The organism is Streptomyces sp. L-9-10, from assembly GCF_004151105.1.
In the GTDB taxonomy this organism is placed as follows: domain Bacteria; phylum Actinomycetota; class Actinomycetes; order Streptomycetales; family Streptomycetaceae; genus Streptomyces.
Genome location: NZ_PHRF01000005.1, coordinates 1 through 112,236 on the forward strand (window position 1 = coordinate 1; position 112,236 = coordinate 112,236).

The 112,236-nt window shown below is 71.1% G+C and carries 109 protein-coding genes and 2 pseudogenes (1 of these 111 only partly in view); 44 read left to right on the forward strand and 67 right to left on the reverse strand.

Annotated elements, in window-relative coordinates; all coding sequences use genetic code 11:
* Nucleotides 1-302: 302 nt before the first annotated feature.
* From CU044_RS00035 to CU044_RS00050, 4 genes are all read right to left on the reverse strand, one after another.
* Complete coding sequence (locus tag CU044_RS00035; RefSeq protein WP_129766258.1) at nt 303-1,334, reverse strand: DUF2510 domain-containing protein; 1,032 nt, start codon at nt 1,332-1,334, stop codon at nt 303-305.
* A 91-nt stretch (nt 1,335-1,425) separates the two neighbouring features.
* A complete protein-coding gene (locus CU044_RS00040; protein ID WP_129766259.1) occupies nt 1,426-2,808 on the reverse strand; it encodes a carboxyl transferase domain-containing protein in 1,383 nt (460 codons plus the stop codon).
* The gene (locus tag CU044_RS00045; protein ID WP_129766260.1) at nt 2,801-4,270 is read right to left on the reverse strand and encodes an acyl-CoA synthetase; all 1,470 of its coding nucleotides are present in this window, start codon (nt 4,268-4,270) and stop codon (nt 2,801-2,803) included. Before CU044_RS00045 ends, CU044_RS00040 begins: the two co-directional genes overlap by 8 nt.
* A gap of 53 nt (nt 4,271-4,323) precedes the next feature.
* The gene (locus tag CU044_RS00050) at nt 4,324-5,604 is read right to left on the reverse strand and encodes an SLC13 family permease (protein WP_129766261.1); all 1,281 of its coding nucleotides are present in this window, start codon (nt 5,602-5,604) and stop codon (nt 4,324-4,326) included.
* Between the two features lie 209 nt (nt 5,605-5,813).
* On the opposite strand from CU044_RS00050, the gene CU044_RS00055 reads away from it, so the two are divergent.
* The 3 genes and pseudogenes from CU044_RS00055 to CU044_RS00065 all read left to right on the forward strand — a co-directional run.
* Nucleotides 5,814-6,521, forward strand: a complete 708-nt coding sequence (locus CU044_RS00055; RefSeq protein ID WP_129766262.1) for a FadR/GntR family transcriptional regulator — start codon at nt 5,814-5,816, stop codon at nt 6,519-6,521.
* 66 nt (nt 6,522-6,587) lie between these two features.
* Nucleotides 6,588-7,016 (forward strand): protein-tyrosine phosphatase family protein, encoded by a 429-nt coding sequence (locus CU044_RS00060; RefSeq protein WP_129766263.1) that lies wholly within the window; start codon nt 6,588-6,590, stop codon nt 7,014-7,016.
* Between the two features lie 203 nt (nt 7,017-7,219).
* A pseudogene (locus CU044_RS00065) lies at nt 7,220-8,086 on the forward strand (ThuA domain-containing protein); the annotation flags it as partial.
* A 106-nt stretch (nt 8,087-8,192) separates the two neighbouring features.
* On the opposite strand, the gene CU044_RS00070 reads toward CU044_RS00065, so the two are convergent.
* Both CU044_RS00070 and CU044_RS00075 read right to left on the reverse strand, forming a co-directional pair.
* Entirely contained in the window at nt 8,193-9,017 is an 825-nt protein-coding gene (locus CU044_RS00070; protein WP_129766265.1) for an aldo/keto reductase, read from the reverse strand.
* A gap of 150 nt (nt 9,018-9,167) precedes the next feature.
* Complete coding sequence (locus tag CU044_RS00075) at nt 9,168-10,385, reverse strand: MFS transporter (RefSeq protein ID WP_129766266.1); 1,218 nt, start codon at nt 10,383-10,385, stop codon at nt 9,168-9,170.
* Nucleotides 10,386-10,555: 170 nt separating this feature from the next.
* Here CU044_RS00075 and CU044_RS00080 point away from each other — a divergent pair, with 170 nt between their 5' ends.
* Nucleotides 10,556-11,014 carry a MarR family transcriptional regulator gene (locus CU044_RS00080; RefSeq protein WP_129766267.1) on the forward strand — a complete coding sequence of 153 codons (459 nt, stop codon included), beginning with the start codon at nt 10,556-10,558 and terminating at the stop codon, nt 11,012-11,014.
* 155 nt (nt 11,015-11,169) lie between these two features.
* Here CU044_RS00080 and CU044_RS00085 read toward each other — a convergent pair whose 3' ends face one another.
* Nucleotides 11,170-11,433 carry a type B 50S ribosomal protein L31 gene (locus CU044_RS00085; protein ID WP_129766268.1) on the reverse strand — a complete coding sequence of 88 codons (264 nt, stop codon included), beginning with the start codon at nt 11,431-11,433 and terminating at the stop codon, nt 11,170-11,172.
* Between the two features lie 260 nt (nt 11,434-11,693).
* On the opposite strand from CU044_RS00085, the gene CU044_RS00090 reads away from it, so the two are divergent.
* The gene (locus CU044_RS00090; protein WP_129766269.1) at nt 11,694-12,329 is read left to right on the forward strand and encodes a histidine phosphatase family protein; all 636 of its coding nucleotides are present in this window, start codon (nt 11,694-11,696) and stop codon (nt 12,327-12,329) included.
* A 39-nt stretch (nt 12,330-12,368) separates the two neighbouring features.
* On the opposite strand, the gene CU044_RS00095 is transcribed toward CU044_RS00090, so the two are convergent.
* The 3 genes from CU044_RS00095 to CU044_RS00105 form a co-directional block, all read right to left on the reverse strand.
* Nucleotides 12,369-12,794: a pyridoxamine 5'-phosphate oxidase family protein gene (locus CU044_RS00095; protein ID WP_129766270.1), complete on the reverse strand. Its 426-nt coding sequence runs from the start codon at nt 12,792-12,794 to the stop codon at nt 12,369-12,371.
* A 200-nt stretch (nt 12,795-12,994) separates the two neighbouring features.
* Nucleotides 12,995-13,201, reverse strand: coding sequence for a cold-shock protein (locus CU044_RS00100; RefSeq protein WP_129766271.1), 207 nt, complete (start codon nt 13,199-13,201; stop codon nt 12,995-12,997).
* 276 nt (nt 13,202-13,477) lie between these two features.
* The gene (locus CU044_RS00105) at nt 13,478-14,470 is read right to left on the reverse strand and encodes an aldo/keto reductase (RefSeq protein ID WP_129766272.1); all 993 of its coding nucleotides are present in this window, start codon (nt 14,468-14,470) and stop codon (nt 13,478-13,480) included.
* Between the two features lie 55 nt (nt 14,471-14,525).
* Between CU044_RS00105 and CU044_RS00110 the strand changes: the two genes are divergently transcribed.
* Nucleotides 14,526-15,224: a TetR family transcriptional regulator gene (locus tag CU044_RS00110; RefSeq protein WP_240045269.1), complete on the forward strand. Its 699-nt coding sequence runs from the start codon at nt 14,526-14,528 to the stop codon at nt 15,222-15,224.
* A 66-nt stretch (nt 15,225-15,290) separates the two neighbouring features.
* Nucleotides 15,291-16,892, forward strand: a complete 1,602-nt coding sequence (locus CU044_RS00115) for an MDR family MFS transporter (protein ID WP_129766274.1) — start codon at nt 15,291-15,293, stop codon at nt 16,890-16,892.
* Nucleotides 16,893-16,994: 102 nt separating this feature from the next.
* On the opposite strand, the gene CU044_RS00120 is transcribed toward CU044_RS00115, so the two are convergent.
* The gene (locus CU044_RS00120; RefSeq protein ID WP_129766275.1) at nt 16,995-17,291 is read right to left on the reverse strand and encodes a hypothetical protein; all 297 of its coding nucleotides are present in this window, start codon (nt 17,289-17,291) and stop codon (nt 16,995-16,997) included.
* A gap of 206 nt (nt 17,292-17,497) precedes the next feature.
* Between CU044_RS00120 and rpmF the strand changes: the two genes are divergently transcribed.
* From rpmF to CU044_RS00135, 3 genes are all read left to right on the forward strand, one after another.
* Nucleotides 17,498-17,668 (forward strand): 50S ribosomal protein L32, encoded by a 171-nt coding sequence (gene rpmF, locus CU044_RS00125; protein WP_129766276.1) that lies wholly within the window; start codon nt 17,498-17,500, stop codon nt 17,666-17,668.
* 3 nt (nt 17,669-17,671) lie between these two features.
* On the forward strand, nt 17,672-18,628 hold the full coding sequence (locus CU044_RS00130; protein WP_129766277.1) for an ATP-binding protein: 957 nt from the start codon (nt 17,672-17,674) through the stop codon (nt 18,626-18,628).
* A 78-nt stretch (nt 18,629-18,706) separates the two neighbouring features.
* Entirely contained in the window at nt 18,707-19,099 is a 393-nt protein-coding gene (locus CU044_RS00135; RefSeq protein ID WP_129766278.1) for an SCO5389 family protein, read from the forward strand.
* 84 nt (nt 19,100-19,183) lie between these two features.
* Here the strand turns inward: CU044_RS00135 and CU044_RS00140 are convergent, their stop codons facing one another.
* The 14 genes from CU044_RS00140 to CU044_RS00205 form a co-directional block, all read right to left on the reverse strand.
* Nucleotides 19,184-19,795 (reverse strand): DUF1772 domain-containing protein, encoded by a 612-nt coding sequence (locus CU044_RS00140; protein WP_129766279.1) that lies wholly within the window; start codon nt 19,793-19,795, stop codon nt 19,184-19,186.
* Nucleotides 19,796-20,016: 221 nt separating this feature from the next.
* Nucleotides 20,017-20,904 (reverse strand): methylenetetrahydrofolate reductase [NAD(P)H], encoded by an 888-nt coding sequence (metF, locus tag CU044_RS00145; protein ID WP_129766633.1) that lies wholly within the window; start codon nt 20,902-20,904, stop codon nt 20,017-20,019.
* A gap of 216 nt (nt 20,905-21,120) precedes the next feature.
* The gene (locus tag CU044_RS00150; protein ID WP_240045237.1) at nt 21,121-22,113 is read right to left on the reverse strand and encodes an alpha/beta hydrolase; all 993 of its coding nucleotides are present in this window, start codon (nt 22,111-22,113) and stop codon (nt 21,121-21,123) included.
* A gap of 46 nt (nt 22,114-22,159) precedes the next feature.
* Nucleotides 22,160-22,870: an indole-3-glycerol-phosphate synthase gene (locus CU044_RS00155; protein ID WP_129766280.1), complete on the reverse strand. Its 711-nt coding sequence runs from the start codon at nt 22,868-22,870 to the stop codon at nt 22,160-22,162.
* Nucleotides 22,867-23,613 (reverse strand): N-(5'-phosphoribosyl)anthranilate isomerase, encoded by a 747-nt coding sequence (locus tag CU044_RS00160; protein ID WP_129766281.1) that lies wholly within the window; start codon nt 23,611-23,613, stop codon nt 22,867-22,869. The genes CU044_RS00155 and CU044_RS00160 overlap by 4 nt, the downstream gene beginning before the upstream one ends.
* Nucleotides 23,610-24,755, reverse strand: a complete 1,146-nt coding sequence (locus tag CU044_RS00165; RefSeq protein ID WP_129766634.1) for an acyl-CoA dehydrogenase family protein — start codon at nt 24,753-24,755, stop codon at nt 23,610-23,612. Before CU044_RS00165 ends, CU044_RS00160 begins: the two co-directional genes overlap by 4 nt.
* A 75-nt stretch (nt 24,756-24,830) precedes the next feature.
* Nucleotides 24,831-25,205 (reverse strand): ectoine synthase, encoded by a 375-nt coding sequence (locus CU044_RS00170; protein WP_129766282.1) that lies wholly within the window; start codon nt 25,203-25,205, stop codon nt 24,831-24,833.
* 2 nt (nt 25,206-25,207) lie between these two features.
* Entirely contained in the window at nt 25,208-26,047 is an 840-nt protein-coding gene (trpA, locus tag CU044_RS00175; protein ID WP_129766283.1) for a tryptophan synthase subunit alpha, read from the reverse strand.
* Nucleotides 26,048-26,050: 3 nt separating this feature from the next.
* Entirely contained in the window at nt 26,051-27,097 is a 1,047-nt protein-coding gene (locus tag CU044_RS00180; RefSeq protein WP_129766284.1) for a hypothetical protein, read from the reverse strand.
* 2 nt (nt 27,098-27,099) lie between these two features.
* Entirely contained in the window at nt 27,100-27,363 is a 264-nt protein-coding gene (locus tag CU044_RS00185) for a phosphopantetheine-binding protein (RefSeq protein ID WP_129766285.1), read from the reverse strand.
* Complete coding sequence (locus CU044_RS00190) at nt 27,360-28,937, reverse strand: AMP-binding protein (protein ID WP_129766286.1); 1,578 nt, start codon at nt 28,935-28,937, stop codon at nt 27,360-27,362. Before CU044_RS00190 ends, CU044_RS00185 begins: the two co-directional genes overlap by 4 nt.
* Nucleotides 28,934-29,854 (reverse strand): MaoC/PaaZ C-terminal domain-containing protein, encoded by a 921-nt coding sequence (locus CU044_RS00195; RefSeq protein WP_129766287.1) that lies wholly within the window; start codon nt 29,852-29,854, stop codon nt 28,934-28,936. The genes CU044_RS00190 and CU044_RS00195 overlap by 4 nt, the downstream gene beginning before the upstream one ends.
* Nucleotides 29,851-31,101: a beta-ketoacyl-[acyl-carrier-protein] synthase family protein gene (locus tag CU044_RS00200; protein WP_129766288.1), complete on the reverse strand. Its 1,251-nt coding sequence runs from the start codon at nt 31,099-31,101 to the stop codon at nt 29,851-29,853. The genes CU044_RS00195 and CU044_RS00200 overlap by 4 nt, the downstream gene beginning before the upstream one ends.
* Nucleotides 31,102-31,189: 88 nt before the next feature.
* Nucleotides 31,190-32,407: an aminotransferase class I/II-fold pyridoxal phosphate-dependent enzyme gene (locus CU044_RS00205; RefSeq protein WP_129766289.1), complete on the reverse strand. Its 1,218-nt coding sequence runs from the start codon at nt 32,405-32,407 to the stop codon at nt 31,190-31,192.
* Between the two features lie 392 nt (nt 32,408-32,799).
* Between CU044_RS00205 and CU044_RS00210 the strand changes: the two genes are divergently transcribed.
* Nucleotides 32,800-33,726, forward strand: coding sequence for a BTAD domain-containing putative transcriptional regulator (locus CU044_RS00210; protein ID WP_129766290.1), 927 nt, complete (start codon nt 32,800-32,802; stop codon nt 33,724-33,726).
* A 75-nt stretch (nt 33,727-33,801) separates the two neighbouring features.
* On the opposite strand, the gene CU044_RS00215 is transcribed toward CU044_RS00210, so the two are convergent.
* Genes CU044_RS00215 through CU044_RS00225 form a run of 3 tightly spaced genes read right to left on the reverse strand, consistent with a single transcriptional unit; the run spans nt 33,802 to nt 35,812 of the window.
* Nucleotides 33,802-34,557 (reverse strand): 3-oxoacyl-ACP reductase family protein, encoded by a 756-nt coding sequence (locus tag CU044_RS00215; RefSeq protein WP_129766291.1) that lies wholly within the window; start codon nt 34,555-34,557, stop codon nt 33,802-33,804.
* Complete coding sequence (locus CU044_RS00220; RefSeq protein ID WP_129766292.1) at nt 34,554-35,540, reverse strand: ketoacyl-ACP synthase III; 987 nt, start codon at nt 35,538-35,540, stop codon at nt 34,554-34,556. Before CU044_RS00220 ends, CU044_RS00215 begins: the two co-directional genes overlap by 4 nt.
* An 11-nt stretch (nt 35,541-35,551) precedes the next feature.
* Complete coding sequence (locus CU044_RS00225; protein ID WP_129766293.1) at nt 35,552-35,812, reverse strand: hypothetical protein; 261 nt, start codon at nt 35,810-35,812, stop codon at nt 35,552-35,554.
* Between the two features lie 189 nt (nt 35,813-36,001).
* On the opposite strand from CU044_RS00225, the gene CU044_RS00230 reads away from it, so the two are divergent.
* The 6 genes from CU044_RS00230 (at nt 36,002) to CU044_RS00250 (ending at nt 42,300) form a co-directional block, all read left to right on the forward strand.
* Nucleotides 36,002-36,886, forward strand: coding sequence for a class I SAM-dependent methyltransferase (locus CU044_RS00230; RefSeq protein WP_129766294.1), 885 nt, complete (start codon nt 36,002-36,004; stop codon nt 36,884-36,886).
* A 10-nt stretch (nt 36,887-36,896) separates the two neighbouring features.
* Nucleotides 36,897-38,465, forward strand: a complete 1,569-nt coding sequence (locus CU044_RS00235; protein WP_129766295.1) for an NAD(P)/FAD-dependent oxidoreductase — start codon at nt 36,897-36,899, stop codon at nt 38,463-38,465.
* Between the two features lie 20 nt (nt 38,466-38,485).
* Nucleotides 38,486-39,991, forward strand: coding sequence for an FAD-binding protein (locus CU044_RS00240; protein ID WP_129766296.1), 1,506 nt, complete (start codon nt 38,486-38,488; stop codon nt 39,989-39,991).
* A gap of 86 nt (nt 39,992-40,077) precedes the next feature.
* Nucleotides 40,078-40,566, forward strand: coding sequence for an SRPBCC family protein (locus CU044_RS39260; protein ID WP_240045238.1), 489 nt, complete (start codon nt 40,078-40,080; stop codon nt 40,564-40,566).
* Nucleotides 40,563-41,411: an alpha/beta hydrolase gene (locus tag CU044_RS00245; RefSeq protein ID WP_240045239.1), complete on the forward strand. Its 849-nt coding sequence runs from the start codon at nt 40,563-40,565 to the stop codon at nt 41,409-41,411. Before CU044_RS39260 ends, CU044_RS00245 begins: the two co-directional genes overlap by 4 nt.
* Before the next feature lie 4 nt (nt 41,412-41,415).
* Complete coding sequence (locus CU044_RS00250) at nt 41,416-42,300, forward strand: 4'-phosphopantetheinyl transferase superfamily protein (RefSeq protein WP_129766298.1); 885 nt, start codon at nt 41,416-41,418, stop codon at nt 42,298-42,300.
* Here CU044_RS00250 and CU044_RS00255 read toward each other — a convergent pair.
* The 11 genes from CU044_RS00255 to CU044_RS00305 form a co-directional block, all read right to left on the reverse strand.
* On the reverse strand, nt 42,197-43,186 hold the full coding sequence (locus CU044_RS00255; protein ID WP_129766299.1) for an AraC family transcriptional regulator: 990 nt from the start codon (nt 43,184-43,186) through the stop codon (nt 42,197-42,199). The genes CU044_RS00250 and CU044_RS00255 overlap by 104 nt on opposite strands.
* Nucleotides 43,187-43,326: 140 nt before the next feature.
* Nucleotides 43,327-43,848, reverse strand: a complete 522-nt coding sequence (locus tag CU044_RS00260) for an anthrone oxygenase family protein (protein WP_129766300.1) — start codon at nt 43,846-43,848, stop codon at nt 43,327-43,329.
* A gap of 27 nt (nt 43,849-43,875) precedes the next feature.
* The gene (locus CU044_RS00265) at nt 43,876-44,529 is read right to left on the reverse strand and encodes a hemerythrin domain-containing protein (RefSeq protein WP_129766301.1); all 654 of its coding nucleotides are present in this window, start codon (nt 44,527-44,529) and stop codon (nt 43,876-43,878) included.
* A 97-nt stretch (nt 44,530-44,626) separates the two neighbouring features.
* A complete protein-coding gene (locus tag CU044_RS00270; RefSeq protein WP_129766302.1) occupies nt 44,627-45,466 on the reverse strand; it encodes an NAD(P)H-binding protein in 840 nt (279 codons plus the stop codon).
* Between the two features lie 91 nt (nt 45,467-45,557).
* Nucleotides 45,558-46,343 (reverse strand): SDR family NAD(P)-dependent oxidoreductase, encoded by a 786-nt coding sequence (locus CU044_RS00275; protein ID WP_129766303.1) that lies wholly within the window; start codon nt 46,341-46,343, stop codon nt 45,558-45,560.
* A gap of 294 nt (nt 46,344-46,637) precedes the next feature.
* On the reverse strand, nt 46,638-47,282 hold the full coding sequence (locus CU044_RS00280) for a ScbR family autoregulator-binding transcription factor (protein WP_129766304.1): 645 nt from the start codon (nt 47,280-47,282) through the stop codon (nt 46,638-46,640).
* A 120-nt stretch (nt 47,283-47,402) separates the two neighbouring features.
* Complete coding sequence (locus CU044_RS00285) at nt 47,403-48,056, reverse strand: ScbR family autoregulator-binding transcription factor (RefSeq protein ID WP_129766305.1); 654 nt, start codon at nt 48,054-48,056, stop codon at nt 47,403-47,405.
* Nucleotides 48,057-48,124: 68 nt separating this feature from the next.
* Nucleotides 48,125-49,198, reverse strand: a complete 1,074-nt coding sequence (locus CU044_RS00290) for a PrsW family intramembrane metalloprotease (protein WP_129766306.1) — start codon at nt 49,196-49,198, stop codon at nt 48,125-48,127.
* On the reverse strand, nt 49,195-49,797 hold the full coding sequence (locus tag CU044_RS00295; RefSeq protein ID WP_129766307.1) for a hypothetical protein: 603 nt from the start codon (nt 49,795-49,797) through the stop codon (nt 49,195-49,197). Before CU044_RS00295 ends, CU044_RS00290 begins: the two co-directional genes overlap by 4 nt.
* A gap of 37 nt (nt 49,798-49,834) precedes the next feature.
* Nucleotides 49,835-50,422 (reverse strand): cupin domain-containing protein, encoded by a 588-nt coding sequence (locus CU044_RS00300; protein WP_129766308.1) that lies wholly within the window; start codon nt 50,420-50,422, stop codon nt 49,835-49,837.
* 81 nt (nt 50,423-50,503) lie between these two features.
* Complete coding sequence (locus tag CU044_RS00305; protein ID WP_129766309.1) at nt 50,504-51,646, reverse strand: type III polyketide synthase; 1,143 nt, start codon at nt 51,644-51,646, stop codon at nt 50,504-50,506.
* Nucleotides 51,647-52,426: 780 nt separating this feature from the next.
* Between CU044_RS00305 and CU044_RS00310 the strand changes: the two genes are divergently transcribed.
* The 3 genes from CU044_RS00310 to CU044_RS00320 all read left to right on the forward strand — a co-directional run bounded on the left by CU044_RS00310 (nt 52,427) and on the right by CU044_RS00320 (nt 55,441).
* Nucleotides 52,427-53,698, forward strand: coding sequence for a cytochrome P450 (locus tag CU044_RS00310; RefSeq protein ID WP_193563835.1), 1,272 nt, complete (start codon nt 52,427-52,429; stop codon nt 53,696-53,698).
* Nucleotides 53,699-53,786: 88 nt separating this feature from the next.
* Complete coding sequence (locus tag CU044_RS00315) at nt 53,787-54,854, forward strand: bile acid:sodium symporter family protein (RefSeq protein WP_129766310.1); 1,068 nt, start codon at nt 53,787-53,789, stop codon at nt 54,852-54,854.
* A gap of 209 nt (nt 54,855-55,063) precedes the next feature.
* Nucleotides 55,064-55,441, forward strand: a complete 378-nt coding sequence (locus tag CU044_RS00320; protein WP_129766311.1) for a nuclear transport factor 2 family protein — start codon at nt 55,064-55,066, stop codon at nt 55,439-55,441.
* 57 nt (nt 55,442-55,498) lie between these two features.
* Here CU044_RS00320 and CU044_RS00325 read toward each other — a convergent pair whose 3' ends face one another.
* On the reverse strand, nt 55,499-56,950 hold the full coding sequence (locus CU044_RS00325; RefSeq protein ID WP_129766312.1) for a serine hydrolase domain-containing protein: 1,452 nt from the start codon (nt 56,948-56,950) through the stop codon (nt 55,499-55,501).
* A gap of 161 nt (nt 56,951-57,111) precedes the next feature.
* On the opposite strand from CU044_RS00325, the gene CU044_RS00330 reads away from it, so the two are divergent.
* Both CU044_RS00330 and CU044_RS00335 read left to right on the forward strand, forming a co-directional pair.
* A complete protein-coding gene (locus CU044_RS00330) occupies nt 57,112-57,744 on the forward strand; it encodes a GNAT family N-acetyltransferase (protein WP_240045240.1) in 633 nt (210 codons plus the stop codon).
* Between the two features lie 143 nt (nt 57,745-57,887).
* On the forward strand, nt 57,888-58,913 hold the full coding sequence (locus CU044_RS00335; protein ID WP_129766314.1) for a hypothetical protein: 1,026 nt from the start codon (nt 57,888-57,890) through the stop codon (nt 58,911-58,913).
* A gap of 89 nt (nt 58,914-59,002) precedes the next feature.
* Here CU044_RS00335 and CU044_RS00340 read toward each other — a convergent pair whose 3' ends face one another.
* Together CU044_RS00340 and CU044_RS00345 are read right to left on the reverse strand one after the other, a co-directional pair.
* Nucleotides 59,003-59,971, reverse strand: a complete 969-nt coding sequence (locus CU044_RS00340) for an aldo/keto reductase (protein WP_129766315.1) — start codon at nt 59,969-59,971, stop codon at nt 59,003-59,005.
* Nucleotides 59,968-60,381: a MerR family transcriptional regulator gene (locus tag CU044_RS00345; RefSeq protein ID WP_129766316.1), complete on the reverse strand. Its 414-nt coding sequence runs from the start codon at nt 60,379-60,381 to the stop codon at nt 59,968-59,970. The genes CU044_RS00340 and CU044_RS00345 overlap by 4 nt, the downstream gene beginning before the upstream one ends.
* Before the next feature lie 145 nt (nt 60,382-60,526).
* Between CU044_RS00345 and CU044_RS00350 the strand changes: the two genes are divergently transcribed.
* Complete coding sequence (locus CU044_RS00350) at nt 60,527-61,126, forward strand: DUF1349 domain-containing protein (RefSeq protein ID WP_129766317.1); 600 nt, start codon at nt 60,527-60,529, stop codon at nt 61,124-61,126.
* A gap of 166 nt (nt 61,127-61,292) precedes the next feature.
* Nucleotides 61,293-62,642, forward strand: a complete 1,350-nt coding sequence (locus CU044_RS00355; protein ID WP_129766318.1) for a cytochrome P450 — start codon at nt 61,293-61,295, stop codon at nt 62,640-62,642.
* Between the two features lie 6 nt (nt 62,643-62,648).
* Here the strand turns inward: CU044_RS00355 and CU044_RS00360 are convergent, their stop codons facing one another.
* The 3 genes from CU044_RS00360 to CU044_RS00370 form a co-directional block, all read right to left on the reverse strand.
* Nucleotides 62,649-62,816 carry a hypothetical protein gene (locus tag CU044_RS00360; protein ID WP_240045241.1) on the reverse strand — a complete coding sequence of 56 codons (168 nt, stop codon included), beginning with the start codon at nt 62,814-62,816 and terminating at the stop codon, nt 62,649-62,651.
* Between the two features lie 206 nt (nt 62,817-63,022).
* Nucleotides 63,023-66,508 carry a phosphodiester glycosidase family protein gene (locus CU044_RS00365; protein ID WP_240045270.1) on the reverse strand — a complete coding sequence of 1,162 codons (3,486 nt, stop codon included), beginning with the start codon at nt 66,506-66,508 and terminating at the stop codon, nt 63,023-63,025.
* 360 nt (nt 66,509-66,868) lie between these two features.
* Complete coding sequence (locus tag CU044_RS00370) at nt 66,869-68,545, reverse strand: SpoIIE family protein phosphatase (protein WP_129766321.1); 1,677 nt, start codon at nt 68,543-68,545, stop codon at nt 66,869-66,871.
* A 187-nt stretch (nt 68,546-68,732) separates the two neighbouring features.
* Between CU044_RS00370 and CU044_RS00375 the strand changes: the two genes are divergently transcribed.
* Nucleotides 68,733-70,520, forward strand: a complete 1,788-nt coding sequence (locus CU044_RS00375; protein ID WP_129766322.1) for an ABC transporter ATP-binding protein — start codon at nt 68,733-68,735, stop codon at nt 70,518-70,520.
* A 9-nt stretch (nt 70,521-70,529) separates the two neighbouring features.
* Here CU044_RS00375 and CU044_RS00380 read toward each other — a convergent pair whose 3' ends face one another.
* Nucleotides 70,530-71,024: an Lrp/AsnC family transcriptional regulator gene (locus CU044_RS00380; protein WP_129766323.1), complete on the reverse strand. Its 495-nt coding sequence runs from the start codon at nt 71,022-71,024 to the stop codon at nt 70,530-70,532.
* Between the two features lie 94 nt (nt 71,025-71,118).
* Between CU044_RS00380 and CU044_RS00385 the strand changes: the two genes are divergently transcribed.
* Together CU044_RS00385 and CU044_RS00390 are read left to right on the forward strand one after the other, a co-directional pair.
* On the forward strand, nt 71,119-71,613 hold the full coding sequence (locus CU044_RS00385) for a DUF2000 domain-containing protein (RefSeq protein ID WP_129766324.1): 495 nt from the start codon (nt 71,119-71,121) through the stop codon (nt 71,611-71,613).
* Between the two features lie 129 nt (nt 71,614-71,742).
* On the forward strand, nt 71,743-72,018 hold the full coding sequence (locus tag CU044_RS00390) for a chaplin (protein ID WP_129766325.1): 276 nt from the start codon (nt 71,743-71,745) through the stop codon (nt 72,016-72,018).
* A gap of 97 nt (nt 72,019-72,115) precedes the next feature.
* Here the strand turns inward: CU044_RS00390 and CU044_RS00395 are convergent, their stop codons facing one another.
* From CU044_RS00395 to CU044_RS00445, 11 genes are all read right to left on the reverse strand, one after another.
* Nucleotides 72,116-72,979, reverse strand: coding sequence for a tyrosinase family protein (locus CU044_RS00395; RefSeq protein WP_129766326.1), 864 nt, complete (start codon nt 72,977-72,979; stop codon nt 72,116-72,118).
* Nucleotides 72,980-73,031: 52 nt separating this feature from the next.
* The gene (locus CU044_RS00400) at nt 73,032-73,646 is read right to left on the reverse strand and encodes a tyrosinase family oxidase copper chaperone (RefSeq protein ID WP_345790107.1); all 615 of its coding nucleotides are present in this window, start codon (nt 73,644-73,646) and stop codon (nt 73,032-73,034) included.
* A gap of 220 nt (nt 73,647-73,866) precedes the next feature.
* Nucleotides 73,867-74,931: a glycoside hydrolase family 19 protein gene (locus tag CU044_RS00405; protein WP_240045242.1), complete on the reverse strand. Its 1,065-nt coding sequence runs from the start codon at nt 74,929-74,931 to the stop codon at nt 73,867-73,869.
* Between the two features lie 210 nt (nt 74,932-75,141).
* On the reverse strand, nt 75,142-76,167 hold the full coding sequence (locus CU044_RS00410; RefSeq protein ID WP_129766327.1) for a LacI family DNA-binding transcriptional regulator: 1,026 nt from the start codon (nt 76,165-76,167) through the stop codon (nt 75,142-75,144).
* A complete protein-coding gene (locus tag CU044_RS00415) occupies nt 76,167-77,591 on the reverse strand; it encodes an L-fucose/L-arabinose isomerase family protein (RefSeq protein WP_129766328.1) in 1,425 nt (474 codons plus the stop codon). Before CU044_RS00415 ends, CU044_RS00410 begins: the two co-directional genes overlap by 1 nt.
* A 34-nt stretch (nt 77,592-77,625) precedes the next feature.
* The gene (locus CU044_RS00420; RefSeq protein ID WP_240045243.1) at nt 77,626-79,086 is read right to left on the reverse strand and encodes a BNR repeat-containing protein; all 1,461 of its coding nucleotides are present in this window, start codon (nt 79,084-79,086) and stop codon (nt 77,626-77,628) included.
* 97 nt (nt 79,087-79,183) lie between these two features.
* Nucleotides 79,184-79,504 carry an L-rhamnose mutarotase gene (locus CU044_RS00425; RefSeq protein WP_129766329.1) on the reverse strand — a complete coding sequence of 107 codons (321 nt, stop codon included), beginning with the start codon at nt 79,502-79,504 and terminating at the stop codon, nt 79,184-79,186.
* Between the two features lie 13 nt (nt 79,505-79,517).
* A complete protein-coding gene (rhaS, locus tag CU044_RS00430) occupies nt 79,518-80,603 on the reverse strand; it encodes a rhamnose ABC transporter substrate-binding protein (protein ID WP_129766330.1) in 1,086 nt (361 codons plus the stop codon).
* Nucleotides 80,604-80,688: 85 nt separating this feature from the next.
* Entirely contained in the window at nt 80,689-81,759 is a 1,071-nt protein-coding gene (locus tag CU044_RS00435; RefSeq protein ID WP_240045244.1) for an ABC transporter permease, read from the reverse strand.
* Nucleotides 81,743-82,792 carry an ABC transporter permease gene (locus CU044_RS00440; RefSeq protein ID WP_129766331.1) on the reverse strand — a complete coding sequence of 350 codons (1,050 nt, stop codon included), beginning with the start codon at nt 82,790-82,792 and terminating at the stop codon, nt 81,743-81,745. The genes CU044_RS00435 and CU044_RS00440 overlap by 17 nt, the downstream gene beginning before the upstream one ends.
* On the reverse strand, nt 82,789-84,312 hold the full coding sequence (locus CU044_RS00445; protein WP_129766332.1) for a sugar ABC transporter ATP-binding protein: 1,524 nt from the start codon (nt 84,310-84,312) through the stop codon (nt 82,789-82,791). Before CU044_RS00445 ends, CU044_RS00440 begins: the two co-directional genes overlap by 4 nt.
* A 273-nt stretch (nt 84,313-84,585) precedes the next feature.
* Between CU044_RS00445 and rhaI the strand changes: the two genes are divergently transcribed.
* The 4 genes from rhaI to CU044_RS00465 all read left to right on the forward strand — a co-directional run bounded on the left by rhaI (nt 84,586) and on the right by CU044_RS00465 (nt 90,667).
* Nucleotides 84,586-85,755, forward strand: a complete 1,170-nt coding sequence (gene rhaI / locus CU044_RS00450; RefSeq protein ID WP_129766333.1) for an L-rhamnose isomerase — start codon at nt 84,586-84,588, stop codon at nt 85,753-85,755.
* A 54-nt stretch (nt 85,756-85,809) separates the two neighbouring features.
* Entirely contained in the window at nt 85,810-87,861 is a 2,052-nt protein-coding gene (locus tag CU044_RS00455; RefSeq protein WP_129766334.1) for a bifunctional aldolase/short-chain dehydrogenase, read from the forward strand.
* 137 nt (nt 87,862-87,998) lie between these two features.
* Complete coding sequence (locus tag CU044_RS00460) at nt 87,999-89,501, forward strand: rhamnulokinase family protein (protein ID WP_275670157.1); 1,503 nt, start codon at nt 87,999-88,001, stop codon at nt 89,499-89,501.
* Nucleotides 89,502-89,644: 143 nt separating this feature from the next.
* Nucleotides 89,645-90,667: a LacI family DNA-binding transcriptional regulator gene (locus CU044_RS00465; RefSeq protein WP_129766335.1), complete on the forward strand. Its 1,023-nt coding sequence runs from the start codon at nt 89,645-89,647 to the stop codon at nt 90,665-90,667.
* Nucleotides 90,668-90,856: 189 nt separating this feature from the next.
* Here CU044_RS00465 and CU044_RS00470 read toward each other — a convergent pair.
* Nucleotides 90,857-91,363: pseudogene (locus CU044_RS00470) on the reverse strand (GNAT family N-acetyltransferase).
* Between the two features lie 218 nt (nt 91,364-91,581).
* On the opposite strand from CU044_RS00470, the gene CU044_RS00475 reads away from it, so the two are divergent.
* Nucleotides 91,582-92,325, forward strand: a complete 744-nt coding sequence (locus tag CU044_RS00475) for a carbonic anhydrase (RefSeq protein WP_129766336.1) — start codon at nt 91,582-91,584, stop codon at nt 92,323-92,325.
* 57 nt (nt 92,326-92,382) lie between these two features.
* On the opposite strand, the gene CU044_RS00480 is transcribed toward CU044_RS00475, so the two are convergent.
* Nucleotides 92,383-93,177: an SDR family oxidoreductase gene (locus tag CU044_RS00480; protein ID WP_129766337.1), complete on the reverse strand. Its 795-nt coding sequence runs from the start codon at nt 93,175-93,177 to the stop codon at nt 92,383-92,385.
* 231 nt (nt 93,178-93,408) lie between these two features.
* On the opposite strand from CU044_RS00480, the gene CU044_RS00485 reads away from it, so the two are divergent.
* Entirely contained in the window at nt 93,409-94,383 is a 975-nt protein-coding gene (locus tag CU044_RS00485) for a fibronectin type III domain-containing protein (protein WP_129766338.1), read from the forward strand.
* Between the two features lie 74 nt (nt 94,384-94,457).
* Nucleotides 94,458-94,811, forward strand: coding sequence for a VOC family protein (locus CU044_RS00490; protein ID WP_129766339.1), 354 nt, complete (start codon nt 94,458-94,460; stop codon nt 94,809-94,811).
* Here the strand turns inward: CU044_RS00490 and CU044_RS00495 are convergent.
* A complete protein-coding gene (locus CU044_RS00495) occupies nt 94,783-95,193 on the reverse strand; it encodes a helix-turn-helix domain-containing protein (protein ID WP_129766340.1) in 411 nt (136 codons plus the stop codon). The genes CU044_RS00490 and CU044_RS00495 overlap by 29 nt on opposite strands.
* Before the next feature lie 154 nt (nt 95,194-95,347).
* Here CU044_RS00495 and CU044_RS00500 point away from each other — a divergent pair, with 154 nt between their 5' ends.
* Nucleotides 95,348-96,322: an NADP-dependent oxidoreductase gene (locus tag CU044_RS00500; RefSeq protein WP_240045245.1), complete on the forward strand. Its 975-nt coding sequence runs from the start codon at nt 95,348-95,350 to the stop codon at nt 96,320-96,322.
* 82 nt (nt 96,323-96,404) lie between these two features.
* On the opposite strand, the gene CU044_RS00505 is transcribed toward CU044_RS00500, so the two are convergent.
* Both CU044_RS00505 and CU044_RS00510 read right to left on the reverse strand, forming a co-directional pair.
* Entirely contained in the window at nt 96,405-97,571 is a 1,167-nt protein-coding gene (locus tag CU044_RS00505; RefSeq protein WP_129766341.1) for a DUF6397 family protein, read from the reverse strand.
* Between the two features lie 190 nt (nt 97,572-97,761).
* A complete protein-coding gene (locus CU044_RS00510) occupies nt 97,762-98,175 on the reverse strand; it encodes a roadblock/LC7 domain-containing protein (RefSeq protein WP_129766342.1) in 414 nt (137 codons plus the stop codon).
* A 133-nt stretch (nt 98,176-98,308) separates the two neighbouring features.
* Here CU044_RS00510 and CU044_RS00515 point away from each other — a divergent pair, with 133 nt between their 5' ends.
* Nucleotides 98,309-98,737 (forward strand): PPOX class F420-dependent oxidoreductase, encoded by a 429-nt coding sequence (locus CU044_RS00515; RefSeq protein WP_129766343.1) that lies wholly within the window; start codon nt 98,309-98,311, stop codon nt 98,735-98,737.
* Between the two features lie 81 nt (nt 98,738-98,818).
* Here CU044_RS00515 and CU044_RS00520 read toward each other — a convergent pair whose 3' ends face one another.
* Nucleotides 98,819-99,520: an SDR family oxidoreductase gene (locus tag CU044_RS00520; RefSeq protein ID WP_129766344.1), complete on the reverse strand. Its 702-nt coding sequence runs from the start codon at nt 99,518-99,520 to the stop codon at nt 98,819-98,821.
* A gap of 96 nt (nt 99,521-99,616) precedes the next feature.
* Between CU044_RS00520 and CU044_RS00525 the strand changes: the two genes are divergently transcribed.
* Nucleotides 99,617-100,309 (forward strand): CGNR zinc finger domain-containing protein, encoded by a 693-nt coding sequence (locus CU044_RS00525; protein ID WP_129766345.1) that lies wholly within the window; start codon nt 99,617-99,619, stop codon nt 100,307-100,309.
* A gap of 63 nt (nt 100,310-100,372) precedes the next feature.
* Here the strand turns inward: CU044_RS00525 and CU044_RS00530 are convergent, their stop codons facing one another.
* Both CU044_RS00530 and CU044_RS00535 read right to left on the reverse strand, forming a co-directional pair.
* A complete protein-coding gene (locus CU044_RS00530; RefSeq protein WP_240045246.1) occupies nt 100,373-101,659 on the reverse strand; it encodes a sigma-70 family RNA polymerase sigma factor in 1,287 nt (428 codons plus the stop codon).
* Between the two features lie 27 nt (nt 101,660-101,686).
* Nucleotides 101,687-102,088 (reverse strand): YciI family protein, encoded by a 402-nt coding sequence (locus CU044_RS00535; RefSeq protein ID WP_129766346.1) that lies wholly within the window; start codon nt 102,086-102,088, stop codon nt 101,687-101,689.
* Between the two features lie 253 nt (nt 102,089-102,341).
* Here CU044_RS00535 and CU044_RS00540 point away from each other — a divergent pair, with 253 nt between their 5' ends.
* The 3 genes from CU044_RS00540 to CU044_RS00550 all read left to right on the forward strand — a co-directional run bounded on the left by CU044_RS00540 (nt 102,342) and on the right by CU044_RS00550 (nt 104,375).
* Nucleotides 102,342-102,941 (forward strand): methyltransferase domain-containing protein, encoded by a 600-nt coding sequence (locus CU044_RS00540; protein WP_129766347.1) that lies wholly within the window; start codon nt 102,342-102,344, stop codon nt 102,939-102,941.
* Between the two features lie 257 nt (nt 102,942-103,198).
* Nucleotides 103,199-103,474, forward strand: a complete 276-nt coding sequence (locus CU044_RS00545) for a hypothetical protein (protein WP_240045272.1) — start codon at nt 103,199-103,201, stop codon at nt 103,472-103,474.
* Nucleotides 103,475-103,562: 88 nt separating this feature from the next.
* Complete coding sequence (locus CU044_RS00550) at nt 103,563-104,375, forward strand: hypothetical protein (protein WP_129766349.1); 813 nt, start codon at nt 103,563-103,565, stop codon at nt 104,373-104,375.
* Between the two features lie 219 nt (nt 104,376-104,594).
* Here CU044_RS00550 and CU044_RS00555 read toward each other — a convergent pair whose 3' ends face one another.
* Entirely contained in the window at nt 104,595-104,777 is a 183-nt protein-coding gene (locus CU044_RS00555; RefSeq protein ID WP_129766350.1) for a hypothetical protein, read from the reverse strand.
* A 68-nt stretch (nt 104,778-104,845) separates the two neighbouring features.
* On the reverse strand, nt 104,846-105,925 hold the full coding sequence (locus CU044_RS00560) for an acyl-CoA desaturase (RefSeq protein WP_129766351.1): 1,080 nt from the start codon (nt 105,923-105,925) through the stop codon (nt 104,846-104,848).
* A 279-nt stretch (nt 105,926-106,204) separates the two neighbouring features.
* Between CU044_RS00560 and CU044_RS00565 the strand changes: the two genes are divergently transcribed.
* The 4 genes from CU044_RS00565 to CU044_RS00580 form a co-directional block, all read left to right on the forward strand.
* Nucleotides 106,205-109,138 carry a DEAD/DEAH box helicase gene (locus CU044_RS00565; RefSeq protein WP_129766352.1) on the forward strand — a complete coding sequence of 978 codons (2,934 nt, stop codon included), beginning with the start codon at nt 106,205-106,207 and terminating at the stop codon, nt 109,136-109,138.
* Nucleotides 109,135-110,514, forward strand: coding sequence for an SWF or SNF family helicase (locus tag CU044_RS00570; RefSeq protein WP_240045247.1), 1,380 nt, complete (start codon nt 109,135-109,137; stop codon nt 110,512-110,514). The genes CU044_RS00565 and CU044_RS00570 overlap by 4 nt, the downstream gene beginning before the upstream one ends.
* A 100-nt stretch (nt 110,515-110,614) precedes the next feature.
* Complete coding sequence (locus CU044_RS00575; protein WP_129766353.1) at nt 110,615-111,868, forward strand: GAF domain-containing protein; 1,254 nt, start codon at nt 110,615-110,617, stop codon at nt 111,866-111,868.
* 190 nt (nt 111,869-112,058) lie between these two features.
* Nucleotides 112,059-112,236 carry the beginning of an aldehyde dehydrogenase family protein gene (locus CU044_RS00580; RefSeq protein ID WP_129766354.1) on the forward strand. Its footprint extends 1,292 nt past the window's final position, so only the first 178 of its 1,470 coding nucleotides appear in the window; it begins with the start codon at nt 112,059-112,061; its stop codon lies off the right edge, out of view.

Sequence of the window (112,236 nt, forward strand, 5' to 3'; positions counted from 1 at the left end):
AAGATCGGTCCGGCGGAATGGTCCGGGGATTGGTTGCTAGCCGTGGCCGTGCAGGGCGCGGCAGCCGGCTTCCGGAGCCGGCAGGGGGCCCGCTCCGGCGATCGCGGCGGCGGCCGAGCACAACGCGCAGGGGGCCTGTCGCAGGCACTCCCTCACGGCACGTGTACAACCCATGTGTGGAGTGTACGGCCGAAGGGCCACTCACGGGCTCCGTCCTGTCGACGGACGAGGCGCCCGGTACCGCCGGACAGCACTCAGGCGGGCCGCTCGGGGCGACCCGCCTGCGCGTGTGGATACCGGCGTCAGACTCCCTGGCCGCTGCCTCCGGAGCCGGTGCCCGCCGCCGCCTTGATCCCCTTGGTGATCTCGTCCATGACGGCCAGCTTCGGTGCCTTGAGATTGACGTCGAATCCGGAGCGTACGAGGACCATCAGTTCCGGGGACGTCGGTGAGGGGAACGCGAGCGACTGCACATAGCCGTCGTCCCCCTTGCTCGTGACGACCTTCCACCGCACCAGGTAGCCCTTCTGCCCGGCGACGGTGACCGCTTCCGACTTCAGCTGCTGGTGCGAGGAGATGTCCCCGTAGGTCGCGCCGCCGTAGGATTCCTCCGCATTGACCTGGATGTCCTTCTCGGCCGCCGCCTTGGCGGTCGTGGCGTCGACCTTCAGCGCGGCCGCGGGAGCGGAGAACACCCCGCCCCGTACGCAGCTCTGCGACGTGTCCCCCGGGCACTCGTACTGTCCGGTCGTCACCCCGGCGCCGATGGTCCCCGATTCGCCGGTCCAGCCGTCCGGTACCGGAAGGCTGATCCCGCTGGCCGCGTCGGTGGCGTAGCCGTCCTCGGTCTGCGGCTGCTGCTGGGGCGCGCCGTTCTCCCCGCCGCCGGGGCCGCCGCCCCGCGGTCCGTCGGGCGCCGGGCTCTGCTGGCCGGGCCGCGAGGGGGCGGCGGAAGGGCCCGGGCCCACGGGGCCGGCCTCGCTGTCGCCACTGTCGCGCCCGAGCAGATAGAAGCCTCCCGCGATGGCCACCGCGACGACCACGGCGATGGCACCGAGTGCGATCCGCCGGCCGCCGCGCCGCGTGCCGGGCGGCGGTGCCGCGGGGTACGGCGGCACCGGATACGGCGACGCGCCGTAGGCCGGAGGGGCCGGGGGCGTCGAGGAGGGAGGCGTCGCGGGAGCGGGCGTCTCGGCGGGCGGATCCCACTCGGCGGGCGGGGCGGCGCGGACTTCGTCGGTCCACGCGGAACCGTCCCACCACCGTTCCTGGCGCGGTCCTTCACCTGTGTGCCCCGGGTCGGGATGCCAGCCGGGCGGAGTTGTGTACGTCACGGCTCTCACCTTAAGCACATTGTCTGAAAAGCTTGTGAGAGGGCCATGAGAATCCCCCGCCGCGGACCGTCCACGGCCGTCCCGTACCGCCTTATCCCCCTCCCGGTCCCGGATCCGGCACCGACCCCGGGGCCGACACGATCCCGCGTACCACGCCCAGGGACACCAGGTCCTGTGGGCGCAGCCGGAGCTGGTCGGCCGTCACCCGGGCCTCTTCCGGGGCGCGTTTGAGGATCGCCGCCGCCAGTTCCGGCGCGATGACGGAGAAGTAACTGTCCGGCGTGGCCCAGGTGTTGTCCGGAGCCGACAGGGCCAGCGCCCCGCCGGAGCCGCCCTCCCCGATCAGCAGTGTGGTGACGGGGACAGCGGCGGTGGCCACGGCGGCGAACAGGTCCGCGATGGCGCTGCCCGCTCCCGCGCGCTCCGCCTCCGCGTCGTTGGCCGCGCCGGGGGTGTCCACCAGGGTCAGTACGGGAATGCCCAGCCGGCCGGCGAGCCGTACCAGCCGGGCGGCGGTGCGATACCCGGCCGGACGCGTGGCGGTGCCGCACTGCGCCGCGTACGCGATCGTCCGGCCCTCCCGGCGGCCGAAACCGCACAGCATCCCGGGGTCCGTACCACCGCAGCGGTCTCCGCCGATCGCCTCACGGTGTGTGAAGTACGCGTCCAAGTACGCTTCGGCCCGGGGACGTTGAGGGACGCGGGCCTGAAGAACGGCCTCCCATCCGGTGGCGGGCAGCCCGGCGGGGCCCAGCCCGTCCGGAGGCGGGGCGGCGGGTGGCACGGCGTCCCGTACACCTCCCGTCAGCAGGGTCAGCCAGTGGCCGACGGTGGCGCGCAGTTCGTCACGGCCCACCACCGCGTCGACATGGCCCGCGGCGAGCTGCGCCTCCGCCGTGTAGGCGTACGGATCGGCGTCCGCCGGGCGCACGCGCGAGCCCGCGAACCCGATCTGGGCGCCCGGCAGTGCCAGTACGACGTCGGCGCCCGCCCCGAGCGTGGCCCAGCCGCCGCCGGTCGTCGGGTCGCGCACCACCGCCAGCTGCGGCAGCCCCGCGGCCCGGTTCAGGGCGGACTGCCCTGCCACCCGCTGGAGTTGGAGCAGCGCGCGCATCCCTTCCTGCATCCGGCTGCCACCGGTCGCGATCAGCGAGACCACCGGCAGCTCGCGCTCGCGCGCACGGATGTACGCGGCTTCGAGCAGGTCGCCGGTGCGCTCCCCCAGCGAGCCGCCGAGGAAGCCGAACTCGAAGGAGATCAGCACCACTTCGACCGAGCCGATCCGTGCCGTGCCGCAGACGGCCGACTCCGTCTCCCCGGTACGTTCCCCGGCGCGGGCACGGGCGGCGTCGTACCCCTCCCAGCCCAGCGGCCCGTCCGGCGCGGACACGCGCTCCGGCGCGGGCAGTTCGGTGAAGGCACCCTCGTCGACGACCGCGGCGACGGCCTCGCGCGCGCTCAGCCGCTCAGCCATGGAGCGCGCGCTTCATGATCTTGCCCATGTCGTTGCGGGGCAGCGCGTCCAGATAGCGCACGGTGCGCGGCCGCTTGTGGGCGGCGAGCTGCGCGGCCACATGGTTCGCCAGCTCCTCGGCCGACGGCGGCGCTTCGGCACGGGCGGGAACGATCCAGGCGACGATCCGCTCGCCGAGGTCCGCGTCGGGCTCGCCGGTCACCGCGGCCTCCCGTACCCCGGGATGCTCCAGCAGAACGTTCTCGATCTCGCCCGCGCCGATCTTGTACCCACCGCTCTTGATGAGGTCGGTGGCCTTGCGGCCGACGATACGGACATAGCCGTCGGGGTCACGGATCGCCATGTCGCCGGTGCGGAACCAGCCGTCGGTGAAGGCGGCCTCGGTGGCGTCGGGCCGGTTCAGATACTCCGTGAAGAGGTTCGGGCCACGGACCTGGATCTCGCCGACCGTCTCACCGTCGTACGCCTCGAAGGCGACGCCCGACTCGTCCACGAGCCGCAGTTCGACGCCCCCGAGCGGCACCCCGACGGTCCCGGCGCGCGGCTCGCCGTCGGCCCGCACGCTGGTGTTCATCAGGGTCTCCGTCATGCCGTACCGCTCGATGACCCGGCGGCCGGTCGCCGCCGCGATCCGCTCGTGGTCGTGCACGGGGAGCGCGGCGGATCCCGATACCAGCAGTCGCGCCCCGGCCAGCGCCTTGGCGAGCGCCGCGTCGTCGGCGAGCGCCTCGGCGATGCGGTGGTACATCGTCGGTACGCCGAAGAGCATGGTGGCGCCCGACGACAGCTCACGGGTGACGCCCTCGGTGTCGAACCTGCCCAGATGCCGGACGGATCCGCCGCGGCGGAGCGGGCCGAGGATGCCGAGGATCAGCCCATGGACGTGGAAGAGCGGCAGCGCGTGGACGAGTACGTCGTCGGCGGTCCACTGCCAGGCGTCTTCCAGCGCGTCCAGGGTCGCGGCGATGGCACGGCGCGGTACGACGGCGCCCTTGGGCGGCCCGGTGGTGCCGGAGGTGTAGACGATCAGGGCGGGGGCTTCCGGGGAGAGTTCGGGGAAGGCGTCGTTCCGTGGGTGTTCCGGGGCCGGATCGCCCGCGGCTGCCGCTGCGGCGGCTCCGGCGTCCACGCGTGCCAGGCCGGCCAGCGCGGGCGGAAGGGTGGCGTCCGGCTCCGCGACGACCAGGGTCGGGGCGCTGTCCGCCACGATGTGCGCCAGTTCGCGTTCACCGCTCTTGGGGTTGACGGGGACCGCGGGGACCCCGGCCAGCAGCGCGGCCACCACCCCCACGGCCGTGCCGAGCGTGGGGGTGGCCCAGACCGCGATCCGCCGCTCACCGGCGATCCGGGCGGCCAGGGAACCGGCCGCGTCCGCCAGTTCGGCATGGGTGAGGGCGCGGTCACCGAACCGGAGTGCGGGGCGTTCCGAACGCGCGGCGAGGGCCGGGAAGAGAGGGGACACGCGTCGTTCTCCTTGGTGTTGACGAGTCTGGCCGGTCAAGGCGGTGGTAGCGGTCAGCCGAAGCCTGGCACCACCAGTACCAGCCAGGCGGCGGCGGGTACCACCGCCACCACGATCCCTCCGTACACCATGAGCTGCCGGAAGAAACGCTCCCGGTCCACATCGGGCGCGGCGGCCAGCACCAGCGCGCCATTGGTGGAGAACGGGCTGACGTCGACGACCGTCGCCGAGATCGCGAGTGCCGTGATCATGCCGATCGCCCCGATCTCGCCCTGGGCGAGGAACGGCACGGCGAGCGGGATGAGCGCGCCCATGATGCCGACGGACGAGGCGAAGGCGGAGATGATCGCGCCGATGTAGCAGAGCAGCAGGGCGGCGAGGAGCGGGATGCCGATGTCCCCGACGGCGTGACCGGCGTAGTCGATGGTGCCCATCTCCTCCATGACACCGACATAGGTGAGGACACCGCAGATGAGCAGTACCGTCGGCCAGGCGATCTCGCCCACGGCCTTCCGGCTGGTGTCCGGCCAGACGGCGCTGAGCAGTACGGCGAGGGTGATCGCGGAGAGCCCGGCGTCGAGATCGAAGCCGAGGACGGCGACGACGAGCGCGACCAGCGCGGCGAGGGTGGCGCTGATGGCGGGGGTGAGCCGGGAACCGCTCGGCTCCTCCTTCGGCTCGTGCTCGTCCTTCTGGCCCTGTTCCGCCCGGTCGGGCTCGCCGCGCTTGCCGGAGAGCTTGAGTCCGCCGAAGAGAACGAAGACGATCCCGGCGATGACGAGATTCGCGACGAGCGAGCCGAAGAAGAGGGTGAGTTCGCTGCCCGGCAGGTTCTCCCGCTCCACGATGCCGTTGACGATCGAACCGTAGATGCTGATGGGCGAGAAGCCGCCGCCCTGGGCACCGTGCACGACCATGGCACCCATCAGCAGGGGGCTGATCCCGTACCGCGCGGCGAAGCTGAGCGCGATCGGCGCGACGATCGCGACGGCCGCCGGGGAGACCGCCCCGATGGCGGTCAGCGCGCCGGTGATCGCGAACATCACCCAGGGGATCAGCGCGATCCGGCCGCGGACCAGCCGTATCGCGGCATGGACCAGCCAGTCGGTGGTGCCGTTGGCGCGGGCGATCGCGAAGAGATACGTGACGCCGACGAGCACCACGAACAGATCGCCGGGGAAGCCCGCGAAGACGCCGTCGGCGTCGAGACCGGCGACCAGTCCCCCGACGCCGAACGCGGCGGCGAAGGCGAGGGCGCCCATATTGATCGAGCGGGTGGTGGCGATCACGAAGACCACCGCGAGTACGAGGATGGAGATCAGTTCGGCGGACATGGCGCGGGCTCCCGTCCCTGGGTCCCTGTGACAAAGGGGAATTGGCCGACTGGCTGACTGGACGACTGGCCAAGTGGCTGGACCACATTGACGGCCGGCCGGGGCGAGCGTCAAGAGATCTGGCAGGAATTGGCTCAGCCACTTGACCGCCCGGTGTTAGGCTGGCGCGCACAGGATCGGGAGACAGTGGGCAGGGATGGGGGGTCCGGATGTCCGACGCACTGCGGCCGATGGCCCGGCCACGTTTGTACGAGCAGGTCCTCGACCGGCTGCGCAGCTATGTCAGCGAGGGCGACCTCGGCGCGGGCGACCGACTGCCCCCCGAGCGGGAGTTGGCCCAGCGGCTGGGGGTGAGCCGCGCTTCCGTCAAGCAGGCGATCGTCGTCCTGGAGGTCCAGGGCCTGGTCGAGGTGCGGCACGGCGGCGGCACCTATCTGACCCGGTCCGGCCTCGATCCTGAGCCCGTCGAGCGGCTGGTGGAGCGCAAGCGCCGGCTGCCCGACGTTCTGGAGGCGCGCGAGGCTCTGGAGACCAAGCTCGCCGAGCTGGCCGCGGAGCGGCGCACCGAACTGGATCTGGCGGCGCTGCACGACGCGCTGCACCAGATGTCCGACGAGATCGAGGCGGGCGGCTACGGAGTGGAGGGCGACCGGCTCTTCCACACCGCGGTGACCGCCGCCGCGCACAGCGGTCTGCTCGCCGAGTTCATGCGCTCCATCACGGCGCAGATCGCCGAGAGCCGCAACGAGTCCCTGCGCCAGCCCGGCCGCCCCAAGCGGTCGTTGGCCCAGCATCGCGCCATTCTCGAAGCGATCGAGAGCGGCCGGGGCAAGGCGGCCGCGGCCGCGATGCGGCGGCATGTGCGGACCGTGGCCAAGGTGCGCCTGCTGGAGTGGAATCCGGACGAGAGCGCCTGACGCCTCCGGACAGGCACCGAGACCGGCCCTCCCGCCCGACCGGGAAGAACCGGCTACGCTCGCTCCGTGACCGCCACCTGGGATCCCGCGACAACGGGCGTACTACGACTGCCCTCGGGCCGGCTCGTCCGGGGCCGGGGACTGCGCCGCCCTCTCCCCGCAGGTCCGGCGCCCGCCTTCGCGCTATATCTGCTGGGCTCTGAACCACCGCCCGTCGCCTGGGAATCCCGCTGGCTCCGCTGGCCCGACTTCCGGCTGCCGTCCGACCGCGCGGCAGCCGCCACCGCGCTGCGCGAGACATGGCAGCGCGCCGGGTCGGAGCGCGTCGAGGTCGCCTGCGGTGGCGGAATCGGCCGGACCGGCACGGCGCTGGCCTGCCTCGCCGTACTGGACGGGGTGCCCCGGGGCGAGGCGGTCGCCTACGTCCGGGAGCACTACGCCCGGCGCGCCGTCGAGACCCCCTGGCAACGCCGGTTCGTCGCCCGCTTCCCCTGAACCACGACGTCCTTACTCCCCCTGTACCGCCCGCACTCCCTGCAATCCATGCCCTGTCGGCCACTGGTCCATACCAAAGCCTTGACAGGGCGTTGGTTCACTTCTTAAATCGTCCAGCAAGCGCTTCCTGCTGTCATGTGCGCGACATCCCCCACATTCCATGCGCCTCCGTTCACCGGACGGGCGCAGGAAGGATCGTCACGATGACCATGCTCAAGACCCGTACGGCACGCGGCCCGTTCCGCCTGCTCGTACTGCTCGCCCTCCTGCTGGGACTGGCCGCGGTGCCCGGCGTCGGACGCGCGCAGACACCTGCCGCCCCCGCGTTCAAGGTGCTCGCCTTCTACAACGGCACCTGGGACGCCGCCCACATCAGTTTCGTCCATGAAGCGAACGAGTGGTTCCCCAGAACCGCCGCCGCCAACAACTTCTCCTACGAGTCGACCAACAACTGGAACCGCCTGACCAGCGCCACCCTCCGGGACTACCAAGTGGTGCTGTTCCTGGACGACTTGCCGCAGACGGCGGCTCAGCGCACCGGCTTCGAGCAGTACATGCGGGCCGGTGGAGCCTGGATGGGCTTCCATGTCTCCGCGTTCACCACCGAGGCACAGAAGTGGCCCTGGTACCACAACGAGTTCCTGGGCAGCGGCGGGTTCAAGTCCAACACCTGGGGCCCGACCACCGCCGTGCTGCGGACCGAGAACCGGACCCATCCCTCGACCACCCGGCTGCCCGCGACGTTCACCTCGGCCGTGAGCGAGTGGTACAGCTGGGCGAACGACCTCAGGCAGAACCCCGCCATCAATATCCTGGCCTCGGTCGATCCGGTCAGCTTCCCGCTGGGTACGGACCCCAACCAGTCCTGGTACAGCGGGTATTACCCGATCGTGTGGACCAACAAGAACTACCGGATGCTGTACGCCAACTTCGGTCACAACGCCATGGACTACGGATCGAACACCACACTGTCGTGGACGTTCGGCAACGAGGTCCAGAACCGGTTCGTGATCGACGGGCTGAAGTGGCTCGGCGGTGTCACGGCCGCGGCTCCCGCGAGCCCGGCCGACACGGCCGCCACGGACGCGGCGGCCGTGCGGTAGCCCCTGTCCGGCGCGGGTCCGCACGGCCGTCCGGCGGGTTCGCGCCGGACGGCCGTGCGGCGCGTACCTCCGGTCAGTTGAGGGTGTCGGGGTCCGGGCCGATGCGCAGACCACGGTCGAGCGTGGCGAGCGCGGCCATGTCACCGGCCGAGAGCTCGAAGTCGAAGACGTCGATGTTCTCGCGGATCCGCGCGGGTGTCACGGACTTGGGGATGACGATGTTCCCGAGCTGAAGGTGCCAGCGCAGCACCACCTGGGCGGGCGTCTTCTCGTGCCGCCCCGCGATCTCGGTGAGCGCCTCCTCCTGGAGCAGCGCGCCCTGCGCCAGCGGGCTCCATGCCTCGGTCGCGATGCCGTGCTGGGCATGGAAGTCCCGCAGTTCCTCCTGCTGGAGGCCGGGGTGCAGCTCGACCTGGTTGACGGCCGGGACGATCCCCGTCTCGTCCAGCAGGCGCTGGAGGTGGGCGGGCTGGAAGTTGGACACACCGATGGAGCGTGTCCTGCCGTCGGCGAGCAGCTTCTCCAGCGCTCGCCAGGTGTCGAGATAGCGGTCACGGGCCGGAGTGGGCCAGTGGATGAGATACAGATCCACCCGGTCGAGGCCGAGCCTGGCGAGGCTCGTGTCGAACGCGGCGAGCGTCGAGTCGTACCCCTGGTCGTCGTTCCAGAGCTTGGTGGTGATGAACAGCTCTTCGCGGGGCAGGCCCGAGGAGGCGAGGGCGCGGCCGACGCCGTCCTCGTTGCCGTACACGGCGGCGGTGTCGATGCTGCGGTAGCCCGCCTCCAGCGCGGTGCGGACCGCGCCGGTGGTCTCCTCGTCGCCGACCTGGAAGACACCGAAGCCGAGCTGCGGAATCCTGACGCCGTTGTTGAGTACGACGTTGGGGACGGAATTCATGGTGTTCCTTTTCTTCGCGGGTTTCACAGTGGGGGGAAAAAGAGCGCGGATCTGCGGTGGGGAAAGAAGGGGCACACCGGCTTCCAACGTAACGACGTCGTCGGCGCCGCGCGCTGTGGCGGTCCGCCGCCCGGGACGGCCGAGCCGGGGTCAGCGCGCCGCGGTGGTGGCCCGCTGGGGCTGCCGGGTGGCCGCCGCCTCGGCGACCACCTGTCCGGCGGCGGGCGTACGGCGCTCCAGGGCGCTGGAGACGACCGCGAGGACGAGCGCGGAGCCGGCCAGCGCGGCACCGACCCAGTTCGGCGCCGTGTACCCGAGTCCGGCGGCGATGACGATGCCGCCGAGCCAGGCGGCCAGCGCGTTGCCGAGGTTGAAGGCGCCGATATTGACGGCGGAGGCCAGGGTGGGCGCGGCGGACGCCTGGTCGAGGACCCGCTTCTGGAGCGGCGGTACGGTCGCGAAGCCCAGGGCGCCGATGAGGGTGAGGGTGACGGCCGCCGCCACCTTGTTGTGCGCGGTGAAGCTGAACAGCGCCAGCACCACGGCGAGCGAGCCCAAAGAGACATACAGCAGCGGCATCAGCCGGCGGTCGGCGAACCTGCCGCCGATCAGATTGCCGGCGACCATACCGACACCGAAGAGCACCAGCAGCCAGGTCACCGAGGAGTCGGCGAAGCCCGCGGTCTCGGTCATCATCGGCGTGATGTAGGTGATCGCGGCGAAGACACCGCCGAAGCCGAGCACGGTCATCGCCATGGCGAGCAGCACCTGCGCGTTACGGAAGGCGGCGAGCTCATGCCGTATCCGTACACCCTCGGGCCGCGGCTGTTCCGGTACGAGCCTGGCGATGCCCGCGAGGCCCAGGACTCCGAGCCCGGCGACCACGAGGAAGGTGGCCCGCCAGCCGGCGCTCTGGCCGAGGAAGGTGCCGAACGGTACGCCGACGACATTGGCGACGGTCAGCCCGGTGAACATCATGGCGATGGCGCCGGCCTTCTTCTCCGGGGCGACCAGACCGGCGGCGACGACGGAGCCGATCCCGAAGAAGGCCCCGTGGGCGAGCGAGGCGACGACGCGCCCGGTGAGCATGAGTCCGAAGCTCGGGGCGAGCGCGGAGAGCACATTGCCCACCACGAACAGCCCCATCAGCAGCATCAGCATCCGCTTGCGGGGGATCCGGGTGCCGAGGACGGCCATCACCGGGGCGCCCAGCACGACTCCGAGGGCATAGCCGGTGACCAGCAGTCCGGCGGTCGGGATGGTGACGCCGTAGTCGGCGGCCACCTCGGGGAGCAGCCCCATGATCACGAATTCGGTGGTGCCGATCCCGAATGCCCCGATGGCCAGGGCGAGGAGGGCGAGTGGCATGGGTATGGCCTTCCAGAACGATTGCGCGAGCGCCTTACAAGCGAAGACAATACTTGCACACGCCGACTACTGGCAAGCGCGCTATATTGCAGAAGTGTCCTATCCTGGGGTACGGGACCACGGGACCTCGTCCCGCCGCCGCCCGCCCTCATCTCCCGCAGGAGGAAGCCATGACCGCCACGGACACCGCGCTCACCGGGCTCGCCCAGGGCTGGTGCGCCCTCTCGCTGCTGCACGGCAGGATCGAGGGGCATATCGAGCGCGCGCTCCAGGCCGGACACGGTCTCAGCGTCCGTGAGTACTCCCTGCTGGATGTCCTCAGCCGTCAGCACGACGGCGAGGGCGGCCATCTCCAGATGAAGCAGGTCGCCGACGCGGTGGTCCTCAGCCAGAGCGCCACCACCCGGCTGGTCAGCCGGCTGGAGGACCGCGGACTGCTCACCCGCTATCTGTGTCCGACCGACCGTCGGGGGATCTACACGAACGTCAGCGAGGCGGGGCTGCGGCTGCTCGCCGAGGCGCGCCCCACCAATGACACGGCGCTGCGGGAGGCGCTCGACGAGGCGGCGAAGGTCCCCGAGCTGGCCGCCCTGGTCAGGACCGTGGAGTCACCCGGCTCCGCCGCCTGACCCACCCGTCGCCCCCGGCTCGTCCCTCACACGCGGAAGAGCCGGAGGGAAACCCTGTTCGGGGCTTCCCTCCGGCTCTTCTCACACAGGTCCGCACTTCTCACACAGGTCCGCACGCGCGTCATGCGCGCGGATCACGGATGAGCCGTACGGCGTCAGCTCTTCTTCGCGGAACGCCGGGCCCCGTAGCGGCGCTCGAACCGCTCCACCCGGCCGGTGGTGTCGAACACCCGCCCGGTACCGGTGTAGAAGGGGTGGCTCGCGGAGGAGACCTCCACGTCGATGACGGGGTAGGTGTTGCCGTCCTCCCACTCCACACGCTGCGTCGAGTCCGCGGTCGAGCGCGTCAGGAACGCGGTGCCCGCCGCGCGGTCCCGGAAGACGACCGGACGGGAGACGGGGTGGATACGAGGCTTCATGGGAACTCCCTCCTCATGATGGATATCGTTTCCATCAGGTGGCACAAGGGGGTAACGCGACGGTTCCCCCCGGCATTCCCCGCCCTGTCCCGGACGCCGGAACAGGGGACACTGGGCGTGACGGACCTCCCGCGGCCCGCCGAGGAATGCGCTCGCGGCCCGCCGGGTTCCCCGTTCGGCACGGGCGGGCGTCCGGGCCGACGACCGCCGGGGACGGCTCCGGTGGCGGAGTGCGGAGAACAGGAAAGTGGGCGGCACTCATGGGTGAGTTGATCCTGGTACGGCACGGAGAGACCGCCTGGTCCCAGTCCGGGCAGCACACCAGCCACACCGACCTGCCGTTGACCGAGCGCGGCGAGAGCGAGGCCCGTTCCCTGGCGCCCCTACTCTCCGACCGCCGCATCGGCCTCACCCTCGTCAGTCCGATGGCGCGCGCCCGGCGCACCGCGGAGCTGGCCGGTCTCGACGGGCTGCGCGCCACCCCGGATCTGCGCGAGTGGGACTACGGCGGCTACGAGGGCATCACCACGGCCGAGATCAGCCGCACGCGCCCCGGCTGGGACCTGTGGACCGACGGCACCGTCCCCGGCCCCGACGGCCGGCCCGGGGAGAGCCCCGCGGACGTCGGGCACCGCGCCGACCGGGTGCTCACCGAGGCGCTGGACGGGCTGCGCTCGGGTGACGATGTCGCGCTCGTCTCGCACGGCCACTTCCTGCGGGTGCTCACCGCGCGCTATCTCGGGCTGGCCCCGGCCGCGGGAGCCCTGTTCCAGCTCGCCACCGGGACCGTCTCCCGCCTCGGGACGGAGCATGACCGGCCGGTGATCACCGCGTGGAACCTCGCCCTCCCCGAGAGCGTGCGGCGCGCCGCGCGGGAGAAGGAGAACGCGGCCTGACCCGGCGCGCCGGTGGTCGCGCGCCGGTGGTCGCGGGCCTCAGATCTGTCCGAGGTCGGCGGAGAGCCAGTGCTCGGGCCGCAACCGGATGATGACCTGTTCGCCGTGCTCGGACCAGGCGAAGTCGACATACGCGGCGACCTTGTCCGCGGCGACATAACGGGACGCCATCTCATGGAGTGCCTCGCGGGTGGCGGGCTCGGTCGAGGTCACGGAACCCTCGACCGAGACATAACGGACCGTGGGCTCGACGCGTTCGACCATCAGGGTGAAGCGGCCCGCCTCCGCGATGAGCCGGCCCTTGCGCGAGTCCCGTCCGGTCATGATCCAGATGTCTCCGCCCGGCCGGTACTGGTACCAGATCGGCACCGTGAGCGGAGCCCGCCCCTTCGCCGCCTCCACCGCGAGCGCCGCGATACGCGGCTCGGCCAGGAACAGTTCGCGCTCTTCTCGGGTCAGTGCCACCGAAACCTCTCCGTCCCTCGGACCGGCCCCGCCGCTTCCGTCGCGCGGCGGTCGTCCGGCACGGTCAAGCCCTCCCCCGTTTCGCGGACGGGGTAACGGCAAGGGCGCCGGTCCGGCGGAAGGAAGCTCCACCGGGCCGGCGCCCTCTTGCTCCGCACCGACCTCCGGGGCCTGCTCAGACCCCTTGGGACGGCTCCGCGTTACGCGGAGGGGAGGATGTTCTCCGCCTGCGGGCCCTTCTGGCCCTGGGTGACGTCGAAGGTGACCTTCTGGCCCTCCTGGAGCTCACGGAAGCCGCTCGTCGAGATGTTCGAGTAGTGCGCGAACACGTCGGGACCGCCGCCGTCCTGAGCGATAAAGCCGAAGCCCTTTTCCGAGTTGAACCACTTCACTGTTCCACTGGCCATGATGAGTCTCCGTTTCAAGGGACGCAAAGATTCCCGCACCGTACGGGAACCGGAGGTGATCGCCTTGGTCCGCAGAGACGCTGAACAGCACAAACGCCCGTGACGGCACGTCACGGGCGAGCGGTACTTCGGAACCACGACAGCTGATCAAGACGCTACAGGGCGCGAAGCGATACAGCCACAGAAACGACCAACTCTTGCGTCTGTGCCGCGTAATCGGAGCGCGAACGGCCCACGATCACCCGTTCGCCAGCCGGGCCGCGGGCATCGCGTGCGCTACCAGCGGGGGTGGATCGAGGCGCGCAGTCGGCGGTCGTACAACTCCTGGACCGCCTCCAGGGTCGACGGCGACAGTGGCGGGAGGGCCGCCGCCGCGCTGTTGGCGCGTGCCTGTTCGACGGAGCGGGCACCCGGGATGACGCTGCTGACGCCGGGCTGCTGAATGATCCAGCGCAGCGCGGTCGCGGCGGGGGTCGCGCCCTCGGGGGCCAGCCCGGCGAACTCCGCCGCGGCGGCCAGTCCCGTTCCGTACTCGATACCGGAGAAGGTCTCGCCCTGGTCGAAGGCCTCGCCGTGCCGGTTGTACGTGCGGTGGTCGTCGGCGGCGAACACCGTGTCCGCCGTGTACTTCCCGGTCAGCAGGCCGGAGGCGAGGGGGACGCGCGCGATGATGCCGACCCCCGCCGCGAGGGCGGCGGGCAGTACCTCCTCCAGCGGCTTGAGCCGGAAGGGGTTGAGGATGATCTGAACGCTCGCCACACCGGGGCGCGCGAGCGCGGCGAGCGCCTCGGCGCAGGTCTCGACGCTCACGGCGTAGGCGGCGATCCGCTCCTCCGCCACCAGGGTGTCGAGCGCGTCGAAGACCTCGTCGGACGTGTAGACGGGCGTGGGCGGGCAGTGCAGCTGTACGAGATCGAGGGTGTCCACGCCGAGATTGGCCCGTGAGCGGTCGTTCCACGCGCGGAAGTTGTCCAGAACGTAGTTCTCCGGGACCTGGTCGGCCCGCCGTCCCATCTTCGTCGCGACGAACACCCCGGCGTCCGGGCGGCCCTTCAGATAGCGCCCGATGAGCTGCTCGCTGCGGCCGTCGCCGTACACATCCGCCGTATCGAAGAAGGTGACGCCCGATTCCACGGCCGCGTCCAGGACGGCGAAGGCGTCCGATTCGGCCACCTCACCCCAGTCGGCGCCCAACTGCCAGGTCCCCAGCCCTACGACGGATACGTTCCGTCCCGTTTTGCCCAGTTCACGCTGCTCCATACGGATCATGTTACGGCGTCGGCGGCGGGAAATTAATTTTGCGGATCCTGCACTTTTGCATACGCTGCAAGATGTGAGAAGTGAGGGTGCGGTGCTGGGGCTCCGCGAGCGCAAGAAGCGGGCCACGCGTGCGGCGCTGGCGGAGGCGGCGGTGCGACTGGCCGCCGAGCACGGCGCGGAGAATGTCACCGTCGAGGCGATCAGCGAGGCCGCGGGGGTCTCGCCGCGTACGTTCTTCAACTACTTCGACAGTCACGACGACGCGTTCGTCATGATCGACCGGGACATCGGCGAGCGGGTACGGCGGGCGGTGCGCGAGGCACCGGGCTCGGTGCCCGCGCTCGACGCGGTCCGCGAGGCGCTCGTGACCGAACTGACCGATGTGGAGGAGCGGCAGGAGATCTGGGAGCTGCGGGCCACGGTGCTGCAACGCTCCCCTCATCTGCTGGTCCGCGGCATGGGTGCGCACATGGCCGAGGAGCTCGAACTGGCCGAGGCCATCGCGGAACGGCTCGGCGCGCCGGCGTTCCGTACGGCCGAGGGCGAGCGGGGATCCCGCGGACCCGGGCCCTGCGCGCACGTCCCGGACACCTCCGCACTCGGGCTCTACCCCCGGCTGCTCGCCGCCGTCGCCATGACGGCCGTACGGGTCTCCGTCGAGCACTGGTGCGCGCAGGGCCAGGAGGTCACCTTCCCGGATGTCTTCCGGCTCGTCTTCGCCCAGCTGGCCGCCGGCCTGCCGGAGCCCCCGGCCGACGGCTGACCGCTGACGGCCCGCTCTTCCACCGCTTCCACCCACGCATCGACCATGGACTTGAAGAAGGACACCTTGAGTGCAATAGAGGCGCCCGAACAGGCGCCGACCTCCATGACCAACCGGCAGATACTCCAGGCCATGTCGGGGCTGATGGCCGGCATGTTCGTCGCCATCCTCGCCAGCACGGTGGTGGCCAACGCCCTGCCCCGGATCATCGCCGACCTCGACGGCAGTCAGTCGTCGTACACCTGGGTCGTCACCTCCGAACTGCTCGCCATGACGGCGACCGTGCCCCTCTGGGGCAAGCTGTCGGACCTCTACAACAAGAAGCTGCTGCTTCAGCTGTCGCTCGCCATGTTCGTGGTCGGGTCGCTGCTGGCCGGCTTCTCCCAGGGCGTCGGCCTGCTCATCTTCAGCCGTGTCGTCCAGGGCATCGGCGCCGGCGGTCTGACCGCGCTCGCGCAGATCGTCATGGCCGCGGTCATTCCGCCCCGGCGGCTGGGCAAGTACTCCGGGATCTTCGGCGCCGTCTTCGCCGTCGGTACGGTCGCCGGGCCGCTGATCGGCGGCGTGCTGGTGGACACCTCGTGGCTGGGCTGGCGCTGGTGCTTCTTCATCGGCGTGCCGTTCGCGCTGGCCGCGATCCTGATGCTCCAGCGCACACTGCGGCTGCCCACGATCCGGCGCGAGGTGAAGATCGACTACCTGGGCGCGTTCCTGATCGTGGCGGGCGTCTCCGCGCTGCTGATCTGGACCTCCCTGGCGGGCAACCAGTTCGACTGGGCCTCCTGGCAGACCTTCGCCCTGACCTCCACGGGTGTGGTGCTGCTGGTGGCCGCGGTCTTCGTGGAGGCCCGGGTCCCCGAGCCGATCATTCCGCTGGACATCTTCCGTAACCGCACGGTCGCCCTGACCACGGTCGCCAGCCTGCTGGTCGGTGTGGCCATGTTCGGCGGAACCGTCTTCCTCTCGCAGTACTTCCAGATCTCGCTCGGCAAGACCCCGACCGTCGCCGGGCTGATGGGCCTGCCGATGATCCTCGGTCTGCTGATCTCCTCCACCGTCGCCGGCCAGATCATCAGCGCCACCGGCAAGTGGAAGGTCTATCTGATCGCGGGCGGCGTGATCATGACGGCCGGTCTGGGCCTGCTGGCCACCATCAGCGCCGACACCGGCTTCGGGCTGCTCAGCCTCTACATGGCGGTGCTCGGTATCGGCGTCGGGCTGCTGATGCAGAACCTGGTGCTGGCGGCGCAGAACGACGTACCCGCCGCCGAACTGGGCGCGGCCACATCCGTCCTGTCGTTCTTCCGCAGCATGGGCGGAACGATCGGTACGAGCGTTCTCGGCGCGGTGCTCGCCAACCGGGTGGCGGCCGAGATGACCAAGAGCCTGGGCGAGTCCGGCCAGGGGGCGTCCGGCGGCGCGGGCCACGGCGCCGTGCCCGACGTGTCGAAGCTGCCCGACGCCATGCGGGAGATCGTGCAGCACGCCTACGGTGTGGCCACGGCGGAACTCTTCCTCGTCGCGGCGCCGTTCGCGGCGCTGGCGCTCGTCGCGGTGGTCTTCATCAAGGAGAAGCCGCTCAAGACCACGAGCGGCATGGAGCGGCTCGCGGAGGAGAGCAAGCAGGCGGAGGGCTCCACGCCGGCCCCGCCCTCCCCGGTCGGCTGATCCCGGGGTATTACCGCACGGCATGACGTTACGGCCCCGGCCGCGCCCATTCGGGTGCGACCGGGGTCGTACGCGTAGGCGAGCGGGCCGTACGCGGAGCGGTCAGTGGTCGTCCCAGTGACCGTCGTGCTCGGCGTGGCGGTGTCCGTCGTGTACATAGTCCACATGGTCGCCATGAGGCACTGCCACATGCCCGCACCCTTCCCCGTGCTGGTGTGCGTGACCGCTGTGCGGGGCGTGGGCTCCGGGCTCGCATTCGTCCACGTGGTCGTCGTGAACCGCGTGCACATGGCCGTCGTGTGCGTAGTCCACATGCCCGTCGTGCGGGAACGACACATGGCCGCAGCCCGTGCCGTGCCGGTGCGTGTGGTTCGAGTGAGGGGCGTGCGCAGTGGTCATGGCTCTCTCCAGTTCGTTCGTGGAAGGCCGGCCACCCCTGGTCCCGTCGGCGACGCCGGCCCGATGCCGCCTCCCCGACGAGCCGAGCGCCGGGCACGTCACTGTCCGTGCGGTCATCGGGTGGGGGCGGTATTGGTAACGGTGTTCATTTGCATGTAGCGTTCGACGGCGTCACGTCCGTGCTCCGCGCACTCAGGAGGTTCGCCATGGCCGTACCCAAACGGAAGATGTCCCGCAGCAACACCCGTCACCGCCGGGCCCAGTGGAAAGGCGTCACGCCGACCCTGGTGCCTGTCACCCTCGACGGTACGTCCCATCTCGTACCCCAGCGACTCGTCAAGGCGTACGAGCGCGGCCTGCTGACTCCGGAGGGCTGAGCCGTGCGCGTAGCGTTCGTCGGCAAGGGCGGCAGCGGCAAGACCACGCTGTCGGCCCTGTTCGCCCGGCAGTTAGCCGCCGAGGGGGCGCCCGTGGTCGCCATCGACGCGGACATCAACCAGCATCTGGCCGAGGCTCTCTCCCCCGGGGAGGGAGAGAGTCACACCGCGCCACCGCTCAGCTCGCGCACCGGCGAGATCAAGGACTGGCTGCGCGGGGACAATCCGCGGATCGCCTCACGCGAGGAGATGATCAAGACCACTCCGCCGGGACGCGGTTCGCGGCTGCTGCGACTGCTCGGCGCGGACCCGGTGCACGCCCACCACGCGCGTCCGGTGGGCGGGGTGCCGCTGATGGTGACCGGGGTGTTCGACGACAGTGACCTCGGGGTGGCCTGTTACCACTCCAAGCTCGGCGCCGTCGAGCTGTATCTGAACCATCTGGTCGACGGGCCCGGCGAGTACGTCGTCGTGGATATGACCGCCGGAGCGGACGCGTTCGCCTCCGGTCTGTTCACCCGGTTCGATCTGACGTTCCTGGTCGCCGAGCCCACGCGTAAGGGCGTCTCCGTCTACCGCCAGTACCGCGATCACGCACGGGAGTTCGGGATCGCGCTCGCCGTGGTCGGCAACAAGGTCACGGGCGAGGACGATCTCCTCTTCCTCAAGGAGCATGTCGGGGACGATCTGATCGCCTACTGCGAGCAGTCCCCCTGGGTACGGGCACAGGAACAGGGCCGTACGGGTGGCGGGCTCGAACCGCACAACGCGCACACCCTGCGCCAGTTGCGCGCCGCCGTCGACGCGCGTCCCAAGGACTGGGAGGCGTTCCAGCGCCACGCCGTGGAGTTCCATCTGCGCAACGCGCGCGCGTGGGCCGACCGGGCCACCGGAAGCGAACTCGCGCTCCAGGTCGACCCGGGCTTCCGGCACGGCCCGGACGCCCCGGGCCTCGGCTGACGCCTCCCGCCCGGCTTCCGCCGCGCCGTCCCCTCCCTCACCGGGCCGCTGTGCCCCAACGCGACAGGACACACACTCATGTCACTCGATGTCTCCCCCACGCTGCTCGCCGACGCCGAGAACGGCCAGGTCCGCGAAGAGGACTTCGTGGACACCGTCCGGACCTCCCTGCCGTACGCGTACCACCTCATCGCCGGTCTGGTCGGTGAACTGCGCGGCGGCGACGCCGTGTTCGCCGACAACCAGACACCGCCGCCCTCCGAGCGCGAGCGCGGCCAGCTGCTGCGCGCTCTCGCCAGCGACGCCATCCGCTCCAGCCTGGAGCGGCACTTCGGCGTCACCCTGGCGTTCATGAACTGCCACCGGGTGGCGGTCTTCCGCCCGGAGGACCAGGGCGGTGCGACGCACACCCGGTTCACCTCGGTGCGCTCGCAGATCCTCAACCAGTCGCCCGAGTTCCGGGACTGCTGAGCGGGCCGCTGACGACCGCCGAGCCATGACGGAGCGGGGCTGTGGGGCCGGAGCCCCGCCGCCCCGCTCTCCGCCAACGGGGGTTCAGACGCCGTGCGGGCGCATCGTGGCACTGCCTGTGGCGCCGGCGCCACGGCCGTGCAGCACCAGGGCGCGGGCGAGGAAGCCGAGCGCGGCCGTGCAGACCAGGGTCCGCACGATGTTGCTCGTCTCCCACGTGCCCTTGAACTTCTCGACGATGGAGAAGTCCGTGATCTTGGCCGGGTCACCGGCGGCGGCAAGCTCGTTGTTGAGCGGGATGTTCACGCTGAACGTGATCATCAGGGCCACCAGATAGAGCGCGGCCGCCGCGCCGATCCAGAGCGCGGCGCCCCGCCGGCCCTGGCGGTGCTCCAGGAACGCCGCGACCGCCGCGGCCAGCAGCGCTCCGATGAAGATCATGCCGAAGAGACCGTTGCCGTCGATCAGAGCGTTGAAGTTCTGCATCGCGTCGACGTAGGTACGGTCGTCGGTCCTGGCCAGCCCCGGCATCACCGAGATGTCGTACGCGAAGAACAGACCCGCCATCAGCCCCATCGCGATGGTGGCGATCATCAGCAGCGGCCCCACCGCCCTGCTCCGGCGCACGGGCGCCACCGCGGGGGCGGGCGGATAGGCGGCGTAGGGGTTCGGGGTTCCGGTCGGGTTGAAGCTCATGGGACTTCCTTGTCTGGTGGTCGAAGCCGTCCGATACGAGGTGATCCGGCAACCGCCACGGTGTCGTCGCCAACGCCGCCGCCGACATGTGACACGGCTTTCTCACGTACTGCGTCAGGGGACCAGTCAAGTACAGCGCGGCAGGACGGGACATAGCCACGAAGCTCAGGTCCATGTTCCAGCGTCCAAGCGGGCGGACAGCTCACCGGCCGGCCGGCGGATCAGGGGCGGGACGCGGCCAGCGGGCGGTCGCGCCGTACCCCCACGCCCAGGTTCTGGTGGATCTCCATCGTGGCGGTGGAGCGGTTGAGGGTGATGTAGTGCAGTCCGGGGGCGCCTTCGGCCAGCAGCCGTTCGGCCATGGCCGTGGCGTACTCGACACCGATGCGATGCCCGTCCTGCGGCCGGTCACGGGCCGCTTCGAGCCGTTGGGCCAGCGCGTCGGGGAAGCGGGCGTCGCTGAGTTCGGCGAAGCGGCTGATCTGCCGTGCGTCGGTGGCCGGCATGATCTCGGGGACGATCGGGGTGGTACAGCCCGCGGCCTCGATCCGGTCGCGGAGCCGCAGATAGTCCTCGACGTCGAAGAACATCTGCGTGATCGCGTAGTCGGCGCCCGCCCGGCACTTGGCGACGAAGTGGCGGATGTCGCTGTCCCAGTCGGGCGAGCGCGGATGGCGCTCGGGGAAGGCGGCCACCCCGACGGTGAAGTCACCCAGTTCCCTGATCAGGCCGACGAGCTCACTGGCCTGGGCGAATCCCTCCGGATGACGGACCCACTCACCGCGCGGGTCGCCCGGCGGGTCGCCGCGCAGCGCGAGCACGTCCCGGATACCGGCGTCCGCGTACTGGCCGATGATGTGGCGCAGTTCGGCGACCGAGTGGCCGACCGCGGTGAGATGGGCGACCGGGCGCAGCGTGGTCTCGGCGGCGATGCGCTTGGTGACCTCGATCGTCCGGTCGCGCGAGGAGCCGCCGGCGCCGTAGGTCACGGAGACGAAGGACGGCGCGAGCGCCTCGATCCGGCGGATCGCGTTCCACAGCGTGCGCTCCCCGGCGGGCGTCTTCGGCGGGAAGAACTCGAAGGAGTACGAGCGCTGCCCGTCGGCCATCAGGGCACGCGGGCCCGGCCTGGGGTGCTGTGAGAGGTCCGCGGTCTCTGCCGCCATAAGGAGGAGTCCTTCCTGGAGTCGCTCGGTGCGTGGACGAATACGGTGCGCACACAGTAGCCGCGATGCGCTCCGCTCCCCCGCCATGACCACGGATTGATCACCCACTGATCACCGGGAGGACGCTTCCGTGGCAACCTCCCTGCTCCCGTGCGGAGTTCAGGACCTGGCGGGGGCGTCCCCGGCACGTCGCAGGCACTCCTCCAGGAAGGCCAGCGCCCGCAGATGGTAGGTGCGGGCCGCGCGGCCGATGCTGATGTTGTGCCCGGCGCCGGAGAGCCGCTCCACCGCGACGAGCGGTGCGGCGGTGAGCAGTCCCGTCATCGCCGTCAGCGCCTCGTCGTGCAGTTCCCACCAGAGTTCGTGCTCCGCGAAGGTCAGTCTGACCGGGCTGGTGATACGGCCGGCCAGCCGCGGATACTGGACGGGCCAGGTCGCCGTCTGGGCCGCCTCGCGTGCCGGTACGGCCCTCAGCAGCGAGCGGCTCGCCCGGAATGTGCCGGGTGAATACAGGTGCAGCGGACCCCAGTTGAGCCGGGACGCGCCGCCGCCGAGGGTATCGGGGAAGTGCCGCGCCTCGGGTGCGTACCGCCAGCCGCATCCGTTGACGTCGAGACCGACCAGTGCGCTGCCCGCCTCCTGCGCGGCCATGTGCAGCGCCACCTTGCCGCCGTCGGAGTGGGCCACGACGAAGAAGCCGGAGCCGGTCGGCCGGTCCCGGGCGAAGTCCGCGAGCGCCCGGTTCAGGGTGGTCGCCTGCTCGCCGAGGGGCTGTCCGTCCGGCAGCGGGCCGGCGGAGGCGCCGTAGCCCGGCCGGTCCAGGGCCAGCACCGTATGACCGAGCCGGGCGCCCAGGCCGAGCAGGGAGTTCGCCGGGTCGGTCAGGCCGTTGAAGTAGTCGGCGCACATGCCCCGGCCGTGGATGGCGACGATCACGGAGCGGGGTTCCGCGGCGCCGTCCGGCTCGGCGATCAGACCGGACAGCGGTACGCCGCCCGCGTCGAGCGTCACGGCACGGACGGTGGGTGCCGGAGAGGAGGCGACGGCGGGACTGGAGACGGGAAGAGGAGCGGGGACGGGAGCAGTGGGGACGAGAGCGGGCGTGGGGACGGGGGTGGGTACGGGGACGGGGGTGGATACGGGAGCGGTCATGGCAGGCGGTTCTCCTGGGCGGCGGGGGCGGGCCGGTCGGGGCCGTTCAGTGGGGCCGGCCCGCGGGGCGGGTCCTGGCGCGGTCCAGGCGGTCGACCCAGCCGGCCGCGCTGTCGGTACGCAGCAGCGAGGTGCCGACGAGCAGGCCGGCGTATCCCGCGTCGAGCAGTTTCGCGGCGGCGAGCGGGCCGTCGATGGCGCTCGCGCTGACCGGGCAGCGGGTACCCGAGGCCCGGACCGCCGGCAGCAGGGCGAGGCTGCGGTCGAGGTCGCCGCGGTCGCGCTCCTTGGCCTTGATGTCCTTGTTGTTGACGGCGACGACGCACTCGTCGGCGTGCGGCAGACCGTCGAGTTCGGCCTCTTCCGTCACCTCCACGAACGGGGTGAGGCCGAGGGCCAGAGAGGCGGTGATCAGGGTGCGCATACTGGACCGGGGCAGCAGCGCCGCGGTGAGCAGCACGGCGGAGGCGCCGAGTTCCCTCGCGGCCGACAGCTGGTCCTTGCGGGTGATGAAGTCCTTCTGGAGCAGCGGCAGATCGGTGAGCGCGGCGACATCGCGCAGCAGATCGGTGGTGCCGCCGAACCAGCGTCCCGTCACCACCGAGATACAGGGCGCGCCCGCGCCTTCGTACGACTCCACGATCGCGGCCGGGGTACGGCCGCCGAGCAGGTCGTAGCCGTGCGCGTCACGCCGTTTGACCTCCATCACCAGCGGGCGGTCGGCGGTCAGCAGGGCTTCCAGGAACCGGGCGGTCATCGGGACTCCTCAGGGGACGTGTCGGTCCGCCAGGCGCGGGCCAGAGCGGTGACGGCGGGCGCCGAGAAACGTCCGTGGGCATCGCGGGCGGCGGTGTCGACATCGATACCGCGGAAGCCGGGGTGGGCGGCGACGGACCCGTAGTCGCGGCGGTTGTACGGGGAGATGCCGCCGGCGAGCAGGAACGGCCGGGCGAGCCGGGGCAGCAGGCCGAGCACATCCCGCTCGGACAGCTGATGTCCGGTGCTGCCGATCCGCCCGTCCTCGGTCGCCGTGTCGAGCAGGAACAGGTCGGTCCCGGCCCGTTCGTACGCGCCGATCAGCGGGCGTTCGAGACAGCTGCCGCCGCGCAGATGGAGGACCTTGACGAGGACCGCGTCGGGCAGGGCGGCGCGCAGCGCCCGTACCACGGCGGGCGGCTGGTAGGCGTGCAGCTGGAGCCAGCGCAGGCCGGTGCGACGGGCCAGGCCGGTGAGTGCGTCGGGGTCGCCGAGGAAGGTGACGAGGACCGGTTCGAGCCGGCCGGTGGCGCGGGCCGCCGCGGCGAGTTCGGTGAGGTGCCTCTCGGGCAGCTCGGCGTGACCGCCCGGTATGCCGTGCCACAGGCCGACGCAGTCCGCTCCGGCGGAAGCGAGCGCGGTGATGTCGCCGGGCGAGGTGGCCCCGCAGACTTTCAGAACCCGGCGGGTCTCGGGTGCGGCCGAGTGTCCCGCCGGGAGCCCGGAGGCGGGCTCCGGGCTCATGTGCCCAGACCCAGCATCGAGGCGATGCGGTTGTACTGGATTTCCGTGGTGCCGGAGTAGATCGTGCCCGCCACGGCGTTGCGCACGTCCTTCTCCAGACCGTACTCGGTCATATAGCCGTGCCCGCCGAAGAGCTGCACGGCCATCAGGCTGGTCGCCACATTGCTCTCGCTCGTCACCAGTTTGGCGATGGCCAGATCCACCGTGACGTTCTCGCCGGCCGCGAGGCGTTCACCGGTGTCGTACAGCCACTTGCCCGCCGTCTCCAGCCGGATCCTCATATCGACGATCCTGTTGGCGACGGACTGGTACGAGCCGATCGGCCTGCCGAACGAGCGGCGGGTCTTCGCGTAGTCGAGGCAGCGGTCGAGCCGGTGCCGCATCTCCCCCACGTTCACGATGAAGGAGAAGAGGATCTCCCGCTTCATGACATGGTCGAGCACGATGAATCCGCCGCCGACCCGGCCGAGGACCTGGGTCCTCGGGACCCTGCACTCATCGAAGAACAACTCGCTGAGCGGCGAGGTCCGCAGTCCCATCTTCTTGGTCGGTGGACCGATCGTGAGCCCCGGGGTGTTCCGGTCCACGAGGAACGCGGTGACCCCGAGCGGGCCGCCGTCCGGATGCGTACGCGCGTAGACGACGAACACATCGGCGACGGGCCCGTTGCTGACGAAGATCTTCGAGCCGTTCAGGACGAAATGGTCACCGTCCCGTACCGCTCGCGTGGTCATCGCCATGGCGTCCGAGCCGCCCTCGGACTCGGTGATGGCATGGGCGCCGATCACCTCCCCCGAGCAGATCCCGGTCAGATACCGCTCCTTCTGCGCGTCCGTGCCGAATCTCTCCAGTGGCACACCGGTACTGGCCATGGTGGTGGTGACCGAGAAGCTCAGCCCGGAGTCACGGCAGTGCTCGCCCAGCCCTTCGAGCAGATACATGGTGGTGAGCAGGGACTGGCCGAGGCCGCCCCAGCGCTCTTCGAAGGGCAGTCCGAGGATGCCGGTCTCCCGGATCAGTTTCCACTTGTCCCAGGAGAACGTGGCCTGTTCGTCCTGTTCTATGTGGCCGGCGCTGAGCGCCTCACCCCACCGGGCCAGACCTTCGCGCAGTTCGGCCTGGTCGGCGTTCCAGCGGATCACGGCGAGCCTTTCCATGACGGTTCAGTGACGGACGGAGCTGTGACAGACGGAGCGGTGACTGGCGCGGTGCGTGGATCAGTACGCCGAGGAGACCTGCTCGTCGAGCTGGTGCACCTCGTCGCCCTGGAGCGCCGGGGAGAAGACGCACACCAGACGCAGGTCCTCGTGCGGGCTCGCGACGAGGTAGTGGGCGTCGTGCTCGTTGAGCGAGTAGAGACGGCCCGGCACGATCGGGTGCGAGGTGCCGTCCAGCTCGATCACTTCGCCCGAACCCTCGATGCAGTAGCAGGATTCGATGTGATTGCGGTACTCCAGACGGGACTTGGTGCCCGCGCGCACGGTAGTGTCGGTGATGCTGTAGTCGAGGCCGTCGGCGGCCACGATGAAGCGACGGCTCAGGCCGTTGCCCCACTCGACCGTCTTCACGCTCTCCAGGTCACGGACGAACATGTTCAGCTCCCTGTTGTCTCAGGTGTGATGGACCGGTTGGGCGATACGGACCTGACGAAGGCGCGGAACCCGTCGACGACGTCGTCCCCCTGAGCGAGCGACCGCTCGATCCGGGCGACACCCGCGGAGCCGATGATGACGGCATCGGCTCCGCAGCCGCCCACGGTCTCCACGTCCTGTCTGGTCCTGACCCCGAAGCCGATGGCGATCGGGGATTCCGTGTGCGCCCGGAGCGCGGCGACGGTGGTCGCCAGCGCGGCGTGCCCGGTGGCCGGGGCGGTGCCGCTGCGTCCGTAGTGGGCGACGAGATAGAGATAGGCGGTGGCCTCGGCCGCCGCCTCCGCCATGGTCGGCGGCGGGCTCTGCTGGTAGCAGGTGGTGACGACGGGCAGCCCTGCCTCGCGGGCGGCCGCGTAGTGTGCGGCGCGCAGCCGGGGCGGCAGCGCGTGGACGAGCAGTCCGTCCGCGCCCGAGCCGGCGATGGTACGGAGTGTGTGCGCCGGGTCCCCGTGCGCGCGGTCCCGGTGCTTGAGGGAGTGGCTCCAGTCGGCGAGCAGCGCGATCCGGAGCCGGCGCAGCCGCGGGCGTACGGAGGCGATGAAGGCGAGGACCTCGTCGAGCCCGACACCCCGGTCGAGGGCGCGGCGGGCGGAGCGGCGGATCACCGGCCCGTCGGTGACCGAGTCGGGGAAGGGCACGGCGAGTTCGAGGCAGTCGACGCCCTCCTCGTCCAGCATGAGAACGAGGTCGGCGAGGACATCGAGCGGCGGGTCCCCGGCGTTGAGGAAGAGGGCCAGGCCCGGTCCCTCGCCGGGACCGGTGCGGGAGAAGAAGTCAGCCATGGGTCACACCTCTCTCGTCCGGGCGGGCGCCGGCCGTGTCCCGGCCCGTACGCGCTCGGCGAGCGCGCGGGCGGCTCCGCTCCGTACCGCCTCCAGGGCCGCGGCGACGGCTCGCGTCCAGTCGGTGGTGTGACCGCTCGCCACGGACAGCGCCGCCGCGTTGAGGCAGACCGTACGGGTGGCCACCTCCCCCTCGGTGCCGTCGAGGACGGACAGGAAGTGGGCGGGTGCGGAGGCGGGGTCCCGGGCGGGCCCGAGATCGTCGAAGCCTCCGTCAGACGGAACCAGCTTCCCTGCGGGGATGTGGAGTTCGCGGCCGTCGTGGGTGTGGATGGTGTTGTCGGCGAAGCCGAGCAGTTCGTCGGCGCCGCGGTCGTTGGCGGTCAGCCACAGCGTCCGGCCGGGCCGGGGCTCGGTCCTGGCGAGCGAGCGGAGTTCGGACAGGGGCGCGCTCGCCGAGACCCCGGTGACCTGCGCCGTGACGGGCAGGTCCGCGAGGAACGGCCCGAGGGCGTTGAGGAAGCGGCCGAAGGGTTTCATGCTCGTCGGCGCGATGGTCCTGGCCAGCCGGGTCAGCTGGGCCGGGTAGACGAACGGTCCGGCGAAGGCGATGCCGTACCGGTCCAGTGTGTCGGCGGTCTGGTCGTAGGAGGAGGTCGGCCGGACGCCGAGCCGTTCCAGCAGATCGACGGAGCCGAGCGAGCTGGTGTACGCGCGCGAGCCCGTCTTGACGACCCGCACCCCGGTCGCGGCGGCGACGAACGCCGACGCGGTGGAGATGTTGAAGGTCTTCGGTCCGCCTCCGGTGCCCACCACGTTGACCGTGCCGGGCCAGCGGCCCGCGGGCCGCGCGGGCCGCCGTTCGGCGAGCGAGTCGAGCAGCGGACGCAGTGTGTCGTGGCCGGGCAGTGCGGTGGCCAGGGAGGCCAGCAGGGCGAGGGACTGCGCTCTGTCGAGGCCGCCGTCGCCGAGCTGGTCCCAGAACGACCGCCAGGTTCCGAGGCCGACCGGTGCGCGCCGCTCCAGCAGGCCGGTGAGTGCGTCGTGCACCGCTAGCCGCCCGCCACCTCGGGACGGCGCGCACCGGCGATGAACGCGTCGATGGCCGCCACACTGCGGAAGTTGTCGGGGTCCAGGTCGGCGTCGCCGATCGGCAGCTCGAAGCGGTCCTCGACCCAGGCGATCAGCTTGAGCACACCGAGGCTGTCGATGACCCCGTCCGAGAGCAGATCGTGGTCGTCCGCCAGCTCCTGGGCGGTGATGTCCGGCAGGAACTCCTCGATGACGAACTGCTTGATGGTGCCGGCGTGGCTCATGACGTCCTTCCCTGGGCGGTTGTGGCTGACGTGACGGTGGAGATGGTGGACAGCTCGTCGAGACGGTCGAGCGCCTTGCGGTCGACCTTTCCCGTGGCGGTCTTGGGCAGCGGCTCGTCGACGATCCGGAGCTTGGCGGGTACGGCCGCCCTGGGCAGACGACGCGCACAGTGCTGACGCAATGTCAGGGAGCTGAGCCCGCTGCCCGGTTCGGTCTGTACGGCCGCGATGAGCCGGCGTCCTTCGATCGGGTCGGGCACGGCGGCCACCCCCGCTTCGCGTACGGCGGGGTGGTCGAGCAGCACCCGTTCGATCTCCGCGGTGTTCACGGCGACCCCGCGGACCTTGACCTGGTGGTCGGCGCGTCCGGTGAGATGGAGCCGGCCGTCGGCGTCGCGCCGCACCAGATCGCCGGTGCGGAACCAGCGCCGGTCGTCGAGTCCCAGCGGATGTCCTGTGAACTTGTCCGCGTGGCGGGTCCGGTCGAGGTAGCCGGCCGCCTGGAAGGGCGTGGAGACGTACAGTTCACCGGAGCCCGGCCCCTCGACGGCCGCGCCCTCCGGGGTGAGGATCAGGGCCTCGACTCCCGGCAGCGGGCGGCCGATCGGCACCGGCGGGAACTCGGTGGCGCCGGTGTCGACCTCGTGGACGAAGCTGTCGTTGGTCTCGGTGCAGCCGTAGATGTTGTGGATCCGCGCGCCGGGAAAGAGTCCGGGCAGTGCGGCGAAGGTGCGGTCGGGTATGACATCGCCGCTGAACATCACGTGCCCGACCCCGGGGAGCGTCGCTCCGCGCCGCTCGGCCGCGTCGAGCAGCAGCCCGTAGAACATCGGCACCGCCTGGACCACTCGTACGTCATGGCGGACGAGGAGGTCGAGCAGATGCGTGCCCCGGGCGGCCAGCGCCGGGTCGACCAGGATCACCCGGCCGCCGTGGGCGAGGGTCGTCCAGATGTCCAGCAGGCAGAGATCGAAGTTGAGAGGTGCGTAGTTGAGAACGGTGACGCCGGGCCCGATCGAGAAGGCGGGGGCGGCCCAGGCGACGAACCGGTTCACCGCGTCCCGGCCCAGGGGGACGATCTTGGGCAGGCTGGTGGAGCCGGAGGTGGTGAGCATGAACGACACCTCGGCGGCCTCGCGGGGTGCCAGCGGCTGTGCGGCGACCTCGGGGTTCGGTGTCACGGTGGCGTCCGTGCCGTCGGCGGTGATCACCTGTCGGCAGCCCGCCTGGGCGAAGAGATCCGCGAGCAGGGAGTCGGCGAGCGCGGGCGAGGGCAGCAGGAAGGGGCGCCGCGCCAGCAGACAGGCCAGCACCAGGGCGACGGCCGCGGGCGATTTGGTGGCCAGGATGCCGACGGGCTCGCCGGGGGTGAGCCCGAGCCGGGCCAGCCGGTCGCGCTCGCGTCCGGCCCGCTCGTACAGCTCGCGGTAGCTGGTCTCCTCGCCGTTCCACACCAGGGCGGTGGCGTCGGGCCGTTCACGGACCTGGGAGAGGAAGCCGCCCACGAGACCGAGGCGGTCCGTGCCGGGGCGCTCCGTGCCGAGGCCGTCCGTGCCGGGGTGGTCCGTCGTCATGGCCGGCTCCCGTTCTCCGGTCCTGCCGCGTGCCCGGCCAGTTCGACCCAGCCGCTCTTGACGGCGGGTCCCGCGGGGGTGCGGCAGCCGAAGCGCACCACCCGGCGGGCCGCGTCCGGCTGGAGGTCGAAGCGGAGCGGCTCGCCGGGCGCGACGGGCGCCGAGAAGCGGCCGCCGATCCCTCGTATCCGGCCGGCGTCTCCGTCCGCGTACCGGTCGGTGATCTCCTCGACCGCCAGGGCCACCACGCTCATGCCGTGTGCGATGACCGAGCCGAAGCCGGCGGCGCGGGCCGCGTCGGCGTCGAGATGGATCGGGTTCTCGTCGCCGGAAGCCCGGGCGTAGCGGCGGATCCACTCCACCGTCGGTTCGTGGACGACGGTGGCGGGTTCGGCGGCTCCGGCGGGCGCGGGAACGGAGGCGCCGCCGGAGATCTCCCCGAAGGGTTCGAGGGCGGTCGCGCCCACGAGCAGGGCGCTGGTGACCAGTTCGGCGAACGGCTCCGTGCCTCCCGGGTCCGTGGATCCGGCGAGTTCCGTGGAATCCGTGAGTCCCGTGGATCCCGTGGAATCCGCGCCGTCGCCGGTCAGCCGGGAGCGCAGGACGACCCGGATCCCGCGCGGTTCGCGGCGGGCGCCGAGCACATCGAGCCGTACGGTGACCTGTTCACCGGCGCGTACGAGCCGCCGGCAGCGGATGTCCTGGCCGAGGTGGACGACGGACACGGGGCCGGGTTCGTCGGCGGTCAGGGCCGCCACGGTGTGCTCGGCGACGGTATGGGCGAGGACGAACGCGTGTACGGGCGAGGCGAGTTGGTCCCGCGCGGCGGGCAGCGCGGCGCGGACGGCACCCCGGTAGGCGGCGATCTCTTCGGCGGTGACGGTTCGCGTCACCGCCGGGGCGGGGGCGGTGGTCATATCGGGGCCACCACCAGGCTGGAGTTGTGGCCGCCGAAACCGAAGGAGTTGGAGAGGGCAGGTCCGGACGCCACGGCGCGCGGGGCGCCGTGGACCACATCGATTTCCATACCTGGCTCCAGCTGTTCGTGGTTGGCGGTGGGAGGGACCTCGCACCGGCTCATCGCCTGCACGGTGGCGATCAGTTCGACGGCGCCCGCGGCCCCGATGAGATGGCCGATGACGCTCTTGTTCGCGGTGACCGGCGGCCCGTCCGTGCCGAACACCTTGGCCAGCGCGATCGCTTCGGCCCGGTCGTTGTGCGGGGTCGAGGTGCCGTGCGCGTTGACATGGACGATGTCGGAGGGGGCCAGGCCCGCGTCGGCGATGGCTCCCGCCATCGCGCCGACGGCCGCGCCGCCGTCCGGCAGCGGCATGGCCAGGTGGTACGCGTCGGAGGTGGCGGCGTAACCGGCGACGGTGGCGTATGTACGGGCGCCGCGCGCCCGCGCGTCGTCGAGGCGTTCCAGGACGACGAACCCGGCGCCCTCCCCCATCACGAATCCGTCGCGGTCGGCGTCGAACGGCCTGGACGCGTGCTCCGGGTCGTCGTTGCGCAGCGATACGGCGTTGAGGTTGCCGAACCCCGCGAGGGTGACGGGGGTGAGCGTCGATTCGCAGCCACCGGCCAGCACGACATCGGCCCGGTGGGTCTGGAGCAGTGTCAGCGCGTGGCCGATGGCGTCGGCGCCGCTGGCGCAGGTGGTGGCGATGGTCAGGGCGGGGCCCTGCCAGCCGAGCCGCATCGAGATCTGGGCCGCCGCCGCGTTGGGCATGGTCATCAGCGGCATCAGCGGATTGACCCGGTGCGGTCCCGACTCGGTGAAGTGCCGGGACTCCAGGTCGCTCGTCGCCCGGCCGCCGACGGCGTTGCCGACGACGATGGCGGTACGGCCGGGGTCCGCGGCGGGCGCTCCCGCGTCCCGGTGGGCGGCGAGGGCGGCGGTCGTCCCGTACAGCGCGAACGGGTCCATCCGGCGCGCGTCCTTGGCGGGCACGAGGCCGAGGGAGTCGAGCCCGCGGACCCGGCAGCCGATGCGCACCCGGTGGCGTTCCAGGTCGAGATGGGTCAGCGCGGCGGCGGTGGACTTCCCGGCGCGCAGCGCGGCCCACAGGTCGTCCGGGGTGCAGCCGGCCGGGGTGACGACGCCCATGCCGGTGATCGCGACGGGCGCGTGTGACGGTGCGTGCCTCGGTGAGTTTGGCATCTCGGATCCCGTATCCCGTACGAACGTCGGAGGGCGAAGGGCGAAGGCTAGGACGTGAGTTGCGCCGGGCTGACTGACCGTCAGTCCGTCAGTCCTTGATCAGTCCGCACACGTGGGCGGCCTTGAGGAACGCCTCCGCGGCGAAGTCGATGTCGCTCTTGGTGTGGCGTGCGGTGATGGCGATCCGCAGCCTGGCCAGGTCGTTGGGGACGGCCGGGGTGACCACCGGCAGTCCGATGACGCCGGCCGCGCGGCAGGCGGTGGCGTAGTCGTACGCGGCGTCGTCGGAGCCGGCGATGACGGGGACGACGGCGGTCTCGCTGTCACCGGTGCGCATCCCGCCGTCGTTCAGCATCCGCCGGAAGCGCGCGGACTCCCGCTGGATATGGCTGACGCGCTCGGGCTCGCGGTCCAGGATCCGCAGCGATTCGAGGGCCGCGCCCGACTGGGCCGGGCCGAGGGCCGCGGAGAAGAGGAACGGCCGTGCCGCGTACTTGAGATGGCCGATCAGCTCGCTCGGTCCCGCCACCCAGCCGCCCATCGAGGGGATGGCCTTCGAGAGCGTGCCCAGCTTGACGTCGACTCTCGCGGTGTAGTCGAAGTGTTCCTCGATGCCCTTGCCGGTGGCACCGATGACACCCAGCGCGTGGGCCTCGTCCACCATCAGCAGGGCGTTGTGCTCGTCGCAGACCCGGCGCAGCTCCGGCAGTGGCGCGATGTCGCCGTCCATGGAGTAGACGCTGTCGACGATGACGAGCCGGATCCCGTCCGGGCTCGCGGCGGCGAGCCTGCGGGCGAGGTGGCCGACGTCGTTGTGCCGGAAGCGGGTGACGGTGGCGCCGCTCAGCCGGCAGCCGTCCACGATGCTGGCGTGGTCGTACTTGTCGATCAGTACGGTGTCCCCTGCGCCGACCAGCGCGCCGACCGTGCCGACGTTGGCGGCGTACCCGGAGCCGAACACCAGCGCCTCCTGGCGGCCGGCGAACCGGGCGACCTCCGCCTCCAGTTCCTCGTGCAGCGGGATCGAACCCGCCAGCGCCCGCACTCCGTGGTTGCCGGTGCCGTACAGATCGACGGCGGCCTTGGCGGCGGCGACCACGCGCTCGTCGCCCGCCAGGCCCAGATAGCTGTAGCCCGACATCATCAGGAGGCGTTCACCGTCGAGGTCGGCGTAGGCGGAGTCGCGCTCGACCGTGTACGTCACGAAGCTGTTGCGGCGGGCGGGCTCCCACTCCAGGGCGCGCACGCGGCGGTGTGTCGCGGCCAGTTTCGGCGCGAGACGTTCCCAGCCCCCGGATGTGTTCACGTACATCTCCTCACCACGTTTCGGACAATTACCGGAGTCCGCTCAACCTGGACTCAGAGTTGCGACGCAATTCAACGACAGGCGCGCAAGGCGCGCGCAACACGGCTCTGAAGTGGGGAAAGAGAGGAACGCAAGAACAGAGCGACAGCTTTCCGCAAGCGGAATGAAGGTCTCCAGGGAAATCCAGGGGAATGTTCCCCGGCCACTATTGACACACCGAGATGGCCGATTGATATCGTCCAATTTCTGTGCAGGGGGCATGCACAGAGTGTCCCGAACTCCTTCACAAGGACCACTGTGGCGGGGCCCCCTGGCGTGATGTCGACACCCTCGCCGGCGGCAGCCGCCGTCGGTGCAACCGGCCCAGAGCCGACCGCACCGGGGAGTACAGCTTGCTCATCAGACTCGCTGGCCTTGTAACGATCGAACCCGAAGGGGTTCCGCCACAGCATCTGTCCAGCGCTCAGGCTCAAGTCGCGTTCGCCAGGCTCATCCTCGAACGGTCCGCCGGTACCAGCCGGGATCAACTGGCCGACACCGTCTGGCCCGACGGGCTGCCGGACACCTGGGCCTCGGCCCTGCGCAGTGTTGTCAGCCGGGTCCGTACGTTCGTCACGTTCCCCCAGCAGCGGCCCGGGGTCACCCCGCTGGTCGCCCAGGGCGGCCGCTATCTGCTGCGGCTGCCGGACGACGCGGCCGTCGACCTCGAGTGCGCGGAGGCGGCGGCGACCGAGGCGGCCGAGGCGTACGCCACCGGCTCGTTCGCCGTCGCGCAACAGCTCGCCGCCGCCGCGGTGTCGAATCTACGCGGGTCATTCCTGCCCGCTCACGAGGGCGAATGGGTCAACGGCGTGCGGGAATGGCTCGACGAGCTGCGGCTGTCCGCGCTGGAGACGGCGAGTCTGGCCTCGGCGGCGCTGGGCGACGAGCATCACGCGCTGCGGTACGCCGAGGAGGCGGTACGGCGTGCCCCGTTCAGGGAGAGCGCCTACCGGTGCCGGATGGCGGCGCACCGGACGGCCGGCAACCGTGCCGAGGCGCTGCGCACGTACCAGCAGCTCAGGGAGGTGCTCGCCGAGGAGCTGGGGATCGATCCGGCCCCGGAGAGCCAGGCCGCCTATCTGGAACTGCTGCGCGGCTCCGACACCCGTCGAAGACCGGAGCCCGGCACCGGCGCCGTGCCCCGGCTGGACCCGCTGCTGATGGGCATGTTCGAGGCCCCTTACCCGCGCCCCGCCCCGCCGCGGCCCTGCTTATTGACTCCGGACGGCTGCCTCACCCACCCCGCGCCCCCGGCGCCCGAGTGGCGTGTGGCGTAGGGGCTTCGGCGGGGGGACATACGCGGGCGGCCCGGCGAATACGCCGGGCCGCCTCTCTGTGCGCGCGTGCGGGTCTCAGGTGATGGAGACACCGCTGTCGATGCTGATGACCTGGCCCGTCATACAGTCCTGGTCCAGGAACAGGGCCGCGCTGCGGGCCACTTCCTCGACCGTGACGAAGCGCGGAATGGGGGCCTTGCCCTCCATCCCCTCGATGACATGTCCCGGCAGGTTCTCGGTCATACCCGTGATCATGAACCCCGGGGAGAGCGCGTTCACGGTCACACCGCGTCTGCCGCACTCGGCCGCCAGGGTGCGGGTGAAGCCGATGAGACCCGCCTTCGAGGCGGAATAGGCCGTCTGACCCGCCGTCGCGATCAGTCCGGAGGGCGACACCACATTGATGATCCGGCCCCACCGCTGCCGGAGCATGTACGGGACGGACACCCGCGCGGTGTGGAACGAACCGATCAGATTGGTCTGGATGACCTGCTGCCAGTCCGCCGGCGACTGCATCGCCATCAGCGCGTCCTTGCGGATGGCGCCGTTGTTGACGAGTACGTCGACCGGGCCGAGCCGTTCACTGATCTCGGCGTACATCGCGGTGACGGCGTCCCAGGAGCCGACGTCGCCGGTCACGACGACCGAGTCGTTGCTCAGCTTCTCCCGGACGGCGCGGGCCTGCGCCTCCGAGCTGTTGTAGTGGACGGCGACCCGGCAGCCGAGCGCGTCGAGTTCGAGGGCCAGGGCCTGCCCGAGCCCGCCGGACGCCCCCGTGACCAGGGCGACCGGCCGCTCGGGACGGGTGCCCGGCTCGCTGTTACGGCTCATTTCCTCTCCCCGCCCCACTCCAGGAGCATCGATCCCCAGGTCATCCCCGCGCCGAAGCCGGCCAGCAGCACCTGGTCGCCCGGCTGGATCCGGCCGTCCTCCAGCGCCTCCGTGAGGGCGATCGGGATGGACGCCGACGCGGTGTTGCCGTACCGCTCCAGATTGGTGACCAGCGCCTCGGGCCGCAGACCGGTGTGGCTGAGGATCGAGTTGATGATGCGGATATTGGCCTGGTGCGGAATGACGTGGTCGATGTCGGCCGCGTCGACCTTGGCGCTCTCCAGCGTCTCCCGGACCGTACGGACCGTGTAGCGCACGGCGTTGAGATAGATCTCGTTGCCGTTGATCTTGGCGAAGTGCAGCCCCTCGCGGACCGTCTCCTCGGTGGTCGGCATCCTGCTGCCGCCCGCCAGCACCTTCAGACTGCCGGTGCACGAGCCGTCCGCGCCGAGGTTCCACGCCTTGACCCGGTTCTCGGGCCCCGGCTGGAGCACGACCGCGCCGGCCCCGTCGCCGACGAGGATCGACAGATCGCGGTCGGCGGGGTTGGCCGTCAGGGTGTGCGTGTCGGAGCCGATCAGCAGGATCGGCCGGGGATCGATGGCGATCAGCGCCATCGCCGACACCAGACCGTAGACGAAGCCCGCGCACTCCGAGTTGACGTCGTGCGCGCTGCCCGCGATGCCGAGATCGTGGTGGACGAACGCGGACGTGGCCGGTGAGGGCTGCTCGGGCGTGGCGGTGGCGACGATCAGATGGGCGATGTCGCCACCGGTCAGGCCCGCCTTCTCCAGGGCACGCCGGCCGGCCTCGACAGCCAGCGAGGCGGTCGTCTGTCCCGGCCCCACGGCACGGCGCTCCCGGATGCCGCAGCGGCTGACGATCCAGTTCTCGTCGACACCGAACCGCTCCGCGAGCTCCACGCTGGTGACCTTGCGCTCGGGTACGGCCATGCCCCACCCGGTGATGTCGAAGCCGTTCATGGGCGCTCTCGCTACGCCTGCGCCGGCTGCGGGACGAGCGCGACGATCCGCTCGTACACATGCCGCAGCGTGGTCGTGTCGTCGAGGTCCGCGAACAGCGACTCGTCGGCGGGGATGTGCGGGTACTGGTTCTGGAACCCGTACAGCCACTCCATCAGGTCCAGCGAGTCGACGTCCGCGATGTGCTGGAGCGGTGCGTCGGGGCCGACCTCCTCGGCGCCCGACACGGCCTCCAGCTGGCTCGCCAGTTCTTCGATGGTGGGCAGCGTCATGAGCTTCGGTCCTCTCTCGCGGTGCAACCGGTGTCGAGTGGCATGGAAGCGCGACGCGCGCAACCGGGACGCAACACCGTTGACGCACCGCCGTCTTGCACATCTGTTGCGAGCCACGCGGTTATCTCGTGACCGCATCACACGGTCGGTACGAGCGGCGCAGCGACAGGATCAGGAAAGAGGTCGAGGATGACAACGGTCGCACCCAGGTCGGTGGACCCCGAGGTCGACGCGGTCAGACACCACTACGAGGTCAGCAACGATTTCTACCGGCTCCTGCTGGGCCCGACCATGATGTACTCCGGCGGCTACTGGGAGCAGGGCGAGGATCTCGTCGCGACACTGGACGAGGCCCAGGAGCGCAAGCTCGACACGTTCGCCGCGCTGGCGGGTGCCCAGGGCGCCCGCCGCGTGCTGGACATCGGCTGCGGCTGGGGCACCATGCTCAACCGGCTCACCACCGTGCACGGGGTGGAGGAGGCGGTCGGCCTCACGCTGAGCCGCACCCAGGAGGCGTTCATCGCCGGCCTGGACAACCCTCGTATCACCACGCGGGTGGAGAGCTGGGCGGACCACGCGACGGACGAGAAGTACGACGCGGCGTTCTGCATCAACGCGCTGGAGCACTTCGTCTCGTCCAACCTGCCGCCGCGTGAGCGCACCAAGCGCTACCGCTTCTTCTTCAGCCAGGTGTACAAGGCGCTGAACCCGGGCGCGAAGTTCGTCCTGCACACGATGACGGCCGAGGCGCAGCCCATGAACCGGGAGCTGCTCGCCGATCTGAAGTTCCTCCAGCGCTCCGAGTTCGAGGGGATGCACATTCCGCATCTCCACGAGCTGGCCGCCGCCGCCGAGGGCCAGTTCGAGGTCGTGGAGATCGTCAACGAGCGGGAGTCCTTCGCCCTGGCGTGCCGCGCCTGGCTGAAGCGGCTGGCCGCGGACCGTGCGACGGCCGTCGCCCTGGAGGGCGAGGAGGTCGTGGCCCGCTTCGAGCGCTACCTCGACATCTTCGCGTACACGCTCGAAGACAAGTTCTTCAACAATTTCCGCGTCACCATCGCGCGCAGGGGCTGAGGAGGCCGCCGTGACGAGCATTCTCGAACCCGCCCGCGGAGACGGGGTGAACAGCGGTACGGACCCGGAGCGCCCGGCCGGCCGGGGGCCCAACCGTCATCTGCGGGTCGCGGTCATCGGCACCGGTTTCTCCGGGCTGGGAACGGCCATCAGGCTGCTCCAGCAGGGCATCGACGACTTCCTGGTCTTCGAACGGGCCGACGAGGTCGGCGGCACCTGGCGCGACAACGACTACCCCGGGTGCGCCTGTGACGTCCAGGCCCATCTCTACTCCTTCTCCTTCGCCCGCAACCCGGAGTGGAAGAGCACGTTCGCCAAGCGCGACGAGGTGTACGCGTATCTGCGGGACTGCGCCGACCGCTTCGGGGTCCGCCCGCACATCCGCTTCAACCACGAGCTGATCGCGGCCCGCTGGGACGAGCACACCCGGTGCTGGCGCATCGAGACCTCGGGCGGCGAGTACACCGCCCAGGTCCTGGTCGCGGGTGCCGGCTACCTCAGTGAGCCGGCCGTCCCCGATCTGCCGGGGCTCGCCGACTTCGAGGGGAAGGTCTTCCACTCGGCCCGCTGGGACCACGACCACGATCTGACCGGCAGGCGCGTCGCCGTGATCGGTACGGGAGCCTCGGCCATCCAGTTCGTGCCGAAGATCCAGCCCCAGGTCGGGCACCTCGACCTGTACCAGCGCACGCCTCCGTGGGTGGGCCCCAAGAACGACAAGGCCAACAGCGCGTTCCACACGAAGATGCTGCGCGGCTTCCCCGGCTACCAGGGCTTCCGGCGCAACTTCAACATGTGGGGCCGGGAAGTCCTGGCCTTCGCCTTCGCCCGGCCCAAGGTCGCCGAGAAGGTCCAGAAGATGGCCTCGGACCATCTCAAGAAGAGCGTCGAGGACCCGGCGCTGCGGGAGCGGCTCACCCCCGACTATGTCGTGGCCTGCAAGCGGCTGCTGTTCTCGAACACCTGGTACCCCGCGATCCAGCAGCCCAACGTCGACATCGTCAGCGACTCCATCGACCATGTCCGCGCCAAGTCCGTCGTCACCAAGGACGGCCGGGAGCGCGAGGTGGACACCATCATCATGGGCACCGGCTTCCTCGCCACGGACCGTCCGATCGCGCGGCGCATCTGGGGCCGGGACGGGGTTCAGCTCCGGGAGGCATGGAGCGAGGGAATGTCCGCGCACCGCGGCACCACCATCGCCGGGTTCCCCAACCTCTTCATGATGCTCGGCCCGAACACGACACTGGGCCACTCCTCGCAGACCGTGATGATCGAGTCCCAGATCGCCTACGTCGTGGACGCGCTCAAGCAGATGGACAAGCGCGGGCTGTCCAGCGTCGAGGTACGGCCGGAGGCGCAGCGGGCGTACAACGCCACGCTCGACAAGCGCCAGGCGCGCGCGGTCTGGAGCGCCGGCGGCTGCAAGAGCTGGTACCTGGACAGCGCCGGGCGCAACCCGTCGATCTGGCCCACGTACACCTGGCGGTTCCGCAACGGCACCAAGCACTTCGACCTGGGCGAGTACCAGCTCGCCACCACCGTGGGCGCCGGGCGACCGGCCGTCAATCACGCATGACGAACGGGAGAACGGATCAGATGAGCACCAATACCCCGTCCCGCCGAAGAGTCCTGGGCGGAATGGCCGCCACCGCGGCGACCGTCGTGGGCTGGAACGTCGCCACCCAGACATGGGCCACCGCCGCCGAGGCGGGCCGCGGCCACGGCGGTGGCGGCGTGTCGCCCGTACCGGCGCTGGACGGCACGCTCAAGACCTCGGCGGCCGACCTCGTGCAGTTCAGCAAGGACTTCGGCAACCTGGTGTCGGACATCACCCCCTGGGCCGTCCTGGTGCCCGGCTCGGTCAACGACATCGTCAAGATGGTCAACTTCGCCCGGTCCAACAAGCTGAAGATCGCCGCGAACGGACGCAGCGGCACCGGTGACGATCTGGAGTCGCACTCCAACTACGGCCAGGCGGCGGTCCCGGGCGGTATCTCGATCGACTCGCGCGGTCTGTCGAAGATCGTCAGCATCGGCGCGAACACCGCTGTCGTCGAGGCGGGTGTCACCTGGCACCAGCTCACCGAAGCGGCCCTGGCCAAGGGCAAGATGCCGCCGGCCATGCCCGACTACATGCATCTGTCGATCGGCGGCACGATCAGCGTCGGCGGCATCGGGGGCACGGTCGGCACGTACGGCCTGGCGGTCGACACCATCGAGTCGATCGACATCGTCACGGGTGCCGGGCAGCTGCTCACCGCCTCCCCCGCCGTCCGCCCCGACCTGTTCAACGCGGCGCTGGCCGGCGGCGGCCAGGTGGGGATCATCGTCCGCGCCACGGTGCGGATCGTCCCGCCCAAGGAGCGGGTGGTCGTCTTCAACCTCGTCTACAACGACGTGGCGACCTATCTCGCCGACGCGGAGAAGGTCCTGGCGGAGGGCCGGTTCGAGGTCCAGGCCGGTGAACTCCAGCGCAAGCCGGACGACTCGGGCTGGCGCTACAAGATGGAGCTGGGCGCGACCTACACCGGTACCGCCCCCGCCCGGGAGCCGCTGATCGCGGGGCTGCGGGACGTCCGCTCCGAGGCCGTCATCGACGACATGGCGTTCCTCGACTACGTCTACCGGTTCGACGCGTATGTCGAGTACTACAAGGAGGCGGACTACTGGGACCAGCCCAAGCCCTGGCTGAGCCTGTTCCTGCCGGCGTCCAAGGTGAAGCAGTTCCTCCAGATCGCCGAGGCGGATCTCACCGCGAACGACCTGGGCGTCGGCTTCGTGCTGACCTACCCGTACCGTACGTCGAAGCTCAGGCGTCCGATGGCGGTGCAGCCGAACGACTCCGTGGGCTACCTCTTCGACCTGCTGCGCTTCCCGCACCCCGGTGAGCCGGACATCGCGGGCATGCTGGAGCAGAACCGACGGCTGTACGACAAGGCCGTGGCGCTGGGCGCCAAGCGCTATCTGGTCGGTGCCATTCCGCGGATGACCCCCGCGGACTGGAAGAGGCACTTCGGCAACCGCTACTCCGACCTCTGCAACGCGAAGCGGCGTTACGACCCTGCCGACATCCTCACGCCCGGTCAGGGCTTCTTCGCCTGATCCGGCCCGGCCGCACCGGAGCGGGGCCCTTCCCCGGGCCCCGCTTCCCGACCTTCCCATCCGCCGCCCCACACAGGGAGACTGGCATGAACGGCTACGACATCATCGACGAGGCGGTGGTCGACGCCCCCGCGGACGTCGTCTGGGACGCGCTCGTCGCCGAGTTCCGCGGTGCCGCCCGTTGGTGGGTGCCCGCCAACACCTTCGCGACCGTCTCCGGCGCACCCGACGTGGTGGGCGGCGAGGTCGGCGTGACGGTCCACACCAAGGGCGTCGACAAGGGCGGGCTCAAGCTCCGCTTCACCGCCCGTACGGTCTCCGTCGTACCGGGCCGCCGGCTGACCGTCGAGTACGTCGACGGAGCCTTCCGCGGTCCGAGCGACTTCATCCTGGAACCGCTGGACGACGGCCACCGCACCCGCGTCAGCATGCACTTCCGGGGGCGCCCGCACGGCAGACTGAAGCTTCTGGCCAAGGTCGCCGACATCGGCGCCGAGCACTCGAAGGCGACGCTGGCCGCTTTCGGCTCGCTCAACACGCTGCTGACCGAGCCGCTGGCCGGGAGGACCCGGTGAGCACCACGAGGGCCGCCTCGCGCACCGAGGAGACCACGGTACGCACGGACGACGGCGCCGCGCTCGCCGTCACCGTCCTCGCCCCGCTGCGGGCCCCCACCGGCGCGACCGTCGTCCTCTCGCACGGCTGGGCGGCCGGCCGCCGCGTCTGGGGTACGGTCGCCGACCGGCTGATCCGCTCCGGCCACCGGGTGGTGCTGTACGACCAGCGCGGGCACGGCGCCTCCGGCCTGGGCAAGGAGCCGATCACCATCCGCCGCTTCGGCGCGGACCTGGCGGCGGTGCTGGGCGAGACCGGTTCCCGCGACGCGCTCCTGGTCGGGCACTCCGGCGGCGGCTTCGCGGCCCTCTCGTACGTCACCGCCCACCGGGACGCCGCGCACGGGCTGCGCGGGCTGGTCCTGCTGGGCACCGCCGCGCACGACCAGGACACCCCCGACAGCGAGGTGCGCATGATGGGCAGCGCGCTGTTCTCCCGGGCCCTGCGGCGGCCGGCGCTCGGCCGGCGGCTGCTGGCCCAGACGATGGGCAAGGGGGTCGACCCGTACGCCCTCGAAGTCAACCGGCAGCTGTTCGCGGCGGCTTCCCCGCGGGTACGCGCCGACTGCTTCGCCTCGTCACGGGGCATGGATCTGCGCGCGGAGCTGGCCACCGTCGAGGTACCCGCCGTGGTGCTCGCGGGCGAGCAGGACCGGGTCGTCAAGCCGGAACTGGGCGAGGCGCTGGCCAAGGCGCTGCCGGACGCGCGGTTCGAACGCCTCCCGGGCGCCGGTCATACGCTGCCCCTCGAGCGGCCGGCGGAGATCGTACGCGCCGTGTCGGGCCTGATCACCCGTCCCCGCTGAGTCCGTGATCGAGGAGATCCTCCCCCCGGGCGTCAGATCGGCCGAAGCCTTCGACGATCTGGCGCCCGCGCCGCTGTTCCCCGAGGAGGCGGCGCTGATGGCGGGCCGGCGCCGGCGCCGGCGCGCACAGTTCGCCACGGCCCGCGCCTGCGCGCGCCGCGCACTGGCCGAACTGGGCCTGGCACCCGGGCCCTTGCTCCCGGGCGCGGGCGGCGCGCCCCAGTGGCCGGACGGGGTGGTCGGCAGCATCACCCACTGCGACGGCTACCGGGCGGCGGTGGCGGCCAGAGCGACGGACGTGGCCGCGCTGGGCATCGACGCGGAGCCGGCGGGGCCGCTGCCGCGCGGCGTACTGGGCCTGATCGCCTCCACCACCGAACGCGCGGCGCTGGACCGGCTGGCCGCGGAGCGGCCGGGGGTGTGCTGGGACCGGCTGCTGTTCTCCGCGAAGGAGGCGGTCTACAAGGCGTGGTTCCCGGCCACGGAGCGGTGGCTGGGCTTCGCGGAGGCGGAGGTCCGCCTCACCCCGACGGGCACGTTCACGGCGGCCCTCACCCCGTCGTCGCCCCCGCCGCGGGGGGCGACCTTGCGGTTCGCGGGGCGGTGGCTGGCGCGGGGGGATCTCGTCGTGACCTCGGCGGTCGGGTGCGCGGTGCGCGGTGGCCGTGGGTGCGGTTGTCTCTGGCCAGGGCCGGTCTCCGTGTGCGGGTTGTCGCCGGGGGGCGCTCCGGGCCCCGGCCCGGCCGGACGAGAACGCAACCCGCACACCGCACCCCCACCGCGCCTCACCGATCCAGGACCACCGTCCGCGTCCGCGCCCCCACCCGCTCCGCCGGTCCTCCTCCACCCCGCCGGAACTCCGCCGGACTCACCCCACGCACCCGCTTGAACGCCGCACTCAGCGCGAACGCCCCGCTGTATCCCACCCGCCGTGCCACCGTCGCCACCGTCGCGTCCGGCTCGCGCAGCAGGTCCGCCGCGAGGGTCAGCCGCCATCCCGTGAGGTACGCCATCGGCGGCTCGCCCACGAGCGTCGTGAAGTGCCGGGCCAGACCCGCGCGGGAGACGCCGACGTTGTCCGCCAGCGAGGCCACCGTCCATGCCCTGCCCGGCTGTTCGTGCAGCAGCCGCAGCGCGGGGCCGACCACCGGGTCGCTCTGGGCGCGGTACCAGCCGGGCGCGCCGGACTCGGGGACCGCGAGCCAGGTGCGCAGCACGCTGACGAGGAGCAGGTCGAGCAGCCGGTCGAGGACCAGCTCCTGGCCGATCTCGTCCTTGCCGATCTCGTCCGCGAGGATGCGTACCAGCGGGTTGTCACCCGCCTCCGCGGGGCGGACCAGTACGACGGGCAGCGCGGCCAGCAGCCGTCGGCCGATCTCGCTGGGTGCCTGGTATGTACCGCTGAGCATGACCGAGGAGCCGGCCCGGCTGTCGTCGCCCCAGGTGCGTACGCCCAGGGCCATCGTCTCGGTGACGTCCTCGCCCTCGGTGGTGTTGCAGCGCTGTTCGGGGCCGACGACGATCTGGACGGGGGTGTCGGGCCGGTCCGCGATGGTGTAGGCGTCGGGCCCGCGCATCACGGCGACGTCACCGGGGCAGAGCCGGACCGGATGCCCGTTGTCGGGAAGCACCCAGGCGTCGCCGCGGACCATCGTGACGACGGAGATGGGCGCACGGTCCTCGACGCGCAGGGACCACGGCGGGCTGAAGACCGACTTGAGCAGGAACGCGCCGCGGGCCTTCGGGCCTTCGAGCAGACCGGTCAGTGTGTCCATGTCATCACCTTAGACGACGGCGTATGAAGGGTCACCGTTTCTTTGGGATCCGTCTCAGAATGGGACGCGCCCGCCCTCCCCGCGGGGGAACGAGTAGGAGGACGGGCGCGGTTCGGGTGGGCCCGGACGGGCCGGGGCCGTCAGAGCGGCCGGGCCGCTCCCCTGCGGTGCAGGACCAGGGCGCGGCCGAGTGCGCCGAGGGCCGCCGTGCAGGCCAGGGTCCTGACGACGTTGGCAGTGGTCCACGGCCGCTCGAATCTGCCGCGTACCACGCCGAAGTCGGGAGTAGCGCCGAGTGATACGGCGCGGGCCAGCATTCCGTTCAGCGGGACGTTGACGCACAGCGTGATGGCGACGGAGAGGGCGTAGAGGGCGAAGGCGGTCCTGGTCCAGCGCGCGGCCTCCGGCCGGCCCAGGCGTCGTTGGAGTACGGCGGCGACGCCCGTGGCGAGGAACACCCCGACGAACAGCAGGCCGAACAGGGCGCTGTTGTCGATGACCTGGTTGATGCTTTCCATCACGGTGACGAACGTACGGTCGTCGGCGCCGGCGAGCCCCGGCATGACCGAGACGTCGAAGGCGAAGTAGAGGCCGGCCATCAGCCCGGTGCCGATGGTGGCGGCGGCGAGCACGGGGCCGGCGACTGCTGGAGCGGTCTGCATCGGGGCTTCCTCATCCGGTCGGGCGGGTCAGTGGGGGCGGGTCACTCCGGCGAGGGTCCGTTCGTACCGTCGGCGCAGCACCGTATTGCCGATCAGCCGTACGGGCGGCGGGATGGTGGCGGCGACATGCGCCACCGACCGTTTGTCCGCGCCGTCGAACATCCAGGGCTGGAGTCGCGTCATGACCGTGAACGGGGCGCTGGCGATCACCTTCCGCTCGACAGCGAGGTAGTCGCCCGGGGAGAGCTGGGCGAAGACCGGGAAGGAGACGGTCTCCTCGTCCCGCAGATGGTCGCGGAGCACGGAGTCGAAGCGGGTGGCCGCGGGGCCGACGGCGGCGGGGTTCCCGCCGGGGTGCAGTGCGGTGGTGACCGCTTCCATGGCGCGGTCGAGGACCGCGTGGTCGTCCGCGAGCCGCCGTGCCTCGGCGGCGAACCGCGGTGCCCTGCCGAGCAGTCCGGGCCAGAGCACCTCGTCCTCGCTGTGGTGGTGCCAGTCGATGATGTCGCGCAGCTGCCGCCACCACGCGGCGGCGGCGCCGAGCCCGGCCGGGGTCAGCGCGGGCGCGGCGGCGAGCAGTCTGCGGGCGTCCCGGCGCATCGCGATGTGCATCAGCGCGAACCCGTGGAAGTGACCGGGCAGGGACGCGAGTCCGTACTCGCTGGACATGGGGGTACTCATGGCCGCCTCCTCGCGGATGGTGCGTCGTTCGCGGGGCGGTACCGGTACGCGGAGGCCGTCCGCGTACCGGTACCGCCCGGCCGTTCGCCGTGCGGGATCAGACGTTCCAGACGCCGCTGGCGGCGGCGTCACGGGCGAAGTCGGAGAAGTCACGGGGCTTGCGGCCGAGGGCTTCCTCCACTCCGTGCACCAGGTACGCGTTGCGGCCGTCCAGGATGAGGCCGAACAGGTCGGCGAACTCGACCGGTTGCCCGTGCTCCGCCAGTGCGGCGCGGTAGTCGTCGATCGAGACCGGGATGTAGCTGATCTCCCGGCCGGTGGCCTTGGACAGCTCGGTGGCGACGTCCTGGAAACTGAGCAGCCGGGGGCCGGAGAGCTCGTAGGTCTTGCCGATGTGCTGGTCCCCGGTCAGCGCGGCGACGGCCACATCGGCGATGTCGTCGGTGTCCACGAAGGGCTCGACGGCGTCACCGGTCGGCAGCGCCAGTTCCCCGGCGAGGACGGGCTCCAGGAAGAAGCTCTCGTTGAAGTTCTGGTTGAACCAGCTGGCCCGGACCACGGTCCAGTCGGCGCCGGACTCCTTCATCTTCTCCTCGCCGGCCTGCGCGCCCTCCTCGCCGCGGCCGGAGAGCAGCACCAGACGGCGGGCGCCGTGGGCGACGGCGAACGCGGAGAACTCGCCGACGGCTTCGGCGCCCCCGGGGAAACCGAGGTCGGGGTAGTAGGTGATGTATACGGCTCCGACGCCCTCCAGCGCGCCCGCCCAGGTGGCCGGGTCCTCCCATACGAAGGGCCGGTCGGCGTTGCGCGAACCGATGCGTACCGGCAGGCCCTTGTCGGCGAGCCGCTCCGCGACCTTCCGTCCGGTCTTGCCGGTGCCACCGATGACGAGCGTCGTCTTCGTCTCTGCCTGGGCGTTCTGCGTGGTCTGTGTCATGCGTACAGTCAAGTCCACTCCATTGAGACGGAACATAGCCGCGAAGCTCAGTTCCATACGCATGCGTCTACGGTCCCGGCGGGGAGGCGGCTCAGGAGTAGCCCATGCCGCCGCAGACGTTGATCGCCTGCGCGGTGATCGAGGCGGCGCTCTCCGTGGTGAGATAGCCGACCAGGCCCGCCACCTCCTCGGGGGTGGAGTAGCGGCCGAGCGGGATGTTCGCCTCGAACTGCGCCTGGACGAAGTCCTCCGTGGTGTCCCAGGCCGCGGCGTACCCCTGGCGCACCCGCTCGGCGGTCGGGGTCTCCACGTATCCCGGGCAGACCGCGTTCACGGTGACGCCGAGCGGCGCCAGTTCCTTGCCGAGCGACCTGGTGAAGCCGACGACGCCGTGCTTGGAGGCGGAGTAGGGGGCGCCCAGCAGGACCCCCTGCTTCCCGGCGGTCGAGGCGATGTTGATGATGCGTCCGTAGCCGGACTCCAGCAGACCGCCGTTCACCAGGACTTCACGGGTCAGCAGGAACACTCCGTTGAGGTTGGTGTCCATCACGTCGTACCAGAGCTCGTCGGCTATCTCCGCGGTGGGTCCGCCACCGCCCCGGCCCGCGTTGTTGACCAGGATGTTGACCGGGCCGAACTGTGCGACGACGGCGGCCACCAGCGCGGACACCGACGCGCGGTCGCGGACGTCGGCGACGGCGCCCTCGGCTTCCATTCCGTCCGCGCGCAGATCCTCGACCGTCAGCTTGACCTCTTGCGCGGTCCGGGCACAGATGAAGACGCGATGGCCCCGGCCACCGAGCTCCCGTGCCACCCCGAGCCCGATCCCCCGCGTCCCGCCCGTGATCAGGGCCACCGGATTTCCCGGAGCCCTCATCGGTCTTTCCTGGCGTAGCGGCCCCGGAACCTGAATCTCCACGGTTTTCCTCCCGCACCTCGTCGAATCCCCGCCGAATGACTCTTCGACGCCAGGCATGCTAGTCCCGCGCGGGCTTCGTTTCTTGAATTCTTGAGTAACCGTCGAGCACATCTCCAACGCCTTTATTTACCGGGTATGCCGGTGGAATTGGGGTACGCGACAACCGCTGGAAAGCACAACAGAGTTACGCGGGTAAACAATGCGGAAAATTCCATGCCCCCGCGCATGAGGAGCCCCGGCCGAGGGATGATTTCAGGATTCGCTCGCGCGGGGACGGACAACCCCCGGAGAACCACCGGCGATCAGGGAGTCCGGCCGCGCGGCCAGTCCGGGCAGCATCAGCTCCCAGAACCGGGCCAGCCTGGGACCGGAGATCCACTCCTTGCCGTCCCGGGCACCGAGGACCTCGAACCCGACGATCGCCGCCAGCAGGGTGTCGGCGGCAACGTCCGGCGTCACGCCGTGCGCCAACTCGCCTAACGAAGCCGCCCGTTGGAGTACGTCCTCGGTCCAGCGCCGCCACTGCCGCCGCAGATCGATGCCGCCGAGGCGCGAGGGCTCTCCGCTCAGCTCGAAGCCGGCCTGTACGACGACGTCCTCGTCGAGGCGGAGCATCAACGCGTGGGTGGCGTCGATCAGGAGTTGCAGATCCGGTGCCTCGTCATGGTCGCGGCACTCGGTGATCAGCCGCACCTCCCGCGCGGCCTCCTCCTCGACCGCGCCCGCCAGGGCTTCTTTGCTCTTGAAGTGGAAGTGGAGCGCCCCGTTGCTCACCCCGGCCCGTCGGCTGATCATGGTGAGCGACGCCGGGACGAACCCTTCGACCGCGAAGATCTCCGCGGCGGCCCGGATCAGTGATCGCCGGGTACGCGCGGCGCGGTCCTGTGTGACCATCATCGTCTCCTGGTGTGCGGGACCGGAAGCGGTGTGCGGCGGGTCCAGTAGAAACAATCCGCCATCGCGGTTTGTATTGCCGCCATTCTCCCCGATCGCACTCACTCAGCGCTCCCTCCGGGCTCAAGAACCGCTCGAGACCGACCGGAGAGCGCGGACCGCTTCGACGCGTGCGCCGCGATCGGGCGCCACGTCGAGTTCGAGCAGCAGGCGCGGCATCACCACACTGGGCAGCAGATGCGCCCACAGCACCGACATCCGGCGCTCCACGTCCCGGCGGCCGGCCGCGACGCGCGCGTAGACCTGGATCCCCGCCCAGGCACTCACCACCAGCTCGGCCGTCTCCCGAGGCACGGCGTACGGCAGCAGCTCGCCCCGTTCCGCGGCCCGCAGCAGCACGTCCTCGCTCAGCCCCGCCCATGCCGGGAGGGGGCCCGCCCCGGAGAAGTCGACCGATCCCCGCTCCCCGGCCAGCCGGAGTCCCGCGCCGACGATCGGGTCGCGCAGGGAGCGGTACGCGAGGGCCATCGTCATGTCGATGAGTTCCTGGACATGCGAATCCGCCGGTTCCACGGCGAGAACCCCCGTCAGTTCGCGCAGCACGCCCCGCGCCAGCTCCTCCTTGGACGAGAAGTGGAAGTAGAGGGCGCCCTTGGTCGTCCCGGAGCGCGCCGTGATCTCCGCGATCGTCGCGGCGTCGTAACCGCACCGGTCGAAGACGGAGGCCGCGGCCGCCAGGATCGCGGCGCGTGTGCCCACCGCACGCTGCTGTGCCATCGGGACGCTCCCGTCCAGCGATTCAGGGACTCAGGGATTCAGGGGTTCACCGAACAGGCGTCACTCATTCACTTGCCGCTCACATCGAGAGTATCTACCGAACCGGGCGGTCGGTTTGCTCCGGCGTACTCCTCGACCACCGCGAGATGGTCCGCGGCCCGCCGGGCGGCGGCCGGGCGGCGCGCGGGCGGCACCCGGCGCAGGGCGCGCCTGCGGGAGCGGCGTGTGAGCAGTTCGATGGAGTACGGGGATCCGGGCGAGAGCAGGAAGGCGCGGGCCCGTCGCCGCGCGCCGCGCCGCAGGACGACGTAGAACCCCACGGCGACAAGGAAGTTGACGGCCACCTTCCCGGCGAGGCCCGGGGCGGAGCCGAGCAGGGGTGAGTCGAAGAGCCAGTGCATGGTCATGGCGGTCAGCAGGCAGAGGGCCGCCGATACGATCCGCCTGCCCACCGGCCGGCCGCCGTGGGCGAGCAGGATGCCGATGCCCGTCCCCGAGACGGCGGTCATCGCCCAGTGCGAGCCGAGACCGGTCAGCCCGACCCGGGTGACGAAGGACTGGAAGACGTCGTTGTCCGCGTTCACCCCGCCACCGCTGAGGATGGAGTTCATCGCGTAGGTCCAGTTCTCCATGACCTGGAAGCCGAGTCCGGTGAAGGCGCCGAGGAAGAACCCGTCGAGCGGCCCGCGCACCAGCCGCCGTGCGCCGAGGGCGATCAGCGCGACGCCGGACACCTTGAGGAGTTCCTCGTTGAGCGGGGCGGTGAGCGCGGCGCCCCACTGCGAGCCGAAGTCGATACCGGCCGCCTTGGACCAGATGCCCTGGAGCCCACCGTTGGCCAGGATCGCGCAGCCCGTCGCCGCGGTGGCCCCCCAGGCGACCCCGCTCCAGGCCCAGCCGCGCGGCGGCGCCCGGAACGGACGTACCCGCCCCAGGACGGCCACCCCGATGCCCAGCGTGAACAGCAGCAGCAGGAAGGCCAGCAGCGCCGGGCCGGGGAACACCCGGATGGCCGGACCGTATTCGAAAGCGAGCAGTGCGAGACCGAGGACGCACAGGACGCCGCAGAGCCAGCCCACCGGCCGCCGTCGGACGGAGCCGCGCAGTCCGGTGTACCTGGAGGCCGCGGCCGCTGTCGTCATGGCGCCTCCTGGGGGAAGGCGACGGAACGGACCATGGCCGCGGCGTCCGCCGAGGCACGCGGATCCGCGTCCGCCCCGGCCAGTACGGTGATCTCGACCGCGTAGCTCAGGTCGGGCGGCAGCCAAACCGTGGCCGTGCCCGTACGGCCGCCACGGGTCAGTGTGCCGGTCTCGCCCCGGGCACCCCCGGCGCTGGTGACGGGGTGAGGAGCACCGAGCCGGGTGTTCCCGTCCGGGACGGACTGGACCTTGCGCAGCCCCGCCCACAGTTCTCCGGCCTGGCCGGGCGCCGCGAGGGCGACATATCCGGCGACCAGGTCGACGCCGTCGCGGGTCAGTACGTACATCGAGTCCGGATCGCTCTCCGACTTGCTGAGGGCCCAGCCCGCGCCGGTCACCCGCAGCACCGCGATGTTGTCGTCGGGCCCCAGTTCCAGCAGCGTGCCGTCCGGCAACCGCTCGTGATCGTTCAGGGCCCGGTCGATCAGTGGCCAGCCCGCGGTCAGAGCGGCCATGACGAGCAGGACGCCGATGACCGATGACCGGGCCCGCCGGGAGGTTCGCCGCGGTGGGCGCCTGATGTCCAATGCGGAGTCCATCCCCCTACGGTCAGTCAGGGACCGGGTTCACGCAGCGTCAGTGACTCATACGAGTGGCCGTGGAACCGGCGCCGACGTCGTCGCCGGGACGGTCCCGGGCGTCATGCCGCAGCGGGGTGAGCTGCTCGATGTCGTAGCGCAGCCGGAGATCGGCGATGGCGGCCGGATCGGGCGTTCCACCGTCCTTGAGGATGTCGAGCAGTTCCTCGAAGTACCGCTCGTGGTCGGAGGGCGGGGACGACTGGAAGAACATCTTGGCCGGGCCGTCGCCCCGGTTGGCGAACGCGTGCGGACAGCCGGGAGGTACGACGATGACCGTGCCCGGTGTGGCCCGTACGGACTTCAGTCCCGACGAGGACTCCCAGTGCCGCCAGTCCTCGCCGCGCACCCGGGGTTCGAACGCCATCACGTCCAGCTCACCGTCGAGGATGTAGAACAGTTCCTCGCTGTGCGTGTGCCGGTGGGCGCCGACGTCGAAGCCGGGCGGCACGACGACCTCGAAGCTGGAGGAGACCCGGGAGTGCTCGCCGGTGACCTTGAAGGTCACCTGCTGGGCATCGGTGAGGATGGTGGTGCCCCCGCCCGGAGGGACGATGAGCCCCTCGGCCTGGGTCAGCTGGGTCATGCGGTGCTCCATGACGGTGGGGGTGACGGTCGTACGGCGGTGCGGTGGCGCGGGGCCGTTCGGGTGACGGGGCCCTCGCGGTCACCTCACCGGTTGACTCACGGGTGACGGCTCGCTGTCGCGTTCCAGGCTTTCCATGACCTGGTCTCCGGTCATCATGGTGCCGGCGGAGGCGCCGGCGGTCGTCCAGCGCCCCAGCGCCATCTCGGCGGTGATGCCGGGCCCGAAGCCGGCGATGATGCCGCGCGCGCCGTCGGCCACCCCGCCCTCGTCGAAGAGCCTGCGCACCGCGTCGAGGACGACGGCGCTGGCGATATTGCCGTACTCGGTGAGCGTGCCCCTGCTGAACCGGAACGCCTCCGGCGGCACTTCGAGGAAGTGGCTGAGGTCGTCCAGGATGCGCGGTCCGCCGGCGTGGATGATGTAGAAGTCGAGCCCGGTGGCGTCCCAGCCGTGCTGGTCGGCCATCGTGCGCAGCGCGGGCGCCAGCGGCTCCATGGTGGTGGGTACCCGCTTGTCCAGCAGGAAGTGGAAGCCGGTGGCCCGGACGCTGTAGGCGATCCAGTCGGTGGTGTCCGGTACGAGGTGGGAGCCGTTGCGCTCCAGCGCGATCCCCGTGCCGCCCTCGCCGCGTACGACGGCGGCGGCGACGGCGTCCCCGAACAGCCCGTTGGACAGCAGCGATCCGACTCCGAGGTCGGTCGGCTGGTAACAGAGCGAGCAGAACTCGCAGGCGACGATGAGGACGTTGGCCCCGGGGTACGAGCGGCAGAAGTCGTGCGCCCTGTTGATGGCCGCGCCGCCCGCCGCACAGCCGAGTTGGGCGATCGGCAGCTGGCGGGTGTCGCCGGGGAAGCCCATGGTGTTGATCAGCCAGGCGGTCAGCGACGGCATCATGAAGCCGGTGCAGGAGACATAGACGATCATGTCGATGTCCGCGGGGCGCAGCTCGGCGTGGTCGAGGGCGCGTCTGATCACCTCGGGGACGCGTGCCTTGGCCTCGGCCTCGTACAGCATGTTCCGGTCCTCGAAGCCGGGATGCCGGAGTGTCTCCTCGATCGGCTGGACGATATGCCGTTTGGCCACCCCGGTGTTCTGGATCAGCCTTAGGGCCAGCGGCAGTTGAGGGTGGTCCGCGTGCAGCGAGCGCGCGAGAGCGAGTGTGTCCTCCATGGTGATCACATACTGGGGAACCGAGACCGCGGGTTTACACAGAGTCGCCACGACGCGCTCTCTCCTTCGTTCGTGTCCGCTGTGAACTGCGGCCCACACTCACCGGTGGGCACCCGCCCCGCAACCCGGGAGCGGGGGGTCGAAGGAGGCCGCGACGGCTGCCCCGAAGGGTTCCGGCGCGGGATCCGAAGAACCCCCGGGGCTCGCACGGTGACTACGGACCGTGAACTAGGGCCGGGCCGCCTCGTCCGTTCGGGTGACGCCTGCCCGAGGTGCCGGGCAGGTCCGGACGCCCCGCCTGATCGGACGCGCGCGAGGTCTTCACGGTCGGGCGCGACATGAGCGGGAAGTTACTGATTGTCAGCCTTGTCGTCGACGTCACCGGCCGCCGTCAGAAGAAGCCGAGCGGCGCCCTCGTGCACCACCGGGCCCGTTCAGGAAGCCGTGGAACGTACGCCCGTTCGTGTCGTGCGGTGAGTCGTGCGGTGAGCCGAACCCCCCACCCCGCGACGGCCGCGCCTGATCACCCACCGCGGGGGCGCGTGCCGTCGTCGCGGCCGTTCGTCCGGCACGGATCCGTAAGTTCCGTCGCGGGGCGGGGAATCCGGCTGACGTGTGCCGCGAACAGCGTTCGCCGCACGGAAGCGGGGCGCACACCCACCCGCCTACCGCTGCCCGTGTCCTCCTCGGCGAGTGGGTCGTTTGCCCGGTGGAGGAAACGACTTTGGTGATGCCTCACATGCGTGAACGTGCGCCGTCGGTGGACGCCCTGATCAGCCTTGTCGAATGCGCGCCGCAGGTCGGCGCGGTGCGTGCCGAGGAGACCGCCTCATGAACCATCCCTCTCCGCTCTCCCCGTCGGCGGAGTGTCCGGCCCACTCCCCCGGTGCGGAGCTGCTCCCCCTGTCCGCCGCGACCGGCGCGTCCGAACCCCGCGAGGTCTATCGAAGACTGCGCGAGCAGTGGGGCAATGTCGCCCGTGTCGAGCTGGAACCGGGCGTACCCGCCTGGCTCGTCATGGGGTACCGGGAGTTGCTCACGATCACCCGGCAGGAGCAGGTCTTCTCCCGCGACGCCCGCAACTGGCGCGATCTCAACGAGGGCGTGGTCCCGCCGCATTCGGGGCTGCTGCCGATGATGGCCTGGCGTGCCAACGTCATCGGCGCGGACGGTCCCGAGCACCGTCGGCTGCGTCAGCCGCTGGACGACGGTGTGGCGCGCATCGACCAGCGCAAGGCACGCCGTCAGGTCCAGTCGGTGTGCACGGAGTTGATCGCGCGCTTCTCCCAGCAGGGCCGGGCGGATCTGGTGAACGACTACGCCACGATCGTGCCGTTGCTCTCCATCGCCTCCCTGTTCGGTCTGAACAGCGCGGAGGGCCAGGAGTTGCTGCGGGCGCTCATCGCGCTGTTCGGCAGCGCCGACGACTCACAGGACGGCAACCGCCACTTCGAGGAGATCCTGGTCGACGCGCTGCGCCGCCGGCAGGAGAGCCCGACGGACGATCTGACGACGGCGTTCATCAACCACCCGAATCTGCGCACCGAGTCGGAACGTATCCAGTCGATGGCGGTGATGATCTCCTCGGGCACCGAGGGCGTCAACGCCTGGACGTCACTGACGCTGCGGCTGATGCTCACCGATCCGCGGTTCGCCGCCCGGATGCACGGTGGCCGCCTCGGCGTGGACGACGCCCTCGACGAGGCCCTCTGGCGCGACCCGCCCATGAACAACATGCCCGCCCGCTACGCGCTGCGCGACACCGAACTCGGCGGCCGGCGCATCCGCCGCGGCGATGTCCTCATCCTCGGCATCGCCGCCGCCAACGACGACCCCGCCATCCGCCCCGACGACACCGCCGGAGAACCCGGCAACCGCGCCCACCTCGCCTTCTCCGCGGGCCCCCACGTCTGCCCCGCGCAGGTACCCGCACGCCTGATCACCCGCACCGCCGTCAATACCGTGCTGCATCTGCTGCCCGACATGAGACTCGCCATCCCCGCCGAGGCGGTCGCCTGGCACCCCTCGCCCTGGACGCGTATCCCGGTCTCCCTCCCGGTGGAGTTCTCGGCGGCCCGGATTCCGGTCATCGGCAGCCGGTAGCGGTATTAGTGGCTCATGGCTGTGGCTGTGGGTGACCGGATGACGAGACGGTCTTGCACGGAGCGACGACGAGGCGTTGCATCGCGCCGTGCCATCCGAAACCGAGAACTCCGACACCGAGAACTCCGACACCGAGCGGTCCCGAGCCGAGCAGTCCGGTCAGCGCCCGCCCACCGTCCCCGCCGTCTCCGCGTCCCCCGCGCCCGACTCCACCGACCGCGCGGCCCGGCGCGCCGTCACCGTCTTCCCCGTACTCGTTCTGGCCGCGGGTGCCCTCGGTCTGGCGACCCCGGGCACCTTCGCGGGCTGGGGTCCGTCGGTGCCGTACCTGCTGGGCATCGTCATGTTCTGTATGGGGCTGACGATGACGCCGATGGACTTCCAGGGGGTCGCCCGACGGCCGTGGGCGGTCGGGCTCGGTCTGGTCGCGCACTACGTGATCATGCCGGGGCTCGGCTGGCTGATAGCCAATGCCCTTGACCTGCCGCCGCAGCTGGCGGCGGGGGTGATCCTGGTCGGCTGCGCGCCGAGCGGCACCGCCTCCAATGTCGTCACGTATCTGGCGCGCGGCGATGTGGCCCTGTCGGTCTCGGTCGCCACCGTCTCGACCGTCCTCGCACCGCTGGTGACGCCGCCGCTGACACTGCTGCTCGCGGGCGAGTTCCTGCCGGTCGACGCGGGCTCGATGGTCGGCGACATCCTCAAGACCGTGCTGCTGCCCGTCGTGGCGGGGCTCGCGGTCCGGCTGCTCGCGGGGCGGTATGCCGACCGGGTGCTGGGTGCGCTGCCCTGGCTGTCGGCCGTCACGATCGCGGTGATCGTCGCGGTGGTGGTGGCGGGCAACGCGAACGCGATCAAGTCGGCGGCGCTGCTGGTGTTCGTCGCGGTGGTCCTGCACAACGGCCTCGGTCTGGCGCTCGGTTACGGCGCGGGAAAGCTGGCCCGGCTCGGGCCGCCCGCGAGCCGGGCGATGGCCTTCGAGGTCGGCATGCAGAACTCCGGCCTCGCCGCCTCCCTGGCCACCGCCCACTTCAGCCCGCTGGCGGCGCTGCCGGCCGCTGTGTTCTCGGTGTGGCACAACGTGTCGGGCGCGCTGGTCGCGGCCTGGATGGCGTACCGCGCGCGCCGGACCGAAGCTGCCGCGCCCGCGTCCTGAGGCCAGTTCACGGGCATGGCAGCGCGCACGAGCCGCACTCTCATGAGCCGCGTCACCGGCCTCGCGTCACCGGCCGCCATTACCCCGGACGTCATCGACCACCGGCGCCCCTCGCGGCATCGTTGCGGCTACCGGGCCTCGGCCGGCGCACTCCGGCCGAGGTTCGGGTCCGCCCCGTGGCAACCGATCCCCGATGGAGGCTGATCCTCATGTCCGTGAACCGCTACGAGACCGCCGTCACCCGTTACTTCGAGGCCTGGAACGCGACGTCCCCCGACGACCGGGCCGAGGCGGTGGCCCTCGCCTGGACCGAGGACGGCAGCTATACCGACCCGCTGGCGGACGTGGCGGGTCATGAGGCACTCGCGGCCGTGATCGCCGGGGCCAGGGCGCGGTTTCCCGGTTATGTGTTCACCCCGGCCGGGCCGGTCGACGGGCATCATGACACCGCCCGGTTCAGCTGGGAGCTGGTCTCGGCCGCCGGCGGTTCGGCGCCCGTCGCGGGCTCCGATGTCATCACGCTCGGCGAGGACGGCCGGATCATCAGCGTACGGGGCTTCCTCGACCGGATACCCGCCTCGGCCTGACCGAACGGACGGGTCCGCACCGGAGGTTCGCCTCCCGCGGGCCCGTCCCGCCGGTTCTCACGCGGACTTCGCCGTGGCCCGCGCACCGAAGTGCACATACCTGGAACCGTCCGCCAGCGCGTAGAAGACCACCGGTATCCAGGCGTCCTTCTCGTTGCGCCGTCCGGCGAACACGGTCTTCGACGGCGTGTCCGACACCGGCACCAGGTTCCAGAAGAGCGGTTCGAACGTGTCCTTCAGACCGTCGGCGCCCTCGTACTTCACCCGGAGGACGCCCTCGCCTGCGGGCCGGTCGGTGACGGTCATCAGGAACCCCTCACGCCGGTAGCCCCCGACGAACGGCGCGGGATCCACGGCCGGTCGCGCGGGATCCACGGCCGGTGCCCCTGCCGGGGGACCGAACCCCGGCACGGTCACCCCGGCGAGTTCGGCGGTCAGCTCGCGGCAGAGCGTCTCGAAGACCTTCGGAGCGGCGCCCCCGCCGTTGGTCAGCAGCGCGAGGGCGAATCCCGCCTCCGGTACGGCGCGCAGGTAGGCGAGCTGCCCGAACGTACTGCCGTCGTGGCCGAAGCCGCGCGCACCGTCCCACTCGAACAGCCCCCAGCCCAGGCCCCAGTGGGCGCCGAGGAACCACTGGTCGGGCATCTCGACCTCACGCGTCAGCATCGCCTTCACGACCCCGGCGGAGAGCACGCGGGTGCCGTCCGGCGCCGTACCGCCGTCGATGAAGAGCCGGGCGAACCGCACCACATCGGCGGCGGTGGCGGAGATCCCGCCGTACGGGCCCGCGGAGCGCGGCAGCATGTTCCACAGCGGTGTCGGGACCGGGTCCTCGCCGGGCTCGCCCATGTGTCCCATCGCGGCGCGGAATCGGAGCACCTCCTCGGGCAGTGTCATCGTGTGCGCCAGCCCGAGCGGCTCGCAGAGCATCTCCTTGAGGGCCTCGTCCCAGGTCAGGCCGGTCACGACCTCGACGATCCGGCCGAGGACGTTGTACGCGGTGCTGGAGTACGACATGGTGGCGCCGGGCGGGTTGGTGAGCCCCACGTTTCCGACGCCCTCGGCATAGCGGGCGAGGCAGTCGTCGCCCCGGCCGGTGTCGCTCACGAAGTCGCCCTCGATTCCGCTGGTGTGGTTGAGCAGTTGCCGCACCGTGATCGTTGCGCCGGCCGCCGCGTCGGCGACGGCGAAGTCCGGCAGTACGTCCACCACCGGCGCGTCCAGGTCCAGCTTCCCGGCGTCGGCGAGGAGCACCACGAGGGCGGCGGTGTAGCCCTTGCTGATCGAGCCGATCTGGAAGACCGAGTCCGTGGTAGCCCGGACGCCGGTCCCGGTGTGCAGAATGCCGCCCGCCAGCTCATGGATCTCACCGCCGGCGAGTACCGCGAGGGAGGCACCGGGGATGTGGTGGACGGCGAGGAGTTCATCGAGCCGGGCCTGCACGCGAGCGAGGTCGAAGGCCGGGGCCGTGGTGGCGGCGTGCTGGTTCAGGCGCGGGCTCTGCGACATGTCATCTCTCCTGGCGGCTTCGAATGCTGGGGCGCGTCGGCGAACATCGGCGAACGCCGTACGGCACTCCGCACACTGTACGGAGACCGCACGTCGTACGCAATCACGCACGACGTACGACCCTTGTGGGAGCGCTCCCGGCGCTGGCAGCATGCGTTGCTGTGCCGTCTCCACTCGCCACGGTCCGCGCCTACCGCCCCGAGGACCTTCCCGCCCTCCACGACATCTGCGTACGCACCGCCGACGAGGGCCGGGATTCCCGGCACCTCTATCCGGATCCGGACCTGATGCCGAGCATCTTCGCCGCGCCGTACGCGGCGCTGGAGCCCGAGCTGACCTTCGTCCTCGACGACGGCCGGGGCCGGGCCGTCGGCTATGTCCTCGGCACCGCCGACACCGCCGGCTTCGTCAGGGCGTTCCGCGAGGTGTGGCTGCCGCCGCTCGCCGGCCGCTATCCGGAACCGTCCGGGCCGGCTCGTACCCCGAGCGAGGAGATGATCGCCCTGCTGCACCGGCCGGAGCGGATGATCGTGCCCCAACTGGCCGGCTATCCCGCGCATCTGCACATCGATCTGCTGCCCGCCGTGCAGCGCCGAGGGCACGGCCGGGCCCTGATGCACACCTTCCTGCGCGCCCTGCGCGACCGGGGAGCCGACGCGGTCCATCTCTCGATGGTCACCGCCAACACCTCCGCCCGCGCCTTCTACGACCGGCTCGGCTTCCACGAGATCGCGGTGCCGGATCCGGGTCCGCTCACCTATCTCGGACGCCCGACCGCACTCGACGAGGCTTGAGCGGTCGGCGGTTGAGTAGCCGTACTCATCCGCCGCTCCCCCGCCGTCTCCTATCGTCGCCACAGTTCGCCGCAGGTCGCCACAGGTCGTCGTGACAGCGAAGACCGGGCGCGCGGCGGGGCAGGGCCGGGGGGAGACAGATCATGGCGGATACATGGGGCGGACGGGTCCTGGGCGGCCTGACGGGCGTGCTGGTGTGCGCGCTCGCCCTGCTGATCGCCGGCTGCGGAGTGGTGACGACGAAGAGTGACCGGAAGCGCGCGGCGGAGCTGGCCGAGGCGCGGTACCCCGGAATCCTCGACGTCCTCTCCGCGCGCACGCTGTTCCCTCGGACCAGCGGGTCCGAGGTGACCTTCTCGGTGGCCGACGACCCCGACGCCGCGGTCCTGCTGCGGATCGACGCCGCGGCGGGCACCTGCGACCGCGGGCCCTGCGACCGCGCGCTCGACGAGGCGGTGGAGCGTGGCAGGTCCCGGGCCGGCGAACTGCGCAGGATGAGAGCCGCGTTCACCGGCTGCGGATACGAACTGGTTGGCGCGGCCCCGGCCCTCTCCGCCCCCTGGGTCGCCGCCGCGCCCACGAACGCCACCGTCACGCGCGTACTGGCCGAGATCGGCGCGTGCGTACGGACGTGGTCCCCGGCCCGTGACGAGAACGGCGCGCCGAGGCGTTCGGTGACCGTGAACATCGTCGCCCCCGATCTCGCGCGCGAACGTCCCGCCGGAAAGGCGAAGAGCCCCACGGTGCTGCGCATGACCGACCCCGGCCTGCTGGCCGCCCTGGCGAAGCGTCCGCACTACTCCGTCTCCTACACCGTGCGCCAGGGTGTGGTCGATCCGGCGTCCGGCAGGGCGTACCTCTCCTTTCCGTGGAGGGACCGGACGGCGTTCGAGAAGACGGTGGGAGACGCCGTACGCGACTGGCTGCGCACGACGCGACCACGGGCCGGGGTCGCCATGGTGTCCGGGCTCTGGTGGCTCGCACCGGGCACGGTCGACCGGCTCACGGGCCATGTCCTGTTCTGCGACGAGGCCGGGGAAGGCGCGCGCTGCGCGGGTGACCACGCGGTGGCCCTGACGGTGGACCCGGAGGGCAATCCGGTGGGGGACTTCCAGGTGATCCGCGACGTACGCGACGACCAGGGGCGGGTGCGTCTGCCCCAGGAGTGACCGACCCGCGCGGGAGGTACGCCACACGTCGCCGCGCCACCTCACGCGATGCCACGCCACCACGTCATGTCAGGCCAGGTCAGGTCAGGTCACGCGCGGGGAGCGGCGTCCCGGTCGCCCGCCGCGATGCCGTGCGGCGCCGCCGCGTCGATCGCCGCGAGATCGCCGTCGGTCAGTTCGATATCGGCGGCCTCCGCGTTGTGTTCCAGATAGGCGCGCCGCTTGGTGCCGGGGATCGGCACGACCCGCTGCGCCAGCAGCCAGGCCAGTGTCAGCTGCGTCGGCGTGATGCCCTTGGCCTCCGCCAGCTCGGTGACCTTGTGCACGACCGCCAGGTTCGCCGCGATGTTCTCCTCGGTGAACCGGGGCAGGCCACGGCGCGCGTCGTCGGGCGCGAGATCGTCACGGCGCCTGATCTTCCCGGACAGGAAGCCGCGTCCCAGCGGCGAGAACGCGACGAACCCGATACCCAGCTCCCGTACCGTCTCCAGCACGCCGTTGTGCTCCACATCCCGTGAGAACAGGGAGTACTCCGACTGGAGCGCGGTCAGCGGATGCACCGCGTGGGCCCGGCGGATCAGGTCGGGGCTCGCCTCCGAGACACCGATGTAGCGGACCTTGCCCGCCTGGACCATCTCGCTCATCGCCCCGATGCTCTCCTCCACGGGGACGTTCGGGTCGACGCGGTGCAGGTAGTACAGATCGATGACATCCGTGCCGAGATGCCGCAGGGAGCGGTCCACCGCCCGGTGCGCGTACGCGGCGCCGCCGTTGTGACCGTGCGGGGTGCCGTCGTCGTCGAACTCGATGGCGAACTTGGTCGCGATCGTGATCTCGTCGCGCCGCTCGCCCAGGGCGCGTCCGATCAGCTTCTCGTTCTCGAACGGGCCGTACGCCTCGGCCGTGTCGATGTGCGTGACCCCGATGTCGACGGCCCGGTTGAGTGTGGCGACGGCCTCCCGCTCGTCCCTGGGGCCGTACCAGACGCTCATGCCCATCGCGCCCAGGCCCTCGGCGGAGACGGTGAGGCCCTGCGAACCGAGTTTCACGGTTTTCATGATGACGAGACGCCCTTTCGGTAGAAGTCGATCTTCCGTTCAATGGCGGCCAGATGATTCTGGGTCACTTTGAGCTGTTCGAGGACGCGCTCACGGTGCTGCTCCAGCACGGCCAGCCGCTCGGCCTCGTTGCCCTCGTACCGGCAGATCTCGGTGAAGGCGCGGATGTCACGGATCGGCATACCGGTGCCGCGCAGCATGACGATCCCGGCGAGCCAGCGGAGATCCTGGGCGAAGTAGCGCCGCTGGCCCGAGGGCGCGCGATCGGCGGGGAACGCCGTCAGCCCCTCGCGTTCGTAGTACCGGAGGGTGTCGACGCTCAGGCCGCAGGCCGCCGCGGCTTCGCCGATCGTCAGTCCGCCGTGCGGAATCTCCACTTCCGGCTCCAGCCGGGGAACCACTGAACTCATGCCTCAAGCGTCCACCCTGGAGCGCGCTCCAGGGCAACCGGAACCGGCGGACCCGCGAGGGCGGGGCCGAGGACCGGACCCGCTCGCCGGATCCGCGCGCCGCCGTGGCAGTGTGGTCGCCCGACCGCTGACGCGAGGAGAAACCATGGGCGAGAGCGCCGAGGGAACAAGCACGGAATCATGTCTCGGGCTCACCGACTGGACGTGGCTGAACCGGCCCGCCCAGTGGGCCGCGTACGACGACGCCCTGGACATCACCACGGAGCCGGACACGGATTTCTGGGTGACCACGCACTACGGCTTCGTACGGGACACGGGACACGCCCTGCTGAGGCCGGTGCCCGCGAACTTCCGGCTGCGCGTCACGTTCTCCGGTGACTACCGCGAACAGTACGACCAGGCCGGGCTGTTGCTGCGGCTCGACGAGAAGAACTGGATCAAGACCGGCATCGAGTACGTCGACGGCCGGCAGCAGCTCAGCGCCGTCGTCACACGCGAGGTGTCGGACTGGAACGTCGTACCGCTCGCCCACCTCACCGACACCCCGGCACCGGTGACCGTCGAACTGCGGCGCGAGGGCGACACCGTGACCATCCTCTACGGTCTCGACGGCGAGCCCGGGACGATGCTGCGGCTCGCCTACTTCCCGCCGGGGGCGGCCGCGCAGGCCGGACCGATGTGCGCGTCACCCGACGGCACAGGCTTCACCACGCGGTTCACGGCGCTGGGCCTCGAAACGGCCTGATCCGGGGGCGAGCGGAGCGGCCGGGCCCGGCGGCGCGGCCCGTTCCGGCCCCGGGTGCGGCTGTGCGGGCCCTCTGGCGCGGGGCGTGGCCCGACGCTTTGCTTGTCGGGTCCCGCCGTCTCCGAGCCTCACCTCCCGCAGCCTTCGACCGCCGAGGAGTCCCGCCATGCCGACTGTCCCCGTACCCGGTCCGCGCCGACTGCCGTTCGTCGGTAATCTGCCCGCCTTCGCGCGCGATCCGCTCGGTTTCTTCACCCGGCTGCGCGGCCACGGTGACCTCGTCGAGTGGCGGCTCGGGCCGCAGCGGGCCCTGTTCCTCTCCCGTCCCGAGCACATCGGGGAGCTGCTCACGGGTATCGAGAGCGAGTACCGCCACCCCCAGCTCGGCTGGGCGTTCAAGCTCGTTCTCGGCGACGGCGTCGTCACCTCGGAGGGACCGTCCTGGCGCCGCAAGCGCGCGCTCGTGCAGCCCGCCGTACGCCCCCGTCAGGTGCGGGGCCACGCGGAGACGATGACCGACTGCGCGGCCACGCTCGCGGAGTCCTGGCGGCCCGGTCAGCGTCTCGATGTGCGTGACGCGATGCTGGGGCTCACCCAGCGGATCGCCGTGCGGACGCTCTTCGGCGCCGACACCGTGGGTCGCGAGGCCACGATCGGACCGGCGATGGACATAGCGCAGCGGGCGATAGGCGACGAGTTCCGCGGCGTCACACTGTTTCTGCCGCCCTGGGTGCCCACTCCGGGCCGCCGGAAGCTGAAGCGGGCCGTCGCCGTCATCGACCGTGAGGTGGCCCATGTCACCGGGTTGCGCCGACGCGGCGGCGTGGAGCGCGACGATCTGCTGAGCCGGCTGCTCGCGGCCAGGGACGAACAGAACCGTCCGCTGACCGACAAGGAGATCCGGGACGAGGCGGTCACCCTCTATATCGGCGGGCACGAGACCACCGGCACCACGCTCACCTGGGCCTGGTATCTGCTCTCCCGGAACCCGGAGGCGCGGGCCAGGCTCACACAGGAACTCACCGACGCCCTCGGCGGCCGGGCGCCGGGCCATGACGATCTCCGGCTGCTGCCCTGGACCGAGCAGATCATCAAGGAGACACTGCGGCTCTATCCCCCGGTCTGGCTGATGACCGGGATCGCCACGGAGCGTTCGACACTGGACGGTCATCCGGTCGCGAAGGGCACGGTGCTCTGGTCCAGCCAGTGGAGTGCCCACCGCGACGCGCGCTGGTTCCCCGACCCGGAGGCGTTCCGTCCCGAGCGGTGGGACGCCGACGCGGCCGCCTCCGTACCTGACCACGCGTGGTTCCCGTTCGGCGGCGGTTCGCGTGCCTGTCTCGGGGCCAGATTCGCGATGGTGGAGGCCGTCCTCGTACTGGCCACGCTCGCGCAGCGCTTCCATATCGAGGTGGAGGGGGGCGAGATCCCGCCGCGCACGGGCCTCACCCTCCAGCCGTCACGCCCCGTACGCGGCACCCTCCGCGCCATCCGGAGCCGCCAGGACGCGGCCTGAGGGCTCTCAGAGACCGCGCTTCTTCGCGCTCTCCGCGGCCGCGCCCATGCCGAGGCCCGCCACGATCAGCACGAGGGACACATAGATCTCGTAGCCGTCGAAGTAGCTCATCCGCGCGACCAGCGACCAGAGTTCGAACCACCCGTCCGTCCATTCGTGCAGCAGTCCCCCCACGCCTTGGGACAAGAGGAGGAAACACAGGATTCCGCATACCGTCTTCACCCCTCAAGGCTAGAAAAGGCAAGCCCAGTACGGCTATTGGCCTTCAGGAGCGGCCTCGGTGACCAAAGTCGCGAGCGCGCTCCCGCTCGCGTGTCCCAAAGTCGTCGCATGCGGTGGCCCCGCGCCCGGCCGGGCGCGGGGCCACCGTACTCACCCGGTCACGCCGCCGGCGCGGCCGCGGCGGACGTTCCGGGGGCCGTCGCCGCGATCCTGATCTCCGCCCGCTGTGTGACGCCGTTGACCGTCACGGCGAGGACGACCGTGCCGGGCCGCAGAGCGGTGAGGGTGCCCGTCGACGGGTCGAACACCGCCGCGTGGCGTGGGCGGGCACCGTTCCGGTCGCGGATGAGGAGGTTCGGGGAGCCCGTCCAGTCGGCGCTGAGCGGGAAGCCGACGGGTACCGCTCTCGCCCCCTGGGTGACGGTCGCCGTGGCGCGGGCGCTGTGCCCGGGAGCCAGCACGGCCGGCACGTCCAGCGTGAGCGCGTCGGTGTGGGCGCGGGTCTGTACGGAGACCCAGTCCGGGCCGCCCTCCCACGGGGCCAGCCGCGCGGCCGACTGCGCGCCCCGCGAGACCTGGTCGACACCGATGAGCGACCAGCCGGTGAACCCGCCCTCGTTCGCCGGGGCCGCGGGTGCCTTGCCCGAGTTCCCGTTGATCAGATACGGCACTCCGTTCACCCGCGACGCGTCGAAGACACCGACGTGGCTGCCGATGAATCCCGCGCCCTTGCCCGTCGTCCGGCGGAAGTCCGCGAGCCACTGTTCGAGGAGCGCCGCCTCCTTGCGGTCGCTCAGCTCGCTGGCCTTCTGGACGGTCGGATCGCGTGGCGGTACGTGCTCGATCACCATCACCGAGCGGACCCGGTCGTCCTCGGCCGCCGCGTCCAACTGCTCCCGTACCGCCTTGATCTGCGCCAGGCCTCCGCCGCGCAGCGTCAGACTCGATGTGTCGAGGGTGAGGAAGCGGGTCCCCCGGTGGTCGAAGATCCGCTGGGCGGGGCCGAACCGGTCCACGAAGTTGTTGATCGTGCCGCCCATGACCTCGTGGTTGCCCGGTACGTAGTACCAGGGCAGTGCGTCGCCCAGTTCCTCGGCCAGGAGTGCTCCGGCGAAGGCGAGATCCGCCGGAGATCCCTCGTCGACCAGGTCGCCGTTGACGACGAGGAAGTCGGGCCTCGCCGCCTTGATCTCGCGCAGGGTTCGGCGTGCCTGCGCCACGATCGCGCTGTCGGGGTCGCGGGCGACGAACTGGGCGTCGGACATCACCGCGAACCGCCAGTCCCTGCCACTGGTTTCGGCCGCCGAGTCGATCAGCGGATCGGCCGGGCGTGGCGGCGCGGGCAGCTCGACCGTCGGCGGTACCTGCGCCGTCAGTCCGTCGATCACGATCTCGCCGGTGTACTGCTTGGTGGCGGCGGTCTCCGCGAGATAGAAGCGGTGGACACTGAGCGGCGTCGCGGCTCCGGCCGGTACGGCGAAGGTCACCTGCCGCCAGCCGGTCCAGGTGATGTACGGGCCGCGCAGCAACTGGTCGGAGCCCGCCGCGTCCTTCAGATGCAGGGTGGGCCAGGCACCCTTGCCGTCGCCCTTGATCCAGAGTGTGAAGGACTGCGGCCGGCCGGGCACCGGGATCCGCTGGGGCGGGTTCGCGTACGCGGCGCGGGTGGCGGTGGAAAGGGTGAAGTCGTACGTGAGGGTGAGACCGGTGCCGGTGTGGCCGTCCGGCGTGGCCGAGACCGAGCCGTCGGCCCGTGCCTGGCCGAAGGTCCAGGACGCGGCGTCGTCGAGGGCGGAGACCGGCTGTTCGTCGAGTCCGACACTGACGGCGAGGACCGTCGTGACGCCGCCCGCCTCGGCGGTGACGCGTCCGGCGCCGCTGCCCTTCAGGGACTTCACGGTGAAGGAGCCCCGGCCGTCGTCGGTCACGGAGAAGAGCGAGTGGTCGTAGTCGAGCCGTACGTCGCGGGGTTCGATGGGGGCGCTGGTCCCGTGGGCGTCGAGGCCGACGATGCCGAAGGTGCCGGTCGCCGTGGCGTCGGCGAGTCCGACGCGCCGGGTGGTCGGCTGGATCCGGTCGAGTCTGTCCAGCACCGTCAGCTCCGTGCCGCCTCCGGCCCGGCCGCGTTCGGCCCGTACCTCGGTGGTGCCGCCGGCGCGCGCGGTGAACACCCCGTCGGCGTCGACCCGGCCCACCGAGGGCCGTACGGCCCGCCAGCGCGGCTCGCCCGTCGCGGGTCCGTAGGTCTCGTCGTATCCGGCCGCGGTGAGCGGGCGGGTCAGTCCGGGGAAGACCCTCTCGGGGTGGCCGCCCCTGACGGGGTCGACGCTCGGGGCGCCGCCGGCGGGGGTACCGGTCTCGACCCAGAAGCCCTTGAGTTGTCCGCTGCCGTCCGGCGCGGTGAGGGCGAGGCCGTTGGGGACGGTGCGCTCACTGCCGTCGGAGGGGCTGTTCTCCACGCGCAGCGCGTCGCTGCCCGGGGCGCGGGCGACCAGCGTGGACGAGCCGCCGCCGTCGAGGTTGAGCGCGCTGTGGGACCCGGCGCGCCGCATCATCCCGCCCAGCTCGGTGAGGGTGACACCGCCGCTGTCGGCCTGCCGGCCGTCGACGGTGATCACCTGCATGGTGCCACCGTCCCGCGAGAACCCGACGGCGGTGCGTGGCGCGGCGGTGTTGTTGCCCTCGCCGTCGTGGTTCTGCGCCACACCGTCCACGACGAGCAGTTCACGGCCGCCGACAGCCGTCCTCGGGACGGATCCGCTGTCGGTGCGCGGCCGGTATTCCACGGTGACCGGGTCCCCGGGGCGCAGGCCGCGGAGCGCCTCGGCGCCCGCTTCGCGGCCGACCAGGACGGTCGTACCCCCGTCGATCGCTCCGGTGCCGGGACGGTCCGCCACGGAAACGACCCTGCCGTCCCGTACGGCTGCCTCGGCCACGGGTGTCGCCCGGTCCACGGTGAGCGCGCGGTCGGCCACGCCCCAGCCCGGGGTGTACGCGCCGATGCCGCCGGCCGGCACATTGGCCGCGTTGTAGGCGTCGAGCGCGCGCGGCCCCGAGGGGAGTGTCACGGTGCCGTCGAAGTACAGCTTCAGGAGGCGCCCGGCGCTCCCGGGGCCGATACCGATGGCCTGGTTGGCTCCGGGCGCGGGTGAGTGCGTGACCTCGCCGTCCGCGATCCCGGGGCCCTGGGGCGCGCCCGTCTCGTTGATGTCGAAGAAGTCCGCGTTGATCGCGGCGACGGTACGGCGTCCGGGTCCCGCGTCATGGCCGACGGCCAGTTCCGAGACCGTACGGCGGTCGGAGACCTTGCCCGAGGAGAGGTAGTCGGCGCGGGCGCCGGTGCCGTCGAGGTCGACGGAGAGCGCGTCCACGCGCAGCCACTTGTCGGATTCGAGCCGGTCGTACGAGGTGAGCCGGACGCCGGGGGCGATCGGGCGCGAGGCCCGCGCGGTCTCGATGCCGTCGGCGTCCGCGACGGATCTCGGGGTTCCGGTGGCTCCCGGGTCCGCGGTGGCCGCGCTCGCGGGCGGTGGCGCGACCGGCCGCAGCACGTCCGCGGCGGTACGGGGTCGGGGGTCGGGGGTGGAGTCGGCGGAGGACGGGGATACCGCCCCCACCGTCAGAGCGGTCACGGCCGCGAACAGCACGGCGGTCCGCCCGGCGATGCCTGGGCCCACAACTTCTCCTGGAAGACGGTGGATACGCATGGCTTGTGCGATGTCGGCCGCCAGCATTGCCGTGCACACACCAATGAACCAGGGGTTCGCGGAGACGTCGTGGAGAACACGCGGTGACAGGGGGGAACGGGGCGGTACGTCCGGCCGGGGCCGGACGCCGCCATGGCACGGGAAGCTGTCCCGCCGTCAGAAACCTCGCCGGCCTCGGAAGCCGCCCCGGCTCACACTCACGGGCCGACCGTCCGGGGCTCGCATCCCCGGCCCGGCTCGCACGCCCGGCCGAGACCGTCTCACCTGTCGGCCGAGGCGCGCGCGGCCGTCCCGGCGTCAGCCGCCGTCACGCCGCAGGAGCAGCAGGGCCATGTCGTCCCCGCCGCTCCGCTCCCCCACCGCCGCGAACAGCAGGTCCGCCAGCGCCTCCAGATCCGCCGGGCCCGTCCGTACGGTCTCCCTGAGCGCCTCCAGGCTCTCGCCGAGGTCGATGCCCGGCTGCTCCACCAGCCCGTCGGTGCAGAGCAGCAGCGTCTCCCCGGGCCCGAGCACCGCTGTGGTCACCGGGTAGCTGATCCCGCCGAGCTCCGCGAACTCCGCGGAGAGTCCGAGGGGGAGTCCGCCGGACGCCTCGATCCAGTGGCAGCTGCCGTCGGCGCGCCGGACCAGCGGGTTGAGATGGCCCGCCCGTACGATCCGCAGCCCTCCGGTCGACAGGTTCACTTCCGCGTAGGTGCAGGTCGCGAAGCGTTCGGTGCCCAGTTCGCGCAGCAGGGCGGAGGCGCGGGCCATCGCGGTGTCGGGCGGATGCCCCTCGGCCGCGTACGCCCAGAGCGTCATGCGCAGCTGGCCCATCACCACGGCCGCGTCCGTGTCATGGCCCTGGACGTCACCGATCGTCAGCCCCACCCGGTCGCCCGGCAGCGGAAGCACGTCGTACCAGTCACCGCCGACGCTCCGGCCGATCCGCGCGGAGCGGTAGCGGAAGGCGGTCCGCGCGCCGGGGACGCCGGGGACGTGCCGGGGCAGCATCGCCCGCTGGAGATCCTCGGAGAGGTCGTGCTCCTGCTCGTAGAGGATGGCCCGCTGGAGACTCTGCGCGATACCGCTGGAGAGCGCGACCAGCAGATTGCGTTCCTCGGCGCTGAAGCCGCCGTGCCGGGGGTAGAGCAGCCCCATGGCGCCGATCATCCGGCCCTGGGCGATCAGTGGCAGATAGGCGCCGGAGCCCACCGACAGCGGCTCGACATGCGGCCAGAGGAGCGGATAGGAGGCCCGGAAGTCCTCGCGCGAGGTGATGAAGCGGGGCCGCTGGGTGCGTACCACCTCGCTCATCGGGAACCGCGCGTCGATCCGGGTGTACTGGAGCTCCGGTACGTACGACCCCGACCGGCCCTCGGCGATCGTCCGGATCCGTCCGCCCTCCACCACGCCCAGCATGACGCTCACGGCCTTGAGATGGCCGAGCGCCTCCTCGTCCCGCAGGACGTCGAGGACGTCCTCGACGGTCTCGGCGCGCGCCAGCAGGACGGTGGTGCGCTCCACCACCCCGGTCAGTCTTCGCCGCGCCTCGTCCAGATCGCTTCTGGCGGCCACCTCGGCCAGTTCGTGTTCCGCGCTCCGTACGAGGCCGATGATCCGCCGGGGCCGTCCGGCGCCGTCGTAGGCGATATGCCCCTGGGCACGGGTCCACTGCCGTGATCCGTCATGGCGGACGATCCGGAAGTACGCCGCTACCTCGGCCGTGCCCTCCTTGAGCGCCCGCGCCAGCAGGCTCTTCAGCCGCGCGGCCTCGAACAGCGGCATCCGCCGGACGAGGCTGCGCGGACTGCCGTCGTACTCCTCCGGGCGAAGGCCCAGGACCTGGAGGGCGGGCGCGTTCAGATGCAGCAGGCCGCCGACGAGATCCCAGTCGAAGCTTCCCATCCGGTTGAGCGCGAGGCTCAGGTCCGGATGGGCCGGCCAGTCGTCCGGCAGCGACACGGCAGCCGGAGGGGCGCCCGGATCAGCCATGGAGCCACCATCTCACCGATCGGCCCTTCCCACTCCTCGAGCCACTGCCCGGTCCGGACCGGGCGGCGGGAGCGCCCGGAGCACGTGGAGCGCCCGGAAAGCGTTTCCCCACGGAGACGTGCCGGAGGAAACTGGTTGCCTGCAACCGAGCGTGCGCCAACACTGCCGAAAGAGGATTCCGCTCTCCATGCAGAAACCCGACTCCGCCCCGCGTCCCAGTCCACTGGACCACCACTACTCCGGGGAGCATCCGCTCCGCACCCTCGCCTATCTCTTCCGGCCCGACCGCCACCGGCTGTCCCTCGCGGTCGTGGTGTTCGCCGTCAAACACATTCCGGTCTGGCTGCTCCCCCTGATCACGGCCAACATCATCGATGTGGTGGTCGATCATGGTCCGGTCGCCGAACTCTGGTACAACACCGGGGTCCTGGTGTTCGTCCTCGTGCTGAATTTTCCGCTGGCGCTGCTGTACGCGCGCCTGATGAGCTCCAGCATCCGCCGGATGGGCCGCGAGCTGCGCTCGGCGCTCTGCCGCCGGATGCAGTACCTGTCCATCGGCTACCACGCCCGGGTCAGCGCGGGCGTCCTGCAGACCAAGGTCGTACGGGACGTCGAGGGCGTGGAGCAGATGACCCAGCAGAGCGCCGACATGGGGCTCGGCGCCATCATGACGCTGATCGGCGGACTGGCGGTGATCGGCTACCGCGCCCCCGTCGTCCTGCCGGTGTTCCTGGTCGTCGTCCCGCTCGCGGCCCTGCTGGTCCGCCGGCTGCGCTCCCGGATCCGCAGCAACAACGAGGAATTCCGGCTGGAGATCGAGCAGCTCTCCTCGCGTGTCGGCGAGATGACCACGCTGATCCCGATCACCCGTGCCCACGGTCTGGAGCGGACCGCGCTGCACCGCGTCGACCACACCCTGGAGCGGGTGCTCTCCGCCGGGTTCCGGCTCGATCTGCTCAACGGCCGCTTCGGATCGCTCTCCTGGATCCTGCTCAACACGATGGCGGTCGGCTGCCTCTCGGGCTCGGCGATCGTCGCGTACTACGGCTGGCTGGGACTCTCGGCCGGCGATGTCGTGATGATCAGCGCTTTCTTCACGGCGCTGACCGCCTCGCTGACGACGCTGATGAATCTGACCCCGATCATCTCCAAGGGCCTGGAGTCGGTGCGTTCGATCGGTGAGGTCCTTCAGGCACCCGATCTGGAGAGCAACGAGGGCAAGGCGTCCGTCGAGCACATCGGCGGGCGTATCGACTTCCAGGGGATGGGTTTCCGCTACCCGGAGGCGACGGAGCACTCGGTGCGCGGGTTCGAGCTGTCCGTGCGGCCCGGCGAGACCATAGCCCTGGTCGGGGCGTCCGGGGCGGGCAAGTCCACGATCCTGAATCTGCTGATCGGCTTCATCCGTCCCACCGAGGGCCGGATCCTGCTCGACGGCGCCGATATGGCCTCCCTGGATCTGCGCACCTACCGCCGTTTCCTGTCCGTCGTGCCGCAGGAGTCGATCCTCTTCGAGGGAACCATCCGGGAGAACGTCACCTACGGACTGGAGGGCGGGGCCGACGAGGACGCGCTGCGCGGGGCGCTGCTCGCCGCGAACGCGATGGAGTTCGTCGAACGGCTGCCGGACGGCCTCGACACGGTGGTGGGGCAGCGCGGCGCCCGGCTGTCGGGCGGGCAGAAGCAACGGCTGGCGATCGCCAGGGCGCTGATCAGGGATCCCCGCATCCTGGTGCTCGACGAGGCGACCTCCGCCCTCGACAACACGTCGGAGGGACTGATCCAGGACGCGCTGTCCCATCTCGTCCGGGGCAGGACGGTGTTCGTCGTGGCGCACCGGCTGTCCACCATCCGGAACGCGGACCGCATCATCGTGATGGAGCGGGGCCGCATCGTCGAGGCCGGCAGCCATCACGAGCTGCTGGCACGGGGCGGGGCGTACGCGACCACGCTCCAGCCGAGGCGTTCGGGCTGAGGACGTCGCTCAGCGTTCGTGGCGCGACCGTACGGGCCGCTCGTCGGCGACGGGGTCGATCCGGCCCGCTCTGACATGTTCGTACGCCATCGTCGTCTGCACATCGGCGACTTCGCGGCGTTCCGTGAGGCGGTCGATGACGAAGGCGTAGACGCCGTTGACGTCGGGAACGGCGATATGCAGCAGGAAGTCATGGGCGCCGGAGGTGACGAACAGGCCGATCACCTCCGGCAGCCGTGCCGCCCATTCACGGAACCCCTCGATCACCGGGCGGGCCGGCGGCCGGATACGGACCGAGATCAGGGCCTGTACGGGCCGGCCCACCGCGTCGAGATCGACGGCCGCGTGGTAGCCGGTGATGACACCGCTCTGACGCAGCAGCCTCACCCGCTCCAGCGAGGTGGAGGGGGAGACCCCGGTCTTGGCCGCCAGCTCCCGGTTGGTCTGCCGTGCATCGTTCTGCAGCTCCCGCAGCAGAGCTTGATCGATCGCATCAAATTTCATGGAACACCTCGATTGCCGTACGACATGCGGCGGCTCAGGACAGCTTGGGAACTTCTGCCTAGCGTAGCGGGATATCCACAGATGAAGGAGTTCCATGTCCCTCCCCCACGCGTCTCTTCCGCAGTCATCCGTCCTCCAGCTGACCGGCGAGGACATCACCACCGACCGCTCCACCCGGCAGGCGAGGCTGAAGTGGGTGATCGTCGTGGACGGGAGTCTCCCGGCGGGCCGGATCACGAACGCCGCCGCGTGTATGGCCGCCGCCGTGGGAAAGGCGCTGCCCGGTCTCCTCGGCCCCGACGGCGCGGACGCCTCCGGCGTCACCCATCCCGGGCTGCCCTGGGCCGGCTGTACGGTCCTCGCCGCCGACGGCGGGACCCTGCGCGCGCTGCGCGCGAAGGCGGCCACGAAGGACGAGGTGCTGATCGTGGACATGCCCGAACCGGCCCAGACCTCACGGGTGTACGACGAGTATCTCGGCGTGCTCGCGGGGACGGGCCAGGACGATCTGGGGTACTGCGCCGTCAGTCTGGTGGGCCCGCGCAACAGGATCGACCGGCTCGTCGGCGGGCTGAGTCTGCTCCGCTGACCAGGTGATGATGACGGTGATCGTGATCGGATCGCCCGATATCCGTTACCGAGTGTGAGCCGCGGCGTTGAACGGGCGTGAGGCCGCACATCGTGCGGCTGTGCTCCAAACGGTTCAAGGAGATTCTTGATGTCGCGTATCGCGAAGGCAACAGCTGTTCTCGTCGGCACGGGCGCCGTGCTGGCCGGTGGCGCCGGTATGGCCGCTGCCGACGCCGACGCCGGGGGCGCCGCCATCGGCTCGCCCGGTGTCGTGTCGGGCAATGTCATCCAGGTGCCCCTGCACATCCCGATCAACCTCTGTGGCAACACCATCGACGTGATCGGTCTGCTCAACCCGGCGTTCGGCAACCAGTGCGCCAACCTGTCGGGCGAGCACCACAAGCACGGCGGCTACGGCGGCTGATCACCGATGAGGACGCGCGGCCCGGGGGTCGCGCGCATCCGGTGAAGGACGGCCCCCCGCGTGGTCCACGCGGGGGGCCGTCGTGTCTGCCGGAGAGTCACTCTGCGTAGCGGTACAGGTCCCTGTGGTCGAGGAGTTGGGACGGCCTCACGTTCCAGGGCGGCATCGGTTCCACCAGACTGATCGCCCGGCCGCGCTGCGGGTCTCCGGCGCCCAGCTTCGTCCTCGGCAGATAGGTCGCCTTCGGGTGTCTGCGCTGCCAGCGGTCCCAGAGCAGATCGACGAAGGCGTGGTGCAGCCAGAAGACGGGGTCGTCGGGGGAGGCGCCGCCGAGCATATGGCCGCCGATCCAGCGGTGTACGCGGTTGTGGTTGCACCAGGGCGCGTCACCTCCTGAGATCCAGCCCTCCAGCCGGTTACGGAAGCCGGCGGCCGACGTCGAGTCCCACGGGGCCATGTCGTACACCTTCTCGTTCATCGCCCAGTCCAGTTCGCTCTTGGTGGGCAGCGCGACCGGCTCGGAGGGACGGCCGAGATCGCGGGTGAGGAACTTCCCCTCCGTCACCCCGCCCCTGATCGTCCAGTTGCCCTCCTTGTAGGCGAACGGACCGGTGACGACCTGCTGGTCGCGCGGCCGGCCGGTCCCGCCGAGGAAGTCCTCGGACCAGAGCGTGGCGGCGGGTGTGTTGTCGGTGGTCCAGTCCCAGTACGGAACGGTCACCTTCGGGTCCACCCGCTGGAGCGCGCGCTCGAACTCCAGCAGGAAGCGCCGGTGCCAGGGGAAGAACGACGGGGCCATGTGCCCGGCGCGCGGTCCGCCCTCCGCGTCGGAGACGTGGTACTGGACGTGCAGCCGGACGAACTCGTCGTACTCACCACGCCGTTTGAGCTCCAGGACGGCGCTGACGAAGCTCTTCTTCTCGGCGCTGGTGAGATTCCGCTGGTTCTTTCTGATGTACACCGGTGAGGCCCTCCAGCCGTCGGATGCGATGAGACGGGGTGGTCCGGGCGGGTCAGATGTGGTGGACCGGCCCGTCGAGGGCCAGTTGCGCGCCCCTGAGGTCCCTGACCGCCGCACGGGCCGCCGCGAGCGGCGTCGGGAACGACTCGTAGTGGTTGACCATGCTCAGATAACCGCCGTCGGCCCGCCGCATCAGCCGGAGCGGCCGGCCGTCGATCCGGATGTCGGGCAGGGAGGGGGGAGACAGCGCGGAGACGTCCGAGTCGGCCGAGACCGCGGCCAGGGAGCCGGGATGCGCGGTGCCGGAGCGGCCGATCTGGATACGCCGTCCGCGGTACATCTCGTCGAGGACTCCGCCGGCCTCGGTCTCCGCGCTCCGTGCCGGGCTTCCGGTCGCCGCGCCGACGGCGTCGCGGCCCGCCCTGAGGACGGGCGCCAGCACCGCCGCGGTGCCCGCGACGACGCCCAGCGTGAAGAGCGCGCGCAGCAGCCCGCGCCGCGGCCTGCCGCGGCCGGACGGCTCTGTCGGGGCGGCGCCCGGTACCCCGACGGCGTTCCCGCCGGACTCCGTATTCCCGCCGGACACCATCCCGTTGGTCCGCCTGGCGTCCTTGCCCTCGGGAAGCGTCCTCGTACGGTCCGGCTCCGCATGGATTCCCGCCGGCATGTAGGCCTCCGCTCGTCGAGCACTGCTGGTCGGGGCGGCGGCCCACCGCGCGGCGAGCGCGCGGAGACGGGCCGTGGCCCCGACCGGCACAACGACACGGCGGCCGATCAGTTCTCCGGCGGGTGAACCGGCTTCGCCGTGACCGGGCGAGCCGCGCCCACACGCGAAAGCCGGTCCGACGGCGGTGAACCCGTCGGACCGGCCTCTGCCCGGATGCCGCTCAGCAGCTCAGATTGGACCCGGGAGTGGTCCCGAGGATCTGCACGAAGCGCTGGTAGTTGTTGATACGGCTCTGCACCTGTCCGGGGTTGCCCCCGTTGCACTCGATGCTGCCGTTGATGCTGCGGATGGTCTCACCGAAGCCGCGGCTGTTGACCATGGCGTTGTGCGGGGTCATCGTGCCGGGGCCGGTCTGGGTGTTCCAGTACCAGAGGGCGGTCTTCCAGGCCACGGCCGAGTCGTTCTGCACGAGCCAGGGGTTGTTGAGCAGGTCGATGCCCAGCGCGTCCCCGGCCGCCTTGTAGTTGAAGTTCCAGCTCAGCTGGATCGGGCCGCGGCCGTAGTACGCCGCCTGGCCCGCCGGGCAGCCGTAGGACTGCGAAGCGTCGCAGTAGTGCGGGTAGTTGGCGGTGTTCTGCTCGACGATATGGACGAGCCCACCGGTCTCGTGGCTGACATTGGCCAGGAACGCGGCGGCCTCCTGGCGCTTGATCGTGTCGCTGCCGGTGTTCGCGAAACCGGGGTAGGCGCTGAGGGCGGCGGTCAGCCCGCTGTAGGAGTAGAACGGGTTCCGGCTCGGGAACATCTGGTTGAACTGGCCCTCGCTGACCACGAATCCGCCCTGGGGCGGCGGGGTGGTGCCGTCGCAGGTGTACGGCTCCCAGTACCAGGTGCTGATGACCGGGTCGTAGCCCGGGTTGTCGTGCTCGGCCCGGTAGAACCTGCCGTCGGTGTACTTGACGATGTCGCCGGCGACATACGCGCGGCCCGCGACCCAGGCCGGGTGGTCACAGCTGTCACCGGAACCGCCACCGGGGCTGGAGCCGTCACAACTGCCCTGGTCGGCCCAGACGTCGGAGGTACCGGGGGCCTCCCCCTGGGTCCACCACTTCGCCGACCAGTTGTGACCGTTGTACGAGGCGACGCCGCCGCCGGTGTAGACGGCGGAGGCGCTCCAGCCGGGGCCGCAGGCCGCGGCGGCTGAGGCGGATGACGCGGGCAGGAACACCGCGAGGGCGAGGGCCGAAACCATCGCCGTGAGCAGGGCAAGAACTCGCTGTCTCAAACGACTCACTCCTTCGCGCGAGCGGCCGCTGCCGGCGCTCGCCATGGGGGGTGAGGGAACCAAAGCGGAATTGTGCGGGCCCTGTCAAGGTCTAGACCAAGTCAGTGGCCGATGGGCCGTCCGTTCCCCTTCGTTCACGGCGGTTCGTCCCCGGACATTCAACGGGCGTTCCGGCTGAGGCCGTTCAACAGGCCCTCCGTTTCCGGCCGTTCAGGGGTGCGGCCGGGCGAGCGTGGAGGCCCGCACCACGAGTTCGGGCTGGAGCACGATGCGCCGGTGCTCGTGGTGCGCGGCATCGTCGCCGGTCTCCTCGATGAGCAGATCCGCCGCGGCCCCGCCCAGCCGGAAGGCCGGCTGGCGCACCGACGTCAGCGGCACGGCCGCGGCCGACGCGAACTCTATGTCGTCGTAGCCGACGAGGGCGATGTCCTCGGGCACCCGTATTCCGGCGTGGTACAGCGTCTGCAGCACGCCCAGTGCGAGCAGGTCGTTGGCGCAGAACACCGCGCTCGGCCGGGACTCCATACCGAGCAGCCGTGCCCCGGCGTCCCGTCCCGCGACGACATCGAGCCGCGCGGCCTCGACATGGCGGAGCGCCCCGGGCGGCAGCCCCGCCTCCGCGAGGGCGAGCAACGCGCCCTCACGGCGGTTCCGGCACTGCGCCAGATGCATCGGGCCGCTGACGTACGCGATCTCCCGGCAGCCGCGCCGCAGCAGATGACGTACGGCCAGGGCGCCGCCGGCCACATCGTCGACGGAGACCGAACAGCCGTCCGCGCTGGGCACGATGCGGTCGACGAGGACGAACGGGATGCCGTGGCGCCGGAACGCGTCGAGATTGCGTCCGCTCATATCGGCCGGGGTGACCAGCACGCCCCGTACCTGCTGCTCGGAGAAGAGATGGAGATAGGTGGCCTCCTCCGCCGGGCTCTCCGCGCTGTTGCACAGCATCACGCCGAGCCCGGCGGCACGGGCGGAGCGCTCCGCGCCCGAGGCGACCGCGACGAAGAAGGGATTGGCCATGTCGAGCACGAGCATGGCCAGAATGCGGCTGCGGCCCGCGCGCAGCTGGCGCGCGGACTCACTGCGCACGTAGCCGAGCCGCTCTATGGTGGACAGGACACGCTGGCGGGTCTCCTCGGTCACGGACTCGGGGCGGTTGATCACATTCGAGACGGTGCCCACCGAGACACCGGCCGCGCCGGCCACGTCCTTGATTCCCACCGGACGACGCATCAGACGGAGACCTCGACCAGCTCCAGTCCGGTCAGCCCGGACAGCGCGCGCAGTTCCGGCAGCAGCGCGCCGGTGGCCAGCGCCCAGTGATGGCCGACCCCGCTGGCGCTCCAGGCATCGGTCCACTCCCCCGGGTCGCAGCCGAAGTCGACGCGCGAGGTGGTGTTGCCGATCTCCAGATGCGGGCCGGGGACGACCTCGCCCTCGGCGGCGATCAGCCGGTAGCGGCCGTCGCGGCTCTGACCGAGCCCGACCAGCGTGACGGGTCCGTGCCGTACGTCGAACTCGACGGAGACTCCCCAGCCGCGCTTGCCGTGGTAGACGCCGAGCCCGCGCAGCAGGGGCTTGCGGGCGCTGATGGCGAGATGCCCGGGTCCGTCGTGGCCCATCTCGACCACTCCGGCCGTGAAGTCCAGCGCCTGGAGTTCGGTGAACGAGCCGCCGGCGCCGAGCCGGTCCGCGATCAGCATGGCCAGGGAGGTGCGCAGTTCGTACTCGCCACAGGCCGGGATGCCGCGTGCGGTGAGCAGCGAGGAGCCGAGGATCATGCCCGCGCCGAGACGTTCGTGGACCTCGGCGTCCAGCCCGCGGTGGTAGTACGCGAGCGAGTCCAGGTCGAAGTCCTCGACCAGCCGGTCGAGGCCGACGGCGACACGGGCCGCCCAGCGGAGGTCTTCCTCGACCACGGAGTCGGCGAGTGCGAACACCTCGCGGGTCTCGTCCAGTTTCGCGGTGAGGTCGTCGTCCTTGACCTGCTCCACCCGTACCCGCAGGTCGTCGAACTCGACGACCTCCACATGGCCGCCGAGCCGGCCCGGGACCATGGTGAGGTCCGTGGAGACGTCGTACATCCCGGGGTAGAGATGGCCCATCAGACCGTGCCGGCCGTTGCGCAGCACCGAGCGGACCCCGGCGGCGCGGATCCAGCGGCCGATGCGCTGCCAGGCGCGCTCGTCCTCCAGATGGCCGGAGACCGAGCGGAACGGTACGCCGACGCGTTCGAAGGCGTTGGCCATCTCCGGCAGCGGGCAGGCACCGCAGTACGCCAGCCACTGTCCGGTGTCGAACGCGGCGTGGTCCATGGCGGGGCCGGGCTGGAGGTTGATGAGCAGGACGGGCGCGCCGCTGCGCTGTGCGATGGGCACGAGCATCGTGGCCGTCATATAGGTGGTGAGGAAGCCGACGATCAGGTCGCAGTCGGCGGCGCGCAGTTTCTCGGCGGCCTCGGCGCCCTCCTGGGCGTCGGAGATGAAGCCGACGTCGACGACCTCGGCGTCGAACTCCCGCATCCGTACGGTGACACGGTCGGCGGAGCGCTGGAGTTGCGGGAGCAGATCGGGGAACTGCGGCCAGTAGGCGCCGAGTCCCCCGGCGACCAGGCCGATCCTGGGTTTGCGGGCGACGGCGGGAGTGCGTGCGTTCATGGCGATTCCTTCGTGCCTCTGGACGGGTGGTGCCTCACGACGGGAGCCGGAAGTCGATGACCCGGAGGGGCGAGGGCGTGGTGCCGGCCGACTTCCGCTGATACATGAACGAGAGAACGCCGTCCTGGGCGACACGGGTGTCGTCCACGACGACCTCGCCGAAGGCGTTCAGCCCCGCGCCGTCGAACAGGGTCCTCCAGTCGGTGTACCCCGAGGACCTGGAGGCGGCGGCGATCCGGCCGTACGGCATCACGGCGTAGGCGTTGTCATGGCGGTCGAGGACGAGCCTGGTGCGCTGGCTGGAGTCGAGCGGAACCGGTATCTCGGTCTTCTTCCAGGCGCCCGTGGAGTCCTTGAGGAGGTGGAAGGCGCGGCCGTTGGCCGTCCGGTCGGCGGCGTAGCCGGTGGTGCACTGGCCGAAGCGGCCGGGGACGTAGCTGATGATCGCGTGTGGCAGCCCGGCGGAGTCCGTTGCCTGGCTCTCCTGGTTCATCAGGGAGTGGTCGGGGTTGAGCGGGTCGACGACCGTTCCGGGGTCGCCGACCGCTACGGGATCGGGGCCGCCGGTGGTGCCGACCACCGTCCCCGCCGCGTTGCGCCAGGTACGGCCGCGGTCGGCGCTGTACACATAGCCGGTGTCGTGGTTGGTGAGCCCGCCGGGGGCGCACATGACGGCGCTGTTCTGTTCGCGCCAGGTGTAGAAGGCGTGCAGCCGGCCGTCGGCGCCGTAGTCGACGCCGTGCAGATACATGTTGCGGGCGGTGCTCGATCCGTGCTCGCTGGTGTACGTACCCGTCGAGGCGGACCATTCGCCGAGTGCGGTCCACCGGGAACCGTCGTACTCGGCCAGCGCGTTGCGGCCGTTGCCCGAGACACCGGCGCGGTAGCTGAGCTGGAGCCGGCCCTCGGGGGTGGCGACGAACTGCGGATAGGTGAACCGCGGAGTGAGCGCGAGACCGTCGAGCGTGGTCTGTACGGCGCCGAACTGGCCGCTGTTCCAGGCGTGTCCGGTGGGATCGTCCAGCAGTCCGGCGGCCGACTTCACATAGAAGAAGCCGTTGCTGTGCGAGTCCATGTTCAGGTGCAGCCGGCCGTCGACCCGCGAGAGGCCCATGGAGATGACGTTGTGGGAGTCATCGACGGTGAGCCGATGCGGCAGCCGCGCGGTCTGCCAGCTGGACGCGCCGAGGGCACGGCGGGCGACGACGGCGGTGCGGTCGGCCGTGTACCAGGCGGCGTACTGGTGGCCCTGATAGGTGAGCAGGCCGTTCTTCTGGAAGGAGTTGTTGTTGACCAGGCCGTCGTACGAGACGAAGTAGATGGCCCGGCTGTCGAGTTGGGTGTCGGCGACCCTCGTGAGCGCCGGGCCGGGAGCGTCCGCGCGGGCCGTGCCCGTCGTGGGCCCCTGGGCCGCCGCGCCGGACGGGGGCGCGACGGCGAGGAGTGCGGTGGTGAGCAGTGCCATGGCCGGAACCACGGCGGTGAGACGTCTCATGTCCGTATCTCCAGGTCTCCAGATCTCTGGATCGTGAGGGCGGTTCCGGCGGTTCCGGCGGTGCGGGCAGTGCACGTGATTCGGCGGTCCGGGCGGCTCAGTCGAGATGGAACACTTCGCTCAGCGGGCGCATCGCCTCGTCCGGCCCGGCCCCGTCCAGGGCTTCGAAGAAGGGCGCCATGTCCCGCTGCCAGCGGGCATTGACCTCGGTGGCGGCCATGGCGGCCTGAGCCGCCTCGAAGTCCTCGGTCTCCAGGTAGCCGACGAGCAGCCCGTCGTCACGCAGGAAGAGCGAGTAGTTCCGCCAGCCGCACTCCGACAGAGCCCGGAGCATGCCGGGCCAGACGGCGGCGTGCCGCTCGCGGTACTCGGCTGTGCGGTCCTGCCGGACCTTCAGCAGGAAACAGACGCGTCGCATGGAAGCCGCCCGCTCAGAAGTCGAACGTGTCGATGTTCCGCTTGTCGAAGACGGTCGGCTCGCCGAGGATGATCTCGCCGTCCTTGCCGATGGTGTACTCGCCGAGCTTGCCCGCCTTGAACTTCTCGCCCTCGGCGCCGGTGATCTGGCCGGAAGCCAGGGCCGCGGCGGCGTACGACCCCAGATAGCCGAGCTCTTCGGGGTTCCAGAGAGAGAACTGCTCGACGGTGCCGTCCTTGACGTACTTGCGCATCTGGTTCGGGGTGCCCAGGCCGTTGAGCACGACCTTGCCCTTGTACGAGGAGTCGCCGAGGTAGCGGGCCGCGGCGGCGATACCGACGGTGGTGGGCGAGATGATGCCCTTGAGGTCGGGGTAGGCCTGGAGCAGGCCCTGGGTCTGCTGGAAGGACTTCTGGTCCGCGTCGTCGCCGTACGCGACCTTCACGAGCGTCATGTTCCTGTACTTGGGCAGCTTCAGCTCGTCCTTCATGAACTCGATCCAGGTGTTCTGGTTCGTGGCGTTCTGGGTGGCCGAGAGGATCGCGATCTTGCCCTGGTAGCCGATCTGTTCACCCAGGTGCTGCACGAGGCTCCGGCCTATCTCCTCGGAGCTGGCCTGGTTGATGAAGAGCTGGCGGCAGTCCTTGGCGGTGTCCGAGTCGTACGCGACGACCTTGATGTTCTTCTTCATGGCCTGCTTGAGCGGGCCGCACACCGCGTTGGGGTCGTTGGCCGCGATCAGGATGGCGTCCTGGCGCTGCTGGATGAGGGTGTTGATGTACGAGACCTGGGAGGAGGCGCTGGCGTCGGAGGGGCCGACCTCCTTGCCGCTGGCGCCGTATTCCTTCGCGGCGGCGATGCCCGCCTCGTCCACGATCTTCTCGTACGGGTTGTTGATCTGCTTGGGCAGGAACGCGAGCTTGAGGCCCTTCTTCAGGGGCGCGTTCGGGTCGGCCTTCGCCGCCGTGCCCGTCTGTGCGGTGTTCTTCTCGGCGCTGTCCTTGGTGGTGCCGGAGCAGGCGGTCAGCGCGACGGCGAGGGCGCAGGCGGTGGCGGCGGTGGCTGCCGCGCGACGTCGGACGGCGGTACGGATGATCATGGCGGGCACGTGCCTTTCGGGAGTACGGCGGGCTCGGGGAGGTGCGGGGGGACGAGGGGTACGGGACGTGGCGGGGTGCGGCGGCTCAGGACTCGGGGGAGGCGCCCGCCGCGCGCCGGTGCCGTCGTTCGATCACGGTGGCGATGACCCGAGGGGTGAGGACGGAGGCGACGAGCAGCAGTCCGGTCACGATCACCTGAACCTCGTTCGGCACATCGTTCAGTGTCAGCAGGTTCTTGAGGACTCCGATGAGCAGCACCCCGGCGACCGCGCCGAAGAGCGTGCCCTTGCCGCCGTCGAAGTCGACGCCGCCGAGCAGGACGGAGGCGATGACGAGCATCTCGAAACCGAGACCGTTGTCGGCGCGGGCGCTGCCGTAGCGGAGGGTGAAGACGATCCCGGCGAAGGCCGAGAACACCCCGGTGACCACGAAGAGGATCAGCTTGAAGCGCTTGACCCTGATCCCGGCGAAGTAGGCGGCCTCTTCCTGCGCGCCGATCGCGAACAGCGACCGTCCGAAGGCGGTGGAGTGCAGCAGTACGGCGGTGGCCACGGCCAGCGTGATGAACAGGGCGATGGGATAGGTGATGAAGGTGCCGGGGATCGTGGTGGTGTCCACGGCCCAATCGGCGTATGCCTGGGGGAAGTCGGTCACGGCGTCGCTGCCCAGCGCGACCGAGGCGAGACCCCGGTAGAGGGCGAGCGTCCCGATGGTGACGGCGAGCGAGGGCAGGCCGACGCGGGTGACCAGCCAGCCGTTGAGGAGCCCGCCGGCGACTCCGACGAGCAGGACGACGGGCACGATCAGCTCGAACGCCCAGCCCGCGTTCCACAGGGCGCCGGTCAGCGCGCTGCCGAGACCCAGCATCGACGCGACGGACAGATCGACCTGTCCCGCCACCACCAGCAGGGTCATGGGCAGTGCGATCAGGGCGACTTCCGCGATGTCGTTGAAGGCGAAGGCGAGGTTCTCACCGGACGCGAAGCCGTCGGTGGTGCCGAGGCCGACGACGAAGACCGCCACCAGCAGGGCGCCGACCGCCGTGTCCCAGCGCAGTCCGACGGACTTGACGAACTCGCCCGCCGTCGTGGCGCGGGGCGCGGGCGCCTTGGCCGGGGGCCGCGGCGCTGTCTGTGTGTCAGGCGCCATTCCCATGTCGGGCGCTCCTCTTCCTCAGTGCGGCGGTCATGCGCAGGGACACGATCCGGTCGACGGTGATGGCCGCGAGGAGCAGTGCGCCGGTGATGGCGCCCTGCCAGAACGAGTCGACCTTCAGGACGACCAGCGCGCTGCCGATGGTGGTGAGCAGCAGCGCGCCGAGCGCGGCTCCCCAGACCGTGCCGGTGCCGCCGGTGATGGCGACGCCGCCGACGACCACGGCGCTGACGACGGTCAGTTCCCAGCCGTGCGCGTTGTCGGCGACGACGGTGCCGAAGCGGGCGAGCCAGAGGGCGCCGGCGAATCCGGCCACGGCACCGGAGAAGGCGTACGCGCCGAGGATCCGGCGGCGGATCGGTACGCCGGCCAGCCGGGCGGCCTCGGGGTTGGAGCCGATCGCGTACAGCTCGCGTCCCGACCGGTAGCCGCGCAGGTAGTACGCGGTGACGGCGAGCAGGGCCAGGGCGATCAGCGGCAGATAGGGGATGCCGAGGACGCTGCCGCTGCCCAGGCCGAGTATCGGGTCGGGGACGTCGTTGGCGCTGATCTGCTCGCCCTGCGCCCACCAGTAGTCGAGGCCCTGAATGATGTAGAGCATGCCGAGGGTGACCACGAGCGCCGGCACCCTGCCGAAGCTGACCAGGGCGCCGCTGACCAGTCCGCAGGCCACACCGAGGGCGATGCCCAGCAGCATGACGGTGAGCACGCCGTGATCGGTGCCGGCCACGAACTTGCCGCAGGCGAAGGCGGAGAGCCCGACGACCGAGCCGACCGAGAGGTCGATGTTGCGGGTGACGACGACCACGGACTGGCCGACGGCGAGCAGGACCAGAATGGAGGCGTTGAGGAGGAGGTCCTTGACGCCTTGGTCGTCGAGGAAGCGCGGGTTGGCGATCCAGGTGCCGAGGACGAGCAGCGCCAGCGCTCCCGCGATGCTGATCTCGCGGGCCCGGAACACGGCGTCGACGAGCGAGCGCGCCGAGCCGTCGTCCTTGGTTCTCGTGGTGGGTTTGTCCATCAGGGTGGTCATGCCGCCGCCCTCTCGTTACGGCCGGTGGCCGCCGCCATCACGGCTTCCTCGGTGGCTTCGGCGCGCGGGATCTCGGCGGTGAGCCGGCCCTCGTGCATCACCAGCACCCGGTCGGCCATGCCGAGTACCTCGGGCAGGTCGGAGGAGATCATGAGGACGGCGAGCCCTTCCGCGGCCAGGGAGGAGAGGAGCCGGTGCACCTCCGCCTTGGTGCCGACGTCGATCCCGCGGGTGGGTTCGTCGACGATGAGTACGGCCGGTTCCGTCGCCAGCCATTTGGCGAGGACGACCTTCTGCTGATTGCCGCCGGAGAGTACGCCGACGGGGTCGGCCAGGCGGTTGTACCTGAGCTGGAGACGTACAGCCCAGTCCGCGGCCCGGCCGCGCTCCAGGGCCCGGCGCACCATGCCGCCCCTGCCGAGCCGGCCGAGGCCGGTGAGGGCGATGTTCCGTTCGATGGACATGTCCATCACCAGTCCGCGCTGTCTGCGGTCCTCGGGGACGAGCGCGAGTCCGGCGTCCATCGCGGCGGTCGGCGAACCGGCGGGAAGCGTACGTCCGTCGACCACCACCTCGCCCGCGTCCGCCCGGTCGACGCCGAAGACGGCCTGGGCCACCTCGCTGCGGCCCGCGCCGACGAGTCCGGCCAGGGCGACGATCTCGCCCCTGCGCACCTCGAAGGAGATGTCGCGGAACACCCCCTCCCGGGTCAGCCGGCGCACCGACAGGGCGATCTCCCCGACGTCCGCGGCCTGTTTGGGGTACAGCTCACCCAGATCCCTGCCGACCATGGAGCGCACGAGGTCGTCCTCGGTCAGTCCGGCCAGCGGCTCGGAGGAGATCCAGCGGCCGTCGCGCAAGGTCGTGACCCGCTGGCAGAGCGCGAAGATCTCCTCCAGCCGGTGGGAGATGAACAGGATCGCGGCGCCCTCGGCCCGCAGGGTCCGTACGACGGAGAACAGCCGGGCGGTCTCGCTGCCCGTCAGAGCGGCGGTGGGCTCGTCCATGATGAGGACGCGCGCGTCGAAGGAGAGCGCCTTGGCGATCTCGACGATCTGCTGGTCGGCGATGGAGAGTCCGCGGGCGGGCCGGTCGGGGTCCAGCTCCACGCCGAGGCGTTTCATCAGGGCCGCGGTGGTGTCCCGTACGGCCCTGCGGTCGATACGGCCGAGCGCGCGCCGCGGCTGACGGCCCATGAAGATGTTCTCGGCGATCGACAGATCGGGGAAGAGCGTCGGCTCCTGGTAGATGACGGCGATTCCGGCGTCCCTGGCGTCGGCCGGGCCGTGGAAGACGACGGCCTCGCCGTCGAGCACCACCTCGCCGGCGTCGGGCCTGTGCACCCCGGCGAGGGTCTTGATGAGGGTCGACTTGCCCGCGCCGTTCTCCCCCGCGAGGGCGTGTGCCTCGCCGGGGAACAGTTGCAGGGAGACGTCCCGCAGGGCCCGTACGGCGCCGAAGGACTTGCTCACATCCTTGAGGGCCAGGACCGGGGCGGGGCCCGTGGCGGGCTGGTTCATGAGGGCTCCTCAGCGGTGGGCACTCGGGGCACGACCCGCCGTGAAAGGTTTCAATGAGGTTGCACGGAAGCTAAACGGCCACTACCGACGGCGTCAATGGGCTGTGCGCGACATTTTCCGTTGAATCCGAGGGGCGTGCTCGCGTCAACCAAGGCCGCGCGGAAAGGGTTGACACGCACCAGGGACTCCCATAGCTTCACCGCGATGAAACGATTCATAAGGAATCGCTGCACCGACTCGCCCGCCGAGTCCGCACCACGGGAGCGCTGAGAGATGACGGGTCGATCCGCCGTGTCCGCTGTGAAGAACGCGCTGAAGTCACAGGCTGTCGAGACGCCGTCGTGGGCGTTCGGGAACTCGGGCACCCGTTTCAAGGTGTTCACCCAGCCGGGCGTGCCGCGGACTCCACAGGAGAAACTGGCGGACGCCGCCCGGGTGCACGCGCACACGGGCGTGGCTCCCACGGTCGCCCTGCACATCCCCTGGGACCGCGTGGACGACTACGGCGCGCTCGCCGCCGAGGCGCGCGAACTGGGCCTGCGCATCGGGGCTATCAACTCCAATGTGTTCCAGGACGACGACTACAAGCTGGGGTCCGTGACCCATCCGGACGCCGCGGTCCGGCGCAAGGCACTGGGGCATCTGCTGGAGTGCGTGGACGTCATGGACGCCACCGGCTCCGGCGATCTGAAGCTGTGGTTCTCCGACGGCACCAACTACCCGGGCCAGGACGACATCTCCGCGCGCCAGGGCCGGCTGGCCGAAGCCCTCGCCGCGGTGTACGAGCGGCTCGGCGAGGGGCAGCGGATGCTGCTGGAGTACAAGCTGTTCGAGCCCGCCTTCTACGCCACGGACGTCCCGGACTGGGGCACGGCGTACGCGCACTGCCTCAAGCTGGGCGAGAAGGCGCAGGTCGTCGTCGACACCGGACACCACGCGCCGGGCACCAACATCGAGTTCATCGTCGCGCTGCTGCTGCGCGAGGGAAAGCTCGGCGGCTTCGACTTCAACTCCCGCTTCTACGCGGACGACGATCTGATGGCCGGGGCCGCGGACCCCTTCCAGCTGTTCCGGATCATGTACGAGGTGATCAAGGGCGGCGGGTTCACCGCGCGGACCGCGTTCATGCTCGACCAGTGCCACAACATCGAGGAGAAGATCCCGGCGATCATCCGGTCGGTGATGAACGTCCAGGAGGCCACGGCCAAGGCGCTGCTGGTGGACGCGGACGCGCTGGACGCGGCGCAGCGCTCCGGCGATGTGCTGGCGGCGAACGCGGCGCTGATGGACGCCTTCAACACCGATGTGCGCCCGCTGGTCGCCAAGGTCCGTGCCGAACTGGGCGCGGACGCCGACCCGGTCGCCGCCTACCACGCCTCCGGCTACGGCGAGAAGATCGTCGCCGAGCGGATCGGCGGCACCCAGGCCGGCTGGGGAGCCTGAGCGCTCACCCCGTACCCCCGCCCTTGCGAAGACCGCACCTCACAGAGGGACATGATGACCGACCAGCCCCATATCCATCCTGTGGCAGCTCAGTTGCTCGACCGTTCGCACCGCCTCGGCGCCGATCCGCGCAACACCAACTACGCGGGCGGCAACACCTCGGCCAAGGGATCCGCCACCGACCCGGTGACCGGTGACGAGGTCGAACTGATGTGGGTCAAGGGGTCCGGCGGCGACCTGGGCACGCTCACCGCCGGTGGACTGGCCGCGCTGCGCGTCGACCGGCTGCGCGCGCTGACCGGGGTCTACCCGGGTGTGGCGCGCGAGGACGAGATGGTCGCCGCGTTCGACTACTGCCTGCACGGCAAGGGCGGGGCCGCCCCGTCCATCGACACCGCGATGCACGGGCTGGTCGACGCGCCGCATGTGGACCATCTCCACCCCGACTCGGGGATCGCCCTGGCCTGCGCGGCCGACGGCGAGAAACTGACGGCCGAGTGTTTCGGCGACACCGTGGTCTGGGTGCCCTGGCGCCGCCCCGGCTTCCAGCTGGGCCTGGACATCGCCGCGGTCAAGGAGGCCCATCCGCGGGCCATCGGCTGTGTGCTGGGCGGCCATGGCATCACCGCCTGGGGCGCCACCTCCGAGGAGTGCGAACGTAACTCCCTGCACATCATCCGTACCGCCGAGACGTTTCTCGCCGAGCGGGGCACGCCCGAGCCGTTCGGCCCCGTACAGGAGGGATACGAGCCGCTGCCGGAGGCCGAGCGACGGGCCAGGGCGGCGGCGCTCGCCCCGCTGATCCGCGGTCTCGCCTCCACCGACCGGCCCCAGGTCGGCCACTACACGGCCACGGAACCGGTCCTCGACTTCCTCTCCCGCGCGGAGCATCCGCGGCTGGCGGCCCTGGGCACCTCCTGCCCGGACCACTTCCTGCGCACCAAGGTCCGCCCGCTGGTCCTCGATCTGCCGGCCGACGCGCCGCTGGAGCGGGTGCGGGAGCGGCTCGCGGAGCTGCACACCGCGTACCGCGAGGAGTACCGGGCCTACTACGAGCGGCACGCGTCGCCCGACTCGCCGCCGATGCGCGGCGCGGACCCGGCGATCGTGCTGGTGCCGGGCGTGGGCATGTTCTCGTTCGGCAAGGACAAGCAGACCGCCCGGGTCGCCGGGGAGTTCTACCTCAACGCCGTCAATGTGATGCGCGGCGCCGAGGCCGTCTCCTCGTACGCGCCGATCGAGGAGTCCGAGAAGTTCCGGATCGAGTACTGGGAGCTGGAGGAGGCCAAACTGCGCCGGATGCCGGCCCCGAAGGCGCTGGCCTCCCGGGTGGCGCTGGTGACGGGCGCGGGCTCCGGGATCGGCCGGGCCATCGCGCACCGGCTGGTCGCCGAGGGCGCGTGTGTGGTGGTCGCCGATCTCAACACCGAGAGCGCGACGGCGGTCGCCGACGAACTGGGCGGCGCGGACAAGGCCGTCGCGGTGAGCGTCGATGTGACCGACGAGGAGCAGATCAAGGCGGCGTTCGACGCGGCGGCGCTCGCCTTCGGCGGAGTGGATCTCGTCGTCAACAACGCCGGTATCTCGATCTCCAGGCCGCTGCTGGAGACCACGGCCCGGGACTGGGACCTCCAGCACTCCATCATGGCGCGCGGCTCGTTCCTGGTGTCGCGCGAGGCGGCCCGGGTGATGACGGACCAGGGCTTCGGCGGTGACCTCGTCTATATCGCCTCCAAGAACGCGGTGTTCGCGGGCCCGAACAACATCGCCTACTCCGCGACCAAGGCCGACCAGGCCCATCAGGTGCGGCTGCTCGCGGCCGAGTTGGGCGGCCTCGGCATCCGCGTCAACGGCGTCAACCCCGACGGGGTGGTGCGCGGCTCCGGGATCTTCGCGGGCGGCTGGGGCGCGCAGCGCGCCGCAGTGTACGGCGTGGCGGAGGAGAAGCTCGGCGAGTTCTACGCGCAGCGGACGATCCTCAAGCGGGAGGTGCTGCCCGAGCATGTGGCCAACGCGGTGTTCGCCCTCACGGGCGGTGAGCTGAGCCATACGACGGGGCTGCATGTCCCGGTGGACGCGGGGGTCGCGGCGGCGTTCCTGCGCTGACGCCACGGCGGAGCGAGCCGGACCGGGCCACGCGCACCGGCCCGGCTCGCCGCTCCGCCGTACCCGCTCCCCTTCGCCCTCACTCCCGCTGTTCTCTCTCCCGCTCCCGCTGTTCGACGAGTTCCGACGAGGTCATCGTGCCGCCCACCGAACCGCTCCCCTTCGCCGCCGTCGACCTCGGCGCGTCCAGCGGCCGTGTCATGGTCGGGCATGTCTCCGGCCGGGGCGCCGGGACACTGCGTCTGGAGGAGGTCCACCGCTTCCCCAACCGGCCGGTACGGACCATGGGCACGCTGCACTGGGACATCCTGTCGCTGTACGGAGGCGTGCTGGACGGACTGCGGGCGGCCGGCGCGGCGGCGGGGCGCGCGCCCGCGGGCGTCGGGATCGACACCTGGGCCGTCGACTACGGGCTGCTGGACGCCTCCGGCGCGCTGCTCGGCAATCCGGTGCACTACCGCGACAGCCGTACCGAGGGCGAGGCGGCGAAGGTCGGCGCGCTGCTGTCACCGTCCGCGCTGTACGAGGCCACGGGCCTCCAGCACCTGCCGTTCAACACGCTGTACCAGCTCACCGCCGCGCACGGCAGTCCGGCGCTCGGCGCCGCGCGCCGGCTGCTGCTGATCCCCGATCTGATCGCGTACTGGCTCACCGGCGAGGAGGGGACCGAACTCACCAACGCCTCCACCACCCAGCTCATCGACCCCCGGGCCCGGGAGTGGTCACGCTCCGTCGCCGACACGCTCGGCATCGATCTGACGCTCTTCGCGCCGCTGCGCGGTCCGGGCGATCCGGCGGGACGGCTGCTCCCCGAGGTGCTCGCCGAGACCGGGCTGACCGGCCCGGTTCCGGTGACGGCCGTCGGCTCCCACGACACGGCCTCGGCGGTCGCCGCGGTGCCCGCCTCCGGGGACCGGTTCGCCTATGTCGCCACCGGCACCTGGTCTCTGGCGGGCCTGGAGCTGGACGCCCCGGTGGTCACCGAGGAGAGCAGGCGCGCCAACTTCACCAATGAGCTGGGCGTCGACGGCACGGTCCGCTATCTGCGCAACATCATGGGACTGTGGCTGCTCCAGGAGTGTCTGCGGACCTGGGAGGCCGAGGGCGCTCCGCAGCGGCTCGACCGGCTGCTGCGGGAGGCCGCGGAGGTGCCGGGGCTGCGGTCGTTCGTGGACGCCGACGATCCGGCGTTCCTCGCGCCCGGCGGTATGCCGGACCGTATCCGGGACGCCTGCCGCCACGTCGGAGTCCCGGCGCCGCGGACCCCGGCCGAGATCACCCGCTGTGTCCTCGACTCCCTGGCGCTCGCGCACCGCGGGGCGATCGAGGACGCCCAGCGGCTGTCGGGCCGCGCCGTGGACACCGTGCATGTCGTCGGCGGCGGCGCCCACAACGAACTGCTGTGCCGGCTCACCGCGGACGCCTGCGGGCTGCCCGTCTTCGCGGGTCCCGCCGAGGCCGCCGCGCTCGGCAACGTACTCGTCCAGGCGCGTGCCGCGGGCGTTGTCCGGGGCGGTCTCGCCGAACTGCGCGCCCTGCTCCGCGCCACGCTGGAGCCGCGCCGGTACGAGCCCACCGGGGACAGGACCGGCTGGGACCGGGCCGCCGCGCTGCTCGCCGGGGAGGGCGCGCGGCGCTGATATGTCTCCCGGTGGACCCGTCCGAGGGGACATACCTGTGGTGACATGCCTCTGGGTGATATATCCGGCGGGGCCCCGTCCCCCGTTAGGATGGTCCACTCGGTCAGGGGAACCAACGCGATGTGACAGAACGGGCAGGACGCGTGGCGCAAACGGTCGGTATCAAGGACGTGGCCCGGCTGGCGGGGGTCTCGGTCGGCACCGTCTCGAATGTGCTCAACCGGCCCGAGAAGGTGTCGGAGCACACCCGCGTGCGGGTGCGGGCGGTGATAGACCAGCTCGGTTTCGTACGGAGCGAGACGGCGCGGCAGCTCAGGGTCGGTACCAGCCGGATCCTCGCCATCCTGGTGCTCGACATGGCGAACCCGTTCTTCGTCGCCGTCGCCAAGGGCGCGGAGCGCGCGGCGCGGGAGGCGGGGCTCGGGGTGATGCTCTGCAACAGCGCGGGCAGCACGGCCGAGGAGGCGGAGTATCTGGCGCTCTTCGCCGAGCAGCGGGTGCGCGGGGTCCTGCTCACCCCGGCCGACACGACCGGCGGCAACGTACGGGACTTCGCGCGCCGGGGCATTCCGTTCGTGCATGTCGACCGGGCGGTGCCCGCCGCCGAGGGGTGCTCCGTATCGGTGGACGACGTGGCCGGCGGCGCACTCGCCGTCCGGCATCTGCTGGCGGCCGGGCACCGGTCCGTCACGTACATCAGCGGCCCGATGTCGCTCCCCCAGTGCCGGGACCGCCGTACCGGCGCGCTGGCCGCCCTGCGCGAGGCGGGTCTGCCCGAAGAGGCCCTGCGGCAGGTCGAGTCGGCGCGGCTCGATGTGGCCTCCGGTATCGACGCGGGGGCGCGGCTGCTGGGTCTCGCCGACCGCCCCACCGCCGTGTTCTGCGCCAATGACCTGCTCGCGCTGGGCGTGTTGCAGGCGATGTACGGGGCGGGGGTGGATGTGCCCGGCGATGTGTCGATCGTCGGCTATGACGACATCGAGTTCGCGGCGGCGGCCGTCGTACCGCTGACGTCCGTACGACAGCCTGCCGCCGCGATGGGACGGGCGGCGGCGGAGATGCTGATGGACGAGACGGGCCCGGACGCGGAGCGTCACACGCATCGTTCCGTCGTCCTCCAGCCGGAGCTGGTGGTGCGCAGCTCGACGCGGCGCCTGGGGCGTTGAGCGCGTGACGGCCGTCGGCGGGTGGTGAGAATTCCCCCGTCCGTGTCACTGCCGGGCCTCGGCTACGGGCCCTCTTCCTCTGCATCAGGCCGCGAAAGGGGTATCGCGCGGTTACGGGGCCGGACGGCGGCCCTGGGGCCATGGCGCCCGGTGGCCCCGCAACTCGAATCGTCCTTGCGGCGGTTGGATCTAGGCGGGCGCGGCGTAGCAGCGGACGGTGACCGTCTGCCCCGGGGCCCAGCGCTGATCGACGACGGCGAGCAGACTTCAGCCCATGCGTTCGTAAAGTGCCGCCGCGGCGGCGTCGGTTGACACCACGTCCAGTACGGGGTGCAGACCGCGGTGTCTGGCTTCCCTCGCCGCCTGGGCCATGAGCAGGGCGCCGATCCCGTGACCGCGCACCGAGGGGTCGACGAACAGGCGGCTCACCACTGCGGTCTCACGGATGCTGGTGCCGGCGCGGCTGCTCCAGAGCGCGGGGGCCACATCGCCCTCGCCCGCCGGGCAGAGTGCGAGGTGGCCGACGATCCGGCCGTCCAATTCGGCGACCCAGGCGTCGAGTTGGACGGGTTGAGCGAGCCAGCCCATGGGGTGCTCCGGCCAGTTCACCGGGTATCCGTCGCCCTTGTGCACCTCGGCCAGGACCCGCACACATGCGTCGAGGTCATCCCTGCCGCGACGCCGGACATCACACATGGGGATGTCATCGGCCGTAGGCATAGTCTGTCGATTCACCGAACCATGCAACCACAGACCGACGGCTTTCCCGCTCGGGTCCAACAGCCGAACGACAGGGGAACGAACACGGAACTCGCTCCGAAACCGCTCTGTTCGAGCCACAGTTGGCTCAAGACATGGTCAACAGATCACCAAGTGAAATCGTTGGCCAAGGTTGTCACGGATAGTCTCCGGCCGTGATATTGAGCAGACACACTCAGAGACCCTCCACGTCCACGGGAACACCTCGCAGGACGCTGCTTCGCGCGGCCCTCGCCGGAACCGCCGCCACCGCGGGCGTGACGCTTGCCGTGCCCTCCGCGGGCGCGACCGTCACCCGTCCGACGAGCACCCGCCCGGCAACCCCCGAGCAGGCACTTCACGAGCTCTCCGAGGGCAACAAGCGCTGGCGAACCTTCCGCCAGCAGCACCCGCACGAGAACGCGACCGTGCGGCAGTCCCTGGTGACGGGACAGCACCCCTTCGCCGTCGTCCTCGGGTGCATCGACTCCCGGGTGGCCCCGGAGCTCGCCTTCGATCAGGGGCTGGGCGACCTGATGACCGTACGGTCGGCCGGCGAGGTCCTGGACGAGGCCGTTCTCGGCAGCATCGCCTATGGCGTGCTGGAGCTGGAGATCCCGCTGGTCCTCGTCCTGGGCCACCAGTCGTGCGGCGCCGTCGCCGCGGCGGTCGAGGCGGACGAGACGGGCGAGCGGCTGCCGTCCCACATCCAGTATCTGGCCGACCAGATCAAGCCCGCCATCGATCACACCCAGCAGGGCGACGCACGCGTTGACGCCACCGTCAGCGCCAACGTCAAGATGATCCGTTCCCGCCTCGCCGCCGAGCCCGACCTGGCGGCCAGGGTGTCCACGGGCAAGCTGGCCATCGTCGGTGCCCGCTACGAGCTCGCCAACCAGCTGGTCCACCAGATCGCCTGACCGGCTCCCCGCATCGCCACTCGATCGTTCCCTGACCGGGGCCGGAAGGTGTCCCGGTCAGGGAACGATCGAGTCGATGAGCCCGCCGTCGACCCTGATCGCCGCCCCGGTGGTGGCCGAGGCGAGCGGCGAGCTGAGGTAGACCACCATGTTCGCGATCTCCTCGGGCTCGATCAGCCGCTGGAGCAGGGACTGCGGGCGGTGTTCGAGCATGAAGGCGCGCTGTGCCTCGTCCCAGGGGAGCGACGAGCCCATCAGCCCGTACACGAACTCCTCCACACCGGGCGTGTGCGTCGGCCCCGCGAGTACGGAGTTGACGGTCACGCCACTGCCCGCCGCGGCCTTGGCGAATCCCCGGGCGACCGCGAGCAGCGAGGTCTTGGACACTCCGTAGTGGATCATCTCGGCGGGGATGGCGATCGCGGAGTCACTGGCGATGTACTGGACGCGCCCCCAGGACCGCTCGGTCATCCCGCCCAGATAGGCCCGGGTGAGCCGGACCGCGGTCAGGACATTGACCTCGAAGTACCGCCGCCACTCCTCGTCGCTGATCTCCAGCGCGGGCCGGGCGCCGAAGATGCCCAGATTGTTGATGAGAATGTCCGCCCGGGGCAGTGCGTCGAGCACCTGCCGGGCCCCCTCGTCCGAGGCGATGTCACCGGGCACGGCGAGGAATTCACCGTCGGGCACCTGCCCGCTCAGGCGCTCCAGCGCCGCGTCCACCGAGTCGGCGCCGCGCCCGTTGACGGCGACGCGGGCCCCGGCGCGGGCGAGTCCCGCCGCGATGGCCGCGCCGATCCCCTGCGTCGAGCCTGTCACCAGTGCGGTCTTGCCGGTGAGGTCGATCTGCACGATTCAGGTCCCTTTCCGGTGTCTTCACTGCGTCACGCCCATGGTGTGCGAGGGACGCACCAGGTCCCGGCCCGACGTGCCGGGCGGCGTGTCGGGCGACGTGTCGGGCCGGGCGCCGTGGCGCGCGGGTGTCGTGATGATCCGTCATCGGATTCCGCCTGCCCCTTGATGTGAACCCGACACCTGTGTCATATATGTCTAGACCATTGCCCCCAGGTGGAGGACACGGCCATGAGAAGGACCCTCAGCCTTGCCGCCCTCGCGTCCGCCGCCGTCCTCGCGCTGGGCGCGTGCGGCACCGGCGACAAGGCCGCGAAGGCGCCTTCGGCGCCTGCCGGCGTCACGGCCCAGGCCGGGAGTGCCACTTCCGTCCATGTCATGTGGAAGCCGGCCGCCGGCAAGGACGAAGTCAGCGGATATGAGGTGTACCGGGGCAAGACGAAGATCAAGGACGTCCCGGCCGGCCAGAGCATGATCGATGTCACCGGGCTGAAGCCGTCCACCGCCTACACCTTCAGCGTCCGGGCCCGGGGCGCCGAGGGAACCGTCTCCCCGCCCAGCGGCGAACTGGCCGTCACCACACCGGCCGCGGTCGCCGAGGACAAGAAGGCTCCGGCACAGCCGACCGGGGTAACCGGCAAGAGCGACGGCGCCCGGGGCGCCCGGCTCAACTGGGCCGCGGCGGCGGGCGACCAGGGCATCACCTCGTACGACATCTACCAGGGCGGCTCCAAGATCCATAGCGTCGACGGGAAGGCGACCGGCGCGCGGCTCACCCAGCTGCGGCCGGGGACCCGCTACAGCTTCACCGTCACCGCGCGGGACGCGGCCGACAACACCTCGCCCGCCAGCCGGGCCGTGGAGATCACGACCCCGCGCGGCCCCGGCGACGATCCCGACACCGCGCCGATCGACTTCCGGGCCGCGACACACGCCGCCGACGGCGCTCACTACGTGGATCTGTCCTGGCTGGCGCCGAAGACCGGCGGCAAGGTCCCCTCGTACCAGATCTATCTCGACGGGAAGTTCGCGACGACCCTGATCTGGGGCGGCGAGCCTCCGACGGGCCGGGCCACCTACAGCGTGTACGCGAGCAAGAAGGCCGGCGAGACCTACCGGGTGAAGATCCGCGCCAAGCTGCCCGACGGCAACTGGGGCAAGTTCTCCGCGGAACGCACCATCGTCACCGGTGACGTCCGGCCCTGACGACGGACAACGGGCCCCGCTTCGGGGAAGGATGGGGCACGCGGGACCGCCCGCATTCACGACAGGAGCCACCGATGTCCGTCCGCAGAGTCGTACCCGACATCCGGTCCGAGGCCATGAAGGAGAGCCGGGACTTCTACGGACTCCTCGGACTGGAGGAAGTCATGAACCTGGGCTGGGTCATGACGCTCGCCTCCCCTTCCCAGCCCAGCGCGCAGCTGACGCTGATGCGGCATGACGAGTCCGTCGCCGTCGTCCCCGATCTGAGCATCGAGGTGGACGACGTGGACACGGTGTACGCGGCGGTCGTCGCGAGCGGAGCCGAGATCGTCTACCCCCTGCGTGACGAGGCGTGGGGGGTACGGCGGTTCTTCGTCACCGATCCCAACGGCCGGGTGGTCAATGTGGTGAGTCACCTCCGGCAGTGACACAGGCGCCCTCCTCCGGGCCGGACGACCCGATCTCGTCGAGATGGTTCTCCACCCAGGCGCGTACCTGCCGGAGCGGTTCGGAGACGCTCACGCCGAGCGCCGTGAGCGCGTACTCCACATGGAGCGGCACGGCCGGATAGACCGTGCGGTCGACGAAGCCGTGGTCCTCCAGCCTGCGCAGGGTGCTCGTCAGCACCTTGGGGCTGACGCCCTGCAGCCGTCGCTGCAGCGCCCCGAACCGCTGCGGCCCCTCCTCCAGCGCGCCGATCGCCAGCGCGGCCCATTTGTTGGCCAGCAGATCGAGCACATCCCGGCACGGGCACTGGGCCGCGTAGACGTCGTGCTCGGCGTGTCGGCCCGTCGTACAGGTGATGGCCATCGCGCGTCCCTCCATACTGCCCCGAGCTGCATACTTCCCAGGAGATAGTAATTGCCCTTGCGGGAAACCAATACCCCGGAGATAGCTTGCGGACGTCGGACAGCAGCCGCCGGGGGTACGCAGTCGCCCCCGCACGCACCACAGGAGAACCGCGATGAGCGACAACGCGAAGACGATGCGCGCGATCACCCAGGACACCTTGGGCGGACCCGAGGTACTCCGGCTCACCGAGCTGGCACGGCCGGAACCCCTGCCGACCGAGGTACAGGTACGGGTCCACGCGGCGGGGGTGAACCCCGTCGACTGGAAGACCCGCGAGGGCGGCGGTATGTCCGGCGTCCTGGGGGAACCTCCTTTCGTGCTGGGCTGGGATGTCTCCGGCGTCGTGACGGCGGTCGGTTTCGGTGTCCACACCCTTCAGGTGGGCGACGAGGTGTACGGGATGCCGTGGTTCCCCCGGCAGGCCGGCGCCTACGCCGAGTATGTGACCGCGCCCTCCCGCCAGTTCGCCCGGAAGCCCGCGTCGGTCAGCCATGAACTGGCCGCGGCGGTACCGCTGGCCGCGCTCACCGCGTGGCAGGCGCTGACCGACGCCGCGCGGGTCGAGCCGGGACAGCGTGTTCTCGTCCATGCCGCCGCGGGCGGTGTGGGCCACTTCGCGGTGCAGTTCGCCAAGCACCTCGGCGCTCATGTCATCGGCACCGCCAGCGCCGCCAAACACGACTGGCTGCGCTCGCTCGGCGCCGACGAGCTCGTCGACTACACCGCGGTCCGGTTCGAGGACGCCGTACGCGACGTCGACGTGGTGATCGATCTCGTCGGGGACGGGCACGACGCGACAAGCACCCGCTCACTCGAGACCCTGCGGCCGGGCGGCGTCCTCGTCGCCGTGCCCTCCGGCATCTCCCCCGGGCTTTACGACGCGGCCCGCGCCAAGGGTGTACGCGCGACCGCCTTTCTGGTGGAGCCCGACGGCGTTTCCCTGACCCGGATCGCGGGGCTGATCGACGAGGGCGTCACGAAGGTCGAGGTCGAGGACGTCCTTCCGCTGGCCGACGCGGCCGAGGCACACCGCCGGGGCGAGCGGGGACGGACCCGCGGCAAGCTCGTCCTGCGCGTCACCTCCTGACATCCGCCGCAGGCCGCTGCCCCCGGCCGCCGCCCCCGGCCGCCGCCGGGCTCCGGCTCGTACACCACCCGACACCACCAGCTCAGCTGCGGACCGTGACACGAGGGCGGTCTCCCTCCCTCCTGCTCCTGACCCGCAGCCGGGTCAGGAGCCCCCGGCGGCCGCCCTCGCGCGGTGGTTCGTGCGCCACCGCCGTCGACTCGGATGCCAGTGCGGGCGCGGGTTCGTCCCCGGATGTGATTCCGCGTCCGGATGCGATGTCATGTCCGAGTACTGGTGCTGGTGATGGTGCTGGTGCTGGTGCTGTCTCCTCATACCTCGGGGCAGGGTCCCCGGCACGCGGGAGAGAGCCACGAGAGCTGCCGGGGCGCGGGGCGGGGCGTGTGCGTCGGGCCGCCGTGAGCAGCGTGTCAAGACTGGCCCGGTGCCACTGGATCTCGTCCGGGTGGTCTGCGACCAGCAGACGCCGAACCGCCGTCCGTGCCGCCTCCGACTCGGCCCGGCCCTGCCCGAGGTCCGGCCGCAGCCGCTCCAGATAGGCCCGTTCGTACGGATCAGCCACCAGCTCGGCCAGCTGGACCGGATCGAGCACACAGCCCGCGATGGCGGCCCGCTCCCAGGGGTCCCCGCTCTCGTGCAGCAACTGACCGATGCGGCGGCCCCGCCAGTTGCGCGGACGCCAGTCCTCCCCCGCCTCCAGACCGGCCCGCAGTGGCCGTGGGAACCGTCCGGCGAGGAGAGCCGGTTCTCTGGTGGCGAAGGACCGTAGTTCCTCGGCCAGATAGAGCCATACGACCGCGCGATAGCGATTGAGATAGAACCTCACCGGCACGATGAACCCCGACCGGGCCAGCTGCGCGAAGCGTCCCGGGCTGACGGGCATCAGCGCCGCCCCCTCGGCCGTGCCCACGGTCCGCACCCGCTCGCGCAGGGTGTCCGGGAATCCCTCCGCCGCCCGTAGACGGCCGATCTCCAGACGCGTGACCTGCCGTCGGCCCAGGGTCATCCCGGCGGTCGAGCCGGCGGTCGTCGCGACGGCGCTGGTGATGGTACGGATGTGCCCGAGCTGCGCGGCGAGCTCGAACTCGCCGCGCCGCAGCTCCAGTTCCCGCGCGGCCCGGTCGGCGCCGACGGCCCGTGGCCCTCTCCCCGCGGTCTCCACCGCCTCGGCCGTCGCGGCCAAGGCGGTCGTGTTCGTTTCCCCGACGTTGTCGTTCCGGGTCTGTGTCTGAGCATCGCCGACGGACATGGTGGTCCTCCCCCGTGAGTCGTAACTACTCTCGGTGACGACCGTAGCGCGACAGCGGAACTTCTCGCCGAGCCTGTGGATAACTCCGGACCGGGCCGGAAATCCGGCCTCCGGCTGAGAGTCTTCATCAGAGACCTCTGAGGTGCCTGAGATGCCTGAGACCTCAGGGACGTCTAAGACCTCAAGGACGTCACAGACCGCTCAGACTGGTGCCTCCCGGCTGCCGCGCCGCGACACCGAGGTGCTCGCCGACCCGGTTGACGAGCAGCGTCATCTCGTAGGCGACCTGACCGACATCGGCCTCGGCCGCCGTCAGGACGCACAGACAGCTGCCGTCACCGGCGGCGGTGACGAACAGCAGCGCCTCGTCGAACTCGACCATCGTCTGCCGCGCCTGGCCGGCCCGGAAATGCCGCCCCGATCCCCGCGCGAGGCTGTGCAGCCCCGAGGAGACCGCCGCGAGATGCTCCGCGTCCTCGCGCGCAAGGCCGCTGCTGGCCCCCGTCACCAGGCCGTCGTTGGACAGCACCAGCGCGTGCTTGATGTGCTCGACTCGTTCGGTCAGGTCGTCGAGCAACCAGTCGAGTCCCTTTTCCAACGGCATTGTCGTTCCTCCCCGTTCAGGTGTTCCCCATGGTTCCGCAACGCCCGTAGCCTTCCTCACCGGCCGCTCGCGGGCAAGCGGGTCCCCGGGGCGTCGCGTCGCGTCGGCCGCTCCGGCGGCGGAAAATGCGTACATGGCGACAAACATGAGCAAGGAGCAGTGGCACGCCTTCGTCTCGGAAGGTACGCGCACCGGCAAGCTGTCCACCGTACGGGCCGACGGAAGCCCGCACATCGCGCCCGTCTGGTTCGTACTGGACGGCGACGATCTCGTCTTCAACACCGGCAAGGACACCGTGAAGGGCCGCAATCTGCTGCGCGACGGCCGGGTCGCGCTGTGCGTGGACGACGAACGTCCGCCGTTCTCGTTCGTGGTGATCAATGGTCGGGCCGAGATCCACGAGGAGCCGGAACAACTGCGCGCCTGGGCGACGCGGATCGCCGCGCGCTACATGGGGGAGGAGCGGGCACGGGAGTTCGGGGAGCGCAACGGGGTGCCGGGCGAACTGGTGGTACGGGTGAAGATCGACAAGGTGCTGGCCTTCGCGGGAGTCGCCGACTGACGTACGGGCGGGGCGCCCGACACGACTCCGTGTCGGGCGCCCCGCCCCCTGTCGCACGCGATCTCGGCGTCAGGCTGCCGATCAGGCGGCCGACCGCATGCTCAGCCCCTCGACCGGTCCGGAGAGCGCGGCCTTGAAGACACGGCTCACCTCGTCGGCGAGGACCTCGCTCTCGCCCTTCTCCAGCGCGGTGATCACATCGCGGGCCACATCCCGTGGATCGTTCTTGACGACGTCCAGGTCACGGATCATGTCGGTGTCCGTGTACCCCAGATGGACCCCCACCACCTGCGTTCCCTGGGGCGCCAGTTCCAGCCGGAGCGAGTTGGTGAGCGACCACAGAGCGGCCTTCGTCGCACCGTAGACACCGGCCCCCGCCGCCCAGGACAGCGCCGAGTGGACATCGACCAGCGCGCCGCCACCACGGGCCGCGAGCACAGGGGCGAACGCCTGGGAAACGCGCAGCGCACCGAACACATTCGCCTCGAAGAGGGCCCTGACCTCATCGATACCGACCTCGGTCAGCGAGCCTCCGGCGAAGACCCCCGCGTTGTTGATGACGATGGAGACGTCGCCGGCCCTGCGCGCCAGTTCCGCGACCGAATCCCCGTCGGTCACCTCCAGCGGCAGGGGAACGATCCGCGGGTCGCTCTCGGCGACGGGTGTACGGGCCGTCGCGTAGACCTTGGCGGCCCCCGCCTCCAGCAGTTCCTGTACGAAGGCCCGGCCCAGGCCGCGCTGTCCGCCGGTGACCAGGGCGATCGCTCCGTTGACGGTGGTCATGTCGCTCTCTCCTCAGGGAATAGACAGAGGCGTAATCGATTAGCCTCTGTCCCTACCGTGCTCGCCCGTCGCGACATAGTCAAGTAGGATTCGGTTATGTCATGGGTAGCCAGTGAGCGATATCGCGTACGCCAGGCCCCTGCCGGACTCGCGCTGGTGCAGGAGCTGATCAACACCCGCGCGATCAGCGACTACGCGCCCGATCTGCTGGCCGACCGCGAGACCGCCGAGCGGTGGCTGACCGGCGCCGCCGCGGAGTGGGCCCGTATCCACGGCCTCGGCTCCCCCGACTGCGCGCTGTCCCCGTCGGATCCCCAGGCCCTGCGCGATCTGCGGGAGTCCTTCGAGCGGCTGCTCACCACCACGCCCCCGGCATCGGATACGGATCCCGCAGCGGGCGCGGCCTCCCGTCCCGCACCCGCTCCCGTTCGCGGCGGCAGGCCCGTTCGCGGCGTGACGGTGCGGCTCGCCCCCGACGAGCAGGGGCAGGTACAGCTGCTCCCCGTCGGCCGGGGGCGCGGCTGGCTGGAGTCGGCTCTCTGGTCGGAGACACTGCTCGCCCAGCGGGCCGGAACGTGGCCCCGGCTCAAGATCTGCCGCAACGGCGAGTGCGGATCGTCCTTCTACGACACGTCGCGCAACAACAGCGGCGTCTGGCACGACGTACGTATCTGCGGCAACGCCGTCAATCTGCGCGCCTCGCGGCAGCGCAAGCGGATCCGGGCCGCAGCCGAGGGCGACAGCGAGTGCGAGAACGAGGGCAAGGACAAGGGCACACCGACCGGTTGATCCCTCACACGGTCCGCGCCCTGAGGCGCCGCCCGCGAGAAGACGCCTCCGAGGAGACGCCTCTCAGCCCTGTGCGGCGACGCGGGCGGCGCGGAGCGTGAGGTAGTGCCGTTCCGGAAGGCTGGTGGTACGGCGCGCCGCCTCCCGGTAGTTCTCCAGCGCGCCCTGCCGGTCACCGGCCATCTCCAGGAGATGGGCCCGCGCCACATACAGCCGGTGGTTGCCCGCCAGACGGCCGTCCGCGGTGAGGTCCTCCAGGATGGCGAGCCCGGCGTCCGCGCCGCGTACCATCGCGACGGCCACCGCCCGGTTCAGCGACACGACCGGACTGGCGGACAGCTGCTCCAGCACTCCGTACAGGGCGAGGATCTGCGGCCAGTCCGTCTCCTCGACCGTCGCGGCCTCGTCATGGACGGCGGCGACCGCCGCCTGGACCTGATACGGACCGAGAGGCCCCTTCGGCAGGGTGACCGTGAGGAGCGCGGTGCCCTCGTCGATGGCCCGCGCGTCCCAGAGCGCCCTGTCCTGCTCCGCGAGCGGGATCAGCTCACCCTCCGGGCCGGTGCGCGCCGCGCTTCTCGCGTGGGTGAGCAGCATCAGCGCCAGCAGACCGGCTACCTCGCTGTCATCGGGGAGCAGTTCATGGGCGGCTCTGGTCAGCCGGATCGCTTCCCGTGACAGCTCGATCCGTTGCAGATCAGGGCCCTCGCTGGTGGCGTATCCCTCGTTGAAGATCAGATAGAGGACATGCAGCACGGCGACGAGCCGGCCGGCGCGCTCCTCGCCCTCCGGCATCCGGAACGGGACCGCGGACGTCTTGATCCGCTGCTTGGCCCGGCTGATCCGCTGTCCCATCGTCGTGTCCGGCACCATGAAGGCGCGTGCGATCTGGCTCGTGGTCAGACCGCCGACGCAGCGCAGGGTCAGTGCGATCGCGGCCGTGGGCGACAGCGCGGGATGGCAGCACAGGAACAGCAGGACCAGCGAGTCGTCCCGGTCCGCCGGGTCCTCGCGGTCCGCCGCCGGCGCCGTCGACCGGTCGGCGGGCAGTTGTCTCGCCGCCAGGTCCTCGCGGCGGCGGCGCGCCTGCTCGCCACGTACCTGCTCGGTCATCCGGCGGCTCGCGACCTGGATCAGCCAGCCGCGCGGGTTGCGGGGCACGCCCTCGTCGGGCCACTGCGTCGCCGCCGCGAGCAGCGCTTCCTGCACGGCGTCCTCGGCCGAGTCGAAGTCCCCGAACCGCCGGGTGAGCACGCCGACGACCTGCGGCGCCAGCGTGCGCAGCAGGTCCTCGGCCGTCGTCTCCCCGTCGATGGGCGGATCCGTCCTCGGATCGGACTCGGGCTCCACCGGGCGGGGGGCCGTATCAGTCAGCGCTCACATCTCCTCGGGCGGTCCCGCCATCACCTGGCGCACCTCGATCGGCATGTTCAGCGGCTCACCGCCGGGGCCGGGCGCTGTCGAGATGTCCGCGGCCAGCTCCACCGCCCGCTCGGCGCTGTCGCAGTCCACGATCCAGTAACCGGCCAGGAATTCCTTGGTCTCGGGGAAGGGCCCTTCGGTGATGACGGCGGAGCCGTCGCCGCCCGCCCGTACGATCCTGGCCTGGTCAGGACCCGCCAGCCCTTCCGCCGACACCAGCTCGCCCGCTTCGGACAGCTTCTTGTTCGTGTCACGCATGAAGGCGATATGGGCCCTGAGTTCGTCCTGGGTCCACTCCGTGATCGGCGGGAAGTTCACGGTCTTCTCACTGAACTGCATCAGCAGCATGTACTTCATGACGTTCTCCTCACTGTCGCGCCCTTCTCGGCGCTCTCACTGACAGGTAGAAGCACGCGCCGTGATTTCGACATCCTCGACGGGGACGAGCGAAGATTTCTCGGAAAAATCTTCGCGAGAAGCCCCTGGGACCTCCGAGACCCCGGAACATCCCGAATGTCCGGAACCTCTGGGACAAGCTACCCCCGGGAAAAGCCGACGGGAAGTGGGGCGACCCGCACGGTGTGACGGCCGCGCCGTGGATCATAGCCGCATGGCCCATGACCACACGCATGTGCAGGAATTCTTCGGCTCCCGGGCGGCGGACTGGGACGCGCGTTTCCCCGACGACGGTCCGGCCTATGCCGCCGCCGTCGCCGACCTCGGGCTGCGCCCCGGTGACGCCGTGCTGGACGCGGGCTGCGGGACGGGCCGCGCGCTGCCTCCCCTGCGGGACGCGGTGGGCGCGCGGGGCACGGTCCTGGGCGTGGATCTGACCCCGGAGATGCTCACCGCGGCCGTACGGGCCGGCCGCCACACCGCCGGACAGCTGCTGCTCGCGGATGTGAGCCGGCTGCCGGTGCGTTCCGCGGTGCTCCACGCGGTGTTCGGCGCGGGGCTGATCGCGCATCTCCCGCATCCCGGCGAGAATCTGCGGGAGCTGGCCCGGGTCGTACGGCCGGGGGGCCGGCTCGCGCTGTTCCATCCCATCGGCCGGGCGGCGCTGGCGGCCCGGCAGGGCCGGCGGATCACGGACGAGGATCTGCGCGCCGAGCCCAACCTCCGCCCGCTGCTGGCCGGTTCTGGCTGGCGGCTGGAGTCGTACACCGACGAGGACTCCCGCTTCCTGGCGCTGGCAGTACGCCACAGCTGAGCTCTGGCAGTACGCCACGACCGAGCCCTGACGGTACGCCACAGCTGAGCTCTGGCAGTACGCCACGACCGAGCCCTGACGGTACGCCACGGCTGAGCCCCGCTTTCCGGCGGATCTCAGGGCGCGCACCGGGGAAGGGCCTCTTCTGCCGCGGCCCGGTCGACCGTACGTTGGAAGGGCGGCCCCGAAGGCCGCGCGGCCCCGAGCAATGCCAGGCAGCAGGGAAGGTGGACCCCGTGTTCAGCAGACTGCGCAGGATCCTCGTGTCGGACCGTGCCACCGTCCCGGCCGCGGACCGGCCCCCGGCCCGGCCGCACAACATATTCGAGGCCGCCGCCACCTACGTGTCGGCGTGCGCGGACGACGATCAGCAGCGGATCGACGAGGCGGCGGGCTGGGTCTCACCGGAGGCCCTCTCCTTCGGTGTCAGCGAACTCGCCTGCCGGGCGGTCATCGCGCTGGCCCGCGAGCGCGACGAGTCGCCGCAGACCGTGGCCCGCGGTCTGCTCGGCCTGCCCGCGGCTGGGCCCTGAGCGGGAAAGCCTGCTCGTACCGCGCTCTCGACGTCCGGGTTACCCACTGGTTAGGGTGCGCCGACAACCGATGGGTTCGGGAGGCGCGGTGACCGGAACGGAAGACTCCGTGGACGACGACGCACTGTATGTGCTCACCGCCGCACTGCTCACACCGGCGGGATTCCCGGCCGTGCTCGGCGACGACTACCCGGAGGCCTGTGCCGCCCTCGGTCTCGATCCGTACGACCGGGGTTACGGCCTGGTCATGGGCCAGGACGGCGACGGGGCCCGCTGGACGGTGGTGGTGGACGACGTGTCGCTGGTCGCGGTCGCGATCGCGGCCTGGGACTGCGGCATGGAGCACGACCTGTCTCCGGGGGAACGGACCGTGGTGTGCGCCCTGCCCGGCTGGCCCGTCGCCCTGGCGGTCGCGGCGCCCGGCGTACCCGCCCCGCACGACCCGGAACCGGAACCCGGCTCCGAGGAGAGCCGCCTCCGGCCGCCCCTCGTGCCGCCCGACACGGAGACATGGGGCCCGGCTCAGCGGCGCCTCGGCGCGGACGGAATCGCCCTCCAGTGGACGGCGTGGCGGGAACAGCTGCACGACAAGGAACCGGAGGCCGCCGACGGCGACGGCTCACCGGCGCCCGGCCACGAGGGGGTGCGACGCGTGCTGAAGGAACTGCGCGGCTATCTGGACACGCCACCGCCGCCCGGCCGGGTCCGCTCCGGCTTCGCCCCTGGCGAGGCCCGGACGCTGCGCGCCGACGGCCCCGGCTGGTCCTTCGTGGCCAGGACCGACGACATGGCGTTCGTCCTGCTGGACGAGGAGCCGGGGGAAGTGCTGCCGGTGGGCCGGGGCACGGAACTGCCCGAGCTGCTGAAGGCGCTCGACGACATGGCCGTACGCCCGGCCTGACACCCCCACGGACGGCGCCCCACGGAGCGGCGCCCCACGCGGACGGCCGGCTTCCGGTCGCGGGTCCCGGAGCGTGCGGGTCCCGGAGCGTGCGGGTCCCGGAGCGTGCGGGTCCCGGAGCGTGCGGGTCCCGGAGCGTGCGGGTCCCGGAGCGTGCGGGTGCGGGGCCCGGACCGACCGGCCCAGGACCCCGCACGCGGATGATTCAGCCCAGCCGGGTCAGCGGCCGAGTTCCTTCCGGCTGATCCTCCGCAGCCTGCGGCGCTGCGACGGGTCCAGCATCAGATACGCGGCCGCCGGCACGCCGAGCACCACCAGTAGCGAGAACCAGAATCCGATCAGCGGTATCAGAAGAAGGCCAACGGCCACTCCCCCGATGGCGATCTTCGTACGTGTCGACATCCCGACGCCTCCTTCGCGGCCAAGCCGCTTCCTGCCCAGTGAACGCGCACGGGCGTCCGCCAGTTCCACTATGCGCCCGCGCGCAGCGGTTCGCCGACCTCATGCATATGGCCGAGTGCCTGGCGGTACGACTCGATCAGTCCGGTCTCCGTGTACGGGAGTCCCAGCGAGAGGCAGTGGGCGCGCACCATCGGCTGGGCGAGCCGCAGATGAGGGCGCGGCATGCTGGGGAAGAGATGGTGCTCGATCTGGTAGTTCAGCCCGCCGAGGAACCAGTCGGTCAGGAATCCGCCGCGGACGTTCCGCGAGGTCAGGACCTGACGGCGGAGATGGCCCCAGCCCTCGCTGTTCTCCGGGTCGGGCATCTCCATGCCCTTGTGGTTGGGCGCGAAGGCCATGCCCAGATGGAGACCGAGGAGCATCTGGTTGATCACGGCGAAGACGATGGCCTGGCCGACGGTCATCGTGGTGAGCAGCAGGGTCACGTACGCCACGACATGGGCGGTGAGCAGCGCTCCCTCGGTCACCCGCCGGCGGGCGGGCATCCGGTCGTCACCGCGGGAGAAGACGGCCTGGAAGCCGTACACCTTGAGGGCGATGCCCTCCAGCGTGGTCAGCGGGAAGAACAGCCATGCCTGGTGACGGGTGAGCCAGCGGCGCAGTCCGGTGCGGCCCGCGGTCTGGTGCTGGGTGAAGACGAGGATGTCGGCGGCGACATCCGGGTCCTTGTCGATGTGATTCGGGTTGGCGTGGTGCCGGTTGTGCTTGTCGTTCCACCACTCCTGGCTCATACCGAGCATCAGGTTGGCGTGGACGAGCTGGATGACGCGGCCCCGGCCCCGGTCGGAGGTGATCTGGGCATGCCCCGCGTCATGGCCGACGAACGCCATACGCGCGGATACGACGGCCAGCGGCGGCGCGAGAAGCAGCGTCCACCAGGAGGATCCGAGGAGCACCATTCCGGCGACGATCGCGGCCAGGAAGAGGAAGTTGACGGTGATGCCGCGGGTGTACCAGGCGACCCGGCGCTCCAGGAGACCCTGTTCCCTGACCGTACGAAGGAGAGGTGCGAAGTCGCTGCCGCCGGCGCGGCCGACTGCGGGGTCGGGTATGGGCTCCGCGAGCGGGGTGGCGGCGGCTTGGGGCATGTCGGTCTCCGGTCTGTAGGCCGAGGTGGGCGCTGAGAGAGAGCCGCGCGGACTGCGTCGGCCCCCTTGAAACGTAGGGGTGCGTACTACCGGGCAGCCATGGCGCCACCACCCGGAAAAGGTGGGTGCTGTCCGGGGGGTGGGGGTGGTGCTGGCTACACCTGGGGTGTCGAGGGAGTGAGTCAGGTCACGGCGGCGCCGTCGCCGCGTGGCTTCGCGGTGAGGTACCCTCGGCGGCTCCGACCCGCATTAGTCAAACTTGAGGAATGCGTCTTCGCTGTGCACAGGCTCCCCGCGGCAACGCTCTCCCGAACCGCCGAACTCGCAAACTGTTCCACCGTCTTTCTCCCCGCGGATCCGGCTCGCACCGGACGGATCGCCTTCTGGCGACCCGACGGCGCGGAGCCGCCGTCCGGACCGGGCTCCCCGGAGGAACTGGCCGTCGTCGACACCGAAGGCCACCTTCTCACGGTCCGGGCGCTGTTGACTCCCCTATCCGCCGCTCTCCCCGTGCTCACCAGGGCCCGCGCCGCGGCGAACACATCGCCGTCCGCCGCCTTCTGGGGTGCCGCGTCGCTGTTGGCCCTGCAACTCGCCGCCCGTGGGCGGCTGTTGCCCGGCCTGACCGGTACGGATCACGACGCGTGGCGGGCTGGACCGCTGACCGCCGAGGATCTGGAGCGGATCCGCGCGCTGGCCGCGTCCATGCCGCCCAGCGCGCACGCCGTACCGCTCGGCACCACCACCGCAGGCCCGCCCGCCGGCCCGCCCGCCGACCCGGCGGACGAGCTCCTTCTCCCCCGGCCCGAGGGCCTCTTGAGGGCCTTCCTCGACGCGGTCGTCGACGGGCTGCCGCGTACACCGGCCGCCACGCTCGTCGCGGCGGGAACCGCCTTCACCGCCACCCCGCCGCGGCGCTTTCCCGCACTGCGTGACTGGGCCGGGGATGTGGCGGCCGGGCACGACGCGGGCGTACGGCTCTCGCTGCGCGTCGAACTGCCGGGCCTGGCCGATGCGTCGGGCACGCCGGGGCCGGTCTTCCACGCCGTCCTCCAGATGCACAGCGTCAGCGACCCCTCGGTGGTCTCCGACGCCGCGGACGTGTGGTCGGGTTCTGCGGCGGCCTTCGGTCCGCGTGCCCGGATGGACGCCCTGCTCGCGCTGCGCCGCGCCGCCCGTGCCTGGCCGCCGCTCACCCCGCTGCTCTCGGCCGCCGTGCCGGACTCCATCGAGCTCGCGGACGAGGAGGTCACCGAACTGCTGGGGGAGGCGGCCGGGGCGCTCGCCGCGACCGGCGTCCAGGTGCACTGGCCCAGGGAGCTGGCGCGCACGCTGACGGCCCGCGCGGTCATCGGCCCCGCGGAGGAGGAGACCGACTCCGGCGCGGCCGACGCGACGGACAGTGCCGAGACCGCCGGAACCGGCGGATCCCCGCGGCGGGGGACGGATCTGCCCGCCTTCCTGTCGGCCGACGCGCTGCTCTCCTTCAACTGGCACTTCGCGCTGGGCGATCAGCGGCTCTCCCGCGCCGAGCTGGACCGGCTCGCCGAGGCGAGCCGTCCCGTCGTCCGGCTGCGTGACCAGTGGGTCCTGATCGATCCGGCGGAGGCCCGGCGCGCCCGCGAGAGCCAGGACCGCAAGCTCAGTCCGGTCGACGCGCTCGAAGCCGTACTGACCGGCTCCACCGAGGTCGGGGGCCGCCGGGTCGAGGTGCGGGCGACGGGCTGGCTCGCCACCCTGCGCGACCGGCTCGCCGATCCGGAGCGCGCGGAGCAGGAGATCGGACAGCCGGCCGCGCTCGCCGCGACGCTCCGCGACTACCAGCTCCGCGGGCTCAACTGGCTGCACCGCATGACCTCGCTCGGACTCGGCGGCTGTCTCGCCGACGACATGGGGCTCGGCAAGACCATCACCCTCATCGCGCTGCATCTGCACCGGCAGACCGACCCGGCGGCGGCCGGCCCGACCCTGGTCGTCTGCCCGGCCTCCCTGATGGGGAACTGGCAGCGCGAGATCGAACGGTTCGGTCCCGGCACACCGGTGCGCCGCTTCCACGGTGCCTCGCGCAGTCTGGAGGAGCTGGGCGACGGCGAGTTCGTCCTCACCACCTACGGCACCATGCGGCTGGACGCGGCGAGACTCGGCGGGACGGACTGGGGCATGGTCGTGGCCGACGAGGCGCAGCACGTCAAGAACCCGTACTCCGCCACCGCCCGGCAGCTGCGCACGATCGGCGCCAGGGCCAGGGTCGCCCTGTCCGGCACCCCCGTGGAGAACAACCTCTCCGAGCTGTGGGCGATCCTCGACTGGACGACCCCCGGGCTCCTCGGCCGCCTCGGCACGTTCCGCACCCGCTACGCGGAGTCCGTCGAGAGCGGTAACGACCCGGCGGCGGCCGAACGGCTCGCCGCGCTCGTCCGTCCGTTCCTGCTGCGCCGCAGGAAGTCCGATCCGGGGATCGCGCCCGAACTGCCGCCCAAGACCGAGACCGACCGCGCCGTCTCCCTCACCAGGGAACAGGCCGGCCTCTACGAAGCGGTGGTACGGGAGACCCTCGCCTCGATCGCGGAGGCGGACGGCATGGAACGCCGCGGGCTCGTCGTCAAACTGCTGACCGCGCTCAAGCAGATCTGCAATCACCCGGCGCAGTATCTGAAGGAGGAGCGGCCGCGCCTCACCGACCGCTCCGGGAAGCTGGAGCTGCTGGACGAGTTGCTCGACACGATCCTCGCGGAGGACGCGAGCGTGCTGGTCTTCACCCAGTACGTACAGATGGCGCGGCTGCTGGAGCGGCATCTCGCGGCGCGCGGCGTGCCGACCCAGTTCCTGCACGGCGGTACGCCGATCGCCGAGCGCGAGGCGATGGTGGACCGCTTCCAGAACGGTGACGTGCCGGTCTTCCTGCTGTCGTTGAAGGCGGCGGGCACCGGGCTCAATCTGACCCGCGCCGAGCATGTCGTGCACTTCGACCGCTGGTGGAACCCGGCCGTCGAGGCACAGGCGACGGACCGCGCGTACCGCATCGGACAGCTCCGGCCCGTACAGGTGCACCGGATGATCACCGAAGGCACGATCGAGGACCGGATCGCCGAGATGCTGGCACGTAAGCAGGGTCTGGCCGACGCCGTACTGGGCTCCGGTGAGGCGGGCCTGACCGAACTGACCGACGCCGAGCTGGCGGATCTGGTGGAGCTGCGAGGGAGCGCCCGATGAGTGGTACGTACGACGGCGGTTCCGAGGACGGTTCGCTGGAGGGCTCCGAGGACGGTTCGGTGGGCGGTTCCGCGGGCGGCGACGAGCGCACCTTCGCCGCCCTGGCGCCCTCCCAGGGCCGGGCCTTCGCGCAGACCTGGTGGGGCCGGGCCTGGCTGAAGGCGCTGGAGGACACCGCGCTCGACGGCCAGCAGTTGAAGAGAGGGCGCAGACAGGCCCGCGAGGGCGCCGTCGGCGCCGTGTCCGTGCGGCCGGGCCGGATCACCGCGGTCGTCCAGGACCGGGACGGCACCGCCCAGCGCAGCGATGTGCTGTTGCAGCAGCTGAGCGAGGAGGAGTGGGACCGCTTCCTGGACATGGCGGTCGACCGGGCGGGGCATATCGCGGCCCTGCTCGACCGGGAGATGCCGCCGCATCTGGTGGAGGACGCCGCGGGCGCCGGGGTCGAGCTCCTCCCCGGCATAGGCGACCTGGAGCCGGAGTGCGGCTGCGAGGCCTGGGACCACTGTCCGCACTCCGCCGCGCTCTGCTATCAGATGGCCAGGCTGCTGGACCAGGACCCGTTCGTCCTGCTGCTGATGCGGGGCAGGAGCGAGCGCCGGCTCCTCGACGAACTTCAGGTACGCAGCGTCGCGCGCGCCGCCCGTACGAAGGAGGAGCCGGGAGACGGTACGCGTGACGGCGGCGCCCGGAGCGGCGAGGAGGCGGGCGTACCGGCCGTGGCCGCCTTCGCGGCGCGCGGCCACCTGCCCCCGCTGCCCGCTCCCCCGCCGCTGCCGCCGGAGCCGGGACAGCCTCCGGCCCTGGACACGGAGGGCGCGCCGCCGGCCGGGATCGACGCGGACGCCCTGGAGTTCCTCGCCGCGGACGCGGCGGCGCGGGCGCTGCGTCTGCTGTCGGAGGCGCTGCTGCCCGGCCATGAACAGCAGCCGGAGGAACCGGAGCTGACGCCCGCGCAGGATGCGGTACGGCTGGCCGCGACGACGTCCGACCAGCGGCTGGTGGCGCGGCTCGCCTCGGGCTCCGGCCGGCGGCCGGCCGAGCTGGAGCTCGCGGTACGCGCCTGGAAGTACGGCGGCGCGGTGGCCCTCGCCGTACTGGAGGACACCTGGGCCCTGGAGCCCGAGGCCCTCGCACGGGCCACGGCCGCTCTCGACGCGGCCTGGGAGGACGGGGACCGGCCTCGGCTGCGGGCGGGCGGCGGCGGTCGCTGGACCGTGGCCGGGACAACGGCGCAGTTGCGGTACGGCCGCGACGGGCGCTGGTGGCCGTACCGCAAGGAGCGCGGGCGCTGGGCCCCGGCCGGTCCGGGCGGCCCCGATCCCGCGGCGGCCCTCGCGGACGCGCTCGCCGAGGACGTGCCCACCGGGGAATGAGGTGATCTGTACGGCACGGTGGCCCGGTGGGACGCTTGCCCGGCCGGGCCGCCGGAGCGACGATGGTCGCGGCCGGTGACGTCCGACCGGGGAGGCCGTGTTGACCGACACCTGGGTGGCTCTGGAAGCGGGCGCCGACCCGGTGAAGCGCCGGGGGGCGCTGTGCCGCGCGTACGAGTCGTACGCGACGGCGGGACGGGTCGAGCATCCGGTGCGGTCGGTGGTGGCGGCCTCCTGGCGGCGCTCCGCCCGCGCCCATGTCAGCCCGGAGGGCACCGCGCGCGTGGAGCTGTCCGACGACGAGCTGGCCGGGTACCGCGACGCGCATCCGCTGTCCCGGGTGATGCCGCTCTTCCGCGAGCTGATGGGCGCGTACGCGATGGACGGCGAGCATCTGATGGCGGTGTGCGACGTGCACGGCAGACTGCTCTGGGTCGAGGGGCACCGGGCGACCCGGCTGCTGGCGGGCCGGATGAACTTCGTGCCGGGCGCCCGCTGGTCGGAGGCCGTCACCGGAACGAACGCGCCGGGCACGGCGATCGCCGTGGACCGGCCCGTACAGATCTTCGCGGCCGAGCACTTCCAGCGGCCCGTGCACCCGTGGACCTGTGCGGCGGCGCCCGTCCACGATCCGTTCAGCGGACGGCTGCTGGGCGCCGTGGACATCACCGGTGGTGACCGGCTGGCCCATCCGCACAGTCTGGCCTTCGTGGGCGCGGTCGCGCGGGCCGCGGAGTCGCAGCTCGCGCTGCTCGCGCCGGCGCCGGACGCCGATGCCGTACGGCTGACCGCGCTGGGACGTGACGAGGCGCTGCTGGTGGCGGCCGGCCGCAAGCTGCGGCTGAGCCCCCGGCACAGCGAGATCCTGACGCTCCTCGCGCGCCGTCCCGAGGGCATCACGGGGGACGAACTGCTCATCGAGCTGTACGAGGACGAGTCGGTCACGCCGGTCACACTGCGCGCGGAACTCTCCCGGCTGCGCGGGCTGCTCGGCCCCGGGCTGCTGCGTTCGAGGCCCTACCGGCTGGCCGCGCCCGTCGAGTCGGACCACGAGACCGTGACGCGACGGCTGGCCTCCGGCGCCGTGACCGCCGCGATGAGCGCGTACGCCGGGCCGCTGCTGCCCGCCTCGCGGGCACCCACGGTGGTACGGCTGCGCCGGCGGCTCGCGGACCAGCTGCGGGCCGCGCTGATCGCCCGGGGTGACCCGGGGCTGCTGGCGGACTGGGCGTACAGCCCCTGGGGCGAGGACGACCTTCCGGTGTGGCGGGCGCTCGCCTCCGTACTCCCCGGACAGCAGCGGCCCGCCGCACTCGCGCGGGTACGGGAACTCGACGCCTGGCAGCGGAGGTGACGGCACACCCCCGGCCGCACAGGCGAACGTACATACGATGAATCGCTCCTCCGGCTGACCACGCTCGGCGCCTCCCGCGCTGCGAAGCCGCTCCTCGCTCCTTACTGTCGGTTCACAGAGCACCACGGCGCCTGGCCCGTGCGACGGGCCGCACTCCGCCGGGTGTCCCGACCGGACCGGAGGAGCCTTCATGCCGGAGCTGTTCATCGGCGGTAGGTGGACGGCCGCCGTCAGCGGGCAGACGCGCGAGATCCGCTGCCCCGCCGACGGCACGCTGGTCGCGACCGTCGACGAGGCCGGGCCGAAGGACGCCGCCGCGGCGATCGCCGCGGCCCGTGACGCCTTCGACAGCGGTCCCTGGCCCTCCA

Bases quoted from the DNA above. Each gene is read 5' to 3' on its own strand.
- CU044_RS00040 (WP_129766259.1), bottom strand. From the start codon at position 2,808: ATGGCTGAGCGGCTGAGCGCGCGCGAGGCCGTCGCCGCGGTCGTCGAC.
- CU044_RS00050 (WP_129766261.1), bottom strand. From the start codon at position 5,604: ATGTCCGCCGAACTGATCTCCATCCTCGTACTCGCGGTGGTCTTCGTG.
- CU044_RS00055 (WP_129766262.1), top strand. From the start codon at position 5,814: ATGTCCGACGCACTGCGGCCGATGGCCCGGCCACGTTTGTACGAGCAG.
- CU044_RS00070 (WP_129766265.1), bottom strand. From the start codon at position 9,017: ATGAATTCCGTCCCCAACGTCGTACTCAACAACGGCGTCAGGATTCCG.
- CU044_RS00075 (WP_129766266.1), bottom strand. From the start codon at position 10,385: ATGCCACTCGCCCTCCTCGCCCTGGCCATCGGGGCATTCGGGATCGGC.
- CU044_RS00080 (WP_129766267.1), top strand. From the start codon at position 10,556: ATGACCGCCACGGACACCGCGCTCACCGGGCTCGCCCAGGGCTGGTGC.
- CU044_RS00085 (WP_129766268.1), bottom strand. From the start codon at position 11,433: ATGAAGCCTCGTATCCACCCCGTCTCCCGTCCGGTCGTCTTCCGGGAC.
- CU044_RS00090 (WP_129766269.1), top strand. From the start codon at position 11,694: ATGGGTGAGTTGATCCTGGTACGGCACGGAGAGACCGCCTGGTCCCAG.
- CU044_RS00100 (WP_129766271.1), bottom strand. From the start codon at position 13,201: ATGGCCAGTGGAACAGTGAAGTGGTTCAACTCGGAAAAGGGCTTCGGC.
- CU044_RS00105 (WP_129766272.1), bottom strand. From the start codon at position 14,470: ATGATCCGTATGGAGCAGCGTGAACTGGGCAAAACGGGACGGAACGTA.
- CU044_RS00120 (WP_129766275.1), bottom strand. From the start codon at position 17,291: ATGACCACTGCGCACGCCCCTCACTCGAACCACACGCACCGGCACGGC.
- rpmF (WP_129766276.1), top strand. From the start codon at position 17,498: ATGGCCGTACCCAAACGGAAGATGTCCCGCAGCAACACCCGTCACCGC.
- CU044_RS00135 (WP_129766278.1), top strand. From the start codon at position 18,707: ATGTCACTCGATGTCTCCCCCACGCTGCTCGCCGACGCCGAGAACGGC.
- CU044_RS00140 (WP_129766279.1), bottom strand. From the start codon at position 19,795: ATGAGCTTCAACCCGACCGGAACCCCGAACCCCTACGCCGCCTATCCG.
- metF (WP_129766633.1), bottom strand. From the start codon at position 20,904: ATGGCCGACGGGCAGCGCTCGTACTCCTTCGAGTTCTTCCCGCCGAAG.
- CU044_RS00150 (WP_240045237.1), bottom strand. From the start codon at position 22,113: ATGACCGCTCCCGTATCCACCCCCGTCCCCGTACCCACCCCCGTCCCC.
- CU044_RS00155 (WP_129766280.1), bottom strand. From the start codon at position 22,870: ATGACCGCCCGGTTCCTGGAAGCCCTGCTGACCGCCGACCGCCCGCTG.
- CU044_RS00160 (WP_129766281.1), bottom strand. From the start codon at position 23,613: ATGAGCCCGGAGCCCGCCTCCGGGCTCCCGGCGGGACACTCGGCCGCA.
- CU044_RS00170 (WP_129766282.1), bottom strand. From the start codon at position 25,205: ATGTTCGTCCGTGACCTGGAGAGCGTGAAGACGGTCGAGTGGGGCAAC.
- trpA (WP_129766283.1), bottom strand. From the start codon at position 26,047: ATGGCTGACTTCTTCTCCCGCACCGGTCCCGGCGAGGGACCGGGCCTG.
- CU044_RS00185 (WP_129766285.1), bottom strand. From the start codon at position 27,363: ATGAGCCACGCCGGCACCATCAAGCAGTTCGTCATCGAGGAGTTCCTG.
- CU044_RS00190 (WP_129766286.1), bottom strand. From the start codon at position 28,937: ATGACGACGGACCACCCCGGCACGGACGGCCTCGGCACGGAGCGCCCC.
- CU044_RS00195 (WP_129766287.1), bottom strand. From the start codon at position 29,854: ATGACCACCGCCCCCGCCCCGGCGGTGACGCGAACCGTCACCGCCGAA.
- CU044_RS00200 (WP_129766288.1), bottom strand. From the start codon at position 31,101: ATGCCAAACTCACCGAGGCACGCACCGTCACACGCGCCCGTCGCGATC.
- CU044_RS00215 (WP_129766291.1), bottom strand. From the start codon at position 34,557: ATGAGCCGTAACAGCGAGCCGGGCACCCGTCCCGAGCGGCCGGTCGCC.
- CU044_RS00220 (WP_129766292.1), bottom strand. From the start codon at position 35,540: ATGAACGGCTTCGACATCACCGGGTGGGGCATGGCCGTACCCGAGCGC.
- CU044_RS00225 (WP_129766293.1), bottom strand. From the start codon at position 35,812: ATGACGCTGCCCACCATCGAAGAACTGGCGAGCCAGCTGGAGGCCGTG.
- CU044_RS00230 (WP_129766294.1), top strand. From the start codon at position 36,002: ATGACAACGGTCGCACCCAGGTCGGTGGACCCCGAGGTCGACGCGGTC.
- CU044_RS00240 (WP_129766296.1), top strand. From the start codon at position 38,486: ATGAGCACCAATACCCCGTCCCGCCGAAGAGTCCTGGGCGGAATGGCC.
- CU044_RS39260 (WP_240045238.1), top strand. From the start codon at position 40,078: ATGAACGGCTACGACATCATCGACGAGGCGGTGGTCGACGCCCCCGCG.
- CU044_RS00255 (WP_129766299.1), bottom strand. From the start codon at position 43,186: ATGGACACACTGACCGGTCTGCTCGAAGGCCCGAAGGCCCGCGGCGCG.
- CU044_RS00260 (WP_129766300.1), bottom strand. From the start codon at position 43,848: ATGCAGACCGCTCCAGCAGTCGCCGGCCCCGTGCTCGCCGCCGCCACC.
- CU044_RS00265 (WP_129766301.1), bottom strand. From the start codon at position 44,529: ATGAGTACCCCCATGTCCAGCGAGTACGGACTCGCGTCCCTGCCCGGT.
- CU044_RS00270 (WP_129766302.1), bottom strand. From the start codon at position 45,466: ATGACACAGACCACGCAGAACGCCCAGGCAGAGACGAAGACGACGCTC.
- CU044_RS00275 (WP_129766303.1), bottom strand. From the start codon at position 46,343: ATGAGGGCTCCGGGAAATCCGGTGGCCCTGATCACGGGCGGGACGCGG.
- CU044_RS00280 (WP_129766304.1), bottom strand. From the start codon at position 47,282: ATGATGGTCACACAGGACCGCGCCGCGCGTACCCGGCGATCACTGATC.
- CU044_RS00285 (WP_129766305.1), bottom strand. From the start codon at position 48,056: ATGGCACAGCAGCGTGCGGTGGGCACACGCGCCGCGATCCTGGCGGCC.
- CU044_RS00290 (WP_129766306.1), bottom strand. From the start codon at position 49,198: ATGACGACAGCGGCCGCGGCCTCCAGGTACACCGGACTGCGCGGCTCC.
- CU044_RS00295 (WP_129766307.1), bottom strand. From the start codon at position 49,797: ATGGACTCCGCATTGGACATCAGGCGCCCACCGCGGCGAACCTCCCGG.
- CU044_RS00300 (WP_129766308.1), bottom strand. From the start codon at position 50,422: ATGACCCAGCTGACCCAGGCCGAGGGGCTCATCGTCCCTCCGGGCGGG.
- CU044_RS00310 (WP_193563835.1), top strand. From the start codon at position 52,427: ATGAACCATCCCTCTCCGCTCTCCCCGTCGGCGGAGTGTCCGGCCCAC.
- CU044_RS00320 (WP_129766311.1), top strand. From the start codon at position 55,064: ATGTCCGTGAACCGCTACGAGACCGCCGTCACCCGTTACTTCGAGGCC.
- CU044_RS00325 (WP_129766312.1), bottom strand. From the start codon at position 56,950: ATGTCGCAGAGCCCGCGCCTGAACCAGCACGCCGCCACCACGGCCCCG.
- CU044_RS00335 (WP_129766314.1), top strand. From the start codon at position 57,888: ATGGCGGATACATGGGGCGGACGGGTCCTGGGCGGCCTGACGGGCGTG.
- CU044_RS00340 (WP_129766315.1), bottom strand. From the start codon at position 59,971: ATGAAAACCGTGAAACTCGGTTCGCAGGGCCTCACCGTCTCCGCCGAG.
- CU044_RS00345 (WP_129766316.1), bottom strand. From the start codon at position 60,381: ATGAGTTCAGTGGTTCCCCGGCTGGAGCCGGAAGTGGAGATTCCGCAC.
- CU044_RS00350 (WP_129766317.1), top strand. From the start codon at position 60,527: ATGGGCGAGAGCGCCGAGGGAACAAGCACGGAATCATGTCTCGGGCTC.
- CU044_RS00355 (WP_129766318.1), top strand. From the start codon at position 61,293: ATGCCGACTGTCCCCGTACCCGGTCCGCGCCGACTGCCGTTCGTCGGT.
- CU044_RS00370 (WP_129766321.1), bottom strand. From the start codon at position 68,545: ATGGCTGATCCGGGCGCCCCTCCGGCTGCCGTGTCGCTGCCGGACGAC.
- CU044_RS00375 (WP_129766322.1), top strand. From the start codon at position 68,733: ATGCAGAAACCCGACTCCGCCCCGCGTCCCAGTCCACTGGACCACCAC.
- CU044_RS00380 (WP_129766323.1), bottom strand. From the start codon at position 71,024: ATGAAATTTGATGCGATCGATCAAGCTCTGCTGCGGGAGCTGCAGAAC.
- CU044_RS00385 (WP_129766324.1), top strand. From the start codon at position 71,119: ATGTCCCTCCCCCACGCGTCTCTTCCGCAGTCATCCGTCCTCCAGCTG.
- CU044_RS00390 (WP_129766325.1), top strand. From the start codon at position 71,743: ATGTCGCGTATCGCGAAGGCAACAGCTGTTCTCGTCGGCACGGGCGCC.
- CU044_RS00400 (WP_345790107.1), bottom strand. From the start codon at position 73,646: ATGCCGGCGGGAATCCATGCGGAGCCGGACCGTACGAGGACGCTTCCC.
- CU044_RS00410 (WP_129766327.1), bottom strand. From the start codon at position 76,167: ATGCGTCGTCCGGTGGGAATCAAGGACGTGGCCGGCGCGGCCGGTGTC.
- CU044_RS00415 (WP_129766328.1), bottom strand. From the start codon at position 77,591: ATGAACGCACGCACTCCCGCCGTCGCCCGCAAACCCAGGATCGGCCTG.
- CU044_RS00420 (WP_240045243.1), bottom strand. From the start codon at position 79,086: ATGAGACGTCTCACCGCCGTGGTTCCGGCCATGGCACTGCTCACCACC.
- CU044_RS00425 (WP_129766329.1), bottom strand. From the start codon at position 79,504: ATGCGACGCGTCTGTTTCCTGCTGAAGGTCCGGCAGGACCGCACAGCC.
- rhaS (WP_129766330.1), bottom strand. From the start codon at position 80,603: ATGATCATCCGTACCGCCGTCCGACGTCGCGCGGCAGCCACCGCCGCC.
- CU044_RS00435 (WP_240045244.1), bottom strand. From the start codon at position 81,759: ATGGGAATGGCGCCTGACACACAGACAGCGCCGCGGCCCCCGGCCAAG.
- CU044_RS00440 (WP_129766331.1), bottom strand. From the start codon at position 82,792: ATGACCACCCTGATGGACAAACCCACCACGAGAACCAAGGACGACGGC.
- CU044_RS00445 (WP_129766332.1), bottom strand. From the start codon at position 84,312: ATGAACCAGCCCGCCACGGGCCCCGCCCCGGTCCTGGCCCTCAAGGAT.
- rhaI (WP_129766333.1), top strand. From the start codon at position 84,586: ATGACGGGTCGATCCGCCGTGTCCGCTGTGAAGAACGCGCTGAAGTCA.
- CU044_RS00455 (WP_129766334.1), top strand. From the start codon at position 85,810: ATGACCGACCAGCCCCATATCCATCCTGTGGCAGCTCAGTTGCTCGAC.
- CU044_RS00485 (WP_129766338.1), top strand. From the start codon at position 93,409: ATGAGAAGGACCCTCAGCCTTGCCGCCCTCGCGTCCGCCGCCGTCCTC.
- CU044_RS00490 (WP_129766339.1), top strand. From the start codon at position 94,458: ATGTCCGTCCGCAGAGTCGTACCCGACATCCGGTCCGAGGCCATGAAG.
- CU044_RS00495 (WP_129766340.1), bottom strand. From the start codon at position 95,193: ATGGCCATCACCTGTACGACGGGCCGACACGCCGAGCACGACGTCTAC.
- CU044_RS00500 (WP_240045245.1), top strand. From the start codon at position 95,348: ATGAGCGACAACGCGAAGACGATGCGCGCGATCACCCAGGACACCTTG.
- CU044_RS00505 (WP_129766341.1), bottom strand. From the start codon at position 97,571: ATGTCCGTCGGCGATGCTCAGACACAGACCCGGAACGACAACGTCGGG.
- CU044_RS00510 (WP_129766342.1), bottom strand. From the start codon at position 98,175: ATGCCGTTGGAAAAGGGACTCGACTGGTTGCTCGACGACCTGACCGAA.
- CU044_RS00515 (WP_129766343.1), top strand. From the start codon at position 98,309: ATGGCGACAAACATGAGCAAGGAGCAGTGGCACGCCTTCGTCTCGGAA.
- CU044_RS00520 (WP_129766344.1), bottom strand. From the start codon at position 99,520: ATGACCACCGTCAACGGAGCGATCGCCCTGGTCACCGGCGGACAGCGC.
- CU044_RS00525 (WP_129766345.1), top strand. From the start codon at position 99,617: ATGTCATGGGTAGCCAGTGAGCGATATCGCGTACGCCAGGCCCCTGCC.
- CU044_RS00535 (WP_129766346.1), bottom strand. From the start codon at position 102,088: ATGAAGTACATGCTGCTGATGCAGTTCAGTGAGAAGACCGTGAACTTC.
- CU044_RS00540 (WP_129766347.1), top strand. From the start codon at position 102,342: ATGGCCCATGACCACACGCATGTGCAGGAATTCTTCGGCTCCCGGGCG.
- CU044_RS00555 (WP_129766350.1), bottom strand. From the start codon at position 104,777: ATGTCGACACGTACGAAGATCGCCATCGGGGGAGTGGCCGTTGGCCTT.
- CU044_RS00560 (WP_129766351.1), bottom strand. From the start codon at position 105,925: ATGCCCCAAGCCGCCGCCACCCCGCTCGCGGAGCCCATACCCGACCCC.
- CU044_RS00570 (WP_240045247.1), top strand. From the start codon at position 109,135: ATGAGTGGTACGTACGACGGCGGTTCCGAGGACGGTTCGCTGGAGGGC.